At 34.3% G+C, this 94,167-nt stretch carries 86 protein-coding genes and 18 tRNA genes; 93 read left to right on the forward strand and 11 right to left on the reverse strand.

Annotated features, from left to right (window positions below):
* Positions 1-373: 373 nt before the first annotated feature.
* The gene (locus OEW74_RS12365) at positions 374-4,201 is read right to left on the reverse strand and encodes a T9SS type B sorting domain-containing protein (RefSeq protein WP_265428785.1); all 3,828 of its coding nucleotides are present in this window, start codon (positions 4,199-4,201) and stop codon (positions 374-376) included.
* A 370-nt stretch (positions 4,202-4,571) separates the two neighbouring features.
* Here OEW74_RS12365 and rpsU point away from each other — a divergent pair, with 370 nt between their 5' ends.
* The 47 genes from rpsU to OEW74_RS12600 all read left to right on the forward strand — a co-directional run bounded on the left by rpsU (position 4,572) and on the right by OEW74_RS12600 (position 40,749).
* Entirely contained in the window at positions 4,572-4,769 is a 198-nt protein-coding gene (gene rpsU, locus OEW74_RS12370; RefSeq protein WP_034679125.1) for a 30S ribosomal protein S21, read from the forward strand.
* An 80-nt stretch (positions 4,770-4,849) separates the two neighbouring features.
* Positions 4,850-5,737 (forward strand): tyrosine-type recombinase/integrase, encoded by an 888-nt coding sequence (locus OEW74_RS12375; protein WP_265428786.1) that lies wholly within the window; start codon positions 4,850-4,852, stop codon positions 5,735-5,737.
* Positions 5,734-6,024 carry an HPF/RaiA family ribosome-associated protein gene (locus tag OEW74_RS12380; protein ID WP_265428787.1) on the forward strand — a complete coding sequence of 97 codons (291 nt, stop codon included), beginning with the start codon at positions 5,734-5,736 and terminating at the stop codon, positions 6,022-6,024. Before OEW74_RS12375 ends, OEW74_RS12380 begins: the two co-directional genes overlap by 4 nt.
* 107 nt (positions 6,025-6,131) lie before the next feature.
* Positions 6,132-6,205, forward strand: a tRNA-Thr gene (locus tag OEW74_RS12385).
* Between the two features lie 20 nt (positions 6,206-6,225).
* Positions 6,226-6,306: transfer RNA gene (locus tag OEW74_RS12390), tRNA-Tyr, on the forward strand.
* A 98-nt stretch (positions 6,307-6,404) separates the two neighbouring features.
* Positions 6,405-6,477 (forward strand) — tRNA-Gly (locus OEW74_RS12395).
* A gap of 91 nt (positions 6,478-6,568) precedes the next feature.
* Positions 6,569-6,642 (forward strand) — tRNA-Thr (locus OEW74_RS12400).
* Positions 6,643-6,662: 20 nt separating this feature from the next.
* Positions 6,663-6,743, forward strand: a tRNA-Tyr gene (locus OEW74_RS12405).
* Positions 6,744-6,841: 98 nt separating this feature from the next.
* Positions 6,842-6,914, forward strand: a tRNA-Gly gene (locus OEW74_RS12410).
* Between the two features lie 91 nt (positions 6,915-7,005).
* Positions 7,006-7,079, forward strand: a tRNA-Thr gene (locus OEW74_RS12415).
* Positions 7,080-7,099: 20 nt separating this feature from the next.
* Positions 7,100-7,180, forward strand: a tRNA-Tyr gene (locus tag OEW74_RS12420).
* 86 nt (positions 7,181-7,266) lie between these two features.
* Positions 7,267-7,339 (forward strand) — tRNA-Gly (locus OEW74_RS12425).
* Between the two features lie 91 nt (positions 7,340-7,430).
* A tRNA-Thr gene (locus tag OEW74_RS12430) sits at positions 7,431-7,504 on the forward strand.
* 20 nt (positions 7,505-7,524) lie between these two features.
* Positions 7,525-7,605, forward strand: a tRNA-Tyr gene (locus OEW74_RS12435).
* An 86-nt stretch (positions 7,606-7,691) separates the two neighbouring features.
* A tRNA-Gly gene (locus OEW74_RS12440) sits at positions 7,692-7,764 on the forward strand.
* Positions 7,765-7,855: 91 nt separating this feature from the next.
* A tRNA-Thr gene (locus OEW74_RS12445) sits at positions 7,856-7,929 on the forward strand.
* A 20-nt stretch (positions 7,930-7,949) separates the two neighbouring features.
* Positions 7,950-8,030 (forward strand) — tRNA-Tyr (locus OEW74_RS12450).
* Positions 8,031-8,116: 86 nt separating this feature from the next.
* Positions 8,117-8,189 (forward strand) — tRNA-Gly (locus OEW74_RS12455).
* A 41-nt stretch (positions 8,190-8,230) separates the two neighbouring features.
* Positions 8,231-8,302 (forward strand) — tRNA-Thr (locus OEW74_RS12460).
* A gap of 266 nt (positions 8,303-8,568) precedes the next feature.
* Positions 8,569-9,249 (forward strand): response regulator transcription factor, encoded by a 681-nt coding sequence (locus tag OEW74_RS12465; protein WP_074232007.1) that lies wholly within the window; start codon positions 8,569-8,571, stop codon positions 9,247-9,249.
* Positions 9,250-9,308: 59 nt separating this feature from the next.
* A complete protein-coding gene (locus OEW74_RS12470; RefSeq protein WP_265428788.1) occupies positions 9,309-10,673 on the forward strand; it encodes an ATP-binding protein in 1,365 nt (454 codons plus the stop codon).
* A 390-nt stretch (positions 10,674-11,063) separates the two neighbouring features.
* Complete coding sequence (locus OEW74_RS12475) at positions 11,064-12,305, forward strand: TolC family protein (protein WP_265428789.1); 1,242 nt, start codon at positions 11,064-11,066, stop codon at positions 12,303-12,305.
* A gap of 108 nt (positions 12,306-12,413) precedes the next feature.
* Positions 12,414-13,496, forward strand: a complete 1,083-nt coding sequence (locus OEW74_RS12480) for an efflux RND transporter periplasmic adaptor subunit (RefSeq protein WP_265428790.1) — start codon at positions 12,414-12,416, stop codon at positions 13,494-13,496.
* A gap of 199 nt (positions 13,497-13,695) precedes the next feature.
* Positions 13,696-16,797, forward strand: coding sequence for an efflux RND transporter permease subunit (locus OEW74_RS12485; protein ID WP_265428791.1), 3,102 nt, complete (start codon positions 13,696-13,698; stop codon positions 16,795-16,797).
* A 402-nt stretch (positions 16,798-17,199) separates the two neighbouring features.
* Positions 17,200-18,411, forward strand: a complete 1,212-nt coding sequence (tuf, locus tag OEW74_RS12490) for an elongation factor Tu (RefSeq protein ID WP_102980872.1) — start codon at positions 17,200-17,202, stop codon at positions 18,409-18,411.
* Between the two features lie 56 nt (positions 18,412-18,467).
* Positions 18,468-18,538: transfer RNA gene (locus OEW74_RS12495), tRNA-Trp, on the forward strand.
* A 12-nt stretch (positions 18,539-18,550) separates the two neighbouring features.
* Complete coding sequence (secE, locus tag OEW74_RS12500; protein ID WP_066678600.1) at positions 18,551-18,757, forward strand: preprotein translocase subunit SecE; 207 nt, start codon at positions 18,551-18,553, stop codon at positions 18,755-18,757.
* Positions 18,758-18,777: 20 nt separating this feature from the next.
* Positions 18,778-19,320, forward strand: coding sequence for a transcription termination/antitermination protein NusG (nusG, locus tag OEW74_RS12505; protein ID WP_074232001.1), 543 nt, complete (start codon positions 18,778-18,780; stop codon positions 19,318-19,320).
* A gap of 160 nt (positions 19,321-19,480) precedes the next feature.
* Positions 19,481-20,353: a hypothetical protein gene (locus tag OEW74_RS12510; protein ID WP_265428792.1), complete on the forward strand. Its 873-nt coding sequence runs from the start codon at positions 19,481-19,483 to the stop codon at positions 20,351-20,353.
* A gap of 244 nt (positions 20,354-20,597) precedes the next feature.
* The gene (gene rplK, locus OEW74_RS12515) at positions 20,598-21,044 is read left to right on the forward strand and encodes a 50S ribosomal protein L11 (RefSeq protein ID WP_265428793.1); all 447 of its coding nucleotides are present in this window, start codon (positions 20,598-20,600) and stop codon (positions 21,042-21,044) included.
* Between the two features lie 11 nt (positions 21,045-21,055).
* Positions 21,056-21,748, forward strand: coding sequence for a 50S ribosomal protein L1 (rplA, locus tag OEW74_RS12520; RefSeq protein ID WP_265428794.1), 693 nt, complete (start codon positions 21,056-21,058; stop codon positions 21,746-21,748).
* A gap of 17 nt (positions 21,749-21,765) precedes the next feature.
* Positions 21,766-22,353 (forward strand): 50S ribosomal protein L10, encoded by a 588-nt coding sequence (gene rplJ / locus OEW74_RS12525; RefSeq protein ID WP_265428795.1) that lies wholly within the window; start codon positions 21,766-21,768, stop codon positions 22,351-22,353.
* Positions 22,354-22,401: 48 nt separating this feature from the next.
* A complete protein-coding gene (gene rplL, locus OEW74_RS12530) occupies positions 22,402-22,767 on the forward strand; it encodes a 50S ribosomal protein L7/L12 (protein ID WP_074231997.1) in 366 nt (121 codons plus the stop codon).
* Positions 22,768-23,063: 296 nt separating this feature from the next.
* Positions 23,064-23,759, forward strand: coding sequence for a hypothetical protein (locus OEW74_RS12535; protein ID WP_265428796.1), 696 nt, complete (start codon positions 23,064-23,066; stop codon positions 23,757-23,759).
* Between the two features lie 73 nt (positions 23,760-23,832).
* A complete protein-coding gene (locus OEW74_RS12540; RefSeq protein WP_265428797.1) occupies positions 23,833-24,702 on the forward strand; it encodes a hypothetical protein in 870 nt (289 codons plus the stop codon).
* Positions 24,703-24,711: 9 nt separating this feature from the next.
* Positions 24,712-25,557, forward strand: a complete 846-nt coding sequence (locus OEW74_RS12545) for a hypothetical protein (protein ID WP_265428798.1) — start codon at positions 24,712-24,714, stop codon at positions 25,555-25,557.
* A gap of 14 nt (positions 25,558-25,571) precedes the next feature.
* Entirely contained in the window at positions 25,572-26,342 is a 771-nt protein-coding gene (locus OEW74_RS12550) for a hypothetical protein (protein WP_265428799.1), read from the forward strand.
* 412 nt (positions 26,343-26,754) lie between these two features.
* Positions 26,755-30,576 (forward strand): DNA-directed RNA polymerase subunit beta, encoded by a 3,822-nt coding sequence (gene rpoB / locus OEW74_RS12555; RefSeq protein WP_265428800.1) that lies wholly within the window; start codon positions 26,755-26,757, stop codon positions 30,574-30,576.
* 84 nt (positions 30,577-30,660) lie between these two features.
* The gene (gene rpoC / locus OEW74_RS12560; RefSeq protein ID WP_265428801.1) at positions 30,661-34,926 is read left to right on the forward strand and encodes a DNA-directed RNA polymerase subunit beta'; all 4,266 of its coding nucleotides are present in this window, start codon (positions 30,661-30,663) and stop codon (positions 34,924-34,926) included.
* A 140-nt stretch (positions 34,927-35,066) separates the two neighbouring features.
* The gene (locus OEW74_RS12565; RefSeq protein ID WP_066676059.1) at positions 35,067-35,375 is read left to right on the forward strand and encodes a DUF3467 domain-containing protein; all 309 of its coding nucleotides are present in this window, start codon (positions 35,067-35,069) and stop codon (positions 35,373-35,375) included.
* Between the two features lie 142 nt (positions 35,376-35,517).
* Positions 35,518-36,168 (forward strand): Crp/Fnr family transcriptional regulator, encoded by a 651-nt coding sequence (locus tag OEW74_RS12570; RefSeq protein ID WP_265428802.1) that lies wholly within the window; start codon positions 35,518-35,520, stop codon positions 36,166-36,168.
* A 124-nt stretch (positions 36,169-36,292) separates the two neighbouring features.
* On the forward strand, positions 36,293-37,138 hold the full coding sequence (locus OEW74_RS12575) for a DUF5777 family beta-barrel protein (RefSeq protein WP_265428803.1): 846 nt from the start codon (positions 36,293-36,295) through the stop codon (positions 37,136-37,138).
* Positions 37,139-37,149: 11 nt separating this feature from the next.
* Complete coding sequence (locus tag OEW74_RS12580; protein ID WP_265428804.1) at positions 37,150-37,491, forward strand: hypothetical protein; 342 nt, start codon at positions 37,150-37,152, stop codon at positions 37,489-37,491.
* A gap of 10 nt (positions 37,492-37,501) precedes the next feature.
* A complete protein-coding gene (locus OEW74_RS12585) occupies positions 37,502-38,047 on the forward strand; it encodes a YceI family protein (RefSeq protein WP_265428805.1) in 546 nt (181 codons plus the stop codon).
* On the forward strand, positions 38,044-38,571 hold the full coding sequence (locus tag OEW74_RS12590) for an ankyrin repeat domain-containing protein (protein WP_265428806.1): 528 nt from the start codon (positions 38,044-38,046) through the stop codon (positions 38,569-38,571). The genes OEW74_RS12585 and OEW74_RS12590 overlap by 4 nt, the downstream gene beginning before the upstream one ends.
* Before the next feature lies 1 nt (position 38,572).
* Positions 38,573-39,346: a T9SS type A sorting domain-containing protein gene (locus tag OEW74_RS12595; RefSeq protein ID WP_265428807.1), complete on the forward strand. Its 774-nt coding sequence runs from the start codon at positions 38,573-38,575 to the stop codon at positions 39,344-39,346.
* A 125-nt stretch (positions 39,347-39,471) separates the two neighbouring features.
* On the forward strand, positions 39,472-40,749 hold the full coding sequence (locus tag OEW74_RS12600; protein ID WP_265428808.1) for an ectonucleotide pyrophosphatase/phosphodiesterase: 1,278 nt from the start codon (positions 39,472-39,474) through the stop codon (positions 40,747-40,749).
* A gap of 129 nt (positions 40,750-40,878) precedes the next feature.
* On the opposite strand, the gene OEW74_RS12605 is transcribed toward OEW74_RS12600, so the two are convergent.
* A complete protein-coding gene (locus OEW74_RS12605) occupies positions 40,879-41,934 on the reverse strand; it encodes an NAD(P)-dependent alcohol dehydrogenase (RefSeq protein WP_265428809.1) in 1,056 nt (351 codons plus the stop codon).
* Positions 41,935-42,189: 255 nt separating this feature from the next.
* Here OEW74_RS12605 and OEW74_RS12610 point away from each other — a divergent pair, with 255 nt between their 5' ends.
* From OEW74_RS12610 to OEW74_RS12720, 23 genes are all read left to right on the forward strand, one after another.
* On the forward strand, positions 42,190-43,092 hold the full coding sequence (locus OEW74_RS12610) for a helix-turn-helix domain-containing protein (protein ID WP_265428810.1): 903 nt from the start codon (positions 42,190-42,192) through the stop codon (positions 43,090-43,092).
* A gap of 412 nt (positions 43,093-43,504) precedes the next feature.
* Positions 43,505-44,839, forward strand: a complete 1,335-nt coding sequence (locus OEW74_RS12615; protein WP_265428811.1) for a carboxylesterase family protein — start codon at positions 43,505-43,507, stop codon at positions 44,837-44,839.
* A 426-nt stretch (positions 44,840-45,265) separates the two neighbouring features.
* On the forward strand, positions 45,266-46,585 hold the full coding sequence (locus OEW74_RS12620) for a phenylacetate--CoA ligase family protein (RefSeq protein ID WP_265428857.1): 1,320 nt from the start codon (positions 45,266-45,268) through the stop codon (positions 46,583-46,585).
* Positions 46,582-47,667, forward strand: a complete 1,086-nt coding sequence (locus tag OEW74_RS12625) for a 2Fe-2S iron-sulfur cluster-binding protein (protein ID WP_265428812.1) — start codon at positions 46,582-46,584, stop codon at positions 47,665-47,667. The genes OEW74_RS12620 and OEW74_RS12625 overlap by 4 nt, the downstream gene beginning before the upstream one ends.
* 113 nt (positions 47,668-47,780) lie before the next feature.
* Positions 47,781-48,719 (forward strand): 1,2-phenylacetyl-CoA epoxidase subunit PaaA, encoded by a 939-nt coding sequence (gene paaA, locus OEW74_RS12630; protein ID WP_225686880.1) that lies wholly within the window; start codon positions 47,781-47,783, stop codon positions 48,717-48,719.
* A gap of 112 nt (positions 48,720-48,831) precedes the next feature.
* Positions 48,832-49,113, forward strand: a complete 282-nt coding sequence (gene paaB, locus OEW74_RS12635) for a 1,2-phenylacetyl-CoA epoxidase subunit PaaB (RefSeq protein WP_039364405.1) — start codon at positions 48,832-48,834, stop codon at positions 49,111-49,113.
* A gap of 97 nt (positions 49,114-49,210) precedes the next feature.
* A complete protein-coding gene (gene paaC / locus OEW74_RS12640; protein ID WP_265428813.1) occupies positions 49,211-49,960 on the forward strand; it encodes a 1,2-phenylacetyl-CoA epoxidase subunit PaaC in 750 nt (249 codons plus the stop codon).
* 96 nt (positions 49,961-50,056) lie between these two features.
* Complete coding sequence (gene paaD / locus OEW74_RS12645; protein WP_265428814.1) at positions 50,057-50,521, forward strand: 1,2-phenylacetyl-CoA epoxidase subunit PaaD; 465 nt, start codon at positions 50,057-50,059, stop codon at positions 50,519-50,521.
* A gap of 101 nt (positions 50,522-50,622) precedes the next feature.
* On the forward strand, positions 50,623-51,423 hold the full coding sequence (locus OEW74_RS12650) for an enoyl-CoA hydratase/isomerase family protein (RefSeq protein WP_265428815.1): 801 nt from the start codon (positions 50,623-50,625) through the stop codon (positions 51,421-51,423).
* A 35-nt stretch (positions 51,424-51,458) separates the two neighbouring features.
* Positions 51,459-51,812 (forward strand): four helix bundle protein, encoded by a 354-nt coding sequence (locus OEW74_RS12655; protein WP_265428816.1) that lies wholly within the window; start codon positions 51,459-51,461, stop codon positions 51,810-51,812.
* A gap of 40 nt (positions 51,813-51,852) precedes the next feature.
* Entirely contained in the window at positions 51,853-52,986 is a 1,134-nt protein-coding gene (locus OEW74_RS12660) for a 3-hydroxyacyl-CoA dehydrogenase NAD-binding domain-containing protein (protein ID WP_265428817.1), read from the forward strand.
* An 89-nt stretch (positions 52,987-53,075) separates the two neighbouring features.
* A complete protein-coding gene (locus OEW74_RS12665; RefSeq protein WP_265428818.1) occupies positions 53,076-53,390 on the forward strand; it encodes a hypothetical protein in 315 nt (104 codons plus the stop codon).
* A gap of 2 nt (positions 53,391-53,392) precedes the next feature.
* The gene (gene paaI, locus OEW74_RS12670) at positions 53,393-53,806 is read left to right on the forward strand and encodes a hydroxyphenylacetyl-CoA thioesterase PaaI (protein ID WP_265428819.1); all 414 of its coding nucleotides are present in this window, start codon (positions 53,393-53,395) and stop codon (positions 53,804-53,806) included.
* Positions 53,807-53,903: 97 nt separating this feature from the next.
* A complete protein-coding gene (pcaF, locus tag OEW74_RS12675; RefSeq protein ID WP_265428820.1) occupies positions 53,904-55,112 on the forward strand; it encodes a 3-oxoadipyl-CoA thiolase in 1,209 nt (402 codons plus the stop codon).
* Between the two features lie 230 nt (positions 55,113-55,342).
* Positions 55,343-55,936, forward strand: a complete 594-nt coding sequence (locus OEW74_RS12680; protein ID WP_074231966.1) for a transferase hexapeptide repeat family protein — start codon at positions 55,343-55,345, stop codon at positions 55,934-55,936.
* An 82-nt stretch (positions 55,937-56,018) separates the two neighbouring features.
* Positions 56,019-56,369 (forward strand): transposase, encoded by a 351-nt coding sequence (locus OEW74_RS12685; protein ID WP_265428821.1) that lies wholly within the window; start codon positions 56,019-56,021, stop codon positions 56,367-56,369.
* Positions 56,370-56,671: 302 nt separating this feature from the next.
* Positions 56,672-57,499 carry an alpha/beta hydrolase gene (locus OEW74_RS12690; protein ID WP_265428822.1) on the forward strand — a complete coding sequence of 276 codons (828 nt, stop codon included), beginning with the start codon at positions 56,672-56,674 and terminating at the stop codon, positions 57,497-57,499.
* 121 nt (positions 57,500-57,620) lie between these two features.
* Positions 57,621-60,110 (forward strand): phenylacetic acid degradation bifunctional protein PaaZ, encoded by a 2,490-nt coding sequence (paaZ, locus tag OEW74_RS12695; RefSeq protein ID WP_265428823.1) that lies wholly within the window; start codon positions 57,621-57,623, stop codon positions 60,108-60,110.
* Between the two features lie 153 nt (positions 60,111-60,263).
* The gene (locus OEW74_RS12700) at positions 60,264-61,028 is read left to right on the forward strand and encodes a DUF4241 domain-containing protein (protein ID WP_265428824.1); all 765 of its coding nucleotides are present in this window, start codon (positions 60,264-60,266) and stop codon (positions 61,026-61,028) included.
* Positions 61,028-61,717, forward strand: coding sequence for an SMUG2 DNA glycosylase family protein (locus OEW74_RS12705; protein ID WP_265428825.1), 690 nt, complete (start codon positions 61,028-61,030; stop codon positions 61,715-61,717). Before OEW74_RS12700 ends, OEW74_RS12705 begins: the two co-directional genes overlap by 1 nt.
* Before the next feature lie 159 nt (positions 61,718-61,876).
* The gene (tnpA, locus tag OEW74_RS12710; protein ID WP_265428826.1) at positions 61,877-62,341 is read left to right on the forward strand and encodes an IS200/IS605 family transposase; all 465 of its coding nucleotides are present in this window, start codon (positions 61,877-61,879) and stop codon (positions 62,339-62,341) included.
* Positions 62,342-62,449: 108 nt separating this feature from the next.
* On the forward strand, positions 62,450-63,214 hold the full coding sequence (locus OEW74_RS12715; protein ID WP_265428827.1) for a methyltransferase domain-containing protein: 765 nt from the start codon (positions 62,450-62,452) through the stop codon (positions 63,212-63,214).
* 307 nt (positions 63,215-63,521) lie between these two features.
* Positions 63,522-64,286, forward strand: a complete 765-nt coding sequence (locus OEW74_RS12720) for an enoyl-CoA hydratase/isomerase family protein (RefSeq protein ID WP_265428828.1) — start codon at positions 63,522-63,524, stop codon at positions 64,284-64,286.
* A 28-nt stretch (positions 64,287-64,314) separates the two neighbouring features.
* On the opposite strand, the gene OEW74_RS12725 is transcribed toward OEW74_RS12720, so the two are convergent.
* Together OEW74_RS12725 and OEW74_RS12730 are read right to left on the reverse strand one after the other, a co-directional pair.
* Positions 64,315-64,854 (reverse strand): GNAT family N-acetyltransferase, encoded by a 540-nt coding sequence (locus tag OEW74_RS12725; RefSeq protein WP_265428829.1) that lies wholly within the window; start codon positions 64,852-64,854, stop codon positions 64,315-64,317.
* 307 nt (positions 64,855-65,161) lie between these two features.
* The gene (locus OEW74_RS12730; protein ID WP_265428830.1) at positions 65,162-66,763 is read right to left on the reverse strand and encodes a class I SAM-dependent methyltransferase; all 1,602 of its coding nucleotides are present in this window, start codon (positions 66,761-66,763) and stop codon (positions 65,162-65,164) included.
* A 101-nt stretch (positions 66,764-66,864) separates the two neighbouring features.
* On the opposite strand from OEW74_RS12730, the gene OEW74_RS12735 reads away from it, so the two are divergent.
* From OEW74_RS12735 to OEW74_RS12785, 11 genes are all read left to right on the forward strand, one after another.
* Positions 66,865-67,482, forward strand: a complete 618-nt coding sequence (locus OEW74_RS12735) for a hypothetical protein (RefSeq protein WP_219242077.1) — start codon at positions 66,865-66,867, stop codon at positions 67,480-67,482.
* Between the two features lie 158 nt (positions 67,483-67,640).
* Positions 67,641-68,018: a four helix bundle protein gene (locus OEW74_RS12740; protein WP_265428831.1), complete on the forward strand. Its 378-nt coding sequence runs from the start codon at positions 67,641-67,643 to the stop codon at positions 68,016-68,018.
* Positions 68,019-68,078: 60 nt separating this feature from the next.
* A complete protein-coding gene (locus OEW74_RS12745; RefSeq protein ID WP_066675991.1) occupies positions 68,079-68,369 on the forward strand; it encodes a winged helix-turn-helix domain-containing protein in 291 nt (96 codons plus the stop codon).
* 71 nt (positions 68,370-68,440) lie between these two features.
* The gene (locus OEW74_RS12750) at positions 68,441-68,728 is read left to right on the forward strand and encodes a hypothetical protein (protein WP_265428832.1); all 288 of its coding nucleotides are present in this window, start codon (positions 68,441-68,443) and stop codon (positions 68,726-68,728) included.
* Positions 68,729-68,745: 17 nt separating this feature from the next.
* Complete coding sequence (locus OEW74_RS12755) at positions 68,746-69,594, forward strand: metallophosphoesterase (RefSeq protein WP_265428833.1); 849 nt, start codon at positions 68,746-68,748, stop codon at positions 69,592-69,594.
* Between the two features lie 276 nt (positions 69,595-69,870).
* The gene (locus OEW74_RS12760) at positions 69,871-70,170 is read left to right on the forward strand and encodes a hypothetical protein (protein ID WP_265428834.1); all 300 of its coding nucleotides are present in this window, start codon (positions 69,871-69,873) and stop codon (positions 70,168-70,170) included.
* Positions 70,171-70,188: 18 nt separating this feature from the next.
* The gene (locus tag OEW74_RS12765; protein WP_265428835.1) at positions 70,189-70,572 is read left to right on the forward strand and encodes a hypothetical protein; all 384 of its coding nucleotides are present in this window, start codon (positions 70,189-70,191) and stop codon (positions 70,570-70,572) included.
* Between the two features lie 14 nt (positions 70,573-70,586).
* Positions 70,587-71,072 (forward strand): Coq4 family protein, encoded by a 486-nt coding sequence (locus OEW74_RS12770; RefSeq protein ID WP_265428836.1) that lies wholly within the window; start codon positions 70,587-70,589, stop codon positions 71,070-71,072.
* 40 nt (positions 71,073-71,112) lie between these two features.
* Positions 71,113-72,486 (forward strand): DUF4153 domain-containing protein, encoded by a 1,374-nt coding sequence (locus tag OEW74_RS12775; protein WP_265428837.1) that lies wholly within the window; start codon positions 71,113-71,115, stop codon positions 72,484-72,486.
* Positions 72,487-72,492: 6 nt separating this feature from the next.
* A complete protein-coding gene (locus OEW74_RS12780; RefSeq protein ID WP_265428838.1) occupies positions 72,493-73,017 on the forward strand; it encodes a hypothetical protein in 525 nt (174 codons plus the stop codon).
* A 45-nt stretch (positions 73,018-73,062) separates the two neighbouring features.
* Positions 73,063-73,578 (forward strand): hypothetical protein, encoded by a 516-nt coding sequence (locus OEW74_RS12785; protein ID WP_265428839.1) that lies wholly within the window; start codon positions 73,063-73,065, stop codon positions 73,576-73,578.
* Between the two features lie 70 nt (positions 73,579-73,648).
* Here the strand turns inward: OEW74_RS12785 and OEW74_RS12790 are convergent, their stop codons facing one another.
* From OEW74_RS12790 to OEW74_RS12800, 3 genes are all read right to left on the reverse strand, one after another.
* Positions 73,649-74,545 carry a hypothetical protein gene (locus OEW74_RS12790; protein WP_265428840.1) on the reverse strand — a complete coding sequence of 299 codons (897 nt, stop codon included), beginning with the start codon at positions 74,543-74,545 and terminating at the stop codon, positions 73,649-73,651.
* A 211-nt stretch (positions 74,546-74,756) separates the two neighbouring features.
* Positions 74,757-75,206 carry a D-aminoacyl-tRNA deacylase gene (gene dtd, locus OEW74_RS12795; RefSeq protein WP_265428841.1) on the reverse strand — a complete coding sequence of 150 codons (450 nt, stop codon included), beginning with the start codon at positions 75,204-75,206 and terminating at the stop codon, positions 74,757-74,759.
* Positions 75,206-75,664, reverse strand: a complete 459-nt coding sequence (locus OEW74_RS12800) for a hypothetical protein (protein ID WP_265428842.1) — start codon at positions 75,662-75,664, stop codon at positions 75,206-75,208. Before OEW74_RS12800 ends, dtd begins: the two co-directional genes overlap by 1 nt.
* A gap of 109 nt (positions 75,665-75,773) precedes the next feature.
* On the opposite strand from OEW74_RS12800, the gene greA reads away from it, so the two are divergent.
* The 9 genes from greA (at position 75,774) to OEW74_RS12845 (ending at position 85,301) form a co-directional block, all read left to right on the forward strand.
* On the forward strand, positions 75,774-76,244 hold the full coding sequence (gene greA / locus OEW74_RS12805; protein WP_265428843.1) for a transcription elongation factor GreA: 471 nt from the start codon (positions 75,774-75,776) through the stop codon (positions 76,242-76,244).
* Between the two features lie 20 nt (positions 76,245-76,264).
* The gene (locus tag OEW74_RS12810) at positions 76,265-76,654 is read left to right on the forward strand and encodes an HIT family protein (RefSeq protein WP_139422210.1); all 390 of its coding nucleotides are present in this window, start codon (positions 76,265-76,267) and stop codon (positions 76,652-76,654) included.
* Between the two features lie 65 nt (positions 76,655-76,719).
* Positions 76,720-77,907 (forward strand): ATP-dependent Clp protease ATP-binding subunit ClpX, encoded by a 1,188-nt coding sequence (gene clpX, locus OEW74_RS12815; RefSeq protein WP_265428844.1) that lies wholly within the window; start codon positions 76,720-76,722, stop codon positions 77,905-77,907.
* A 77-nt stretch (positions 77,908-77,984) separates the two neighbouring features.
* Positions 77,985-79,976: a T9SS type A sorting domain-containing protein gene (locus OEW74_RS12820; protein ID WP_265428845.1), complete on the forward strand. Its 1,992-nt coding sequence runs from the start codon at positions 77,985-77,987 to the stop codon at positions 79,974-79,976.
* 70 nt (positions 79,977-80,046) lie between these two features.
* Positions 80,047-80,208: a hypothetical protein gene (locus OEW74_RS12825; protein WP_265428846.1), complete on the forward strand. Its 162-nt coding sequence runs from the start codon at positions 80,047-80,049 to the stop codon at positions 80,206-80,208.
* Positions 80,209-80,269: 61 nt separating this feature from the next.
* On the forward strand, positions 80,270-81,553 hold the full coding sequence (locus OEW74_RS12830) for a TlpA family protein disulfide reductase (RefSeq protein WP_265428847.1): 1,284 nt from the start codon (positions 80,270-80,272) through the stop codon (positions 81,551-81,553).
* A 44-nt stretch (positions 81,554-81,597) separates the two neighbouring features.
* Positions 81,598-81,671: transfer RNA gene (locus OEW74_RS12835), tRNA-Met, on the forward strand.
* Between the two features lie 294 nt (positions 81,672-81,965).
* Positions 81,966-83,522, forward strand: coding sequence for a tetratricopeptide repeat protein (locus OEW74_RS12840; protein ID WP_265428848.1), 1,557 nt, complete (start codon positions 81,966-81,968; stop codon positions 83,520-83,522).
* 147 nt (positions 83,523-83,669) lie between these two features.
* Positions 83,670-85,301 (forward strand): T9SS type A sorting domain-containing protein, encoded by a 1,632-nt coding sequence (locus tag OEW74_RS12845; protein ID WP_265428849.1) that lies wholly within the window; start codon positions 83,670-83,672, stop codon positions 85,299-85,301.
* 685 nt (positions 85,302-85,986) lie between these two features.
* On the opposite strand, the gene OEW74_RS12850 is transcribed toward OEW74_RS12845, so the two are convergent.
* Genes OEW74_RS12850 through OEW74_RS12865 form a run of 4 tightly spaced genes read right to left on the reverse strand, consistent with a single transcriptional unit; the run spans position 85,987 to position 90,052 of the window.
* Positions 85,987-87,054, reverse strand: coding sequence for a DUF3810 domain-containing protein (locus tag OEW74_RS12850; RefSeq protein ID WP_265428850.1), 1,068 nt, complete (start codon positions 87,052-87,054; stop codon positions 85,987-85,989).
* Positions 87,044-88,816, reverse strand: a complete 1,773-nt coding sequence (locus tag OEW74_RS12855; RefSeq protein ID WP_265428851.1) for an MFS transporter — start codon at positions 88,814-88,816, stop codon at positions 87,044-87,046. The genes OEW74_RS12850 and OEW74_RS12855 overlap by 11 nt, the downstream gene beginning before the upstream one ends.
* Before the next feature lie 48 nt (positions 88,817-88,864).
* Positions 88,865-89,590, reverse strand: coding sequence for a lysophospholipid acyltransferase family protein (locus OEW74_RS12860; protein WP_265428852.1), 726 nt, complete (start codon positions 89,588-89,590; stop codon positions 88,865-88,867).
* A gap of 3 nt (positions 89,591-89,593) precedes the next feature.
* Positions 89,594-90,052 (reverse strand): GtrA family protein, encoded by a 459-nt coding sequence (locus tag OEW74_RS12865; RefSeq protein ID WP_265428853.1) that lies wholly within the window; start codon positions 90,050-90,052, stop codon positions 89,594-89,596.
* Positions 90,053-90,281: 229 nt separating this feature from the next.
* Here OEW74_RS12865 and OEW74_RS12870 point away from each other — a divergent pair, with 229 nt between their 5' ends.
* From OEW74_RS12870 to OEW74_RS12880, 3 genes are all read left to right on the forward strand, one after another.
* Positions 90,282-90,545 carry a hypothetical protein gene (locus OEW74_RS12870; protein ID WP_265428854.1) on the forward strand — a complete coding sequence of 88 codons (264 nt, stop codon included), beginning with the start codon at positions 90,282-90,284 and terminating at the stop codon, positions 90,543-90,545.
* A gap of 87 nt (positions 90,546-90,632) precedes the next feature.
* Positions 90,633-91,484 carry an ATPase gene (locus tag OEW74_RS12875; protein WP_265428855.1) on the forward strand — a complete coding sequence of 284 codons (852 nt, stop codon included), beginning with the start codon at positions 90,633-90,635 and terminating at the stop codon, positions 91,482-91,484.
* A gap of 167 nt (positions 91,485-91,651) precedes the next feature.
* A complete protein-coding gene (locus tag OEW74_RS12880) occupies positions 91,652-93,940 on the forward strand; it encodes an NADP-dependent malic enzyme (RefSeq protein WP_265428856.1) in 2,289 nt (762 codons plus the stop codon).
* Positions 93,941-94,167 lie beyond the last annotated feature (227 nt).

A 94,167-nucleotide genomic window follows, 5' to 3' on the forward strand; every position in this document is an offset into this window, starting at 1 on the left:
TTAACCTAAAGAATTTGCATATTAACATAGAACATCGGGGCTAGGGTGGCGGTTAGCCATTTAAAAGGTTAAAAAACACACAAAAACTGTTATAAATCATTTTATGGCTATTTTACAGAATAAATCAAAAAATCTGCGCCATCTGCAAAATCCGCGAGATATTTTAAAACGTATAATCTCCATCAACCCTTAAAAATTTATCAAAAAACTAAAGATTGGTTTCCTTAAAAATTAGTTCCGAAGAAATAACTCAACGGTGGCTTGAGTGAAATCTGATTGTATTTATTTAAAAATCTTATTCAAGAACAACAAAAAAGTGCCGAAAATAATTTCGACACTCGTATTTAAATTAAATTTCATTTTAAACCGTGCATTAATCTCTGTTTTTTAATAAAACCCAACCAGATATTTGTACTGTTTTTTTTGTGATTTTATCTTCCCAACTTAATTTATACCAATAAGTTTCTGTAGGTAAAGGTCTTCCAATGTATTTACCATCCCAAATAGGTGTTTTTGGTGAAGCTTTGAATACTGTTTTTCCATATCGGTCAAAAATACTTCCTTCAAAATTTCCGTATTTGCTGATTTCACTAAAATCGATAACATCATTTTTGCCATCGCTATTTGGTGTAATGACATTTGCCATAAAGAATGTGTAATATTCAGTTGAAGTTTCACAAGTTGCACCTTGGTATTTCACCTTTATGGAATATTGAGTGTTTTTCATTACACTGAATACATTTGAATTTTGCCACGTTACACCATTGTCTATGGAATATTCTACCGGCAGAGTTCCTGTATTTTTAATAATAATTGTTAATAGATTGTTGTTGTATGTGATTTCTTTAATTTCTGGAGTTACAATATATCCTACGGTTGCGGTGAAAGTTTTTGAACAAACTCCATTGCTGATGGTAACTGTATAGGTTCCGGCTGTTGTTGGGTTTATTGTCTGGGTGGTTGCTCCTGTGTTCCAGATATAGGTGTAGTTAGGTCTGGCTCCTGCATCTAAAACTCCTTTGTCGCCTTTGCAGATTTCAATACTCTGTAATGTTGAAGTGATTTCCGGCACTACAGTAATGGTAATTGTTGCCGGATTTGCTGCCGCGCAACCATTTGTTCCTACTCCGGTTACTGTGTAGGTTGTTGTAGTTGTTGGTGAAACAGTTTGTGTGTTTCCGTTGCCTGCTATTCCTGTCCAGGTGTAGGTATTTGCTCCAATTGCAGTAAGAGTGATTGTTTCGCCTTGGCAAATTGTTGTTTTGGTTGCCGTAATATTTATCACTGGAGGTGTGATGTTTTTAATGACATTTACGGAGCCTTGTTTTGTGCATCCATTTACAGTTGCGCTCGTAATGGTTAAAGTGTAAGTTCCTGCATTGTTTACAATAGGAGTTAGTGTATTTGCTCCTGAAACAATATTTCCGCCTCCCGTTGCTGTCCATAAAAATATAGCTCCGGGTTGAAAATTAGAAAGCGTTGCGTTTAAAGTAATTTGTGTGTTTGTGCAGTTTATTTCTCCCGGTGCATTAATGTTGACAGTAATTGCAGGATCCATAATTGTTGTTACAGATTTTGTGTATTGGCAACCATCCGGAGTTGTTACTGTTACGGTATGGATTCCCGGAGTGTTTATTGTTGCTGTTGCCGTGGTTGCTCCATTTGACCAGAGATAAGTATTTCCGGCTCCGTTTGCTGTAGCTGTTAATGTTGTTGAAGTGCCTTCGCAGAATGTTAATATTCCTGAAATTTGAACATTCGGATTTGTTCCTTGAGTAATATTTATTGAAACTGGTTCACTTGTGCACGTTCCATTATTATGAATTAAAGTGTATATTCCGGGTGTAGTAACTGTTATTGTTTGTGTTGTTGCGCCGTTTGACCAAGTATTTCCTGTTGCAAAATTTGATGTTAAGGTAACCGGATTGTTATTACAAATTATAGTAGATGAACTTGTAATTGTAGGAATTGGTTTTAAATTAACAATTAACTGTAATTCTGCAATTCTAGAACAAGAACCGGTTTTAACTAAAACATAAACGATTGTATTTCCGGAAGTGTAAGTTGCCGGAACCGGAATTGTATTCCCGTTTTCAGCTAAAGCATCGGCTTGATTCTGATAATAACTAAAAGTAATTCCTGGAGTTGTGCTGATGTTGGGTTGAGCTGAAATTAAATTAAATGTTCCTGTGTTTGAGTTGGAACATAAACTTAAAGATGTGTTTTGTACAACAGGAACTGCTCCTTGAGTAACTGTTACAGATTTTGTATACTGACAGTTGCTTGGAGTTGTTACAGTTACGGTATAGACTCCCGGGGTAGAAACTGAAATTATATTTCCTGCCGCTCCGGTTGACCACGCATAAGTATTTCCTGTTCCGTTAGAACTTGCTGTTAAATTTGATGGAGATCCACAGCTAATCAGATTTCCTGAAATTTGAAGATTTGGATCAGCTTCTGCCGTTAAAGTAACTGAAGTAGGAGCACTTGTACAAGCTCCATTCGAAACAGTTACCGAATAAGTTCCACCTGTTGTTACGGTGATAGCTTGAGTTGTGGCACCGTTTGACCAAGTGTTTCCTGTTGTTGCGCTGGATGTTAATGTAACATTTCCTCCAAAGCAGATTGTTGAGGATGAGCTTGTAATCGTTGGTGCAGAAAGCTGAGTGATATTTAATTGCAATGTAACGACTTTTGCACAGGTTGTTGATTTTACTCTTACATAAATTGTGGCATTTCCTGACGTAAAATTTGTTGGGGCAGCTATTGTGCTTGTGTTTCCTGCAATAGCATCTGCCTGATTTAAATAATAGTCAAACGTTACTCCCGGAGTTGTACTTATATTTGGTTCCGCGGTAGTTAAATTAAAAACTGCAGTTGTTGTGTTGGAGCAATTTGCTAATGTTGTGTTTTGAGCTACCGGAACAACACCTTGTATTACCGTTACAGATTTTGTGTATTGGCAATTTGCTAAAGTTTTTACAGTTACAGTGTAAGTTCCGGGAGTTGTCACGTTGATAGCAGCTGTTGTAGCTCCTGTTGACCATAAGTAAGTGTTTCCTGTTCCGGTTGAGGTGGCTGTAAGTGTAGTAGAAGTTGCTTCGCATAAAATTAAATTACCACTAATCTGCGGATTGGCATCGGTATCTTGAGTGATATTTATTGAAGCTTGTGGGCTTGTACAGATTCCATTAGTGCTTGTTAAAGTATACGTTCCCGGAGTTGTTACTGTGATAGATGGTGTAGTTTCTCCTGTTGACCATGTGTTTCCTGTAGCATTGTTGGAGGTTAGAGTGATACTTCCACCCGGGCAAAGTTTGGTGGTAGATGAAGATATTGAAGCGGTTAAACTCTTGTCTTTGAAAACAATAGCATTGGTCTGTTTGCAAGCACTGGCTGTGCTCGTTGGATTGTTTGGATCTTGATAACTAATACTATAATAATAAGTTGTCGTTGTATTTACTGTAGTTGGAGTGGTTATCGGATTTGTTCCTGTTGCCGCATTGTTTGCTGTGTCATAATAACTTACAGTAAAATTAGGATTTCCATTTATAATTCCTGCAGATAAAGTATTAAAGTTAAAAGTTGCGGTATTTCCACAAATTCCAATTTCTCTTGGTGAGTTTGCATTTGGTCCTGCAGTTCCTGGTGGAATAAACGGATTTGGCGCAGTTGTACCATTGGTAAAAGGAGATACAAATGTTGCGGTTCCTCCCCATGTTAAATTAAAAGTATATACAGTTGATGACCAGTTGTCGATGTATAAATAATAGGTTTGACCAGCTACAACATCCATGTATTTACAATAAGGATTGGTATTTCCTGCTCCTGATGAAGTGTTGGTATTGGTCATGTTCATCCCTGTATTGGTGAAATTTCCCGAAGCGTTACATCTGATTGGTGTGCCTCTGTTTGAGCAGGTTACATTAGGACCGTAAATTGCCCAATCGTAATCGACAGGTCCGGTTGGTACAAGATCAAAAGTTAAAGTCCCGCTGGTTGCAATCGTAAATTTGTACCACACAGAATGATTTTCAAAAGAAAGGCATCCGCCAAGTGTTTCATTGGTATTTCCTATTCCTGAAGGAGTGTAATTGATGTTTGAGTTTCCGCACACTGTAATTGCAGAGATACAATCTTCCTGAGCAAAAGCTGAAATATGAAAGATGAATAATAAAGAAAAGAATAATTTTTTTATCATATCTGAAAATTTAGAGTGTTTTTTTGTAATAAGCCATCAATAACTCCATATAGTTAAATAAAGAGTTTTTTATGTGATTTTAGTGTGGATTTTTAGTCGTCCTAAAAGATGACGGGATAGAATAAGTAGTTTTTTATCATTGTGTTTTATTTAGATTAAAGACAAATTTATATAAATAATGTTAATTAACGGCTTTTTTTTAATGAAATTGCATTTTTTTATTAATTATTAAGATTGATAAGTGTCTAAAATACCTTATTTATTGAATAAAATAAATGGTATTCAATAGTTGTTTGCATTTTTTTAGCCATCAAGTTTGTGTATTAAATAAAAAAACTTTAGTTTTGCAATCCAAAATGAGATGTAATATATGTTAATAATTCCAGTAAAAGACGGAGAGTCTATCGACAGAGCGTTAAAAAAATATAAAAGAAAATTTGATAAAACGGGTACAGTTCGTCAATTAAGAGCTAGACAACAATTTATCAAGCCTTCTGTAACTCTTAGACAAGCTAGATTAAAAGCGGCTTATAAGCAAAGAGGATTAAGCAAGGAAGAGCAAGCTTAAGAATTTTCTTAAACACATACTAAATCACTTCTTAAATAGTTATATTTGAGAAGTGATTTTTTGTTTTTATACTTACCAAAATGCAAGATAAATTTTTAGATTATTTACAGTTTGAAAAGAGGTATTCGCCTCATACCATTACAAGCTATCGTCGTGATCTTGACGATTTTTATTCTTTTTATCTTAAAACTGAATCTTCGGAAGATCTTCTTAAAGTAGATAAGAAAATCATCAGAAATTTTGTTGTTGAACTGAGCGAAAACGGGATTTCAAAAAGAACAATTAACCGGAAGCTTTCTACGCTTCGAAGTTTTTATCTATTTCTTCTAAAACTGGGCGAGATTAAAGTTTCTCCTGTCGAAAGTGTATCATCCTTGAAGTTTTACCCTGAAAAACAAATTCCTATCTCACAGGATGAGATGAGCGTTTTGCAAAGTGAAATATTTTCTGAAGTAGAAGACTTGCTTGTGAAATCAATTATCGAAATTTTATATCAGACGGGAATTCGGAAATCTGAACTTTGTGGCTTAATATTTGAAAGTGTAAACTTAGAAGAAAACGAACTTAAAATCTTAGGAAAAGGTAATAAAGAAAGGTATATTCCTATTTCTGAAAACTTGAGTTCTTTGCTTAAAGACTATCTTAAAACACGAAAACCGCAGGAAGAATTTAAGTCATATTTTTTTGTCAATAAAAAGGGAAAAAAACTGACTGAAAAATTTGTCTATGTAGTAGTTAATAAGTACCTTAGTCTTATAACTTCTAAGCAAAAAAGAAGTCCTCATATTTTAAGACACAGCTTCGCGACGCATGTTTTAGACAATGGGGCAGAGATATCAAAAGTAAAAAAAATATTGGGTCATTCTAGTCTTGCAAGCACACAAGTGTACACTAATGCCAATATTGAACAGTTGAAAAAAGTGTTTAATCAGTCTCATCCAAGAGCAATTAAAAAAGAAGAATTATGAAGATTTCAGTACAAGCAATCGGCTTAACTCCACACGAACCACTAGAGTCACATGTAGACAAAAAAGTAAGTAAACTAGATACGTTTTATGACAAAATTCAAGAATGTAAAGTTTTCTTGAAAGTAGAAAATAACTCAGACAAAACAAATAAAACTACCGAATTGATTTTGGTCGTTCCAGGTGATGATATTGTTGTAAAAAAGACATCTTCCAGCTTTGAAGAAAGTTTAGATCTTTGTGTTGATGCGGCTAAGAAACTGTTAATCAAGAAAAAAGAATTAGCGTAATAAAAAAAGTAAAAAAACTTTGATAAAAAGTTTGAGATTTCAAAAAATCTGTTCTATATTTGCACTCGCAAAAAGGAACATCGATCTTTTGAAATCTTTTTAATTTTGCCTCCATAGCTCAGTTGGCTAGAGCAGCTGATTTGTAATCAGCAGGTCGTGGGTTCGAGTCCCTCTGGAGGCTCAATTTAATATAAAATATCTGGGGAGATTCCAGAGTGGCTAAATGGGACTGACTGTAACTCAGTTGCTTCGGCTTCGTAGGTTCGAATCCTGCTCTCCCCACATTTTATATTAGAAAAATAATTAAAAAAAAGTCTTGCAGGTTCGAAATAAAATTTATAGATTTGCAAACCGTTACCAATGATTTTGGAAACAAAATTGCGGAAGTAGCTCAGTTGGTAGAGCGTCAGCCTTCCAAGCTGAATGTCGCGAGTTCGACCCTCGTCTTCCGCTCAATTTCACACCGCATTAGGCGTGATTTTTTTTAACTGCTGATGCAGCGCAGAGTAGAGTTTCTCTGATAGCCTTCAGTTTTTATTAAATTGCCTCCATAGCTCAGTTGGCTAGAGCAGCTGATTTGTAATCAGCAGGTCGTGGGTTCGAGTCCCTCTGGAGGCTCAATTTAATATAAAATATCTGGGGAGATTCCAGAGTGGCTAAATGGGACTGACTGTAACTCAGTTGCTTCGGCTTCGTAGGTTCGAATCCTGCTCTCCCCACATTTTATATTAGAAAAATAATTAAAAAAAAGTCTTGCAGGTTCGAAATAAAATTTATAGATTTGCAAACCGTTACCAATGATTTTGGAAACAAAATTGCGGAAGTAGCTCAGTTGGTAGAGCGTCAGCCTTCCAAGCTGAATGTCGCGAGTTCGACCCTCGTCTTCCGCTCAATTTCACACCGCATTAGGCGTGATTTTTTTTAACTGCTGATGCAGCGCAGAGTAGAGTTTCTCTGATAGCCTTCAGTTTTTATTAAATTGCCTCCATAGCTCAGTTGGCTAGAGCAGCTGATTTGTAATCAGCAGGTCGTGGGTTCGAGTCCCTCTGGAGGCTCAATTTAATATAAAATATCTGGGGAGATTCCAGAGTGGCTAAATGGGACTGACTGTAACTCAGTTGCTTCGGCTTCGTAGGTTCGAATCCTGCTCTCCCCACATTTTATATTAGAAAAAAACTTGCATGTTTAAAGGGTTTTCCTTAAGTTTGCACAGCGTTTACCAATAATTTTGGAAACAAAATTGCGGAAGTAGCTCAGTTGGTAGAGCGTCAGCCTTCCAAGCTGAATGTCGCGAGTTCGACCCTCGTCTTCCGCTCAAATTCACACCGCATTAGGCGTGATTTTTTTTAACTGCTGATGCAGCGCAGAGTAGAGTTTCTCTGATAGCCTTCAGTTTTTATTAAATTGCCTCCATAGCTCAGTTGGCTAGAGCAGCTGATTTGTAATCAGCAGGTCGTGGGTTCGAGTCCCTCTGGAGGCTCAATTTAATATAAAATATCTGGGGAGATTCCAGAGTGGCTAAATGGGACTGACTGTAACTCAGTTGCTTCGGCTTCGTAGGTTCGAATCCTGCTCTCCCCACATTTTATATTAGAAAAAAACTTGCATGTTTAAAGGGTTTTCCTTAAGTTTGCACAGCGTTTACCAATAATTTTGGAAACAAAATTGCGGAAGTAGCTCAGTTGGTAGAGCGTCAGCCTTCCAAGCTGAATGTCGCGAGTTCGACCCTCGTCTTCCGCTCAAATTCACACCGCATTAGGCGTGATTTTTTTTAACTGCTGATGCAGCGCAGAGTAGAGTTTCTCTGATAGCCTTCAGTTTTTATTAAATTGCCTCCATAGCTCAGTTGGCTAGAGCAGCTGATTTGTAATCAGCAGGTCGTGGGTTCGAGTCCCTCTGGAGGCTCAATTTAATATAAAATATCTGGGGAGATTCCAGAGTGGCTAAATGGGACTGACTGTAACTCAGTTGCTTCGGCTTCGTAGGTTCGAATCCTGCTCTCCCCACATTTTATATTACAAAAAAACTTGCATGTTTAAAGGGTTTTCCTTAAGTTTGCACAGCGTTTACCAATAATTTTGGAAACAAAATTGCGGAAGTAGCTCAGTTGGTAGAGCGTCAGCCTTCCAAGCTGAATGTCGCGAGTTCGACCCTCGTCTTCCGCTCAAAAAAAATCACTCTTTTATAGCGTGATTTTTTTGTTTAAGCCGACTTAGCTCAGCGGTAGAGTGCTTCCTTGGTAAGGAAGAGGTCACGGGTTCAAGTCCCGTAGTTGGCTCACTTTTCATCCCGATTTCTTCGGGATTTTTTTTGCCTTAAACTTTAAATATAAAAAGCATTTCAATTTCTAATATCCTTTTTAAAATAAGCAGAACTTTTTTCAAATTAAAGTTTAATATTATTTTAATCAATCATAATATAAGGTTTGAAAGACTTTAGAAAGAAGTATTTAGGAAACCTGAAAATTAAGCCTAAAAGTTTTGTCAAATTAATTCCATCAAATAATCCTGAAATTTTCATTAAATTCGTTATAAATATTTCTTGATGAACATTCTCCTATTAGAAGACGACCTTATTCTCTCTGCAGAGTTGAGTAAATTTTTAGAATCAAATCAATTTACATGTGATAAAATTTATGACGGCGAGACTTTTCTCCGCCAGATAAAGAATAATGTGTACGATTTATATCTTTTAGACATTAATGTTCCAAAGGTTAACGGATTGGATGTTTGTCAGACTATTCGCTCTTTCGATAAAAATACGCCGATCATTATTATTTCGGCTTATGGAGATATTTCCGATAAGAAAGATGCGTTTACGAGATTGGCAGATGATTATTTGGTGAAGCCTTTTCAGTTTGAAGAATTATTGCTTAGAATGAACTCACTTTTAAGAAGAAAAGTTCCTTCTGACAATATAGATTTAGATATTATAAGGATAGATGATTTAATTATTAATAAAACCGAACAAAAAGTTTTCCGTGCAGGAAATGAAATTGCTTTAACTTTAAAAGAATTCCAGCTTCTTGTTTATCTCGCGGAAGCGCAGGGAAGAACGGTTTCTAAACAACAGATCACCGAAAATGTCTGGGAACATAATTTTAATACCAATACCAATACGGTAGAAGTTTACATCAATTTTTTAAGAAAGAAGATCGACAAAGAATATAAAGTGAAGCTCATTCATACAAGATCTGGTTTTGGATATTATCTCAATCCTTTATAAATATTAACACTAAAAACCAACAACCAACAACTAACAACAAGTCACTAACAACCATTTGAATGTCTTTAAAAAGAAAGATTGCACTTACTTTAAGCGTTTCGTTCTCACTGCTTTTTGGGGTGGTTTTGATTATTATTTATATTTCGTTTAATGATTTCCGTAGAGAAGAGTTTAAAGACCGATTTGTAAGGCGATTAGGGTTTACCACCAATTTTATTTCAAAATCTAAAAATTTTGAGAACGAAGCACCTATTTTTTTTAATGAAAACTCAGATAATTTTCTTCTCAATGAAACTATTTTAATTTTTAATGCAGATAAAGAACTTATTTATAGTACAATAAAAGACCAAAAAGTAACCTGGAATAAAGAACTTCTTACCGAACTCGATAAGAAAAAAGATATTTACAACGAAGATGCCGTTCCGGAAGTGTATGCCGCTTTAAAAAACATCAACGGAGAAAACTATTATATTCTCACCAGTGCATACGACACCAACGGAAAATCGAAGTTGGAGTACTTGAAATATCTTTTAATTACAGCTTTTATTACCTGTACTTTGCTGATTGGTTTTTTTAGTTATTATTTTATGGGAAAATTTCTTCAGCCTTTGGAAGATTTGAACAAAGAAATCTCGGAGGTGACGGCTCATAAACTGACGACGCAAATTCCGGTAGAACAGTCTAATGACGAAATCAGTATTTTGGCGAAGTCTTTTAATACGATGATTTCAAGATTAAATGATGTTTTTCAGTCGCAAAAAGATTTTACAGCAAGTGCATCTCACGAAATCAGAACGCCAATCACAAGAATGGCCTTTCAGCTGGAAAATTTAATTAAATTAGAGCAACATTCTCCGGAAACTCTTTCTGCTCTGAAACAGATGCTGAAAGATGTTTATCAATTATCTGATCTTACCAATTCGCTTTTACTTCTCACAAAATTTGATAAAGAAAATATTCAGAGTATTTATGAAGAAGTAAGAATTGATGAAGTGATTTTCGAATCTTTCGATCGTGTACAAAAAAGTTATCCCAATCTTAAAATGGATTTTCTGATTTCTGAAGAAACACAGGAAAATGCTTTTCTTACAATCAATGGAGTGCAGTCACTTTTAGATATAGTCTTTATTAATTTATTGAAAAACGCTGCGGTATATTCTGATAATGCTGATGTGAAAATTCTGATCACTGAAAAGGAAACTCATCTCTCAGTAGATGTGTTTTCAGAAGGGAATACCATTTCGGAAGAAGAACAACCGAAACTTTTTGAAGCTTTCATGCGCGGAAACAATTCTCAGAATATTTCCGGCTCCGGTCTTGGGCTTCGAATTGCAAAAAGAATCTTAGAATATCATAATGCAAATATTCAATACAATTCCCCTTCTGAAAACATGAATAAGTTTAGCGTGATTTTTAATAAATAATTTTTTAAAATTTACTTTCTCGAAGTTTAAATAAATTCTGTAGATACTAATAAAAAAATCTGCTTAATTCGCTCAATCTGCGAGAGTATTTTATTATGCAATTTTAAAATAGAATCTGTGAAATCTGTGTCATCTGTGAAAAAATTATAAACCATTAAGATTTATTAAGGAGTTAAGAATATTAAGCTGAACTTTGTTTAAGACTTATCATTTTAAAATCTATTTGATTTTTCTTAATAAACCTTAACTACTTAAATTTTCTTAATGGTTCAAATTAAGAGTTCGCAAAATATTTTCATTCCCTCCCAAAACCAAATTTAATTTTTTTTTAAGCCTCCTTTAAGTTCGTTTTAATCGAGCAACCGCACTTTTGTCATTAAAATTGAGAGAATGAACAAAATTGCAGGACTGTTCGTGGTGATTTCTTCGATGATATCTGCACAGCAGCAAATGTCGCTTTTGGAGTGCGAAAATGCCTTTCAGCAAAACAATCTTCAGCTTCTTGCCGAGCAATACAGCATCAATATGGCAGATGCAGATATTTTGCAGGCGAAAATCTGGGAACTTCCTCAGATGAGTGGTTATATCAACGCTTATAATCCCCAAGACAAAAGAGTTTTGGATGCAGGAAGAGCAAAAGGTTTCGAAGTGACCCAACTGATCTATATGGGCGGAAAAAAGAAAAACGAAATCGCTTTTGCAAAATCTAATAAAGAGCTGGCTCAATTACAATTTTCACAGCTTTTGGTTGAGTTGAGAACTCAGCTTCATACCAATTACTACAATCTTTACTACGAAAAACTCAAGCTTGAAAATACCAACAAGCAATTGGGGTATATGAATGACCTTTTGAAAGCGTATAAAGTACAGTCTGCAAAAGGAAATGTTTCGTTGAAAGATGAAGTAAGACTTCAAAGTATCGTTATTCAGCTGAATAATGACAAAGTTGGCATCAATAAAAATCTTTTGGAATTTGAGCAAAATCTTAAAGTTCTTACCGGGATCACAGAAAATATAGAGCCTGAGATTTCAGATGAAGAAGCCAAACAGATTTTAACGGCACAGCCTTTCGGTGATGATGAAGAATTGAAAAGAAAAGCATTAGAAAACAACGCCGATTATTTATTTATTTTAAAACTGATAGATAATTCTAAATTATATGCACAATGGCAAAAATCATTGAATGTTCCCGATTTGAATGTCGGTGCAGAATACGATCAAGCTTCCGGAACTTTTAATAATGAAATTAATTTGAAGGTCGGAATTCCTATTCCATTATGGAAAAGCAATAAAGGGAATGTAGAAAAAGCCAATTATGCTATTAAACAGAATCAGAAAAACGCAGAATTTCAGAAACTCAATTTAGAGACGAAAGTGCAGTCTGCCTTTCAGATCTGGAAAACCCAATACGATCAGTTAGCCGAAATAAAATCTACCGACTTAAGTAATCTTGATCTTGTCTATGATGGAATGCTTAAAAATTTCAGAAACGGTAACATCAGTTTAATCGAATTTACAGATTTCATGGAAAGCTATCGTCAAACCGCGCTACAGATCTATGATATGAAAAACGATCTGATGGAATCTGCCATTAAGCTTAATCAATTAGTACAAACCAAAATCTTCTATTAAATATAAAATTTCTGCTGTCTTTGCTAAGTGAAACGCCTTTGCGAACTTAAAAACGGCATGTTATTTAAAAAAATCTTTGCGCCCTTTGCGTTTTAATAATAATCTACAATGAAAAAAATAATTATACCCTTATTTTCAGCCTTGCTTTTATGGTCATGCTCAAAGCCCGAAATTGCAAAAACTCCCGAGCCAAAAGGTTTTGAATTAAGCAATACAATGCTCGAATCAATTTCCACAGCGAAAGTTGAGAATAGAAATATAGAAGATTCATACAGTTTTTACGGTAAAATCTCTGCTGACAGAAATTCCTACATCGACGTCTTTCCGTTGGTCGGAGGAAATGTGATGAGTGTCAATGTGGAATTGGGAGATCATGTAAGAAAAGGTCAGGTTTTAGCAACGATAAGAAGTACCGAACTGGCAGAAGTACAAAAAGATGTAAGCGATGCAAGAACAGATCTGCAGGTTGCTAAAAACAATCTTCGTGTTGCCAGAGAAATGTATGAAGGAAAGCTAAATACCGAAAGAGATGTTCTCGAAGCAAAAAGCCAGCTTCAGAAAGCAGAAGACCAAATGCAGAGAGCATCTGCAGTAAGTACGGTTTACAATGTGAAAAACGGAAATATTTACAGTGTTTTAGCACCAATCAGCGGGTATATTGTTCATAAGGACATCAATAAAGATATGCAGCTGAGAAGTGACCGAAGCGAAAATATTTTTGATGTTGCCAATACCACCAATGTTTGGGCAATTATGAATGTCAATGAAGCCGATATCGATAAAATAAGTCTTGGAATGCCGGCTCAGGTTTCTACATTGTCTTATCCGGATAAAGTTTTTGACGGAAAAATTGATAAAATATTCAAAATTATCGATCCTGAAACCAATGCAATGCAGGCAAGAGTTGTTCTAGATAACGCTAATGGATTGTTGATTCCAGATAGCAAAGCAACCATAAAAGTTTCTAAATCTGAGAATAAAATGGCGCTTTCCATCCCTTCAAAAGCTGTGATATTTGATGATGACAGAAGTTATGTAGTGGTTTTTAAATCGAGAACTGATGTTAAGATCAAAGAAATTCAGGTTTTAAAACAGCTGGGTGACGTCACATACATCTCAGAAGGTCTGAAGGAAGGTGAAAATGTGATCACCAATAATCAGTTGTTGATCTATCGTTCTCTAAAAAATTAATTTGATTTAAACCATTGAGATATTTTGAAATAGTAAGCGATTATATAATTAACCTATTATTTAACCAAACTAAGGAGTCTTTTGATATGCCTTGAGACAGCTTTACCATTCATTTTCTTAATGGTTTTTAAATCATTAAGATAAAATTAAACATTTAGTTATTAGTCTAATATCTAAAGTCTAACATCTAATTTCTATCATGAATAAATTCATAAAAAATATAATATCGTTTTCACTTAAAAATAAGGCTTTTACTTTTATTTGGGTAGCGATCTTGGCGGTTGCAGGATTTATAAGTTTCAAAAACATGCCGATCGAAGCTTTTCCCGATGTTACCAATACTCAAATTGTGATCATTACGCAATGGGATGGTAGAAGTGCCGAAGAAGTCGAGCGTTTTGTCACGACGCCTATTGAACTAGCAATGAGTCCGGTTCAGAAAAAAACAAGTGTACGAAGTACCACAATGTTTGGTCTTTCTATTGTTAAGATCCTGTTTGATGATGGAGTTGATGATATGTTTGCCCGAAATATGGTAAACAATCAGCTTCGAAATGTAAGTCTTCCCGAAGGTATTGATCCCGAAGTGCAGCCTCCTTACGGACCGACCGGAGAAATTTTCAGATATACTTTAGAAAGCAAGAAAAAAGATTCCCGTGAGCTTCTTACTTTACAGAATTGGGTCATCGACAGAGCGCTTCGTGGTGTCCCAGGAGTTGCAGACATCAATGTTTTCGGAGGTCAGGATAAAGTTTTTGAGTTGAGTATCGATCCGAGAGCTTTAGATAAATATAATTTAACACCGTTGCAGGTTTATGAAGCGGTGACGAAAAGTAATTTAAATGTCGGTGGAGATGTTATCGAAAAAAACGGACAAGCCTATGTTGTACGAGGAATTGGTTTGGTACAGTCGATAGACGATATCGGCAATATTACCATTCATAATGATAGCGGAAACCCAATTTTGGTAAAATATGTTGCTGAGGTTCATGAAAGTTCGCGACCGAGGGTAGGGCAGGCTGGATTAAACAATCAGGATGATACCGTAGAAGGAATTGTCGTGATGAGAAAAGGTGAAAATCCGCGTGAAGTTTTGGTAGGCGTAAAAGCTAAAATTAAAGAGCTTAACGAAAAGATCCTTCCCAAAGATGTAAAAATGGTCACCTTCTACGACCGTGACAATCTGATGGATTTTACCACAGAAACCGTGATGCACAATTTGATGGAAGGAATCATCCTTGTTACGGTGATTGTTTTGATCTTTATGGCAGATTGGCGAACGACTTTAATTGTTTCCATTATTATTCCTCTGTCTTTGCTTTTTGCATTTTTATGTTTGAAAATGGCAGGAATGAGTGCTAATTTATTGTCATTGGGTGCGGTAGATTTCGGAATTATCATTGACGGAGCCGTCGTCATGGTCGAAGGTATTTTTGTAATGCTCGACCATAAAGCCAAAAGATACGGTCCTGAAAGATTTAATAAACTCGCAAAAGCAGGCTGGATCAAACAAACCGGAACAGGTTTAGGGAAAGCGATTTTCTTTTCAAAATTAATTATCATTACCTCATTAATTCCGATTTTCTCATTCCAGAAAGTGGAGGGTAAAATGTTTTCACCTTTAGCATTTACGCTTGGTTTTGCATTGTTGGGTGCTTTGATTTTTACCTTGACTTTGGTGCCGGTTTTAACGCATTTGCTTTTAAATAAAAATGTAAAAGAAAAAAACAATCCGTTTGTAAATTTTTGGGACAGAATTGTACTGAAAGGTTTCAAATTTACATTTAAAAATAAAAGATTAAGTCTAATTATTTCTATTTCATTTGTAGCGGTTACTTTGTTTTCAGGGAAATTTTTGGGAACGGAATTTTTACCGCAATTAAATGAAGGTTCACTTTGGATTACCGCCGAAATGCCGATGAGTTCATCTTTAAAAGAATCTTTGAAGACAGCCGATATTTTGAAGAAAGACATTATGAGCGTTCCCGAAGTGACCGATGTTTTGGCGCAAACCGGACGAAGCAACGACGGAACAGACCCGAATGGATTTGGATTTGTGCAGTTTGCGGTCAACCTTAAACCTAAAGATGAATGGAAAAGGAAGATCAGTTACGAACAGCTTACCGAAGAAATTGACAAAAAGCTGAGTAATTATCAAGGAATAACATTTAATTATTCACAACCGATTTCTGATAACGTTGCTGAAGCGGTTGCCGGTTTTAAAGCTGAAAACGGAATTAAAATTTATGGTGATAATCTTCAGACCTTAGATGAATTGGCTGATAAAGTTTTAAAATCAATAAAAGATGTAGATGGAGTACGTGATGCCGGAATTATTAAAAATATAGGTCAGCCGGAAGTGAATGTTGTTTGGGACAGAAATAAAATGGCAGCTTACGGTGTAATGCCGGAAGATGCACAAACTGTTCTGGAAATGGCTTTTGGTGGAAAAACAGCATCAGAAATGTATGATGGCGAAAGGAAATTTCCGATTCGTTTAAGATATTCTCACGAATTTAGAAAAGATGAAAATGACATCGCTTCGCTGATGATTCCTACCCAAGATGGAACAATGATTCCGCTGAAAGAAGTAGGGAATATCGTTAAAAACAACGGTGCCGCTTTTATTTATCGAGATGATATCAAACGTTATATCGGAATTAAATTCTCGATTCGTGACCGTGATCTGGGAGGAACAATTGCCGATGCGCAGAAAGAAGTAGCAAAAATTGATCTTCCTGAAGGCTATAAAGTGGGTTGGACTGGTCAGTTTGAAAATCAGCAAAGAGCAACCTCAAGACTTACAGAAGTGGTGCCGATAAGTATTTTGGGAATATTTTTCCTTTTGTTTATCCTTTTTGGAAACATGAAAGACTCTCTTTTAGTTTTGGCAAATGTACCTTTTGCTTTGATTGGAGGAATTATCGCGCTTCATTTAACCAGAATGAATTTCGGAATTTCTGCGGGAGTCGGAATGATTGCTTTATTGGGAATTTGTATTCAGAACGGGGTGATTTTGATTACGGAGTTTCATCAGAATGTAAAAGACGGATTACCGTTGGATGAAGCTGTATTTAACGGAGTGAAATCCCGAACAAGACCCGTAATTATGACTGCTTTAATGGCATCTATCGGATTATTACCTGCAGCATTATCCACCGGAATCGGTTCTGAATCTCAGAAACCTTTAGCTATTGTTATTATTGGTGGCTTGATTACAGCAACGGTTTTAACCTTACTTATTTTCCCAATTATCTTCTGGATTTTTAATAGAACGAAGAAAACTGAAGAAATTATTTAGAATTATCTTTCATTTACATTATATAGTTTGAAGCGCTGAAAAATTAATTTTTCAGCGCTTCTTTATTGCAAATTCTGCAAGATTTTAGATCTACAAATTAAAATTGCACAGTAATGATAGCAAAGAACTGATGATTATTAAGAACATTTATTTCAAAATAACTAATTTGAAATAAACTTCTGATATCATTTACCAAAGAAAATTAGCCACGGATTTTTACAAACCCTTTTTTTTATTGATTTTTTTTGCTTAAATTTGCATTCTGTTTAGAAAAAACAATCTGGTTTGTGACTTTCTGGGTTTAGTATGAAACTTTTTTTGATAAAAAGATTTTGGTATATAAAAATTCATTATATTTGCACACCGAAAATTTGAATAACAATAAAATAAATAATTTAAATCATGGCAAAGGAAACGTTTAATCGTAACAAACCACACTTGAACATTGGTACTATTGGTCACGTTGACCATGGTAAAACTACACTTACTGCAGCTATTTCTGCTGTATTAGCGAGCAAAGGTCTTGCTGAGAAAAAAGATTTCTCTGCTATTGACTCTGCTCCAGAAGAAAAAGAAAGAGGGATTACTATCAATACTGCTCACATTGAGTACGAAACTGAAAAAAGACACTATGCTCACGTTGACTGTCCAGGTCACGCGGATTACGTAAAGAACATGGTAACTGGTGCTGCTCAGATGGATGGAGCTATCGTAGTATGTGCTGCAACTGACGGACCAATGCCTCAGACTAGAGAGCACATCTTGCTTTGTCGTCAGGTAAACGTACCTAGAATTGTTGTTTTCATGAACAAAGTTGACATGGTAGACGATGCTGAATTATTAGAGCTAGTTGAAATGGAACTTAGAGACTTATTGTCTACTTACGAATTTGACGGAGATAACTCTCCAGTAATTCAAGGTTCTGCATTGGGAGCTCTTACTGCTGCTACTGCTGCTACTCCTGATACTGAAGATAAGTGGTTCAAATCAGTTGAAGAATTGATGGACGCTGTTGATACTTGGATCGAGCAACCACCAAGAGATACTGAAAAGCCATTCTTGATGCCAATCGAAGACGTATTTTCTATTACAGGTAGAGGTACTGTAGCAACTGGTAGAATCGAGGCTGGTGTTATCAACACTGGAGATCCAGTTGATATCGTAGGTATGGGTGATGAGAAATTAACTTCTACTATTACAGGAGTTGAGATGTTCAGAAAAATCCTAGACAGAGGTGAAGCTGGTGATAACGTAGGTCTATTGTTGAGAGGTATTGAAAAAACTGACATCAAGAGAGGTATGGTAATCGCTAAGAAAGATTCTGTTAAGCCACACAAAAAATTCAAAGCTTCTGTTTATATCCTTTCTAAGGAAGAAGGTGGACGTCACACTCCATTCCACAACAAGTACCGTCCTCAGTTCTACGTAAGAACTACTGACGTTACAGGTGAGATCTTCTTACCAGAAGGAGTAGAAATGGTAATGCCTGGTGATAACTTAGAGATCACTGTAGAATTGCTACAACCAATCGCTCTTAACGTAGGTCTTAGATTTGCGATCAGAGAAGGAGGTAGAACAGTAGGTTCTGGTCAGGTTACTGAAATCTTAGAATAATTATCTAAATAATACAAAAGGCTTCCGAAAGGAAACTCTCGGAAGCCTTTTTATCTACGGGCATCGTCCAATGGTAGGATACCGGTCTCCAACACCGTTGATCAGGGTTCGAATCCTTGTGCCCGTGCAAATATAAATTATGAGTTCATTTGTCGATTTTTTAAAAGGTTCTTATAACGAATTCAGACATAAAGTTGAATGGCCAAAATGGTCAGACTTACAGTCTTCTACAATCGTAGTTACTGTTGCTACTGTCATTTTAGCATTATTTACTTTCGGTGTTGATGAATTGTTTTCAAAATCAATCAGCAATATCTTAGGAATACTAATTAACAGCTTCAACTAATAAAAACTATTTTCTAAATAATGAGCGAATTAAAATGGTATGTACTGAAAGCAATTAGCGGACAGGAAAATAAAGTGAAAAACTATATTGAGACAGAAATCAAACGTTTAGGGTTTGAGCAGTATGTTACTCAAGTGGTTATTCCTATGGAAAAGGTGATTCAGCTTAGAAACGGAAAAAAAGTTCCTAAAGAAAGACCTTACTATCCAGGTTACCTAATGGTAGAAGCAGATCTGATGGGGGAAATTCCTCACGTTATCAAAAACATTCCAGGGGTAATTTCTTTCTTAAGTTTAACAAAAGGAGGAGATCCTGTACCGATGAGAAAATCTGAGGTTAACAGAATGCTTGGTAGAATGGATGAACTTTCAGAATTTGCTACTGATGCAGAAGTTCCTTTCATTGTTGGAGAGAATGTAAAAGTAATCGATGGTCCTTTCAACGGATTCAACGGTACAGTAGAAAAAATTCTTGAAGATAAGAAGAAAGTAGAAGTATCTGTTTTGATCTTCGGAAGAAAAACTCCAATGGAGTTAAGCTATATGCAAGTAGAGAAAGTATAACTCATACTTTTATAAAATATAAAAACCGTTCAAATTTTGGACGGTTTTTTTGTTTTAAATGTTTTCATTAACGCTTTCTTGAATATTGTCTTGTTTAAAATAATTTAACTGTTTTTATTTCAGCTTTATTTATTTTTGTCTAAAATTAATACCAGCGAAAATGAAAAGCCTTTATTTTCTAATTACAGTTTTCTGTGTTCAGATGTTTGCTTCACAAAAACTGATTCATCATACTACTAATTATTTTGGACCCAATGCTAATCCTGTTCCGGAATTTACAGATGCATTAATTCCACAAAGTACCACTGTTACAATCAATGGTGATTATTATTTTGGACATGGTGATCAGACTTTATCAAATAATGTGAAGGTTGAAATTCCACTTATCTCTGAGAAAATTTCAGTAAAAGTATGGAAAACTTTAATTGAACATTATTCCGTAACCGATGAAATTGTTGCACGGAGATCAATGCAGAAAAATAATGGTTTTGCAACAGGAGATTTTTATGTGCAGACAAGAATTAAGATTTTATCTGAAGGAAAGAGCAGACCAGCGATGGTTTTGAATTCAACATTAAAGACAGCATCGGGAAATGAATTTAAAAACAGACGTTTTTTTAATACTGCAGGGTATTATTTTGATGTTGAATTGGGTAAATCATTTACGCTTAACAATTCCTTTATAGATGAAGTTCGAGTTGTTTCTGATTTAGGTTTTTTTTCGTGGGATGTACAAACTCCAAACATAAATGTGCAGGATGATGCTGTAATGTACGGATTGAAACTCATTTTAAAACATAAAAATATAAGTTTCGAAAATACATTTTCCGGATATAATGGTTGGATAAAACGAGTTGAAGATTATGGTGACAGACCAATGATTTTTTCTTCCAGATTAAATGTTAACTTGAAAAAGACTTTATGGTTTGTACAGTTTCAGCATGGTATAAAGTATTTTCCTTATGAGCAAATTAGATTAGGAGTACAAATCCCATTGGATAATCTTACACCAAATTTCTTTTCAAAAAATTAATTCGACTTTGATTTTACGTATAAATGCAAGTTTTTAGACTTTTGAAGTATTTCAGTAATCAAAAAAGTATATTTTAAATTTAATTTGGTTATTTCTGAATTTTAATACGTTAAGCATTTGCTAATTCAAAAATATTTCATAATTTTGCAGTCCGAAAAGTAGGTTTACTTTATGTGAGTGCGGTAACCTGCTGAATAATAAATGCTTCCAAACTCATTAATTATTCAAATTTAAAAAACAAAAAATGGCTAAAAAAGTCTTTAAAATGGTAAAACTTCAGGTGAAAGGTGGCGCTGCTAACCCTTCTCCACCAGTAGGTCCAGCTTTGGGTTCTGCAGGTGTGAACATCATGGAGTTTTGTAAGCAATTTAACGGAAGAACCCAAGATAAGCCAGGACAAGTTTTACCTGTAGTAATTACAGTGTACGAAGACAAATCTTTTGAATTCGTAATTAAAACTCCTCCTGCAGCAATCCAATTGATGGATGCGGCTAAGATCAAAGGTGGCTCTGGAGAACCAAACAGAAACAAAGTAGGTGCTGTATCTTGGGCTCAAGTTCAGAAAATCGCTGAAGACAAGATGACTGACCTTAACTGCTTTACAATCGATTCTGCAGTTTCTATGGTTGCAGGTACTGCTAGATCTATGGGATTAAGAGTAACAGGAACTAAACCAACTTTTAACGCTTAATACTTAGAGAAATGGCAAAATTGACTAAAAAGCAAAAGGAAGCTTTAAGCAAAGTAGAAAAAGGAAGAATCTATAACCTTGAAGAAGGTTCTGCTCTTGTAAAAGAGGTGAACACTGCAAAGTTTGATGCTTCTGTAGATATCGCTGTAAGATTGGGTGTAGATCCAAGAAAAGCAAACCAAATGGTAAGAGGTGTTGTATCTCTTCCTCACGGAACTGGTAAAGATGTTAAAGTTTTGGCTTTAGTAACTCCAGATAAAGAAGCTGAAGCTAAAGAAGCTGGGGCTGACTATGTAGGTCTTGACGAATATTTACAAAAAATAAAAGAAGGTTGGACTGACGTTGACGTTATCGTTACTATGCCGGCTGTTATGGGTAAATTAGGACCTTTGGGTAGAGTATTAGGACCAAGAGGTTTGATGCCTAACCCTAAATCAGGTACTGTTACTATGGAAATTGGTAAAGCAGTAACTGAAGTAAAAGCTGGTAAAATTGACTTTAAAGTAGACAAATACGGTATTATCCACGCTGGTATTGGTAAAGTATCTTTCGATGCGGCTAAAATCAAGGAAAATGCTCAGGAATTGATTCAAACTTTGATCAAAATGAAGCCAACTGCAGCTAAAGGAACTTATGTGAAGTCTATCTATTTGTCTTCTACAATGAGTCCTGGTATTGCAATCGATACTAAATCTGTTAACTAATTATAATCCTTAAGACAATGACAAAAGACCAAAAAGTTGTAGCGATACAAGAGATCAAAGATTTGCTTCAGGATGCTAAAGTAGTTTATGTAGCAGATCTAGACGGTTTGAATGCTGCTAAATCTTCTGATTTCAGAAGACAGGCTTTCAAGCAAAACATCAAAGTAAAAGTTGTGAAAAATACACTTTTACAAAAAGCAATGGAACAAATTGACGGAGTAGATTTCTCTGAAATGTTCCAAACTTTCAAAGGTAACTCTGCATTAATGATTGCTGAAACTGCTAACGCTCCAGCAAAATTAATCAAAGACTTTAGAAAGAAAGACGAGAAGCCAGCTTTAAAATCAGCTTTCGTTCAAGAAACTTTCTATGTTGGTGACAACAACCTTGATGCTCTAGTAAGCATTAAGTCTAGAGAAGAAATGATCGGTGAAATCATCGGATTACTTCAGTCTCCAATTCAAAGAGTTGTTTCTGCTCTTCAAAACAAATCTGAAGCTGTAGAAGCTGCAACTGAAGAAGTTGCTGCACCTGCTGCGGAAGAAACTCCAGCTACTGAAACTCCAGAAGCTGCTGCAGAAGGAGAAGCTCCAGCTGCAGAATAATTAGACTCTCAAAAAAATCAATCAATAATCAACAAAAACATTACAACAATGTCAGATTTAAAAAATTTAGCTGAAACGCTAGTAAACTTAACAGTAAAAGACGTAAATGAATTAGCTACTATCCTTAAGGATGAGTACGGAATCGAGCCAGCTGCTGCTGCTGTAGTAGTTGCTGCAGGTGGTGCTGAAGCTGCTGAAGAAAAGACTGAATTCGACGTAATTCTTAAGTCTGCAGGTGCTTCTAAATTAGCTATCGTTAAATTGGTAAAAGATTTAACTGGTGCAGGTCTTAAAGAAGCTAAAGATATCGTAGACGGAGCTCCTTCTGCTATTAAAGAAGGTATCTCTAAAGACGAAGCTGAAGCTCTTAAGAAGCAATTAGAAGAAGCTGGTGCTGAAGTAGAATTGAAGTAATCATTTACTTTCAAAATAAAAGAAGCAGTTACATATTTGTAGCTGCTTTTTTCATGCATTTTATCTTTGAAATATTAAATTTTTAAAAATTTATTTTTTCAACTGATTTTAAGATAAATGACTTTGGATATAATGTTTATTTAGAATACAGTGATTAACTTACACTTAATTGTAATGTTTTGTTGATTTTTTCCTTTAGATGTAATTTGATATAGGTATTAAATCTATTAATTAACAATTAAATAATATTCTCAAATTGAATTTATTGCTTAATTTTGCAGCATAAAAAACTATAGTTGCGTAAAAGCTTACACAATATCAATATCCATGTAAAAAAATTAGACTCAAGATTGGGTTTGAATAGTTTTTGTATTTATATAACATTCATATTTTCTTTTTTCTTTGGTTTTGCATCTGCGCAAGAAGGGATTGGTACCGAAGCTCCCCAAGCGACAATTGTACTTAAACAAGGTGCTACTATTTTTTCTAATGATGACAGTTTTAATAAACAAATTAATTCAGAAAAGATTACCGTAAAAAATGCTATAGTTTCTACAGCTGGAATATTAGAAGGCGGGAAAATTCTAACAGCAAAGCCAAGCAAAACTCAGAAAGTTCAAACTCCTAAAAAAGATTTTAAAAGTGAACTTAAAAAAGCTGAAGAAAATAAAAAGGAAGAAGCTTTAAAGAAAATAAAAAAGGAAATTGCTAATCATAATGATGAAGCAAAGGAGAATTCTTTTAACACCAAAAGATTACTTTTTCCTACATCTGAAGAATTTATTACTTCTACTCATGTGAATAGAGATTATGTAGCACCCAACTATCATAATCATGATTTTTCAAAAATACTTGTTTCGCTTAGTCAATATGTGGTAAAATCTTCGTTAGATTTTTTACATCAAAAAAAATATACATATTATAACAACAGATCTCTAAATTTTTGTTTCTCAGCGGTCTTTTCTACAAGACCTCCACCTTCATTTATTTAATTTCAAACTTAAAAGCTGTTTTTTATATAAATTAAAATAGCTCTTTCTTCTTTTAATTAAATAAACTTTTAAAATGCATACTAAATATAAATCGTTATTTTTTTTTCTACTCTTTGTGACTTTCAATGCACAGGTAGGTATTAATACCACCTCACCAAATTCTACTCTAGACGTTAATGGCACAATTACTTTGAGAAATGAACTCAGAGTTGGAGGTACTAAAACTACTACAGGTAATCCCGGTACTGCGAATCAGATCTTAGTTTCACAAGGTGATAATGTGGCACCGGTTTGGAAAACTTCTAAGCTGGGGTTTTATGAAGTAGATGAGTATAGAATTACTCAGTCTGATGCTAAAATCAATGAAACTGGGATCAACTTTTCAAATACGGTAGTAAGCCCTGTTTATCAAACGAGTGATATTAATGATCCTTTTGCTGGAGCTTCTGGTGCAACACCTAAACCAGCATGGTCTGAGCTTCCTATGAAAGCAAATAGTGCAGCTTCTGCAACAGCTACAACATTTAAAATTGATAATCCGGTAAATAAAGTTGATTTTGTTTTCCAGACTGCAGTTGAAATGTCAAATACCGGTGCAGCTACAGATCAGTTTGTAAGATACGCATGCGGAATATTTATCGACAATCAGCTAAAAGCTGTAAGAGCAGACCAAATAAATGGTGTTGTAGGAAAAGGGCAAAAGAACCAGGCAATTTTTACGCTGAAGTACGTTGTTGAAAATCTACCTGTTAAACCTCTTGTGAATGGTGTTAGACCAACGTATGATGTAAAAGTAGGATGTAGGAGAATTACTTCTAGTAATACTGGATACTTTTTTGCGGTTGGTGCACCTACAACAGATGGAACACAAGTCGTTAATAATTTCATGATGAAATCAATTTTGAAATACGACGTAACTGAGCAGGTTAAAATAATTTACTAAAAAAATCAAATGAATAAATTTAAATTTATATATCTATTTGTGATGTTCGCATTTGTTTCAATGGTGCATTCACAATCTATGGGAATCGATACTGATACCCCCCGCGCAACTCTTGATGTACAAGGAAATTTAAGCGTAAGAAATTTAATACGTGTTACTACGCCAAATGCTGCTCTTTCCACAGATGGGGCTGTTGGAAATTCGGGAACCGTATTAGTTTCAAGAGGACCTAATAATCCTCCTGAATGGAAATTGATTAGAAGACCAAACTTTAACCCATTCTATTATACAATCTTTAATAATGAAGGTGCCGAAACACAAGCTGGTGTAGATTTACCAGGAAGTGGAACTCTTAGTGGAAATGAGATTCATGCCGAAAATCAAACTCTAGCATCTTACACACAGAGTGGTTCAAATACAGTAGGATATGAAATTACGGCTTTGGCTAAGACGTTTCAGATAGATGTTGCGACTAATAATATTGTAGTTCTGTCATTAGAAACTATTGCTCAATCGGGATCTTCTACTGTGAATAACGCTGTAGATTTTTCGTGTGGAATTTTTGTTGATGACCAATTGAAGGGAATACGAGTATATACACTAAGCCAAACAGGGGGTGGATCACCTTTCTATACCTATAATCTTATAGCTACAGCGACGGGATTATCTGCTGGTAATCACACCGCAAAAGTTGCATGTAAAAGAAGAGCAAATATTAATTATACGGGAAGTTTTAGTGTTGGGAAAGCTGTTCCAGGTGCTACCAACCTTAATGATTTTATGGCAAAATCTTCTTTGACGATACAGACTTATGAGAAACCGCCAGCAACAAACTCAATTCCTGTTTATAATTAGAAATACTACAATACATGAAAACAAATATTTTTTTAATAATCTTCGGATTAATATCTTTCCAGTTTTTTGGGCAGACAGGTAATGTGGGTGTTTCTACAACCACACCAAGAAGTACTTTGGATGTTAACGGTTCTATAAATATCAATAATGAAATTAATTTGGGTGGCAGTGATGCTGCTGTAGGAAATTCTGGTACTGTTGGTGACCTATTGGCGGCAAGAGCTGATACTGTTGCCGTTTGGAAAAAATTTGATTTGCCTGCAGGATATCTGGACGGTGTTATCTTAACAGCAAATTACACAAAATCTACAACCGCTGGAGTTATTTTTACGGCGGCAGGTGCTGTTGATCCTTATAATGAAAATATGAGTATAACCGGATGGTCTGTAATTTCAGGGGTTGAAGTACCGGCAGTTAAAGTAACTAAGGCATCTAATATTGTTAATATTTCTGTTCAAACAGTTGCTCAGATTACGGGTAATTCAGGAGTTGGATCTTTTGGATGTGGAATCTTCGTTAATAATCAATTAAAATTGGTGCGAACAAATAACGTAGCGGGAACATCCGGATCTTACAGGATTTTGAATTTTAATGCTTCGTTACGTAATCTAGCATTGACAAACAATCAGCCAACAACATATAATGTGAAATTTGCTTGTATTTCGCGTAATCTTCCAAATGGTAATACACTTCATATAGGTATTAATCAAGCTTCATCTCCCACTTTAAATGCTCAAATGGCGGGAACTTCGCTTTCGGTTCAGGTGCTTGAGCCTATTCAATAAAGTTTTTTCAAATAAATGATATAACCACTTCATTATGAAGTGGTTTTTTGTTGCGTAAGAAAATTAAATTTTGTAAATTTGCAGTCTCTTTTGGCGCTAAAAATTAAACATAACACGGTAAAATATTGAAAACCAGCTCTTTCATTAATTTGAAAGGGTCTTCTGTGTTTTTACTGTGATTGCGGTTTTTCGTCGTTAGATAAAAATAAAAATATTTTGCATTACACTGTGAAAAGATATACCAGTGTTGCAGTTAGAAATTAGATTTTAGAAACTAGATTTTAGAAAGAAGACTCATTCTGATAGCGCCAAACATCAAATGTCTTTTTTCTTAAGCTCTTTTATCTACCAGTCTTTTTCTGATATTTTTGAATAAAAACAAAATATTTTTTAACCCTTTCTTAAAAGTTTTATGAGTAAAACAACATCAACAACTAGGGGAGTTGAGAGAATTAATTTCTCTTCGGCTAAAGGAAAAATCATTACTCCGGATTTCTTAGATATCCAGTTAGAGTCATTTAAAGATTTTTTCCAGCTAGACACACTTCCTGAGGACAGAAAGAAAGAAGGTTTGCACAAAACCTTCCAAGAAAACTTTCCAATTACCGATTCTAGAAACCAATTTGTATTGGAATTCTTAGATTATTTGGTAGATTCTCCACGTTATTCAATCAATGAATGTGTGGAAAGAGGTTTAACGTATTCAGTTCCTCTAAAAGCGAGACTTAAATTGTATTGTACAGACCCTGAACATGAAGATTTTCAGACCGTTGTACAAGATGTATATTTAGGTCCGGTTCCTTACATGACAGACAGTGGTTCTTTCATTATCAACGGAGCAGAGCGTGTTATTGTAACTCAGCTACACAGATCTCCGGGTGTGTTCTTCGGACAGACTTACCACGCAAACGGAACAAAATTGTATTATTCAAGAATTATCCCTTTCAAAGGATCTTGGATGGAATTTACTACCGATATCAACAGTGTAATGTACGCGTATATCGACCGTAAGAAAAAATTACCTTTAACAACATTATTAAGAGCGATCGGTTTTGAATCTGATAAAGATATTCTTCAGATTTTCGACCTTGCTGAAGAAGTGAAAGTTTCTAAAGCTGCCCTTAAAAAAGTAGAAGGAAGAACATTGGCTGCGAGAGTATTGAACACTTGGTTTGAAGATTTCGTAGACGAAGATACTGGTGAGGTTGTTTCTATAGAAAGAAACGAAATCATCTTAGATAGAGAAACTATTCTTGAAAAAGAACATTTAGATCTTATTTTGGATGCTGGTGTGAAATCTATCTTGATTCACAAAGAAAATTCAAACGAATTCTCTATCATCCAGAATACTTTACAAAAAGACCCTACCAACTCTGAAAAAGAAGCGGTAGAATATATTTACCGTCAGTTAAGAAATGCAGATCCACCAGATGAGGAAACTGCAAGAGGAATTATCGAAAAATTATTCTTCTCTGAGCAAAGATATTCATTAGGTGAAGTAGGACGTTACAGACTAAACAAAAAGTTAGGTCTTAATATCCCGACTACAACTGAGGTTCTTACAAAAGAAGATATCATTGCGATTGTAAGACACTTGATCGAATTGGTAAACTCTAAAGCTGAGGTTGATGATATCGACCACTTATCAAACAGAAGGATTAAAACTGTTGGTGAGCAATTAGCAGGACAGTTCGGTGTAGGTCTTTCTAGAATTGCAAGAACTATTAAGGAGAGAATGAACGTTAGAGATAACGAAATCTTTACTCCTCTTGACCTTGTTAATGCTAAAACTTTAACATCAGTTATTAACTCATTCTTTGGTACCAACCAGCTTTCTCAGTTTATGGACCAAACCAACCCATTGTCAGAAATCACGCACAAGCGTAGACTTTCTGCACTAGGACCTGGTGGTTTATCAAGAGAAAGAGCAGGCTTCGAGGTACGTGACGTTCACCATACTCACTATGGTAGAATTTGTCCTATCGAAACTCCTGAAGGACCAAACATTGGTTTGATTTCATCTTTAGGTATTTATGCTAAAATCAATACTTTAGGTTTCATCGAAACTCCATATAGAAAAGTTAATGAAGGTACTGTAGATTTACATGCAGATCCTATTTACTTAAATGCGGAAGACGAAGAAGATAAAGTAATTGCTCAGGCAAACGTTGAGCTGAATGACAATGGTACATTTATCACAGACAGAATTATTGCTCGTCTAGATGGTGATTACCCTGTAGTAGAGCCTTCTGAAGTTAATTTGATCGACGTTGCACCAAACCAGATTTCTGGTATTTCAGCTTCATTAATTCCATTCTTGGAGCATGATGATGCGAACCGTGCATTGATGGGATCAAACATGATGCGTCAGGCAGTTCCTTTGTTGAAGCCACAAGCTCCAATCGTAGGTACAGGTCTGGAACAACAAGTTGCAAAAGATTCTAGAATCTTGATTAATGCTGAAGGTAACGGTACTGTAGAGTACGTTGATGCTGATAAGATCACTATTAAATATGAAAGAAGCGAAGACGAAGATTTAGTGTCATTCGAATCTGCTACTAAAACATATAACCTTACGAAGTTTAGAAAAACTAACCAGAGTACAACAATTACCCTAAGACCAAACGTAAGAGTAGGTGAAACAGTGGTAAAAGGACAAGTACTTTGCGACGGTTATGCTACTGAAAAAGGAGAATTGGCTCTTGGTAGAAACTTAGTAGTTGCGTTCATGCCTTGGAAGGGTTATAACTTTGAGGATGCGATCGTAATTAACGAAAAAGTTGTACGTGAAGACTGGTTTACTTCAATCCACGTAGATGAGTATTCTCTTGAAGTTCGTGATACCAAATTAGGTATGGAAGAATTGACAGCAGATATTCCTAACGTTTCTGAAGAAGCTACTAAAGATCTTGATGAGAACGGTATGATCAGAATCGGTGCTGAAGTGAAGCCTGGTGATATCATGATCGGTAAGATTACTCCAAAAGGTGAATCTGACCCTACTCCTGAAGAAAAACTTCTTAGAGCAATCTTTGGTGACAAAGCTGGTGATGTAAAAGATGCTTCATTAAAAGCAGATTCTTCATTAAGAGGTGTTGTTATCAACAAGAAATTGTTCTCTAGAAATATTAAAGATAAAAAGAAAAGAACTGAAGAAAAGCTTAAACTTGAAGAGATTGAAAACACTTACAAGGCTAAGTTTGACGAGTTAAGAAATAGTTTAATTGAAAAATTAAATACTCTTGTTAGCGGTAAAACTTCTCAGGGAGTTACCAACGACTTAGATGAAGAAATCATCGGTAAGGGTATGAAATTTACTCATAAATTATTAACATCAGTTGAAGATTACGTTAACGTAAGCGGTGCAGATTGGACTGTTGACAACGATAAGAATGAATTGATCAAACAATTAATTCACAACTATAAAATCAAATTCAACGATATTCAAGGGGTTAAAAACCGTGAGAAATTCGCAATTTCTATCGGAGATGAGCTTCCAGCAGGTATCATGAAGTTGGCTAAAGTTTATATCGCTAAAAAACGTAAACTAAACGTTGGAGATAAAATGGCAGGTCGTCACGGTAACAAAGGTATCGTTTCGAGAATCGTTCGTGAAGAAGATATGCCATTCCTGGAAGACGGAACACCAGTAGATATCGTATTGAATCCACTTGGGGTACCTTCTCGTATGAACATCGGTCAGATCTACGAAACCGTTCTTGGATGGGCAGGTAGAAAATTAGGATTGAAGTTCGCTACGCCAATCTTTGACGGAGCAAGTCTTGATCAGATTACTGAGTACACAGAGAAAGCAGGAGTTCCTAAGTTCGGTCACACTCACCTTTATGATGGAGGTACCGGAGAAAGATTTACTCAGGCTGCAACTGTTGGTATCATCTATATGTTGAAACTTGGACACATGGTAGATGACAAAATGCACGCACGTTCTATCGGGCCTTACTCATTGATTACTCAGCAACCATTAGGAGGTAAAGCTCAGTTTGGTGGACAGAGATTCGGAGAGATGGAGGTTTGGGCTCTTGAAGCATTTGGAGCATCAAATATCTTGAGAGAGATCCTTACTGTGAAGTCAGATGACGTGATTGGTAGAGCAAAAACTTATGAAGCGATTGCAAAAGGTGAAGCAATGCCTGAACCAGGTATTCCTGAATCTTTCAACGTATTACTTCACGAGTTACAAGGTCTTGGATTAGACGTAAGACTAGAGGAATAATTTTAAATTTTAAATTATAAATGTTGAATGGCAACATTCAAAAATTAATCTAAAATCTAAAATCTAAAATTTAAAATCTAACAAATGTCAAATAAAAATAAATCAAGTAGATTTAATAAAATAACCATCGGTTTAGCTTCTCCGGAGTCTATTTTACAGGACTCAAGAGGGGAGGTTCTTAAGCCGGAAACTATTAACTACAGAACGCACAAACCTGAAAGAGACGGTTTGTTCTGTGAAAAGATCTTCGGTCCTATCAAGGATTACGAATGTGCTTGTGGTAAATACAAGAGAATTCGTTACAAGGGGATCGTTTGTGACCGTTGTGGTGTAGAGGTTACGGAGAAAAAAGTACGTAGAGAGAGAATCGGGCATATCAATTTGGTAGTTCCTATTGCTCACATCTGGTATTTCCGTTCTTTACCAAACAAAATCGGTTACCTTTTGGGTATTCCTTCCAAGAAATTGGATATGATTATCTATTACGAAAGATATGTGGTAATTCAACAAGGTATTGCTAAGAAATTAGACGGTGCCGATTTTGATCACATGGAATTCCTTACAGAAGAAGAATACCTTGATATCATGGAAACTCTTCCTGTAGAAAACCAGTATCTTGATGATTCAGATCCAAACAAATTCATCGCTAAAATGGGTGCTGAAGCTGTTGAGGAACTATTAAAAAGAATCGATCTTGATGCATTGTCTTTCGACTTAAGACACAAAGCTCACAACGAAGGTTCTAAGCAAAGAAGAACTGAAGCTCTAAAAAGATTGAACGTTGTAGAAGCATTGAGAGGTGCTAATACAAGAATGATCAACAGACCAGAGTGGATGATTATGCGTGTGCTTCCTGTAATTCCACCAGAACTAAGACCATTAGTTCCATTGGATGGAGGACGTTTCGCTACTTCCGATTTGAATGACCTTTACAGAAGAGTTATTATCAGAAACAACCGTTTGAAGAGATTATTGGAGATCAAAGCTCCTGAAGTAATCTTGAGAAACGAGAAGCGTATGCTTCAGGAATCTGTAGATTCATTATTCGATAATACAAGAAAATCTTCTGCAGTAAAATCTGAATCAAACAGACCATTGAAATCACTTTCAGATTCATTGAAAGGTAAGCAAGGTCGTTTCCGTCAGAACTTACTAGGGAAAAGGGTAGATTACTCTGCACGTTCGGTAATTGTTGTAGGTCCAAACTTACAGCTTCACGAATGTGGTATTCCTAAAGATATGGCTGCGGAACTTTACAAACCATTTATCATTAGAAAACTAATTGAAAGAGGGATTGTAAAAACAGTAAAATCTGCAAAGAGAATTATTGATAGAAAAGAACCTGTAGTTTATGATATCCTAGAAAACGTGATGAAAGGTCACCCTGTTTTATTAAACAGAGCACCTACCCTTCACAGACTGGGTATTCAGGCTTTCCAACCTAAGATGATCGAAGGTAAAGCAATTCAGCTACACCCATTAGTAACAACAGCATTCAACGCCGATTTCGATGGTGACCAGATGGCGGTACACTTACCGTTAGGACCAGAAGCGATCCTTGAAGCTCAGTTATTGATGTTAGGTTCTCAAAACATCTTGAACCCAGCAAACGGTTCTCCAATTACAGTACCTTCTCAGGACATGGTTCTTGGCCTATATTTCATGACCAAAGAATTAAGCTCTACTGAGACAATGAAAGTAAAAGGTGAAGGTCTTGCATTCTATTCTCCTGAAGAAGCTGAAATTGCTTATGCAGAAGGCAGAGTTTCTTTAAATGCTAAAGTAAAATGCAGATTACCAATAAAGCAAGACGGAGAAATCGTTACAAAGTTGATCGAAACGTCTGTTGGTAGAATTTTATTCAACCAAATTGTTCCAAAACAGGTAGGATATATTAATGAACTTTTAACGAAGAAATCATTAAGAAACGTTATCGGTAAAATTCTTGCTGATACAGATTTCCCTACAACTGTGAAGTTCTTGGATGCAATGAAAGACTTAGGTTACTCAAATGCATTCAAAGGAGGTCTTTCTTTCTCATTAGGTGACATCGTAGTTCCTGTTGAGAAAAAACAGATGATTGCTACTTCTATTGAAACGGTAGACGAAATTAGAGCTAACTATAACATGGGTCTAATTACCGATACAGAACGTTATAACCAGGTAATCGACGTTTGGACAAACACAAACGCTGGATTAACTGAAATGATCATGAGCAGAATGAAAACTGACCAAGGTGGTTTCAACTCTGTATACATGATGCTTGATTCTGGAGCGAGGGGTTCTAAAGAACAGATCCGTCAGTTATCTGGGATGAGAGGTTTGATGGCAAAACCGCAAAAAGCTGGTTCTACCGGTGCGGAAATTATCGAAAACCCGATCCTTGCCAACTTTAAAGAAGGTCTTTCGATTCTAGAATACTTTATCTCAACCCACGGTGCTCGTAAAGGTCTTGCGGATACCGCTCTTAAGACTGCCGATGCAGGTTACTTAACGAGAAGATTGGTAGACGTTGCACAAGACGTTATCGTTACAGAAGACGACTGTGGAACTTTAAGAGGTACAGAAGTTACTGCACTTAAGAAAAATGACGAGATCGTTGAAAAGATTTCAGAAAGAATCTTAGGTAGAGTTTCTTTACATAATATTTACGACCCTGAAACAGATGAGTTAATCGCTCAGGCAGATCAGATCATTAATGAATCTTTAGCTAAAAAAATCGAGGAACTTGGTATTGAAGCTGTTGAGGTTCGTTCACCACTGACTTGTGAAACTAAAAAAGGTATCTGTGCTAAATGTTACGGTAGAAACTTGGCAACAGGTAAGATGATTCACATGGGTGAAGCTGTAGGTGTTATTGCTGCACAATCAATTGGGGAACCGGGAACTCAGCTTACGTTGAGAACTTTCCACCAAGGGGGTGTATCTACAAATGTATCAGAAAACCCTTCAATCGTTGCAAGAAGAGACGGTATCGTAGAATTGGATGAGGTAAGAACAATTACTTCAGAAGACGAAAACGGTAATACTGCAGAAGTAGTAGTGTCTCGTACAACAGAATTTAGATTGGTTGCTGATAACGAATCTAGAACTCCATTAATGGTAGCAAACGTACCTTACGGTGCTATATTATCTGTAAAACCAGGTGATAAAGTAAGCAAAGGAGATTTGATCTGTAAATGGGATGCGTACAACGCAGTAATCATTGCAGAAACTGCTGGTAAAGTAGAATATGAAGATATTATCCAAGGTATTTCATTCCAGTTGGAAATTGACGAAGCTACAGGATTTGAAGAAAAAGTAATCTCTGAATCTAGAAATAAGAAAGCAGTACCTACATTAAAAGTAGTAGATTCTAAAGGTGTTGAACAAAAAGGTTACAACTTACCGGTAGGAGCCCACTTAATGGTAAACGATGGTGAAAAAATTAAGGCTGGTAAAATCTTAATTAAGATCCCAAGAAAAGCTGCTAAGACAGGAGATATCACCGGAGGTCTTCCGAGAGTTACCGAATTATTCGAAGCAAGAAACCCTTCAAACCCAGCGGTTGTTACAGAAATCGACGGGGTAGTTTCTTACGGAAAAATCAAGAGAGGTAACCGAGAATTGATCGTTGAAGCTAAAACTGGGGAAAGAAAAATTTATTTAGTTAAATTATCAAACCAGATTCTGGTACAGGAGAATGACTTCGTGAGAGCTGGTTCGCCACTTTCTGACGGTTCAGTTACTCCAGACGATATCTTGAAGATCAAAGGACCAACTGCGGTTCAGGAATATTTAGTAAATGAAATTCAGGAAGTTTACCGTCTACAAGGGGTGAAAATCGACGACAAGCACTTTGAAATTATCGTAAGACAGATGATGACAAAAGTATCTATCGTTGATGGAGGTGATACTCAGTTCCTTGAAGCTGCTTTAGAGCATAAATTTGATTTCTTAGAAGAAAACAACAGAGTATTCGGTCTTAAAGTAGTTACTGAAGCCGGAGATTCTAAAGTATTCAGACCAGGACAAATGATTACTGCAAGAGAACTAAGAGACGAAAACTCTAAGTTGAAGCGTGAAGATCAGGCTTTAGTTGAAGTAAGAGAAGCTTTACCTGCTACTGCAACGCCAGTATTGCAAGGTATTACAAGAGCCGCTCTACAAACTAAGTCGTTCATGTCTGCAGCATCATTCCAGGAAACAACTAAAGTTCTAAACGAAGCAGCAGTTGCTGGTAAAGTAGACAGCTTGAATGGTCTTAAAGAAAATGTAATTGTAGGACACAGAATCCCTGCAGGTACAGGTCTTAAAGAGTATCAAAATGTAATTGTTGGTTCTAAGAAAGAGTTCGAAGACTTAAACTAAATACGAGTTTCGTGTTTCGGGGTACAGATTTAGTATCCCGAATCACGCATCTCGATGTAAAATAAATAAAAAATAATGTTCAGGCTTCAAAGTTTTTTTTATTTTTGAAACTTGAACTTTTAAAAAAATTAAACAAAAAAATGGACAATCAAAATCAAAACAACGATCCAAACAACATCAACATCCAACTTAACGAGATGGTAGCTTCAGGAGTTTACTGTAACCTTGCTTTAGTAAACCACTCTCCATCTGAGTTTGTAGTAGATTTCATCCAACTTATGCCGGGTGTACAACAAGCTAACGTGAGATCAAGAGTAATCTTGGCTCCACTTCACGCTAAGAGAGTTTTAGCTGCACTTCAGCAAAACATCACAAACTACGAGCAACAATTCGGAGAAATCAAAGAAGTTGAGCCTTTCGTATTAGGAGGAAACAACGTTAACGCTTAAGATTTATCTTAAATATATAAGAATGCTTCAACGAAAGTTGGAGCATTTTTTATTTTTACAATACATTATTCAATAAACTAAATAAATTAATGTATAATTCTTAATGATTTTAAATTATATTTGTTAGGCAAAGTTGAAAAATATGAACGTTGAACAGTTTACCTTAGAAAAATTCGGGTTTTTAGGAAAAGATTTTTTAGAAGAAATTCAAAAGCATGCTTCTCTGGTTAATATAAAAAGCAAAACCGAGATTCTTGCAGAAGGAAATAAAATAAAAAATATTCCTTTCGTAATAAACGGAAGTTTAAAGGTATATGCTTTAAATGACGGAAGAGAACTCATTTATAACTATATAAGATCTGGGGAAACTTGCTTAATGAGTTTTTCTACAATTTTTAATGACTTTGTAAGCAGAGTGTATGTTGTTTCGGAAGAAGATACAGAAGCACTCATAATACCGGCGAATGTTTTACTCGACTGGCTGATTAAATATCCCCAAATTAATAAGCTTTTTTACTACGAATTTGATCTTCGTTTTACAGATATTATGAATATGGTAAACGATGCCGTTTTTCATAAACTAGATAAAAGGGTTCTAAATTATATCAGACAACAGATTGCTATTACCAGACACAATCCTATTAAGCTTACTCATAAAGAAATTGCCAATAATTTAGGAACTTCAAGAGAGGTAATTAGCAGAGTTTTAAAAAAAGTGGAAAACGAAGGCGAAATTATTCAAACTAAAGAAGGGATAAAAATACCTGTAAATGAAAATGTTAGACTAATCTAATGAATTATATTTAATATTTTTAACTTCTCCGATTGATAAAAACAATTCACTCGGTGACTTTTATCACCTGTTTTTAGAATTATAAGTGTATAAGTTTGTCATACAATAATAAACAATTATGCGTATGACAAAAACTCTCCTTTTTTTGTCAATATTTGCTTCAGGTTTTGCTTTTGCTCAGGAAGACCTTTTGAAAGATATTGACACCATTCAAACAAAAAACACAGAAAATTCTCCACCAGCTTTCAAAGCACTTCAAATTGTTACAGGTCAGTCTACAAAACTTTCCGCAAAAAACGAATGGTATATTGTAGTTGCACATCGTTTTGGAGATGTAAGCAAAGGATTCAAAGATTTCTTCGGATTAGATGATGCCTCTACAAAATTGGGTGTTATTTATGGCGTTACAGATGGTCTTTCATTAAGTCTTTCGCGAGAAACTAATCTTAAAACTTTTGAAGGCGCTGCGAAATATAAATTAATTAAGCAAAGTGAAAATTTTCCGGTTGATATTGTTGGCTACAATGTATTGGCGGTAAATACTGATCTTAGCAAAGACAATTACCCGCATCTGAAGTTCGGAGACAGACTTTCTTATCTCACTCAGGCATTAATATCGAGAAGGTTTAATGAAAATTTTTCTTTACAGTTAACACCTTCTTATGTTCACAAAAACCTTTATGAACCGATGATTGAAGACAAAAATCAGTTCTTGACAGGTTTAGGCGGTCGTTATAAAGTTTCGAAAAGAATATCGATCAACGCCGAGTATTTTGTGAATTTTGATAATCACAGTTTTTATAAAAACCCACTCTCTTTGGGGATGGATATAGAAACTGGGGGACATGTGTTCCAGCTTTTATTTACCAATTCCCAGCTGAATTCCGATATCGGTTACCTTACTAATGCGTCGGGAAAATGGGAGAAAGGGCAGATTTTCTTTGGATTTAATCTTTATAGAGTTTTTTAGGTATGAAAAAAATGATGTGTATTATCTCACTGGCATTGGTATCTATTGCCTGTGAAAGCAGAACCTACGAAGAGATTTCAGACAAAACTCAGGTTGTAGAGTTAGTAACCTACAACAAAGATGTAAAACCGATTATTGATGCCAATTGTATCGTTTGTCATTCACCCGGAAATCCGGCTGCATTTCAACCTTGGACAAGCTACAATCAGGTGAAAAATAATATTGACAAAATTATCGACAGAATTAACAGACCAATCGGAGATCCTCAAAAAATGCCTCAAGGCGGTAGTTTATCACCATCACAAATCTCTATCATCACCAAATGGAAAACCGATGGATTGATTGAAAACTAAAAAAAATAATATGAAAAATTTAATACTAATAATTGTCACGTTAAGCTTTGCAAATCTTATTTCGGCTCAGAAATATTCAACTAAAACAGGGAAAGTAACATTCGAAGCATCAGTACCTTTATTTGAAGACGTTTTTGCACAGGATGATAACAATATTGCTGTTATTAATGCAGACAATGGAGACTTTGCGTCTGTTTCATCAGTAAAGAATTTCCATTTTAAAGTGAAATTGATGGAAGAGCATTTTAATGAAAGCTATGCTGAATCTGCAAAATATCCGAAGACAACTTTTAAGGGCAAGATTGTCAATTTTGATAAAACAAAATTAACGACATCACCACAGAAATATACCATTCAAGGCACATTGAATTTCCATGGTGTGGATAGACCGGTAACTTCTAGTGCTGCAATTTATTCTAAAGATGGTAATATTTATATACAGGGAACCTTTGTTGCGAAATCTGCCGATTTTAAGGTAACTATTCCAAAGATGGTTACAAAAAAAGTTGCTGAAAATGTAAATGTTGAGTATAACTATGTAATGCTGAAACAATGAAAAAAATATTTTTTATCCTAAGTTTCATTCTGAGTTTTACTCTGATATCTGCTCAGGAAAAAGCAAAATCTATTTTTGATATTGCCAGAACCGGAACTGTAGATGAAGTAAAAGAACTGATGAAACAGAATCCCGATATAATCAATCAAACCAACGAAAATGGTTTTTCACCATTGATTTTGGCTTGCTACAGAGGGAATGTAGAAGTGGCAAATTTTCTGATTGACAATGTGAAAGATGTTAATTATAAAAGCCAGGAAGGAACTGCTCTTGCAGGGCTTTCGGTGAAATACAACAAAGATTTGGTAGAACATTTATTAAAGAAAAATGCCAACCCGAATATTGCAGATTCTTCAGGATCTACACCTTTATTTTGGGCGGTAAAATTCGGTAATAAAGAATTGGTAGAATTGCTGCTGAAGCACAAAGCCGATAAATCATTAAAAGATTCTCAGGGAATGACTCCTTTTGAATATGCTTTACAGACAAACAACAACGAACTCATTAACTTATTAAAAAACTAAAATGAAAAAAATTTTACTAACATTTAGCATTGCGCTTGCCAATTTAGCTTGGGCACAGTTTACGACAGGTACGGTTACTCTTTCCACAGGAATGACTGTAAAATTAGATACATCTCCCACTTTAGCAACTTTAACACTTACAGGTCCCGATACTTCTTTTCTGGGAATCGGATTTGGAGGTACCGGAACAAGTGGCGGAATGGTAAATGGAGTAGACGGATTTATCTATAATGTAGATTCAACAACAAATACAAATTTAGATTATACTTTTGCAGGATTAGGAAATACACCAAATCCGGATGCAGTACAAGATTGGGCAATAACTTCCAATACTGTTGCTTCAGGAACCAGAACAATTGTGGCAACACGTTCTCTTTCCGGCGGAACAGGAGATACAGCCTTTACCAACGCTGCAGGAAATATGAATATCTTTTTTGCGAAAGGTCCTTCTACAACTCTGGCTTATCACGGTTCAGGAACGGCAAACAGAGGTTATGCAATATTAACAAAAACAGGAACTTTAGGAGTTACCGATACTTTGGCTGAAAATAAAAAAGTTCGTCTCTATCCTAATCCTGCGAATGAAACTGTATCTTTCAAAAACGCTGATAAAATACAATCGGTTGATATCTATGAATCTACTGGCAGAAAAGTAAAAACAGTAAAATTAGATGGAGAAAACATTAGTATTTCTGATTTAAAATCGGGTAATTATTATCTTGAAATAAGTTTAAAAGATGGTTCTATATCTTATCAAAAGCTAATTAAAGAATAAATTGAGGCCACCGAAAGGTGGCTTTGTTATTTGTAAAAGTTCCAAAATATCCATTTAATATTTTTTTAACTTCCGAAACTTTTTTGTGAAATCTACTGAGGTTACCTTTGCAAAAAAATAATAGAATGAAGAAGGTATTGGCATTTTTAATGCTTGCTTTATCACTGTCAGGATTTGCTCAGACAGGAGCTGTAGATACTGCTCAAATTGTGATTCCTAATCGTTTTAACAGTGCGGAAGCTATGCAGAAGCCCTACGTTATTATGATTTCTACAGATGGTTTCAGGTATGATTATGCTAAAAAATACAATGCTCAAAATCTTTTAAAATATTCAAATGAAGGGATTCAGGCAAAAGCAATGACTCCAAGTTATCCAAGCATTACTTTCCCGAATCACTGGACATTAATTACGGGGTTATATCCTTCTCATCATGGGCTTATTGATAATTATTTTTACGATTACAAAAGAAAGCAAGCTTACGCAATGAGCAACCGCCAAAATGCTGAAGACGGAAGTTGGTACGGTGGAATTCCACTTTGGAGTTTGGCAGAAAAACAAGGGACGATCAGTGCTTCTTTACAATGGGTAGGTTCTGCAAGTGATGCAGGTGGAATGAGGCCAACGTATTATTATCCGTATCATGAAAAATTTACGCCTTCAGAAAAAGTTGATAAAGTAATCAATTGGTTAAAGCTTCCTGAAGACAAAAGACCACACTTTATTTCATTATACTTTCCTGAAGTTGACGGAGCCGGACATCATTTTGGCCCTGAAGCTAAAGAAACAGAAACAGCAGTGCATTTAATTGATGACGCGATAGGAAATTTGGTTCAGAAAGTAAATCAATTAGGTTTAAAAAATGTAAATTTTATCTTTGTTTCTGATCACGGAATGATAAAAGTTGATGGTGGAAATCCTCTCGAAATTCCTCAAATGCTTTTTGATAAAACCAGATTCGATTATTATAATTCTCAGACTTTATTAAGGGTTTATGTGAAAAATCCTGATGAGGTTAAGAAAGTTTATAAAGAATTAAAGGCTAATAAAACCGATGATTATGAAGTTTATCTGGATAAAAAATTACCAAAATATCTTCACTTCGCTACAAAAGACGATCGATACAATAGAATAGGACAGATTTTATTAATCCCCAAAGCCCCAAAAATATTTTTAGAAAGAGATAAAAAAACTTCTGTAGGAAAACACGGTTACAATCCGAGAATTGTCCCTGAAATGAAAGCTACATTCTTTGCTTGGGGTTCCGATTTTAAAAATAATTTGGTAATCGATGAGTTTGAAAATGTAAATGTTTATCCTTTAGTCGCTGAAATTTTAGGTTTAAAAATAACCCAACCTATCGATGGAAAATTGAAGGTTCTACAAGAAATAGTAAAGAAATAATTCAAGAGTCCCAAAGGGACGATTTACTAAAGGATAGGATAAAATCCTATCAATAAAATATATTCAACAAACAATTTCGGCGAGCCAAAGGCTCGCCGAAAATTTTTATAAGAATGAAAATCAATAATTTTAGCTCAAAGATTTCATATCAATCACAAAACGGTATCTCACATCGCTTTTCAGCATTCTTTCATACGCTTCGTTGATGTCCTGCATTTTGATGATTTCAATTTCAGAAACAATGTTATGTTCGCCACAGAAATCAAGCATTTCCTGAGTTTCGGCAATACCTCCGATCACAGAACCGGCAACCGATTTTCTTCCCATAATCATTGGTGGAGTAAACAGAGAATCTTCCATTTTACCGATAAAACCTACCAAAACATGAGTTCCGTTAATCGTTAAAGTGGTGATATAAGGATTTACATCATGATCATAAGGAACCGTGTCGATAATTAAATCAAACTTTCCTTTTACAGAATTCATTTGCTCTTCATCAGTCGAAATAATAACGTGATCTGCACCCAATTTTTTCGCATCTTCAGTTTTTCCCGGAGTTCTTGAGAATAAAGTAACTTCAGCTCCTAAACCTTTTGCAAGTTTAATGGCCATATGTCCCAATCCGCCAAGACCAACAACGGCAACTTTAGAATCAGCGCCAACATTCCAATGTCTTAATGGTGACCAAGTTGTAATTCCTGCACAAAGAAGTGGTGCAACTGCAGCCAAATCTAGATTTGCCGGAATTTTTAAAACATGGCCTGCATCTACCACTACTTTCTGAGAATATCCTCCAAAAGTATGACCTCCCAAATGTTTGTCATTTCCATTGTAAGTTCCTGTAAATCCGTTTTCACAATATTGTTCTAAATCATGTTTACAGCTGTTACAATGTCCGCAAGAATCTACGATACAGCCAACTCCTGCAAGATCGCCAACTTTGAATTTAGAAACTTCGCTTCCTACTTTTGTAATTTTTCCGATAATTTCATGTCCGGGAACAGAAGGGTATTTCGATCCTCCCCAATCGTTTCTTGCGGTATGAAGATCAGAGTGGCAAACTCCGCAATACAGAATTTCAATTTCTATATCATTTGCGGTTACTTCTCTTCTCTCAATATTCATTTCTGCCAAATCAGCAGTTTTAGATTCTGCTCCAAAAGCTTTTACGGTAAATGTGTCCATATTTTTTAATTTAGTTTGATTATACTATTTCTATTTTTTCTCTTCAATCAGTCATAATTTGAAATGTTCATGCTCTTTGCGTTAAAATCAAATATTATAATTTAAAGAACATATCTTCAATTTTCTGATACAAAAGTCGATACTTTAAATGTAAAAATACTTATATAAATTACAGAATCATTTACCAATTTTACTTACACCCAAAATAGTAGGTCGGAAATTGGTAATTTTGAATTAAAATTAAAAATTTACTTCATGGAAAATCAGGAAGTTGAAATATACAACAGTGTTTCAGAATACAATAAAATGGTGAATCACGAGACGCTACATCCTTTGGTAAGTGTGGTAGATTTTTCTAAATCTGATCCTATTTGTCAGTTTAAAAGAACCTTTGGTTTTTATACTGTTTTTCTCAAAGATGTAATGTGTGGCGATATGCAGTACGGAAAACACAGCTATGATTATCAGGAAGGAACTCTGGTTTTCATCGCTCCGGGACAGACTTATGGAATTTATAATGCAGGAACTTATATTCAGCCTGCAGGTTTTGCCTTAATTTTTCACCCCGATTTATTGAAAGGAACCAACTTGGGGAAAAATATCAGAGATTACAATTTCTTTTCTTACGATGTTCATGAAGCGTTGCACCTTTCAGAAAAAGAAAGGGAAATTATTCTGGAATGTTTTAAAAATATAAAATTAGAACTCGAACAGGCGATTGATAAACATAGCAAATCACTAATTGTTAATAATATTGAATTATTTCTGAATTATTGCATGCGTTTTTACGACCGTCAGTTTATCACACGAGATCACGTTAATCAAAATTTTATAGGAAAGTTTGAAAAATCTTTGGATGATTATTTGAAATCTGATAAACCTAAAAATCTGGGCTTTCCGATGGTTAATTATTTTGCCGAACAGCTTAATCTTTCAGCGAACTATTTTGGCGATTTAATTAAAAAAGAACTCGGGATTTCTGCACAGGAATTTATTCATAATAAACTGATCGATGTGGCGAAAGACCAGATTTTTGATGCGTCAAAATCCATCAGTCAGATTTCTTACGATCTGGGATTTAAATATCCACAGCATTTTACAAGATTATTCAAAAGTAAAGTAGGCGTTTCTCCAAGCGAATTTAAATCTCTGAATTAAATTTGTGACTAGTTTTTTAATCCAGTATCCGTATTGTGTAAATGTTTGAAAATTACGACAAACTTTTGCTGAGTGAAATCGAAGATTCGACGAAGTCAAACGACTTTGCGAAAGAAAAATATTTTCAAACATTTAAAAAAATCTTTGCGCATTTAGCGGTCAAAAAAAATTGTTGCTAAAAACATAAAAATATTTTTTTATGATTGTCAGCTTTTTGTCTTATTAAAAAAATCTTTGTATGCTTATCTAAGTGAAACGCCTTTGAGAGCTTAAAAACAGAGAATTGTTTAAAGAAATCTTTGCGCTCATTGCGTTAAAATTTTTACCATGATGGAAAACGGATATGCATATTTTTTTAAAACAAAATTTGTAAATTGTAATTATAAATAAGTTTAAATTCTATTGCGAAACCATGACCGCAAATCAAAATAATTCTAATACTTATACTTTTCAGACGCCTTTCGGAAGAATTTTAGCTTTCAGAGAAAACGGAATTTTAAAAGCTAAAAACATTCGGTATGCTTATTCTGAAAGGTTCAAAAAACCGATTGCTGTTGAACCTTCCGTTTCAGAAATTATTTTTCCTGAAAAAACTCCGGTTTGTCCGCAAAATATCAGCCCGCTTCTTGAAAAAATGATTGGCAAAACCAATTTAGATGATTTTGAGGTAGATGAATCTCCACAATATATTTCAGTTTTCAAACCTGAAAATTTTAAGGAAAACGAAAAACTTTCTGTTATTGTTTGGATTCATGGTGGTTCGTATGAGATTGGTTGCGGTGATATTCTTACGGCAGATCCTACAGATTGGGTAAAAGAGCAAAACATTATTATTGTTACAGTCTCTTACCGTTTAGGAATTTTTGGTTTTTTAGGCGGAAACGAAGATAAACCTGCCAATTTAGGTCTGTTTGATTTGATTGAAGCTTTAAAATGGATTAAAAATAATATTGCTTTTTTCGGTGGAGATGCAGAAAATATTACCCTTTTTGGGCAGTCTTCAGGCGGAGACGCAATTGCTCATTTAATGATTTCGGAAGGAACTGAAAATTTGTTTAAAAGAGTAATTATTCACAGCGCTCCTTTGGGTTTAAGGAAAAACCGACAAAAAATGTCAGCAGAATTTCTAGAAAATACCCAAATGTTTAACGATAAATCGGATGTTTTAGAAATTATTGAAAACTATAAAAATCACGTTCCTTCTTTTTTAAAATATGGTTTAAAAGCAGCAATGCCTTTCGGAACTCAATATGGTTTTCCGCCATTGTGCAATGAATGGGAAGCCGAAAAAAAATGGAAACAAAAAGCGAAAGAAATTGATGTTTTAATTGGTTTGAATGATGAAGAAACAGCTTTCTATCTGAGAGCTTCCGATACGATCAATAAATATTTTCCTGCAAAAATTATCAATAAAGCAATTCGAGCGACGACAGAAATTATTTATGGAAAACCGGCAACAGATTTTGCGGAAAATTATGCAGAAGCCGGAGGAAATGTGTACCTCTTCAGAATTCATCCTCGTTTGAAAACCGCAAATCATTTCTTAGGAGCTCATGCAATTGATTTACCTTTTATATTTGGTAACGAATCTGCCTGGAAAAATGCCGGCATTTTGAAAAATATTCCATGGAAATACATGGATGAAAACGGGAAAAAATTAAGAAAACTCTGGACTGAATTTGCCAAAAGCGGAAAAATTTCAGATGATTCAGAAAGACCGGAAATTCTTGAAGTTTCCAAAGTCTAATTTTCTATGAAGCAAATAAAAGAAATCTGTTCAATCTCCTAAATCTGCGAGAGAATAATTATTCAAATTTTTTTTCGGAAGTTTTTCTAAATATTGTCATTCCACAGTAATCTCTACACTAATTTACAAATGTGCTTAGATTCCACGCTCCACTTCGTTACGCTCTGAATGACAAACTTTGTAGATATTTTTATATAGCATTTTTGTCATTCTGACGAAGGAAGAATCTCAACTTTATCATTAGAGATTCTTCAATCCGTTGTGCTTTCAGAATGCAAAATCAGCATAGAATCAGTCTTAAACTCAACCTCAATCTTAGCCTCAACTATTTAGAATCATTCAAAATATGATAAAAGTCATAAAAATTTTGTCACGTTCTAAATTCTTTTTAAATTTACACCTAACAAATGTTAGTTAGTTATGAGTGTGGATTTTTCAGTTGAGTACTTAAAACTCGACCAGCTAAGACAGCTCCAATCGGAAAGGTTGGCGAGTTTGGTGGGTTATCTTGTAGAGAAGTCAGATTTTTATAAAGGAAAATTTGATGAATTAGGAATATCACCGCAAGAAATAAGGACAATTGAAGATATTTCAAAACTACCGATTACTTACAAACAAGATTTAAGAGACAATTATCCGTTCGGATTATTTACGGTTCCAAAGGAGGAATTACAAAGAATTCATTGTTCAAGCGGAACAACAGGAAAACCAACGGTTGTAGGATATACAAAAGAAGATGTTGATTTATTCAGCGAAGTTGTGGCAAGATCTTTAAATGCAGCGGGAGCAAAACCGGGAATGCAGTTACATAATGCTTATGGATACGGAATTTTCACTGGCGGACTTGGGTTACATTACGGAGCTGAAAAATTAGGAATGAGTGTTCTTCCAATTTCTGGAGGAATGACAGCAAGACAGGTAGATTTAATTATGGATTTTAAGCCTGAAGTAATCTGTTGTTCACCTTCTTATGCTTTAACAATCGCTGATGAATTTGCTAAAAGAGGAATCTCGGCAAATGAAATCAGTTTAAAATATGCCGTTTTAGGTTCAGAGCCATGGACGGAATTGATAAGACATCACATTGAAGAAAGATTAGGCGTTCATGCAACCAATATTTATGGGTTAAGTGAAATTATCGGTCCTGGAGTTTCGATGGAAGACTTTGAGGAAAAAGGAGGCTCTTACATTTGGGAAGATCATTTTTATCCTGAAATTTTAGATCCGATTACAAAAGAACCTGTTCCGTTTGGTGAAGAAGGTGTTTTGGTAGTCACAACTTTAACTAAAAAAGCAATGCCGCTTTTACGTTATTGGACGAATGATATTACAAGTCTTTATTATGAAGAAAACTCAAAAAGGACAATGGTGAAAATGAGACCTATTCTTGGAAGAGCCGATGATATGCTGATTGTAAGAGGTGTCAATGTATATCCAAGTCAGATTGAAGAAGTGTTTTCTCATGTGGAAGGAGTGGTTCCGAATTATTATTTAACACCGATTGAGAAAGAACAAATGTGTGTGGCATTAGATATTGATGTTGAAATTGATGATGAATTAATAGCTTCGAAAAATTTGAATCAAAATACCGATGATTATGCTATTTTTGTCGGAAACTTTGGAAAAAGTATAGAAAACGAAATAAAAAAACGAGTAGGAATTACCACAAAAGTGAAAATTCATGCTCAGGACAGTTTGCCTAAGTGTGAAGGTGGAAAAATTAATAGAATACTTAAAACAAAATGAATTCATTTTATAAATTAAAAACTGTAAGAGTTCAGAAAGATACCAACGATGCAGTGAATGTAGCCGTTGAAATTCCTGAAGAACTGAAAGATAAATTCAGATTCAAGCAGGGGCAGTATCTTAACTTCCGAATGATGATCGACGGAAACGAAGAGAGACGTTCTTATTCTATCTGCAATGCTCCAAGTGAAAAAAGCAACACGCTGGAAGTATTGGTGAAATTATTGGAAAACGGAAAAGTTTCCGGTTATTTCAACGAACATCTTCACATGGATGAAATCCTTGAAGTGATGCCTCCAATGGGCGGTTTCAATACATCTTATCATCCGACAAACGTGAAAACTTACGTTGGTTTGGCTGCAGGAAGCGGAATTTCTCCAGTCTTATCAAATATTAAAGAAAGTCTTTATCAGGAGCCTAATTCAAATGCTTATCTGTTCTATAGCAACAGAAGCATGAATCATGTGATGAAAAAGGCTGAGATTGATAAATTGGTCGAAACTTTTAACGGAAGATTGAAGGTTGTTTATTTAGTAAGCCGTGAAAAACATGAAGATCCTATTTTTGAAGGAAGAATTTCTCCTGAAAAATTAGATCATTTGTTTGAAAGATATGCCGACATTGACGTAAAAGAATCGACTTTCTTTATTTGCGGACCTTCAGAGATGATTAAAGGGATTGCAGATTATTTAAAGAAAGATAAAAAAGTACCGGCAATTCAGGTTTTATTTGAATATTTCACCGCTCCTGACGAAGAGAATACAGAGGAAATGAGCGATGAATTCAAAGCGATTGCCAACATCGAAAGTATGGTAACGGTGATCATCGATGATGATGAATATTCGTTCCACCTTAATTCTAAAAAAGAGAGTATCTTAGATAAAGCATTGAAAGACAATCTTCCTGTACCTTTTGCTTGCAAAGGAGGAGTTTGTTGTACGTGTAAAGCCGAGGTTTTGGAAGGTGAAGTCTTCATGGAAAAAAACTACGCGCTTACCGAAGAAGAAGTAGCCAGAGGCTTCGTTCTTACCTGTCAATGTCACCCAACAACGAATGTGGTGATGCTTAATTATGATGTTTAAATCAATTTGAAAATGAGTCAATGTGCTAATTTGAAAATGCCATGATTGTGTTTTAATTTTCAAATTGCCTAATTCTCAAATTTTCAAATTAATTAATTTTCAAATTAAAAGAAATGGATTTAGAAAAATTTGTACAATACGTACACGACGAAAATAAAGTAGAACCAAAAGATGTAATGCCCGATGATTACAGAAAATTATTGGTTCGTCAGATTTCACAACACGCACATTCTGAGATTGTGGGAATGTTGCCTGAAGCCAACTGGATTTCCAGAGCACCTTCATTAAGAAGAAAAATGGCTCTTTTGGCTAAAGTTCAGGATGAGGCAGGTCATGGTTTATACTTGTATTCTGCAACTGAAACGTTAGGAAACGGAACAATCAGAGCAGACAGAGATGCTACTTACGACGATATGTTGGAAGGGAAAGCAAAATATTCAAGTATTTTCAACTATCCGACTCTAAGTTGGGCAGATATCGGTGCAATCGGTTGGTTGGTTGATGGTGCTGCAATTATGAATCAGGTAATGTTGATGGGAAATTCTTATGGTCCTTATTCAAGAGCGATGGTGAAAATCTGTAAAGAAGAATCTTTCCACCAAAGACAGGGCTACGAGATTTTAATGGCGCTTTGTAGAGGTACAAAACAGCAGAAAGAAATGGCTCAAGCTTCGTTAAACCGTTTCTGGTGGCCGGCTTTGATGATGTTTGGTCCAAATGACGACAGTTCACCAAACTCTAAAATCTCTATGAATTACAGAGTGAAAAGAGAAAGTAACGACAGTCTTCGTCAGAGATTTATTGATGTTACGGTTTCTCAGGCTGAATTCTTAGGATTAACTGTCCCAGATAAAGATTTGAAATGGAATGAGGAAAGACAGCATTACGATTTCGGAGAACTTCCTTGGGATGAATTCATGGAAATCTTAAAGGGAAACGGGCCTGCTAATAAAAAGCGTATCGAAACCAAGAGAAAAGCGCAAAGAGAGAATTCTTGGGTAAAAGAAGCGGCTGTTGCTTTCGCAGAAAAACAACAAAAAGAAGTTATATAAAATAATGAGTTAATTTGAAAATGTGCTAATTTGAAAATGCCATCACTGTATGTTTTAATTTTCAAGTTACTTAATTCTCAAATTTTCAAATTACCTAATTTTCAAATTAATTATGGCAAATTTAGATATGTGGGAAGTGTTTATTCAGACTAAACCGGGATTATCTCACAAACACGTTGGAATTGTACAGGCGCCAACAGCAGAAATGGCTTTGCAAAACGCAAGAGACGTTTATACAAGAAGAAAAGAGGGAACCTCTGTTTGGGTAGTTCCAAGTAAATATATTGTGACTTCGGAAGGGGTAGATAAAGAAGCTTTCTTCGATCCCGCTGATGACAAATTGTACCGTCATCCGACGTTCTACGATATTCCAAACGATGTAAAAAATATGTAAACTAATTAATAAATTTGAAAATGTGCTAATTTGAAAATGCCATGACTGTGTATTAATTTTCAAATTGCCTAATTTTCAAATTTTCAAATTACAACAAATGAACCCATTATATAATTATTTATTAAAACTAGCAGACGACAGTTTCATTATGGGACAGCGTTTGTCTGCGTGGTGCGGTGAAGGTCCTTATTTAGAGGAAGATATTGCATTAACGAACATCGCATTGGATGAACTTGGGCAAGCGAATAACTTTTACGTTTACGCTTCAAGATTGATCGATAACGGAAAAAGTGAAGATGATTTGGCTTTTTTAAGATACGAACACGAATATGTAAACGCGCACTGGACAGAACTTCCCAACGAAGATTATGCTCAGACGATTTTAAAAGTTTATGTTTTTTCGGTGTATCAGAAATTGATGTACGAAGCGTTATCAAACTCTGCGAATGAAGAATTGTCTGCCATTGCTCAGAAGTCTTTGAAAGAAGTAAGATATCATTACACTCACGCTGCATCTTGGATGAAAATTTTCGCTCAGGGAACTGAAGAAAGTAAGTCTCGTTTAGAAAAAGCGATCGAAAATATTTGGGAATATACGAAAGGTTTATTCGCAAAAACAGAAGGAGAAGATGATTTAGTAGCTCTAAATATTGCTCCGAATTCAGACGCTCTTTACGAAGAATTTGTTGCCATTACAAAGAAAGATTTTGAAGGTTTTCAATTAGAATATCCTACAAATCCTTTCATGCAGCCAAAATCAAGAACAGGTTATCACACCGAATATTTCGGATTTATGCTTTGTGAATTGCAGTATATGCAGAGAGCATATCCGGGTTGTACGTGGTAAAAATCAATGAGTTAATTTGAAAATGTGCTAATTTGAAAATTTCGGACTGTTCTAAATTTTCAAATTACCCAAATTTTCAAATTTTCAAATTAATAAATGAAAAATCCTTTAGAAATATTAGAACTCATTCCCGATCCTGAAATTCCGGTAATCAATATCGTGGAGTTGGGCATTGTAAGAGAAGCGAAAATTACGAGCGAGAATTCTTGTGAAGTAACCATTACGCCGACTTATTCTGCCTGTCCCGCTATGTTTACCATTGAGGAAGACATCATGAAAATCATGAAAGAAAACGGTTGGGAAGCGAAAGTAGTGACCAAAATGTTTCCGATTTGGACAACAGATTGGTTGACGGATGAAGCGAGAGAAAAACTCCGTGTGTACGGAATTACACCGCCGGAAAAAGGAGCCGACGAACATCATATCGGGAAACCGAAAAAATGTCCACGTTGTGGTTCTATGAATTCAAAACAGATCAGCAGATTCGGGTCTACTTTATGTAAGGCTTCGTATCAATGTTTAGACTGTTTAGAGCCATTTGACTATTTTAAATGTCATTAAATAATTTGAAAATGTGTAAATTTGAGAATGAGCTAATTAATAATAATTACTTTAAAAACATTTTCAAATTCTCTAATTTTCAAATTAAAAAATTATAACCTATGTACACACAACTTGATATTGAATCGCATTTTGACGGAAAGCTTAAAATTGCTTACCTCAATCAGCCTGAAACTATGAATGCGCTTACAAAGCCATCTTTGGGAGATTTAAAAGATTTTATTAAAGAATGTAGCGATGATCCTACGGTAAGATGTGTGGCGATTTCAGGACGAGGAAGAGCCTTTTGTTCTGGTCAGAACTTAGATGATGCATTTGTTCAGGGGAGCGAGCATCATGATAACGACATCATCAGAAGAATTGTAACAGATTATTATAATCCTTTGGTGCTTGAGATTACACGTTGTAAAAAACCTGTAGTTGCATTAGTAAATGGTCCGGCTGTAGGAGCAGGAGCAATGTTAGCCTTAATTTGTGACTTCGTTTTAGCGAGTAATAAAGCGTATTTCTCTCAGGCATTTTCAAATATTGGATTAATTCCTGATACGGGTGGAACTTATTTCTTACCTAAATTACTGGGAAGACAATTGGCCAATTATTTAGCATTTACAGGAAAAAAATTATCTGCTGAAGAATCAAAAGCTTATGGTTTGGTAGCTGAGGTTTTCACTGAAGAAGAATTCAATTCAAAATCAATGGAAATTTTAGAAAAAGTATCCAATATGCCGACTGTTGGTTTAAAATTAACAAAAAAAGCATTTGCCAACTCGTACGATAATACATTAAAAGAACAATTGGAACTGGAAGGCGATCTACAACAGGAAGCAGCAGAAACAGAAGACTTCAAAGAAGGAGTACAAGCATTTTTAGAAAAAAGAAAACCTAATTATAAAGGAAGATAATCAATTTGAAAATGAATTAATTTGAGAATTTGAAAATGAGAAATGACAAAGAAAATATTATTGTAAATAAGACTTTCGACTTTGCATTGAACATTATTGAATTTTCGGAAGATTTATATGAGGCTAAAAGATTTCCTTTAGCAAATCAGATTTTTAAATCAGGAACTTCGATTGGGGCAAATGTAAGAGAAGCTCAAAATGCAGAAAGTAAGGCAGATTTTATTCATAAATTAAAAATCGCTGCGAAAGAAGCTGATGAAACGGAATATTGGCTTTTACTGTGTTTAAAATCTCCACATCTCAAATCTCCAAACGAAAAATTAATTTCCGATTTAAAAGAGATATTATTAATTCTGTCTAAAATTATTTCAAGTTCCAAGTTTAAATAATTTTCAAATTAGCTCATTTTCAAATTTTCAAATTTAATATATGAACGTAGGAATTATCGGTGCCGGAACAATGGGAATCGGCATTGCACAAGTAGCCGCGACGAACGGATGCAAAGTTTGGGTCTACGACGCCAACGCAAAACAAGTAGAAACGGCAACCGTAGGTTTGGAAAAAACATTGACCAAATTGGTTGATAAACAAAAAATTTCAGCAGAAAAAATGACTGAAATTTTATCTAACATTTCCATTGCTACAGAACTGAAGGACTTCAAAGATTGCGAATTGGTAATTGAAGCCATCATCGAAAACAAAGAAATTAAAACCAAAGTTTTCACAGAATTAGAGAAACACGTTTCAGAAAGCTGTGTAATTGGTTCAAACACATCATCTATTTCTATCACCTCTTTGGGTGCGGAATTACAAAAACCGGAGCGTTTCATCGGGATTCACTTTTTCAATCCAGCTCCTTTGATGCCTTTAGTTGAGGTTATTCCATCTTTATTAACAGAAAAATCTTTGGCGGAAAAAATCTACAATCTCATGAAAGATTGGGGTAAAACTCCGGTTATTGCTAAAGATATTCCAGGATTTATTGTTAACAGAATTGCTCGTCCTTACTATGGGGAAGGTTTGAGGATTGTTGAAGAAAATATCGCAACGATAGAACAAGTTGATGATGCCATGAAAACAATCGGAAACTTCAAAATGGGTCCCTTTGAGTTAATGGATTTAATTGGAGTTGATGTGAATTTCTCGGTAACAAAAACGGTTTACAACGAATATTTCTACGACCCAAAATACAAACCGTCACTTCTTCAGCAAAGAATGTCTGAAGCAAAACTTCACGGCAGGAAAACAGGAAAAGGCTTCTATGATTATAGTGAAGATGCTGTAAAACCTGTTGCTCAAAAAGATGAAGCTCTTTATCAACAAATATTTTTAAGAATTATTTCAATGCTGATTAATGAAGCGGTTGAAGCAAAAAGATTAGGTGTTGCAAATGATGAAGATCTAGAATTGGCAATGCAAAAAGGAGTTAATTATCCAAAAGGATTATTAGCTTGGGGAAAAGAGATCGGATATGCAAAGATTTCCGAAACCCTGCAAAGTCTTTACGAAGAATATCAGGAAGAAAGATACAGACAAAGCCCGTTACTACGCAAATTGAATTAGACAATTTGAAAATGTGCTAATTTGAAAATTGATTAACACAGGTTTCCATTTTCAAATTCTCAAATTTATTTCATTTTCAAATTAATATTATGGATATAGATGGATTTCGCGCCGAGTTAGAAACAAGGCTTCTCATTGAAAAAGAATATTTAATTCAGGAACTTTCTTCAATAGATGATGAAAAAGAAAAACTTGATTTGTTAGGAAGATTTAATGAAAAATATAAAGAGCTGATTAAAAGAATTGCCAATGAAGACGGTATAGATTTAAGTGCTCCTTATCCAGCTGAAGATCCATCAAATTCAGAAAATCTTTCATATGGACAGATCATTCTTGGCAAAACTATGAGTGTTTACGACAAATTGGCTGATGAATTATATGAAAAATTAACAAGTAAAAATTAAAAATGAATCCAAGACAGGTTGTAGATTATATGATGGAGAAGGATTATTTCTCCCAATTTTTAGGAATTAAAATCATTGATATTAAAGAAAATTATTCTTTGATTGAAATGCAAATTACAAAACAAATGCTTAATGGATTAGGTACTGTTCATGGTGGAGTAACCTTTGCTTTTGCAGATTCAGCATTTGCTTTTTCCTCAAATAATGACGGAAATGCAGCAGTGGCTTTAAGTGTAACCATCAATTTTACCAAAGCGGGAAGAGAAGGTGATCTATTCAGAGCCGAAAGTGTTTTGGTAAATAACACCAGAAAAACGGCAATCTACGATATTAACATCACCAATCAGAACAAAGAATTGGTTGCGAAATTTGTGGGGACAGTCTATAAAATCGGAAAAAAAGTAACAGAATTATAAATTTGAAAATTTGGAAATGAGGCAATTTGAAAATTATTTTTTAATGCTTTATTTCATTTTCAAATTCTCAAATTAACACATTTTCAAATTAAATAAAATGAACAACGTATACATCATAGATTACATCAGAACTCCTGTTTCAAAATTAAGCGGAGGTCTTTCAGAAGTTAGAGCAGATGATTTGGCAGCAATTGTTTTAAAAGAAATTGTTGCAAGAAATCCTGAAGTTCCTGTTGAGGAAATTGAGGACGTTATTTTCGGGTGTGCAAACCAAGCCGGTGAAGATAACAGAAATGTAGCAAGAATGGGACTTTTATTGGCTGGTCTTCCTTATAAGATCGGAGGTGAAACGGTAAACAGATTGTGCGCTTCAGGAATGTCTGCAGTGGCAAATGCTTTCCGTTCGATTGCTGCAGGAGAAGGTGAAATTTACATCGCAGGTGGAGTTGAGCATATGACCCGTTCTCCTTATGTGATGTCAAAACCTAGTACTGCTTTTGGTAGAGATAGTCAGATGTTTGATACTACTTTCGGATGGAGATTTGTCAACCCGAAAATGAAAGAAATGTATGGTGTTGATGCAATGGGCAACACTGCTGAAAATTTAGCAGAAATGCACAACATCAGCCGTGAAGACCAGGACAAATTTGCCCTTTGGTCTCAACAAAAAGCGACTAAAGCTCAGGAAAGCGGAAGATTGGCGGAAGAAATTGTGAAAGTTGAAATTCTACAAAAAAAAGGCGAAACGAAAATTTTTGATAAAGACGAATTCATCAAGCCAACTTCTTCAATGGAAGGATTAGGAAAACTTCGTCCAGCTTTCAGAAAAGAAGGCGGAACTGTAACAGCAGGAAACGCTTCAGGGATGAACGACGGAGCTGCAGCTTTAATTCTCGCAAGTGAAGAAGCGGTAAAAAAATATGGTTTAAAACCAAAAGCTAAAATATTAGGCTCTGCTGTTGCCGGTGTTGAACCAAGAATCATGGGAATCGGTCCTGTTGAAGCGACTCAGAAATTATTAAAAAGACTGAATCTTTCATTAGACGATATGGATATCATTGAGTTGAACGAAGCGTTTGCAGCTCAGGCTTTAGCGGTAACGAGAACTTTAGGCTTGCAAGATGACGATTCAAGAATCAATCCGAATGGAGGAGCGATTGCAATCGGTCATCCACTTGGAGTTTCTGGAGCAAGAATCGTCGGTTCTGCAGCAATTGAACTTCAAAAACAAAATAAAAAATATGCATTATGTACGCTTTGTATTGGTGTCGGACAAGGTTATGCAATGGTAATAGAAAGAGTTTAATTTGAAAATGAGTTAATTTGAGAATTTGAAAATGTTTAAGGATGTCATCAATTTTCAAATTAGTTCATTAAATTAACGTTTAGCCTTGGCTGAGTGAAATCGAAGATTCGACGAAGTCAAACGCCTTTGCGAACGAAAAATATGCATGAAAATTTTCAAAAAAGCTTTGCAGACTTTGCGTTAAAAATAATTTTTAAATTAACTCATTCTCAAATTCTCAAATTAAAATTATGAATATTTACTCATATCACGGCATTCGCCCCATCATCAAACCTTCTGCTTATATTCATCCACAAGCGGTAATTATTGGAAATGTAGAGATTGGTGAAGAAGTTTATATCGGTCCCAATGCGGTAATTCGTGGCGATTGGGGTAAAATTATCATTAAAGACGGTGCAAATGTTCAGGAAAACTGTACGCTTCATGTTTTTCCGGGTATTGAAACGATTTTGGAAGAATCTGCACACATCGGTCACGGTGCGATTATTCATTCCGGACATATCGGAAGAAACTGTTTGGTTGGAATGAATGCTGTTGTAATGGATAAAGCAGTTATCGGTGATGAATGTATTATCGGAGCATTGGCTTTTGTTCCTGCGAATTTCAAATGTGATGCACGAAAATTAATCGTTGGAAGTCCTGCGAAAATTATCCGTGATGTTTCTGATGAAATGATTAAATGGAAAACGGAAGGAACAAAATTGTATCAGGAATTGGCAAGAGAAGGAAAAGACGCTATTCTTCCTTGTGAACCGTTTACAGAATATGTTCAGCAGATTCCTACAAAAGTTGTTGATTACAGCATTTGGGATGATGTGAAATAGTTTAAAATATATCCAAACCTAACGGGTTTCTAAAACCCGTTAGGTTTTAAAAAAAGTCTAGTTTTAAGATATATAACATAAAATGATTAACACAGAAAATTTTGAATTTGATTCTGTTTATCACATTTTTTCTCATGTAAATGGGAAAGAATTAATTTTCCGTGAAGAAACAAACTATCAATTTTTTCTAAAGCAGTTAGATAAATATATTATTCCAATTGCAGATATTTATGCCTATTATTTGCTACCGAATCATTTTCATTTGTTATTAAGATTTAAAAATATTGAGGATATAAATGTTGAAGACGAGCATCGGTCTTTAATGAAAAACTTTGGTAATTTTCTTAATTCATATGCTAAAGCATTTAATAAAAAGTATAGCCGCAAAGGCGCACTTTTCCTTAATGCGGTAAAACGAAAGAATAATAGATGAGAAATATTTACTGAAAGTTTTGCATTATATCCATAATAATCCTGTCAATCATGGATTTGTAAATGAAATTGATCAATGGAAGCATTCTTCATATAATTCATATCTGAATCTTGAAAAAGATAGTAAATTGAATAGAACAGAGATTATGCAATATTTTGATTCATTAGAGATATTTAGAAATTTTCATCAATCCAATATTGAATATGATTTCTTAGATTTTGAATAATTGTTAGTAAATTAAATCAAACCTAACGGGTTTTTAAAACCCGTTAGGTTTCAATAAGAAATAATTAAAATAAAAAATGACCAAAAAACTTCTCATTTTCTGCAGTATTCTACTTGCATTTCAATCTCTGACCTTCGCTCAGACTAAAAATGTAAAACCATTGACTATTGGAGAAATTAGAACCATAAAGTCTAAAATTTTAAATGAAGACAGAACCTTAAACATCTATCTTCCTCAAAAATTTGACAAAACAAAACCTTATCCGATCATTTATTTGTTGGATGGAAGTATGAACGAAGATTTTATCCACGTTACAGGATTGATTCAATTCTTTAATCAAATGTATTCAATGCCGGAAACTATCGTGGTGGGAATTGCGAATATTGACCGAAAGAAAGATTTTACTTTTCACACCGATTTAAAAGATTTACAGAAAGATTATCCTACAACAGGACATTCCGATAAATTCATTAGTTTTCTTGAAAAAGAATTAAAACCTTATATCGAAAGTCAGTTTAAAACCACTGATAAATATTTATTCGGACAATCGCTGGGCGGACTTTTAGCAACAGAAATTTTATTGAAAAAGCCAGAAATGTTCAATAATTATTTTATCATCAGCCCAAGTTTGTGGTGGGATGACCAAAGTCTTTTAAAACAGGCTCCTCAATTATTAGATAAAATTCCAGACACAAAGAAATTCATTTATGTTTCTGTCGGAAAAGGAGAACATCCTGTAATGATAAAAGATGCTGAAACTTTCTACGATGTTCTGAAAAAATCAAACAAGAAAAACTGGACAATAGAATATAAAATGATGGAAACAGATAATCACGCAACTATTCTTCACAGAAGTTTGTATGAAGGTTTGGTGAAATTGTTTCCGTATCAAGAACCAAAATAAATGTAACAATATACCAATGTAAAAATCTAACAATTACATAATGTCATACTGAGATTTTCGAATCATCTGATTGGTAAACTGCTAGATTGATACATCGTTAAATTAAAATATAAAATATTTTATGGAAAAGTTAAAAAACTATATCTACGGCGAATGGGTCGAAGGAAATGGAAACGGAATTCCTTTGTACAACGCTGTGACAGGTGAGCAGGTTGCTGTCTCGGATACTGAAGGTCTGAATTTTGAACAGGCTTTAGACTACGGAAGAACAGTAGGTTACAAAAATCTTTCATCTATGACGTTCTACGATCGTGGAGAAATGTTGAAAAAAGTGGCACTTTACCTTTTAGAAAGAAAGAAAAAATATTACGAATTATCATATAAAACAGGTGCAACACACGCAGATTCTTGGGTAGATATTGAAGGAGGTTTTGGTACTTTCTTCACGTACTCAGGGTTGGCAAAGAGAATGCTTCCGAACACTCCGTTTTGGGTAGATGGGGAAACTCAGAAAATTTCGGCAAATGGAACTTTCCTGGGAACTCACATTTTAACGCCGAGTGAAGGGGTTTCTGTACAAATTAATGCTTATAACTTTCCGGTTTGGGGAATGTTAGAAAAGTTATCCACATCTTTATTGGCGGGTGTTCCGTCAATTGTGAAGCCTTCGCCGTTTGGTTCTTATTTGACGAATGCGGTTTTTCAGGATATGATCGAAAGTGGCGTTCTTCCTGAAGGGGCACTTCAATTGGTTTGTGGTGAACCGGGAAATATTTTAGACTATGTTCAGGATGGAGATTCTGTATTATTTACAGGTTCTGCGAATACAGGTAGAAAATTAAGATCTTTACCTTCTGTAGCTGGAAATGCAGTTCGTTTCAATATGGAGGCTGATTCTTTGAACTGCTCAATTCTTGGATTAGATGCAAAACCGGGAACTCCTGAATTTGATTTGTTCATCAAAGAAGTTCGTACAGAAATGACCACGAAAGCTGGACAAAAATGTACAGCGATCAGAAGAATTATCGTTCCTGAAAACTTAATTGGTGACGTCCAAAATGCTTTATCTAAAGCTTTAGACCAGACAAAAATCGGAAATCCATTAAGCAGAGAAACAAGAATGGGTTCTTTAGTTGGAAAACAGCAGTATGATGAGGTTTTAAGAAAAGTTGATATTCTAAAAACGGAAAACGAACTTGTCTATGACGGAAAACACGAATTAGTAGATGCAAACTACGAAAATGGTGCATTTATGAGCCCGAAATTGTTCTTAAATGATTCTCCTTTCACGAAAAATATCTCTCACGATGTTGAAGCTTTCGGTCCGGTTTCTACGTTGATGCCTTACAAAGATGCGGAAGAAGCTGCTGCGCTGGCAAAAAGAGGAAAAGGAAGTTTGGTAGGTTCTATCATTTCTCATGATGAAAAATTTGTGGCTGAAACTTCGTGGAAAATGGCTTCTCAGCACGGAAGAATTTTTGTTTTAAACAGAGACAATGCGAAAGAAAGTACAGGTCACGGTTCTCCGCTTCCTACTTTAATGCATGGAGGTCCTGGAAGAGCAGGTGGTGGTGAAGAAATGGGTGGACTAAACGGTCTTCATTTCTTCCTTCAAAAAACAGCCATTCAAGGTTCTCCCGATATTTTGACTGCAATCACAAAGGTTTATCAGCAAGGCGCTGAGAAAAAATATTCAGACAAACATCCTTTCCAGAAATATTTTGAAGAAGTTGAGGTTGGAGATTCTCTAGAAACCGCAGGAAGAACAGTTACTGATGCAGATATTGTTAATTTCTCTAATGTTTCTTGGGATCATTTCTACGCACACACCGATGCTACAAGTTTATCGGGAACTATTTTTGATAAAACCGTTGCTCACGGATACTTCATTCTTTCTGCGGCGGCTGGATTATTTGTTTCAGGGAAAAAAGGACCGGTTATCGCGAATTACGGATTGGAAAACTGTTCGTTCTTCAAACCTGTTTATGCTGGAGATACCATTACGGTTTATTTGACAGCGAAAGAAAAAATCAATCGTGGAGTAAAGGGAAGAAACATTCCTTCAGGTGTTGTAAAATGGTTGGTGGAAGTGGTGAACCAAAGAGAAGAGGTAGTTTGCGTAGCAACAATTTTAACTTTGGTGGCTAAACATTCTCCTTTTATCAACCTTAAAAATGTTCAGAAAATTGTAAACGGATTATCTGAAAATACTCAACCAGCTTGGGGGAAAATGTCTCCTCAGCAAATGATCGAGCATTTGGAACATGGTGTTTTGGTAAGTTTAGGTGAACCGGAAGCGGACAAATGTTTCACTCCTGAAGAACAATTGGAAAAATGGCAAGATTCTCTGTATAATCACAGAAAAATGCCAAAAGATTTCCCTGCACCTTTCTTGGCTGAAGATGGAACTTTATTAGAATTAAAACATAAAAATTTGGATGCTGCAAAACAGTCTTTCTTAGATAATTTAAAGAGATTCTCTATTTACTACAAAGAAAATCCACAAGCAGAGCATATGAATTTTGTGTTTGGAAAATTAAACAAAGAAATGTGGGAATTGATGCATAAGAAGCATTTTACCCATCATTTTGAACAGTTTGGATTGATTTAATATTTTAAATTTAACAATAAAACAATTTAACAGTGTAGCAATTTTTGTCACACTGTTTTTTTATAATCTTTTGTTAAAACACATTCCAGATTTCATGCCTTAATTTTTATTCATTATTTTCAAACTTAAAATCAATTCAAAAAAATATTTATCATGAAAGACAACTGGATGCAGAAATATGCAGAAGTAAAACATATTCTTACTTGCCCTACAGATTTAGAATCTTACTTCAATTCAGAAGAAATTGCAGGCGAAAAAATGGAAGTTATGGAAATCGGAGATGTTTCTTTGCCTTCAGGAAAAGTTGTAGTGAGAGATCCTTTGGTTTTTCTGAATTCAAAACAAAAACCGTATTTTATTGAAACTCCAAAAGGAAATTTTCCGGTAACGATTGCTGTTGTAAAATCTGAAGATTGGGGTGATAGATACGCTGCAGTAAAGGTGAAATTTACTAATGAAAAACCAATCCTTTATCAGGAAGCTTTAATTGGAAATGAAAATTTGGATGGAGTAAAAGAAGATGATTTTTTCGGTTTTCATGTTGATGCCGGATTAGGTTGCATTGCAGATGCAGAAGCGCTTCCTGAGTTTGATAAATTTATTGCTGATTTGAACGTAGATAATATTTATGACGATTATTTTGCAGAATTGTTTGCTCAGAGCTATAAAGAAAACCCAAACAACCAAAGAGATGTAGGAGATTGGATTAACTGGACAATTCCAAATACGGCATTTCAAATTCCCATGTTTGCAAGTGGTTTTGGTGACGGATCTTATCCTGTGTATTTTGCTTACGATGCAAATGGAGAGATTTGTGGCTTGTACATTCAGTTTATTGATATTGAATTGGCTTTAAGTGATGATGACGACGAGGAAGGCGAAGATGATCAGCCACAAAATTTTGTTTTTCTGAACTAATGAATGCAACTTTTGCTGATAAAATCATAGAATTTAACCGTAATTTACAGTATTCTGGAAAGTTACCGAAAGATTTTCATGTTCTGAATCCGTATTTAGATAATTCTGAAACAATGGTTGTCATGGAAAAGTTTTATCATAAATATTATAATGATTCAAACCAAAGAAAATTTTTGATTGGAATTAATCCGAGTCGTCATGGAGCAGGAGTTACCGGAGTTCCGTTCACTGATACAAAACGCTTGGAAAGTGTCTGCGGAATTAAAATGGAATCTGCTTATACGCATGAAATTTCTTCGGTTTTTATTTATGATATGATTGCAGCTTATGGAGGAACGGATGAATTTTACAGAGGTATTTATATCAACTCTCCGTTTCCGTTGGCGATTGTAAGGAAATCAAAAGGAAACTGGATCAACGCAAATTATTACGACGATAAAGAACTTTTTAACGATGTAAAAGATTTTATGATTGATTCTTTGAGAAAACACATCAGTTTAAATCTTGATATTTCGGAAGTCTTTATTTTAGGAAAAAAGAATGCCGATTTTATTTCAAAACTAAATCAAGAAGCTCATTTGTTTGAAAAAATGACCGTTTTGGAACATCCGAGATATATTCAGCAGTACAAATCCAAAGAAAAAGATTTGTATATTGATAAGTATATTTTAGCTTTAAAAAACAAGTAAAGCATTGGTTTAAAAATTCTGAATTTTTTTATGCAGTGAACTCTGTTCTTTAGAATATTTATCGCAGAATGCCGCATTCCGTAGGAATGCAATCTGTGTAGAAAACAAAGTGGTTAGCAATTCGGTGTTCCGTAGGAACGCTATCTAAAAAAGTGAAAAATGCCAAACACATACACACAAATTTATATTCAACTTGTCTTTGCCACAAAAGGTAGAGACAATAAAATTATAAATTCTGTTCGTGATGAAATTGAAAAATATATTTGTGGTATTTTCAATAATAAAGGGCAAAAAGTTTTGGCTATTTATGCGAATCCGGATCATGTTCACATCTTTTTTAGTTATAAAAATTTACAAATTACCATTTCAGATTTGGTGAAAACTGTCAAAACTGAATCGACAAATTTTATCAATGAAAAAAAGTTATGTTTAAATCATTTTGCTTGGCAACAAGGCTATGGTGCATTTTCTTACGCAAAAAGTCAGAAAGAACAAGTTGTAAATTATATTTTAAACCAAGAATTACATCTTAAAAATAAAACTTTTAAAGAAGAATATATAGAATTTTTAAATGCTTTTGAAATTGAATTTCAGGAACAGTATTTGTTTGAATTTTACGATTAGAAATTAGAAATAGCGTTCCTACGGAACGCGCCATCATCACACCATCCATTTCTACACAGATAGGATTCCTACGGAATCCGCCCTTACAACCAAATAAAAATAAAAAATATGCCTTGGAACCCTGAAGTTTACAATCAATTTAAAAATATCCGCTATCAGCCTTTTTTCGATTTGATGAATTTAATTTCGTCTGATAATCTCAAAAAAGCAATCGACATTGGTTGCGGAACGGGCGAACAGACTCATATACTTTCAGAAAAATTTGAAAATGCAGAATTTTTAGGAATCGATTCTTCTGCGGAAATGCTTCAGAAATCTTTAGAATTTAAAAATAAAAATTTAAGTTTTAAGCAAAAAAGGGTTGAGGAATTATATGATTCAGAAGAAAGATGGGATTTGATTTTTAGCAATGCAGCTTTACAATGGTCGGATGATCATAAGAAATTATTTACCAAACTGCTTTCTTTATTAAGTGAGAACGGACAGTTTGCTGTTCAAATGCCGATTCAATCAGAAAATATACTCAATCAAATTTTGTTTCAGCTTGCTTCGGAAGAACCTTACAATACGCAACTTCAAAATTGGAATAGGGTTTCCCCGGTTTTAAGTTTGGATGAATATGCTAAAATGATGTTTGATGCCGGGTTGAAAGATTTAAATATCTCTATAAAAGTCTATCCGATTATTGCTGATGATGCAGAACAACTATTTCAGTTTATTTCGGGTTCGGCATTGATTCCGTATGTGGAAAGATTGGATGAGGAAAATAAAGAAAAATTCATCATTGAGTATAAAAAGCGTATTGCTGAAAAATTTGAAACATTTCCTGCGATTTATGCATTTAAAAGAATGCTGCTTTACGGAAAAAAATAGATGAAGTATTTTCTTATAAAAATTAATTCCCCGAATAACGGGGAATTTCATTTATGCCTAGAATCGTTTACTGAAAGCTTATAGCATAATAAAAGCTTTCATGGGAATTAGTTTGATAACTTTTTTATCTGTCACAAAATAACGGATTTCGGTTACGACAGAATAGAGTACAAATACGGTATTTGAAAATCAGTATTTTTACTGATAGAATTTTAATTTATCTGTTTTTAGAACTAAAAATTAGGGTATTAGTTTTCTCAAAAGTCCTTTATTTAGTACTTTTGTATAAATCGAATATAGACTAAAAATGAGTGATTTTGTAACATCAGAAATTAAAAATAATATTGCCGAAATTACTTTCGGAACGGCAAAAAGTAACGCTCTTCCAGGAGCAATTCTTGAAAAATTAGCGGAAACAATTTTAGAAGAAGGAGCCAAAAAAGAAGTAAAAGCGATTCTTGTAAAAAGTGAGGGTGAAAAAGCATTCTGTGCAGGAGCAAGTTTTGATGAGCTTTTGGCTATTGAAGAACTGGAAGCTTCTACCAAATTCTTTGGCGGTTTTGCTAAAGTTTTGAATGCAATGAGAAATTGCGGGAAAATTGTTGTAGTAAGAGTTCAGGGAAAAACTACCGGTGGTGGAGTAGGATTGGCTTGTGGTGCAGATTACTGTTTTGCAACCAAAGATTCTGCTTTAGCCTTAACTGAAATCAATTTAGGAATCGGACCTTTCGTTATCGGACCTTATGTAGAAAGAAAAATCGGAAAATCTCAGTTTTCGGCAATGGCGATTGATGCTGATTTCAGATCGGCAGATTGGGCAGAGCAACACAATATTTATCACTCAGTTTCAGAAAACATTGCTGAGATGGATTCTAAACTGGAAAAACTCTTAAACACGCTGTCTACAAGAAGCGAAGATGCTTTAGCTTTAATTAAAAAAGTTTCTTGGGAAGGAACAGAGCATTTTAATGAATTAATGCCTGCAAGAATTCACATGAGTGCAAGTTTAATTCTCGAAGATTCTGCGAAGAAAAATATTGAGGCAATTAAAGAAAGATTAAGAGCAAAATAAAAAAATAAGCGTTGAGATTTTCAACGCTTTATTTTTTGTATTCAGATTGCAGTAAAGAATATAATACTGAATCTTCAAAAATTCCATCCACCAAATAGTGCCCACGAAGATTTCCTTCTCGGGTAAAGCCAAAATGCTCTAAAATTTTTTTTGAAGGGGTATTATTTTCATCGATTAAAGCTTCAATTCTGTTGAGTTCCATTTCTTCAAAGCCAAACTCAAGTATTTTTTCAACAGCTTCTTTCATATAACCTTTGTTTTTAAATTCATCAGCATTCAAAGCGTAGCCAATTTCGGCGCGATGATGTTGAGGATTCCAGGTATGAAAACCGCAGTTTCCGATAATTACAGAGCTTTGTTTTTCTACAATTTGAAAATTCAACATTTTCCGATTGTAAGATTCATAGCCTTGTTGATGAATTTTTTTCTGTCGATCAAAATCTTCGTCAGTAAGACCTAATATTTTCCTGATTTCTTCATCATTATTTAATTCAAAAATTTGTTTCATTGTTTCTGAATCCAGTTTTTGAATTAGGAGACGTTCTGTTTCTATCGTTTCAAATGTCATTTTTTTCCGTTTAATTTTATCAATTTAAATTATTGATATTGATTTATATGTATATCCGTTTTCGACCATAATAAAAATTTTAACGCAAAGAGCGCAAAGATTTCTTTAAACAATTCACCGTTTTTAAGCTCGCAAAGACGTTTCACTTAACTAAGCATACAAAGATTTTTCTAATATGACAAAAAGCGGAAAATTATATTGATTTATATGATTTTTTAATTCTCGCTGATTAAACAGATTTAGCAGATAAAAAATTTTATGACATAAATCTGCTAAATCAAAATAATCTGCGTGATATTTTAAACTTTTAGTTCTTCAGTAAATTAATCGAAACCGTTGCCAATTCAGAATTAGGAAATTTTTTGAATAATTCTTTATCAATCTGCAGTCCTGTTTCTAAGCAAATCTTTTTAAAAACATCAACTTCCAAAATATATTGGTCAGAAAACCCATGTGTTGCTTCATACGCTGTAGCCGGAGTTTTTCCTACGTTTTCGCTCGTCAGTTTAGAATCTAAAGCATGAAGTTCTATAATTAAAAGCCCGTTTTTTCTGATGTAAGGAAGCCAAAGTTCTAAATGTTCTTTCAGGCTTTCTTCCACCAAATTATTCGGAAGTCTTTTTCCTCGGTAAGCAAATGCTCCGGTTGAAGTACTGATTCTTGTAGGATGACTGTTTTCAGGAACCTTCCAAACTCTGTTGTGATCTAAAAATGTTCTGATATTTAGTAGATCTGAAAGATCAATTTCATAACTTTCTTTTAAATCATCGGCTAATTGTTTCGGATTTCCAATGTCGCCCCAAATTACTTTTGCCCAAATATCGTTGTTGATGAGATTGGCTCTGGTCACTTTCAAAGCAGCTTGATTGTAATCTGCACCTACCAAAAACAAAGGATGTTCTTCGAGCATTTTTCCTCGAATGGTATATCTTTCTATGGTTTCGAATATATGTTGAATGAAAGCGCCATTTCCGCAACCCATATCTAAAACACCTTTCGGCTGAAGATGGATAGGCTGATTGAAGATTTGAATAATAAAATCATTGGCGACTTTAAAATAATTGGAATGCGAACCACCACTTCCCCAAACATTCATTGCACGGTCAACATGAATTTCGTCTTCACCATCTGCAATTTCTCTTATTTTTGAAGCATCACCAAATAAAAGATCATCCATTTTATTGAGCAACGGAAGATAAGAAACAGTAACTCCGTAAGATGGCGCTCTTTTGGCAAAATAAATTCCGGTTTCTGTAAATTTATAATTGTCGCCGGTCTTTTTAAACCAGCCCAAATAAGCCAAGAAGTCTAGAATCACTTCAAAATTCTCTGAATTTTTATGAAACTCGGCCGCCTGAAATGAAGTCTCCATAAAATATTTATGAAACATTCCTGTCATTCCGAGATAGACGATCACAGGACCGATGATGCAGCCTTCAATATGTTTTAAGATCTGTTTCTGAATTTCTTTTTCCTCGTTATCATCAGAAAGCTGAATTCCAAAATGATCTTTCACAGAATCGCTCAATCTGGTGAATTCTTCTATAAATGAATTTTCGTTGATCTGATCTTTAATATCAGTAGAATGTTTTAAAAAAGAGATAACTTTAAGGTAAAGCAAACTGTATTTTTGAAGAAATTTTGTTTTTCCATTTGCTGAAAATGAAATACAATCTGTTTCGTTGTCGACCACATAATCTATAAAACCTTGCGATGCCAAAGCCCGAATTGCGACATTCAGATAACCTTCATTAGCTTTAAACTCTTCAGAAAGTTCACTCAAAGACATTTTTTGTCGCTCGATAATGAAAGCAATGATCTCTTTTTTCATCAACGAAGCAACGATGGGGGCTGTAACGACGCCATCCAAATGTCTGAATATTTCTGAGCGCAAAGTTTCTTTGTCCATACAATACGTTTTTTTAAAGTTAAGAATTTGAACAAAATATTTCAATAAAAGTTTTGTAATTTGAAAATTAAATATAACTTTGTAATTCAAAGTTCTTTTATATGGAGTCAAAAAACTATCACGAAGACTTATCGCACATTCGTTCTATGATGGAACGATCTTCAAGATTTATCTCATTAAGCGGATTATCCGGAGTAGTTGCAGGTTTAGCGGCAATATTCGGTGCTGGATATGTCTGTTTCGTTTTTGAAAGAGAGGGGCTTAATTATTTTGATGGTGACAGGATCACTTTCAGTAAAAGTATGGTCAATGAATTGGTTATTACAGGAACTGTGATTTTAATTGTTGCTGTTCTTAGTGGATATTTTTTTACAGCCAATAAAAGTAAAAAGAAAGGTTTGAAGATTTGGGATGCCACAACCAAAAGACTTTTGTTTACCTTTGCAATCCCTTTAGTGACGGGTGGATTTGTATGTTTGGGTTTATTGTACCATCACCTTTTCTCATTGGTTGCTCCCGCTACTTTGATTTTTTACGGATTGGCGTTGGTCAATGCAGAGCGATATACTTTAACGGATGTGAAATATTTAGGATTTTGCCAAATCGGTTTAGGACTTATTTCTTTGTTTTTTTTAGGATGGGGATTGATAGCCTGGACTTTCGGGTTCGGAGTTTTGCATATTGTGTATGGCTTGATCATGCATAAAAAGTATAAATAGTTAGTTAGTTAGTTAGTTAGTTAGTTAGTTAGTTAGTTAGTTAGTGAGTTAGTTAGTTAGTTAGTTAGTTAGTTAGTGAGTTAGTTAGTTAGTTAGTTAGTTAGTTAGTGAGTTAGTTAGTTAGTTAGTTAGTTAGTTAGTTAGTTAGTTAGTAGATTATGGGAATTATTATTTCGTTTAAGGATTTGATTGTTTGGCAAAAGTCACATGCATTTGTTCTGGAGATTTATAGAATAAGTTCAGCATTTCCAAAAGAGGAAACTTATGCCTTGACAAGCCAGTTAAGACGAGCTGCTGTTTCAATTCCGGCTAATATTGCAGAAGGATTTACTAAGAAAACCTTACCAAATAAACTAAATTATATTTCTCATTCTGAAGGCTCATTACAAGAGGTAATATATTATTTAATTTTAGCAAAAGATCTTAATTACATAAATAATATAATCTTTGAAAGTACTCTTAATTCGTGCGAGGAAATTGGAAAATTATTGAATGGATACAACAAAACGATAAAAAATTATCATCAAAATAAGTAAAACTAAAAAACTAAAAAACTAAAAAACTAAAAAACTTTTTTAACTAAGATACTGTAAGCAATGATCAACATCAGTCAACTCAACAAAGAATTCGAAAGCCGTGTAAGATTGGGCATTATGTCCGTTCTTATGGTGAACGATTGGGTTGATTTTTCTGAAATGAAAAACCTTCTTGAAATTACAGACGGAAATATGGCGAGTCACAGCAACGCTTTAGAAAAAGCCAATTATATCGAAGTGAAAAAAGAATTTGTTGGTAAAAAACCTAAAACTTCATACCGTGTAACGCAATCGGGAAGAATCGCATTTACCGAACATCTTGATGCGTTAGAAAAATTAATAGGCAGATAAAGTCTATATTTTTTTGAAAATCAACTTTGAAATACAAAGTACTTTAAATAAATAAAATTAAAAATGTTATGATGACACAAAAACAAAAAACAGCAATGATCTATTCTGTACCTGCTCTAATATTGGGTGTTGCGGTACTTGTAAATCTATTTTCTAAAGAATTCAACTGGTCTTCCTCCGATTTTCTTATTGCAGGAATACTTTTATTCGGTACTGCTCTTATCATCGATTTGATTCGTAGAATTATTAAAAACAGAACCTACAAAATACTCCTATGTATTGTGGTTTTGTTTGTACTGATTCTTACTTGGGTAGAGCTTGCAGTAGGGCTTTTCGGGACACCTTTTGCCGGAAGTTAATTTGATTTTTTAAAATAATGACTAGGAAAAAATTTCTAAAAAGACTTTTGCAACTTTCAGCAGTTGGAGCTTTACCTTTTCTTTATTCTTGGCAGATTGAACCGTTTTGGGTAGAATTTGTAGAACGGAAACTTCCCATTAAAAATTTACCTGAAGAATTAGAAGGAAAAATTTTGATGCAAATTTCAGATTTACACGTCGGAAATAGATTCGATTGGAATTTTTTGATTGAATCTTTCCAGAAAGCACAAGATTTCAATCCTGATTTTGTGGTGTACACGGGAGATTATGTAAATCATGGAACGCCGGAAGATCATAAAAACTTGAAAAAGGTCATGGAAAAAGCGGTTTATGGAAAACTGGGAACTTTTGGAATTCTTGGAAATCACGATTATGGAAAAAACTGGAAAGATTTGGGTTCTTCAGAAGAGATTTATCGCATTCTTCAAAACAATGGCGTTACCATGCTTAAAAATGAGCAAACAGAATCTCATGGTTTAAATATTATTGGTTTAGATGATTTGTGGTCGCCCAATTTTGATCCGATGAAAGTGATGAAAGATTATAATCCTGAAAAAGCAAATCTTGTACTTTGTCATAATCCTGATGTCTGCGACAAAGATGTCTGGAACGGTTATCAAGGCTGGATTTTAAGCGGACATACTCACGGTGGACAATGCAGAATTCCGGGGATCATTACGCCAATTCTTCCGGTAGAAAACAGAAAGTATGTTTCCGGAGAAATTGATTTAAAAGACGGAAGAATGTTGTACATCAACCGCGCTTTAGGACATTCTTATCAGGTACGGTTTATGGTGCGACCGGAAATAACGGTTTTTAAGCTTGAACGTGATGGAAAAGTATAAAATCAACAACGTCGCATTAATTTATTTCTGTATCAGTTGGCTGATTGGAATTATAATTATTTTATTGATGATTCTCGAAACACAGGGCGAACTTTTATATGGTTTATTGTTTTTGTCAGCATTCAATTTAATTATCAATCTCTTTTCAATACTGCTTCTCTTCGTTTTGTATTATGTATTTCCAGAGAATAAAACTGAATTTAAAAACTCAGCGTTTATGCTGTTTTTCAATTTCCCGATGCTGATTCTGCTTTATATACTTTTAATATATAACCTATGAAAGATTCAACGATTATTAATATAGGAAAATATACTTTTTTATTTTTCTTAATTCTTGGAAACATCTGTCTTTTTGGATATATGATTTCTAAAAATGATGAATTTGCAGCAGGGGGGTATTTCCTTATAATTTTTGGAATAATCATTAATTTATTGATGATATTAGGCTTGATTACTTATGGTTTGATTAACAAAACTCAACTTAAAATTTGTATGAAAGCATCATTAATCATTTGCATCAATATTCCCATTGCAATTCTTTATTTCTATTTAGGAGTTTATTTAATGGGATTTTAATTGCTTAATAATTACAATATGAGTTCATCAAATCTTACAAAATCCCAAATCAAAGAATGGTGGAGTGATAAAAGATATCTTTATAATCTGGGATTGATTTTATCTGGAATTATCGCATTTATTCTTTATGTCATTGTTGGAGTAAATTTTATAATGCCTTACGATGAAGAGTTTGAAATTACATTATTTACTATTGCTTTTCAAGGAATAGGATATTTAATAATGATTGTTTTTGCCAATTTATTTTATTCTTTAGGTGTTACTGAAGATCTTAATCACAACAAAGAAAATACCGATGACTTTCGAAAAAATCTATTCAATCTTGGCTTCTGGTTTTCCGTTTCATTACCATTTTTAGCTCCACTCTGGCTTCTCATCTCCTACTTTTTAAACTTTCATTAAATACGAAATAAGCTATGAAAAAAATACGTGTCAAATTCCTCCTTTTCGTTTACGACAAAACACAAAAACTGTACAGGAAATATTTCAAAAAGAAAAAAAGACAATGGCAGTTTAATGAAAAGCAATTGCTTGAATTTCACAAAGATTCTTTAGGCAGAAAACTCGGCGAATTTTATAAAAAGCACGGTTTTACGATGATTCCGAAAATGGAAAACCACGATGTGCATCATTTATTAACAGGTTGCGGAACCCAATTCGAAGACGAAATCGCCATGCAATTTTTGCTTCTTGGAAACGGAAAACTCAATGCCCATCTTTTGGCAGCGATTGTTTTAGGAAGCATTATCCTTCCGGAATATTATAAAATGTATCGTAATGCTTATGAAAAAGGAAGAAATATGAGAGCATTTCACCACATCGATTTTGAATCTTTATTGTGGCAGAATTTCGAAAACATCCAGGATTTTTTCAAGCAAAAAGAAACACCTGTTCTCTATTAACCTTAGTCTCAACCTCAACCTCAACCTTAAACTCAACCTCATGAAAACACATCACTATATATTTCTTAGCACCATCGCATTTATCGTTTTGTTTTATAACGAAGATGTAGGCTTAAATCTTGGTATTTTAGGCGTTTTATACTCAGTTTTAACGCTTATTAAAACCCCGGAAAGAAACCGCAGCAGAGTATTTTTCCTGCTTTTTGCAACAAGTATTCTGTCAAGCTTTGCTTTTGCATGGTTTGGCGATATAAGCTCGTTTCTGGCATTGGTAGTTTCACTTTTGCTGCTTTCTTTCCGGTCAAAAAACAGAAGAATGAAAAGCCTTTTTCTTGTTCCGGTTTTTGTGATCAATTTTTTTACATTTATTTGCAGGGTTTTTAGTTTTGGCGAATGGATGCCTAAAAAAAATATTCCGAATCTGTTTCAGAAAATATTTGCTTTCGTTATTGTTCCTCTTGTTTTTGTGTTGATATTTTTCGGGATTTATGCCGGAGTGAGCGACCATTTTGCAGGGATTTTTAATGAATATGAGTTCGATTTTGACTTTTGGCAGATTGTTCGCCTAAGTATTTTTGGATTTTTCATTGCTTTTAATTTTTGGAATTTTGTAGTTGAAAAGTTTCTTTATAAACAGCATCATTTTCTGGATAACAATTTTCAGGAAAGTGAACAAACTCCGAAATCAACTTTTTCTTTTCTTGATCTCGATATAGAAAGAATGAGCGGGGTGATCTCTTTGATATTACTAAATATTCTGCTTGTTTTCTTTATTGTAGCTTACAATTACGAACAGTTTTATGAAGTGACAAAAACTCCGAATCAACTCTCTGAAGAAACGCACGAAAGAGTAAATTCAATCATACTTTCTATTATTCTAGTCATTTTGGTGATGATGTTTTTCTTTAAATCGGCCTTTAATTTTGATTCTAAAGCTGGTTTATTAAGATTGCTTGCCAAAGTTTGGTTATTCTTAAATGCCGTTTTAATTTTTTCTGCGATGGTGACCAATACAGAATATATTACAAGCTACGGTTTTACCTACAAAAGACTCGGTGTTTATGCTTTTCTTCTTTTATCGTTAATAGGCTTGATTCTTACCTTTTACAAAATTCAGTTTAGAAAGAAAAATGCATTTCTTTTCAACTCGATGAGCTGGTGTTTTTATGGAATGGTTTTAGTATGCAGTTTTATTAATTGGGGCGGCATCATAACTTCTCAAAATATGAAACGTCCCGATTTTGTGGTCGATTATCATATCAACTCAATCAATTTTAATGAAAAATATCTTTTAAAATATGCTGAGGAGAAAAAAGATATTGACCTTAAAAAAAGGGTTTTAGAAAAAGCTAAGCTAGGAATTTCGCCCACGTTTTTATCTAAAATTTTTTATTATGAAACTATTCAAAAATAAATTGTTATGAAAAATTCAGTTTTATTACTAAGTTTTTTGCTGATTGTCTCCTGCAAAAAATCGGTTCCTTCAGAAGAAAAGAAGACAGATTCTGTTATCGTTTCTGAGCAATCTGAAAATACTTTGCCATTAGATTCTGCTAACTCGAAAATAAATAAAGACACTTTACAATCTTTGAGGGTAAAATCAGATGATCATTTAAATGAAAAAACTGGAGAAATTACCAAATTAATCGATGGCGAAAAACTTCCAAGTACATTAGAATGTGAGTTTACAGATAAGATTCAGAAAGTGGTTGTGAGAATAACAAATTATAAGAAAGACCAACTGAAAGCCGACATTATTCCAGAAAACAATAATATGAACATTCGTTTTAACCAAATTAAAACACCAGACGGAAAGTACGACGGACCTTTTGGAAGAGAAATTTCTTATAAAATTTCAGGAAAGGGCGAAGTTTGGCTTATCATCGGTAAAAATCTAATGGCAGAAGGCGATAATGTAGGTCGTTTTTCTGTAAGAATAGAGTAGATTTGGTACAATTTATGCAAATGTTATTTTCAAATTTTTAATATTATGAAAAAGATATTTTCATTAGCAATAGTATCATCCATCGCTTTGGCGAGCTGTGGTGCGGTACAGTCGATTGTACAAAATACGTTTCCGTATACAACCAATGTTTTGGTATCTACGGGAGTACCTGCAGATAAAGAAGTTTCTTCTACTGCAACGGCATCAAACGTGCAGACTTGGGTAGGCGGAAACAACAACGCGCAAATTAAAGATGTAAGAATTTCTGATGCTAAAATTTCTGTAGCTTCACCAAGTGGCGGTAATTTAAGCGCTTTAAAATCTGTGAAAATCTATATTTCTTCAAACGGAACCGGAGAAAAATTAGTAGCTTCCCGATCTGCTATTGATACCAATTCTTCAAGTTTAAATTTAGATTTAAATAATGATACAGGTTTTCTGGATTCTGTAGTGAAAAGTTCTGGTTTAACGGTAAGAACGGTTTACGAACTTAAAAACCAGACAAGCTCTGATATGAACCTAAAAGTTGCGCTAAACTTCAGCAGTGTTCCGGTAAGATAAAAGTTTTTAACATAAACACCAAAAGCTTTCTTAGATTATAAGAAAGCTTTTGTCATATAAAGAATTTGTGTTACCTGATTTTGTAAATAGAGAGTTCTGCTGACTTATCTGTAATAGCTCCCAAATTAAGCCCACCTTGTACCAAACCAAATCGCAGCCTATCTCCTGCATTAAGTTTGTAGATGTGGCTTATTTGTCCTTGGGTAAGAGTTATATTAATTACAACAAGGTTAAGTAGGGCAACTGCAGATAAATCTAATAAATTAACACCTCCAAACCCTCTGTAATCTAAAAGTGTATTTACTGCTGTACCTCCTGTTCCTACAGATTTTACAATAGCAATTCCTGGAGGATTGTTGGCCAAAAGCTGTGCTGAAATTCCCTGCCCGGTTCTAAAGCTGTAATCAATATGATAAAGACCGGTAGAAGGTACCACGTATTCATTGTTTATAATTTGAGAAGATGCAATTTCTGTGGTTACTGTGCCTCCTACAGTGCTTAAAGGAAGGTAATTAAAAGTACTGGTAAACAAACCAAGACTGATATTGACAAGAGAAAGATTGCCTGCAAATTTTGCTGCATAAGCACTTTTAGACATTCCTAAATCATTTGTTAGAATTTTATTCCAGATTCCCTGAGTACTGTTGGGATGAGTGTAGTATGCATCATATATAAAGAATCCTGTACTGCCTACATCCTGAGTTTTTGGGTCGGTAGTTGCGTTAGGGCTGTTTACAGGGCTTGTTACATAAACAATGGCTCCGTTTTGAGCTTGTGTGTAAGCTGCTTCTTTTAATCTAAGGGAATCTCCGGAAATTCTTGGAGGAATTATACCGTCTGCAAAAGTAAGCTCGGCTCTCTTTTGAACATGCAATGTCGATTTGGGATTATTGGTATTAATACCCACTTGCGCGTTTACATTGTAGCTCAATATAAACAGCACCACTATAATGTAGCAGTTTTTCATAGTTATTTAGTTTTGGTTACCTTAAAGGTAAATAAAAAAAATACTACAAATTCAAAAAAAACAACTTTTAATGTTAATTTTTAAACATATCCGTATTTTTACGGTGTTTAATTAGGTTTAATTACGGTTTTTATTGTTGATTTTATATATTTGTTCTATTGAGCGGTAGTAATTCGTTAGAAATCAACAATTATTATAGGTTGTTAAATTGCTATTGTTTTGTAAGACTGTCCATTACAATCGTTACAGGTCCGTCATTTATTAACGAAACTTTCATGTCGGCACCGAAAATACCGCTTTCAATTCTTAAATCCGATTTTGAAAGTTCTTCCTTGAAATATTCAAAAAGATGAATTGCTTTGTCTGGTTTTGCTGCTTTTATAAATGATGGACGATTACCTTTTTTGTAGTCTGCAATTAAAGTAAATTGGCTGATGCACAAAATCTCTCCATTGATATCTTTAATAGATAAATTAAGTTTGTCGTTTTCATCACCAAAAATTCTTAGGTTTAAAATTTTCTGTACAAGCCAGTCTGCATCTGCTTTTTCATCGTTTTCGTCAATCCCGATCAGAAGCATAAAACCGGTGTTTATTTCTCCAACAATATTTCCGTCTACTTTTACAGAGGCTTCAGAGACTCTTTGTATAACTGCTTTCATTAATTATATAAACTTAAATTTTTTGTTGCAGCGTCATAGTTCCAAAAATAAGTTTTGGGAGGAAGATTGGCTACAGCAGTTGGTTGTCCGGTTATTAAAATCCATGTTGCGTTATCTTTTGGGCAAAAAATACTTGTACCGTTTTTTATCTCCAAAGTGGTGTTGGTATCTGGACAAAGATGAGGTGCATTTCTATCATAAACTTTGAACGTAGCCGGGTTGTCAACGGTTCTCACAACGATTAATCCTCTTGTTCCGGATTGCTGTTCGTCGATGTAAATTGGCTGCCCCACAAAGTTGAGGTTGTTGTAAGCTGCAAGGTTCAGGTTTAAATTTACATTGATTGTAGAATTAGGAAAACAACTTACAGTATCTTCACGACTGCTGCAAGAATTTATATTTAAAAAACTGAATATCAGAAAGGTGAGAATTGCGGCAATTGAAAAAGTTTTTTTCATTTGAATATAAATTTTTATATATTTGTAAAACAATAACGATTAATAAACAAAAACATTGTCCGGCAAATGTCGGATAATTTTTTTTATACTAAAACTAAAATAAAATATTATGGCAAGCTATGTAACCAAGGAAGGTTTAGATAAAATGAAAGCCGAGCTTGAACAATTGGAAAAAATAGAGAGACCAAAAATCACTCAACAGATAGCAGAAGCAAGAGATAAAGGTGACTTGTCTGAAAACGCAGAATATGATGCAGCCAAAGAAGCACAAGGAATGTTGGAAATGAGAATTTCTAAACTAAAAGACGTTGTGACTACTTCTAAAATAATTGATGAAACACAATTGGATACTTCTAAAGTTTCAATTCTTACAACCGTAAAACTTTTAAATAACGATACGAAAAAAGAGCAGGTTTTCACTTTGGTTCCGGATAATGAAAGTGATTTGAAGACAGGTAAAATTTCGGTAAACACACCTATTGCAAAAGGTTTATTGGGTAAGGTAGTTGGCGAAACTGCAGAGATTGTTCTTCCAAACGGAAATAAATTATCTTTTCAGGTTTTAGATATAACTTTGTAAACTGAATTTAAATTTTAAATATGAGTTCAATTTTCACAAAAATCATCAACGGAGAAATTCCTGCTTACAAAATTGCAGAAGATGAAAACTTTGTAGCATTTCTGGATGCAATGCCCTTGGTAAAAGGTCACACTTTGGTTATTCCTAAAAAAGAAGTAGATCTTATTTTTGACATGGAAAGCGAAGAGTACAAAAATCTTTGGGCTTTTGCGCAAACAGTTGCCAAAAAAGTGAAAAATGCAATCCCATGTATAAGAGTAGGGGTTGCGGTTGTAGGATTAGAAGTTCCTCATGCTCATATTCATTTGATTCCATTAAATAAAATGGAGGATATGAATTTCAGAAACGAAAGACTGAAACTTTCTGCGGAAGAATATTCCGAAATTCAAAATTCAATAATTAATTCTTAACAATATAGAAGGTCGTAAAAAAGAAATTTTTTACGATTTTCTTTAATAATATACTTTATATAGAGATGAATTCAAACCAATGTTCTTTCTGTGGTAAGAAAAGAAATGAAGTACAAATGCTGATTTCTGGGCAGAATGGTTTTATTTGTGAAAACTGCATTGAGCAGGCGCATTCAATTGTGAAAGATACGGTTTCGCCAGCGGGATTTTCACCAGCTGAGTCTATTGATGAGCTTAAAAAGCCAAAAGAAATAAAAGAATTTCTAAATCAGTATGTAATCGGGCAGGATCAGGCAAAAAAGCAGCTTTCAATTGCAGTATATAATCATTATAAAAGATTGCTGCATGCAAAAGATGAAAACAGAGAAGTAGAGCTTGAAAAATCAAACATCATCATGATCGGCGAAACTGGAACGGGAAAAACACTTTTGGCTAAAACCATTGCTAAAGAGCTTAATGTTCCTTTCTGTATTGTAGATGCAACGATTTTAACAGAAGCAGGATATGTGGGGGAAGATGTTGAAAGTATTCTTTCGAGACTTTTAATGGTTGCAGACTACGATGTAGAAAAAGCAGAAAAAGGAATTGTTTTTATTGATGAGATTGATAAAATTGCCAGAAAATCTGATAATCCGAGTATTACTAGAGATGTTTCGGGTGAAGGTGTTCAGCAGGGTTTATTGAAACTTTTGGAAGGAAGTATTGTGAATGTTCCGCCACAAGGTGGAAGAAAACATCCTGATCAAAAATATATTCAGGTAAATACTCAAAATATATTATTTATTGCAGGTGGTGCTTTTGACGGAATTAAAGAAATCATCGAGAGAAGAATGAATAAGCAGGCGATTGGTTTCAGTGCTGAAAAAATTAATAAAGTAGAAGAAGACGAGTATATATTAACAAATATTAATGCTATTGATCTTCGTTCATTCGGATTAATTCCCGAACTTTTAGGAAGATTTCCAATTATCACTTATCTCGAAAAGCTAACTAAAGAGACGATGATAAGAATCATGAAAGAGCCTAAAAATTCTATTATCAATCAATTTGTAGAGCTTTTTAAAATGGACGGAACGAAATTGGTGTTCACAGATGAGGCTATAGAAATGATTGTTGACGAAACTATGGAGAAAGGTTTGGGCGCTAGAGGCTTACGTGGAACTACAGAAAAAGTGCTAGAAGACTACATGTTTACGGTGGGAGAGCATGATGAAATTGTACTAACAAAAGATAATATTTTGATTATTAAGTGATTTTGTTCTTTTTTTGAAAAAAAGTCTTATCTTTACAGCGAATATTTTTTTTGACACAAAAAAAACAGTATACGACAATGAAAAAAAATTTATTAACTATCGGTGTTTTAGCGATCGGTTTATCTGTTCAGGCGCAGGTACTACTTCACGTAGACGATACAGCTAAAATGTATGTGAGTAACGGAACTCTCGTTTATAACGGTGGAGGTCTGCAAACAAGAGGAACCGGCAATGTTGATTTGCACGGTAATATGATGGTTGTAGGCAGTGGTTCTGATGTGGTGAAAACCATTAACACGGATGCATCCAATAAAGCGGATGGATCTAATATTATTGTAAGAATTAACGATACTGCCAATCCGGTTAGCTCTTCCTACGGTCAATTATATATTAAAGGTATTGCACAAGGTAATATTACTGGTGTAGTTGATAAGGAATATGCTTGTACAAAGCATGGTGCTTATCAGCAGATAGGTATTCCTTTTATGGGGAAAACATTCTCTAGTCTTAGTACTGATCTGGCTGGGAATTTTAATAATTCCAGATGGCAGGGGAGAGAAATTCTTAAATGGAGTAATGCCGATCGAAGATTTGACGGTTCTATAATTCCATCTGCACCAATTACAAGTGCTTCTACAGCAGGTATTACAATAGATGTTAATTCTGCTGTTACTACTGTAAGCGACAGAACAGCTTATTACACATTGGGTACAGCAACTATGAATCCGGCTACTTTACATACGATAAAAGGAACTCCTTATGCGGACGGAATAAGCGGTGGTAATACGATGTCTTTATCTCCTTCTTCAGTTCCTGCAACATTTGGAGCAGGTGGTAACAACAGGAATATTTATCAAGAAAAGTATAATACATATATTTATGATCCTTTTGATAATGCCATTCCTTGGAATACTACAACAACTACTTTTGGTCGGTTTTTTTATCAGTTTTCTAATCCTTATTTAACCAATATTGATTTGTCTATGATTGGGATTACTGAGGCGGGAGCTGTTAATGATAATAATGCGTTTGCTAATATATGGGGGGTTGCGATTGATCCGCAAAATGTAACCTATAATACGACAACAGGGGGGACGTCTTCTTATGCTGGTTCTCAGATGGTAACCTTTGATTCTAACCAGAGACCAACGGGGAATATTACTGCTTTAATTGTAAAACCTTTAGGGACATTCAAAATTAAATTAAGAAATTCTACTCCTCAGCAAATGGATTTTGATAATCTTAGAAGATTTAGTTCTATTCCAAGAGCAGAGGGAACTTCTTATAGTGTTACTGCGGCAAAAAACATTACTACAGGGTCCATTAAACAATTAGGGGTTTTAGCATTGGATGCTAATGGTAATCAGATAGGCGAAACATACTATGTTGTTGCACCACAATTTACTACAGGTAATCTTCCTGATGCTAGCATATCTTCCGTACAGGCAATGACGAATACTTCTGCAATTATTCAGACATTTGAAGAAACGGCTAATGGTGATATTGATCAGAATTATTCTTCTACCTATAGGTTATATATTAATGAAGCGAATGAAGTTGATTATCTAGGTAAAAAAATTAATCTTAGTATTTTTGGGCAAAATATAAGTTCTTTGAAATTTGAAATCAGAGACAATGTAGATTTAGTTCCAAATGGGACGCATGTTTTGTCCGGAGGTACAGGTTTCTATTATACGGTTGCAAATGGGCAAGCTGTACAGATTAAACAAGGTGACATTATTCCGGTAACAAATTCTAGCTATGGTCTTTATTATGGGGCTCCTCAGGTTAATGGAACATTAAATACCAATGATGTTAAACCTCTATCTAGAACATTAGTTGTTTACAATCCAAGTATTGATGATTATATCGTTAGATTTGATCCGTCTTGGAAATCAGCTTCTATTGAAGTTTTTGATGCAAGTGGAAAGCTTGTTATTTCAGAAAAATCTGTGAAAGCAGATGCTGATTATGTAATTAAATTAGATTCTGCAATAAAAGCAGCTTATGTTGTAAAGGTTGTAGGCAATGATGGAAGTACAGTAAACACCAAAATATTAATTAAATAATACCAAGAATATGTTAAGATTTTTTAATAAAAAAATATTTTTAGTACTATTTATATTGGGTGTTAATATTATGAAGGCACAAGATACACCTGGTGCTCCATGTGGTATTCCTGGTTTTCCCCCTTGTGAAAGACCAACTTCCCCAATCGACATGTATGTTTATGTATTAACTATTGCTGCAATTATTGGGATTGTTTATTTTGCAAAAAAATACAAGACTCAAAAAATATAAAAATTATATTAAAATATTTCAAACTCTCTGATTACTCGGAGAGTTTTTTTATTTTTACACTATGAAAAAGATACTTGTATTATCAGGAATGCTGTTAGCATTTTCTATTAAGGCGCAGTTTTCTGTAAATATTCAGTCGCAACCAGATTTTAATGAGCAAGAGGCTGTTTTGTATACATTAAATGGGTCTAAAGATATTATTGTTACCAAAGAAAAAAGTAAAGGAAATGTATGGACTTTCAAATATCCCAAAAATTATTCTGGAATGATGAAAGTGTATTTTCCTAACACCAATAATTCTGTAACTTTTATTTCTGAAAACAAGAATATCAATATTCAACTCGAAACAAAAGCTAATAAAATACAGAATATTATTTATCAGGATGAATCGAATGAGTTGATGAATGCTATTCAGGAATCGTCTCAGAAAAAAGAAATCATTCTTCCTGCGTTAGTTCAGATTAAAGAATATTATAAAGACAATACTGACTTTGGAAAAGCCCTAATTAATGAAATGGGCAAACTTTCTGGTACAAGTAGTGTTGATCAGACGAAGCATCCGTTTGTCTACTATTACAATACCAATTATAATAAATTCCTTTCCAATAATCCTGCTAAAAAAGTTACTCAGGAGGATATTGTTAATTTTATCGACAAATCAAATGATATGTTAGAGAGTTCGTCTCTTTTGCGTCCGATTTTGGTGTCTTATCTTAATGTAGGTGGTAATACGAATGTCAATACTTCTGTTGATACTTTGATCAATAAATTAAATGTTGAAACACCAAGAGGTCAAACTGTACTTTCTGAGCTGATTGATATCTTTGACGTATACGATATGAATGATTTTAAAACAAAATATCTTGCGTTGGCAAAAGGCTTAAAATGTACAATTAATGATCGTTTGGCTTCTACGTTGAAGTCTAATGCTGCAACAGATATAGGGGCTGTTTTTCCGGCATATAAATTCCATTCTGCAGTAAATACCAATGCTAAGTCGATTGCCGATGTAAAGGCTGATAAAAAAGTGATTGTATTTTGGTCTTCAACATGCTCACATTGCGAAAATGAATTACCACAGCTTTTAACCAAATACAAAGATTTACAAGCAAAAGATGTTCAGATAATCGGTCTGTCTCTTGATGTTGATAAAAATGCTTATACAACTAAAATTGCTGCATTTCCTTGGATCAATGATTCAGAATTGAGAGGTTGGAACAGTTCTTTTGCTGAAATTTATAATATTCATGCAACACCAACGTATTTTATTTTAGATGCTAACAATAAGATTATCAGCAAGCCCAATCATGTTGGTGATGTTTTAGAATATTTTAAGTTAAAATAATTTTGGAGGTTAGTAAATATTTTCTATATTTGCACCACCAAAACGGCGAGGTAGCTCAGTTGGTTAGAGCGCAGGATTCATAACCCTGAGGTCACGGGTTCAATTCCCGTCTTCGCTACAATTTTAAACCGCAATCAATGATTGCGGTTTTTTTGTGATTTTTTTGTAAAATTAAAAAGATATAAAACAGAATGGATGGTTCATAATATTATACTCTATAATGAACTAAACTTTTTCTATTGCAAAATGACTCAAGGTCACAAGGAGAAAAAAATCTGTACATGGATTTTAGTAAAAATATTCTTAATCGGTTTTAACCACAATTTTATACTTCCGATTAAAAAATATTTTATAAATTTAGATAAGAATTAGGATCATTAGTTCCAATTGGGGATATTTTTTATATTAAATGATGAAAAGAAAGTTATTTTTTGTTTTTTTATTTTCTAATCTTGTGATTTTATGCGGTGCGCAAGAAGTAAAGTCTTATGCGGTTTTCTTAGATTCTGCGAATAGCATCAAGTATAAAAATGCAGAAAAAGCAACACAGTACATTTTAAAAGCTAAAAAAATCGTTTCTGATGAAAGTCTGGGAGATTTTTATCTTAAGACTATTCAATTTTATATCGATATCAATCATTTTGATGAAGCATTAGAATATTGTACCCAAGCCCATGATATATTTACCGAAAAAAAAGATTTTGAAAAACTAGCAAAAGTGAATAGCTTTTTTGCATTTATTTATGCTCAGCTCAATGATCCTCAAAGAGCGATAAAGTATTATAAAATATCCTTAGGCTTTTACGAAAAGAAAAATGATAAAGCCGGAATGATTAAAGGTTTAAATAACTTAGGCAATGCTTATTTTGCATTAGCTAAATACGATTCATCTCAGTATTACTTCCAGAAAAGTCAGGCTATTTTTAAAAATTATGAAGCGCCAACTTTAAAAGCTTTTGTAATGTCGAATCTTGGTAAGCTTTTCTATAATAAAAAAGAATATTCTCAGGCAGAAAATTATTTACTGGAGGCAAAGAATATTTTAGAGCAAAATAAGATAAGCGATCCTGAAGCAAATTACAATGCCAATTATAATCTTGCGAGTTTTTATATTAAACAAAATAATCCTTCGAAAGCATTATCGTATGCAATAAAGACAGGTGATTTTATTCAAAAAAGTTCTGTAGACTTTAGTAATATAAGATATTTAGATAATTTGTATAATGCCTATCTTCTAAATAATGATTATAAAAATGCAGCAAATACTTTTAAAAAGTATGACTCTATAAGAGATATGATGAATATTGAAGAGAAAGCTGTAAATGTAGAGCGCATAAAAGCCCAGCATGAATATGAATTGAAACAAAAGCTTAATAGTCTTAAGCAAGAGAAAAGAAATTTAGTATATATTATTATATTGGTAGCTTTTCTACTGATTGTTGTTATCTGCATTTTGTATACAATAAACTACAGGAATAAAACTGAAGCACTGAATCTTGAGAAAAAGCTGATTGAAGCCAGAGAAAAAGAGCTGCAGTTTGATAACCATATGAAAGAAAAGCTCTTGGTGTATCAGTCGATGGAACAGCAAAAAGTAGATTCTATTTTTAAATCTATTCTGGAAAAAGTAAATGCATTGAAAACAAAATATCAGCATGCAGAAGAAATTTCAGAGATTATTAATGAAATTAAAATAAGTGTAAAGCCAAATACTTGGGAAGATTTTGAATATCACTTCTTACAAATTCATGAATCTTTTTATAAAAATTTAGAACTAAAACATCCAAGTCTTACCAATTATGATAAAAGATTGGCGGCGATGCTAAAGCTTCGATTATCAACTAAAGAAATTTCAAATTTGTTGAATGTAACTCCTAAGACTATAGAAAATTCGCGTACAAGACTTCGCAAGAAATTGGAATTAACCAACACAAAAGAAGACTTGTCTAAGTATCTTGATGATTTTTAAAATATTGTTATTCAGTTATTTATTTTTAAGTGTGTGGTCTGTGTGTGTGAAATTTTATAGCTATAGGTGGTAACTATGTAACATTTTTTTATTGTACTCTCAAAATACTTTATTCCTTTGTTCAATACAAGAAAATAATAGAGAGATATGAAAAAATTAATTACATTATTATTTACGGGGTTCATGATTTCTGCAACATCTGCACAATGGAATCCTAATACAGATCAAAATTTATCTGTTGTTAATTATGAAAATGCATCTTCATTTGCGTCTACTACTAATGATGGGAAAACTTATATTGCTTTTTGGAAAAAAGTTGCCGCTCCTACAAATTTTGAATTATGGCTACAGATATTAGATCAGAATGGCGATAAACTATTGGGAACTGATGGTATAATGCTTAGCAACCAGATCCCGATGGGAACTTACACAGTAGTAGAAAACACAGCAGTTGATTCCTCTAATAACCTTTATATTGGAGTAACAGGTACAGGGACAGGAACTCCTTTGAGAATTTTTAAAATAAGCCCACAAGGTACATCATTATGGCCTAACGGAATTAATGCAGGTGAAGGATACTCTCCAGAAATTCTTCCTTTATCAAATGGTGATATTGTCGTAGGAAACCTGGCAACAACGCAAGTGCAAATGAGAGTACAGAGATATAACGGATCTGGACAGCCAGTATGGGCAAATCCTATCAGTATTGCATCTGATGATCCAACAAAGACAACTGCACCTGCAGATTTTTTTGAATTACCAAATAATGAGATAGCTCTTTTGTTTCATAAAAAAGTATCATCAGGAACAACAAGTTACCTGTTTGCCCAAAAAATAGATTTTAACGGGAATATTTTATGGTCTGATGGTCCAATACAAGTAAGTACAAAATCACTAGGATACAATGTTAAATATTCAGGAGTTGTAGATGGGGATGTAGTATATTTTGGATATAGCACCGGACAGAATAACAGATTTGACTCTTATTTGCAAAGAATCAATTTTGCAGATGGTAATAAGCCTTGGGGTGTTGATGGGGTAGATTTTGATATCAACCAAACCAATTTTGAAAAGAACATGAGAATAGCTTTTTCATCTGGTTCTCCTTATATTTGGGCTGTATGTAACTATACAACGACTTCACAAGGAATGGGCGGTGAATATGTTCAAAAATTTGATAAGAACACAGGGAGCAGACTTTTTACAGATAATGCTAAACAGGTTTTCCCTATCACAGCTGAATTCATGACGCACAGTGGTGACTTACATTTATCAGATGGGAAACCTTATTTTGTAGTTGAAAAAAGAATTAATACTGCATTATTACCCACTTCTTTAAATGCTGTTTTACTTACTGATAGCGGAGATTTTGCATGGACTCAGCAGTATATTCCTATGGCGACTTTCAATGCAAGTAAATCTTTTCTTACTGTTTTAAAACCGATTAATAATCAAGCAGTAATTGTATTTAATGAGAAAAAAACGGCTGATGCAGTTCCTGCTGTTTATGCACAAAACTTAGTTCTTCCTGCAGCATCATTGGGTACGAGAGATATTGTAAAATCACAATCAATAAAATTATATCCAAATCCTGCTACAGATGTTATCCATTTAGATGGTGCAGATAATTCTAATTTTGTTATTTACAATGCTGTAGGACAATTGGTGAAATCTGGAGAAATTAAAAAAGGAGAAATTGCAGTACAAGAGCTTGTAAAAGGACAATATATATTGAAATTAAAAGGCGAGGATAAAGCAATAAAATTCATCAAGAAATAATTGAAATTAGATAATATTGGTAACTGTATAATTATTAATAATTTACATGTTTAATAACAGGATGATTTCAATCTGTTATTGAAAATTAAAATTTACGATACCATATTCCATTAGACCTAAAGAAATTTAGGTCTTTTTTATGTGAATTTCTTTGCTTTTTATAACTTAAAAAAAAGATCTTTATTCTAATTAGTTTTTTCTAAATTCTTTATTTAAAAATTATACTTTTTCTGCTATTTACACTCTCAAATTCAGTTTTAATTGTTAATGATGCTTCTTTTTGAAGCGTACTCTCTGTAAAATAGAATTTTAGAATGTGTTTTTTTAAAAGAGATCAGTATTTTCATGAAAAGATTTGTGAAAAATAGTTAAAATTTAAAACTTAATATTATTTGCTTGTTTTTTAATTATTTTTTATTTTTCTCAAGTCTTTTTCTTGAAAATACTTTTGTAATCGATTGTTCACGGTATATTTGAAAATCATAATTATGAGAGAAATAAGGATTTAAAAAGTTTCAAATCATAAAATTTTCATAAAAGTTACAGAAAATTAGGGGTTATATTTTGAATTTTAAAAAAAAATCGTAATTTTACAGTGCCTTGAATGAGGGAACAAGTCAAGGTAATAAATTTTTTTTCATCATTTGTGTTTTTAGAATCGTATCGCCTGATACGATTCTTTTTTTTATGTAGTAAACATACTTTTGTAACGTACCAAAAGATCGATGAAATAAGAATAAGTAATAGCACCTTCTTGCTGATTGCTTTTAAGAAAAAGATTATTGGTAAACCCAAAAAATACATTCAGATATCCTTGATGTTCTGCTATAAATTTCTTTTCGTTCAACCGGTCTCGCTTCATTCCTTCAGAATAATTTTCTAAAGCGGTTTTTACAAACTCTTCATCTTCATCCACAATAGAATTCAATAAACTTTTTAAAGTAAAATACTCTGTACTGTATCTAAGTTCAGGATTTTTTGAATGTACACCAATCAGATAACCTATAAAATTTGCTTCCTGTTCTCTTGCAAATCCTAATTGATGAGAACTTTCATGAGAAAGTGTAAATGGGAGGTAAGAAGAGGGTAATTCAGCGTTAAATTGAGCTTCTGCAGTGAAAGGATTGTAATATCCTAAAATCCCTGTAAAACTCATTGTTTTTCCAAACAAACTGGATTTAAATGAATGGGTTGTAGTGCTTTCTTTTTGATTGATAAAACTTGGAAGGTTTTTTTGTTGATTTAAAATTTCCTGCTGAATTGCACTTAAATCTTTAATAACAAAAACTCCGTTGTTATCTTCTTTAACGAGCTTTCTGGTTGCTTTCGATTTTTCAAGATATTCTAAAGCTAATGCTTTTCTTACGTCCAGTGTAACGTCAGTTTTTGGAAGTTTTGTGATAATCGGGATCTGAAAATACAGCATTCCCCAAAATATCTGATAAGTGAAATAAGCGATATTTAAAACAATTAATATTCTAAATAAGGCATTACTTCTAGTTTTCTTTTTAAAGAGTTTGATGATTAAATAAATCAATAAAATTCCCAATAAGATATACAGTAAATCCCCAAATGAAAAAGGGATCCATGCGAATAACAATTGATGGATATTTTTCTGAAATTCAAATAACTTTTCAAAAAATAAAACGGCAAATTTTAGTTTTGAAAAAGTATAGAACAAAAGAAATTGGGCAAGTAAAATACCCGCCCAAAATCTCTTTTTTTTATATGTTTTTGTAGTATTAATGCGCACCTTCAGATTCTAAAACGTCAACATCAATTCCTTGTTTGCTTAAGGTCTTCTTTGCAAGATAAGCAAATAGGGTAATATAAGCAAAGCAAAGTACCGGGATAATATACGAGCTGTGAATTCCGATAATATCAGAAAGTTTTCCTTGTAACGGAGGGATAATTCCACCTCCCAAAATCATCATTACCAAGAATGCAGATCCTTGAGCGGTATATTTTCCTAATCCTGTAATCGCTAAAGTAAAAATTGATGGCCACATAATGCTACATGCAAGACCTCCAGATAAGAAAGCGTAAATAGCAAAATTTCCGGTGGTCATTAAACCTACAATCATTGCAATAACTCCAAAAAGTCCGAAAATAATAAGTGTTAAAGCGGGTTTGTTTTTACTCACTAAGAATAAAATCACCTGAATAACGATACAGATTGCGTAATAATATAAATGTGACATATCTTTTTGCGCAATTATATTAATTCCTATAATGACAAAAAATGCGACAAACGGAACAACAATTGTTGCAATCATCTGTTGCTGTTTATTCAAATTGAAAACACTGATGGCACCTGTCCATCTTCCAATCATTAAACTTCCCCAATACATCGAAATATAAGGCGCTAAATCTGAAGACTGATGTCCTCCGAATTCCGGTAAGCTTAAAAGTTCACCCAAATTACTTCCAATAGCAACTTCTACTCCTACATAAGCAAGAATAGCAAGCATCCCCAAAACAAGCTGTGGATATTTCATCGCTCCCCATCCTTCAGGATTTTTCTTAGAGCTTGTATTTGCATAAACAAGACAAAGAACTACCGCTAACAAAGCACCGCCTAAATAGTACATTCTTGTTTTTTCCAGAGGATGTTTTACTTCCAGTAATTCTGCTTTTTTAGTGTCAATATTTTGTTGGATGTTTTCTATCGTAGCAGCATTGGTTTCAGATTTTTTGCTGTCTTGTAAAACGGTAATTTCTTTATTTAAGTCCTCAATTTTTATAGCTGCATCAGAATTATAACTAGCAAATACAGGAATGAAACAAAGGATAACCAAAACGGTCATTGCAATCAGATTTTTTCTTGCTTTTCCTGCTTTTTCCATAGGTTCTGTAGAAATTCCGGCAGGTAATTTTTTAGAAAAATGGAAAATTCCGGCAGCAATTAAAAATAATGCTCCAACAGCAGTATATAATAAAATTACTTTGTCTAAAGCCAAATGTTTGATCTGATCATCATCTACAGTTGCAGTAGTTCCGAAAAGAGCTAAACCAACGATGATTGGACCAATTGATGTACCAAAAGAGTTGACTCCACCTGCAAGATTCTGTCGGCTTGTTCCTGTTTTAGGATCTCCTAGCAAAACAGCGAAAGGATTGGCTGCAGTTTGCTGGATAGAAAAACCAAGCGCTACAACGAATAATCCAATTAGCATTCCGTAGTAAACATTTGCTTTCACTGCAAGTATCATAATGGCTGCTCCAATTGCGGAAAGGAGAAGACCGTAAACAATACTTTTTTTGTAGCCCCATTTTCCAATAATGTCTATACCTTTGATTGTACTAAAGATGAAAAGCAATAATGCTCCCAAAAAGTATGCTGTATAGAATGCAAAGTCGATAAGCTGCGACTGGAACTGATCGAGTGAAAAATAATTTTTACAGAAAGGAATAAAAATGCTGTTTCCTGCTGCAATAAAACCCCAAAAGAAAAACACTAAAATCAGTGTATAAAGTGCGGGGTAATTAGTAGGTTGAGTAGTTGTTTTTGACATATTTGTTAAAAATAGATTCTTAATAACAAATATATATTTTTTATGTGATTAACTGTGTTCTGTTAAAGTTTTTTTTATTGTCTCAAAAGCAGACAGCTTTAAATCTTTTGGAGAATTGGTTGGCTCCAGAATATCGTTGAAAAATACTTTTACTTTTCCGGGATATCCTTTAGAATTGTCAAATGGAAACATTTCCTTCAAACCTATAAAAGTAAAAACAGCAATAGGAGAGTGGTGTTTTGATGAAAGTGTAAAAGCTCCATCTTTAAATTCATCTAAAACAATTGAGGTATCATCTGGAACACCGCCTTCAGGAAAAATAACAATGCTGTTGCCTTCTTCCATTTTTTCGGCACATCTTCTGTAAACATCGGCGCGACTTCTGGCGCTGCTTCGGTCAACCATTACGCAGATTCTTTTATAAATAGTTCCAAAAATCGGAATTTTTTCCAATTCTTTTTTTCCAACATAACAAAGCTGATGATTGGGGAACAAAATGCAGGGAAGCATAATATCCATAATCGAAGTATGGTTTGAAATGATAACGTATTGTGTGTTTTTATCAATTTTTTTATCGGTAAGATTGATGAGTTCGTATCTTAAACCCATTCCGAAAAACATTCCGTAGCACCAAATTCTTATTAAAACATGGGCATATTTGAATGTGCTTTTCTTTAAAGACAGAATGTATACCGGTAATCCCAGAATAATAGTCAGAACAAATGCTAATATAATCAGCCAGAATCTCCAGAGGTAATTTAAAATTGTAGTCACAAATCAACCGTTAAATATTACTTTTTTCTTCACAGAATAATTAAGAATAGAAACCAATAAAATAGCGGCAATCTTACTAATCATTTCCGGACTCAAGGTATAAAAAATTAAATCAATATTATCTTTAAATATAAAACTATAAAAGATTTGGAAGAAACTTAAACTTAAAATGGTTGAAATAAAAGAAACTACCATAAAGTAGGCAAATTCTTTTCGTTTAGAATGTTTTCCTCGTTCAAAAACAAACCAGATGCTCAGGAAATAATTAAAAAGAATTCCGCAGCTTGTTGATAAAATATTACTTAACGGATAATGAATTCCGTGAAAATTTTGCTCCTGAGAAATAATTTGTGGAAGATAGGTACTGAAGACTTTGAAACTGCCGATCTCCACAATCGCACTGAGTCCGCCTGCAATGATAAATAATAATACTTGTTTGTGGCGTAGTAGTAATGCTCTCATCTATTTTAATAATACGCAAATTTATAACTATATGTTAAACAGTGAAAAAAGTTGTTAATTTTTTTTTTCGTGTTAAAATAATTTCTAAATTTAATTTTCAGAACGAAAGAAACTGTACCTGATAAAAAATTCATTTTCAACTTTTTCTGTTGATGGTCTTTCTATCTTGTAATGCACGATGAGAAGTATCTGCACAAGTTTTACAAACCACATTAACCTAAATATTTGTATGAAATCTCAAAACAAATACAGAAAATTTCAGCTTCAGCAAAAAAATATTGAAGTTTTGGAAAAAGAAAATACCCGTTTCAAAAGGGTGTACTCAGAGTACGAAAATATGTCAAACGACCTTTGGAATCTTGAAAATTCTAATGGTGATCCTGTACCCGACGATTTTATCAACGCGATGGTAATGCAAGCAACCTATCTTGAAGAAGAGATAGAAGACTGGCTAATACAGTATAACCAAAATAAAAGCGAAATTAAAAACTGAACTTAATCATAAATGAGAGTATCTTGTGTCTGTTTTTGAGGTCTAATTGAAGATAAATTCATAATTTAGCCCCTTAAAATTAGAAATATGGTTGCTATTGTTGATAGTGGTTCTACTAAATCTGACTGGGTAATCTTGGATGACTTCAAAAATGTTTTCTTAAAGACCGAAACTATTGGTTTCAACCCCAATTTTATCAGCAAAGAGCTTATTGTACCGGAAATTGAAAAAAATAACAGTTTATTATCTGTAAAAAATTCAATTACCAAAATCTTTTTCTACGGTTCTGGTTGTGGCGTTAGAAAAAATTGCGAAACAATAGAAGAAGAAGTAGGAAAGGTTTTTACCAATGCAGAGATTATTGTAAAAGAAGATTTGTATGCAGCAGCTTATGCAGCGTATAACGGAAAACCAACAATTGTCTGTATTTTGGGAACGGGTTCAAACTCATGTTATTTTGACGGAGAAAATTTAAAGATAAAACTTCCTTCATTAGGTTATCTTATGGGTGACGAAGGAAGCGGAAGCGCCATCGGAAAACAGTTGGTGCGCAGATTCTTTATGCAGAAGCTTCCTCAGGATTTACATCTTGAGTTCAAAGAAATGTATGGATTAACGATTGATGAAGCATTGAAAAACATGTATCATACAACCAGACCCAATGCATACTTAGCCAATTTCAATAAATTTGTGGTCGAAAGAAAAGATCATCCTTACTTTAAGGAAATGGTTTTGGAAGAGATGAAAAACTTTTTCGATTATCAGGTTCTTCCGTATGAAGAATCTCAGGATGCCGAGATCAATTTTATCGGCTCTATTGCTTATTATTACGAAAATATTTTACGTTCTGCAGCGTCAGAACTCAATTTGAATGTGGGACACATTGTACAGAAGCCAATCGAAAGCTTGGTTGATTACCACATTAAATATATTTTATAGTAGATAATAAGTTTAATAAAAAAAATAATATATAAATAAATGTCAAATTAAGTAATAAAATTTTAGCGGAGAAATCCAGTCTTGAATTTTTGGTTCTTTTGTTTTAAGACAAAAGAACATTTATAACTTCTAATTTGATACACATTAAATAAAAAACCGAAAATTATATGTCAAGTAAAACTCACCGCGACGAAAAAAACTTTAGTCAGGCAGCGTTAGATTATCATAAAGCAGAACCCAAAGGAAAGATTGAGGTAATTCCTTCAAAGCCACACTCATCGCAGAGAGATTTGTCTTTGGCATATTCTCCGGGAGTGGCTATTCCTTGTCTGGAAATTGAAAAAAATCCTGAAACGGTTTATGATTATACAGGAAAAGGAAATTTGGTGGCGGTTATTTCAAACGGAACAGCAGTTCTTGGTTTGGGAGACATCGGAGCTGAAGCTTCAAAACCGGTAATGGAAGGGAAAGGTCTTTTGTTTAAGATTTTTGCAGACATCAACGTTTTTGATATTGAAATTGACGAAAAAGATCCCGATAAATTTATCCAGATCGTAAAAGGGATTGCTCCAACTTTTGGAGGGATCAACCTTGAAGATATCAAAGCTCCGGAAGCTTTTTATATTGAGCAAAAATTAAAAGAAGAATTAGATATTCCGTTGATGCACGATGATCAGCATGGAACGGCTATTATTTCTGCAGCAGCATTGATCAACTCTCTTCAGATTGCCAATAAGAATATCGAAGAAGTGAAAATGGTGGTAAACGGAGCAGGAGCTGCGGCAATTGCTTGTACCAATCTTTATATTTCTCTTGGTTTAAAAAGAGAAAATGTATTGATGTGCGACAGTAAAGGTGTTATCAACCATAAAAGAGAAAATCTTACTCCTGAAAAATTAGATTTCATCGCTCAAACGGATATTGAAACTTTAGAAGATGCTGTAAAAGGATCAGATGTTTTCATTGGTTTATCTAAAGGAAACGTGATGAGCCCTGAAATGCTTTTAAGTATGAACGAAAATCCAATCGTTTTTGCTTTGGCAAATCCGGATCCTGAAATTGCTTATGATCTTGCGGTAGAAACCAGAAAAGATGTCATCATGGCGACGGGAAGAAGTGATTATCCTAATCAGGTAAACAATGTTCTTGGTTTTCCATATATTTTCCGTGGCGCATTAGATGTTCAGGCAAAAGGAATTAATGAAGAAATGAAATTGGCAGCAGTTCATGCAATTGCTGATTTGGCCAAAGAACCGGTTCCTGAAGCGGTAATTTTAGCTTATAACGTTAAGAATTTACAGTTTGGTAGAGAATATTTTATTCCGAAACCATTTGACAACAGATTAATTACCAAAGTATCAAGTGCAGTTGCAAAAGCGGCTATTGATAGTGGTATTGCAAGAAAAACAATAGCAGATTTCGACGAATACGAAACTCAGCTTCTCGACAGAATGGGAAGAGATGAGAAGTTGGTAAGAATGATGCAAAACCGTGCAAAAGCTAATCCGAAAAGAATCACTTTAGGAAATGCTGAAGAATATAATGTTCTGAAAGCTGCACAGATTTTATATGAAGAAGGAATTGCTCATCCTATTCTTTTAGGAGACAAAAAGTATGTGAAAGAGCAAATGGAGCGTTTCGGAATCAACATTGATGTTCCGATTATCGATCCTAGTGATGACGATCAAAAAGAAAACAGAAAAAAATACAGAGAAACCCTTTGGAAACTTCGTCAGAGAAAAGGGATGAACGAGTACAAGGCAAAAAGATACGTTCGACAGAGAGACTATTTTGGTCCTTTGATGTTAAAACATGGTGATACAGACGGATTGATTATTGGTTTTTCTAAAAACTATGTTTCTACTTTAAGACCTGTTTTAGAAGTAATCGAAAAAGATAAAGGGGTTGATAAAGTCGCGGCAATGATGATGATTTTATCTGAAAAGAAACCTATTTTCTTTGCAGATACTTCGATTAACCAAAATCCTACCGCTGAAGATTTAGTGAATATTGCTAAAATGGCAGAACACACCGTGAAGTCATTCGCTATCGAGCCGAGAATTGCCATGTTAGGTTTCGAAAACTTTTCTGCCATTTCTGATACTTCCAAAAAAGTGGCGAAAGCAGTAAATATTCTTCATGAGAAATTCCCGAAAATGATTGTGGATGGAGAAATTCAGCCTGATTTTGCAATGAACTCTGATCATTTAAGTGATTATCCGTTCTCAAAATTAGGAACAACTCCGGCAAACACATTCATCTTCCCGAATCTAGAATCTGCAAACTTATCTTACAAAATCATCAGAGGAATGAAAGTTGCTCAGGTAATCGGACCAATCTTGATGGGATTGAAACAGCCGGTTCACGTTTTACAAATGCGTTCAAGTGTAGATGAAATTGTAAACTTAGCAACAGTTGCAGTTTTGGATGCACAGAGAAGAGAGGTTAAAAAATAATTTTTGATTGAAGTCCCGAAGGGACGACTTAATAAAGGATAGGATAAAATCCTATCCATCAAAAATATAAATCAAAAAAGTCGGGCAGAATTCGTAGAATTCTGCCCGACTTTTGTTTTTACGTAAGCTGTATCTTCGATTTAGCAATACCTTTCCTTAATATAATAAACGTGGTCACTCCCACAATTACTTCTATCAAAGCGCTTCCCCAATAAATACTTTTCACT

Source organism: Chryseobacterium sp. YIM B08800 (assembly GCF_026163565.1).
In the GTDB taxonomy this organism is placed as follows: Bacteria; Bacteroidota; Bacteroidia; order Flavobacteriales; family Weeksellaceae; genus Chryseobacterium.

Excerpts from the sequence above, each read along its gene's own strand:
- OEW74_RS12705 (WP_265428825.1), top strand. The coding sequence starts at position 61,028 with ATGAATGCAACTTTTGCTGATAAAATCATAGAATTTAACCGTAATTTA.
- OEW74_RS12715 (WP_265428827.1), top strand. The coding sequence starts at position 62,450 with ATGCCTTGGAACCCTGAAGTTTACAATCAATTTAAAAATATCCGCTAT.
- OEW74_RS12655 (WP_265428816.1), top strand. The coding sequence starts at position 51,459 with ATGAGAAATGACAAAGAAAATATTATTGTAAATAAGACTTTCGACTTT.
- OEW74_RS12765 (WP_265428835.1), top strand. The coding sequence starts at position 70,189 with ATGAGTTCATCAAATCTTACAAAATCCCAAATCAAAGAATGGTGGAGT.
- OEW74_RS12855 (WP_265428851.1), bottom strand. The coding sequence starts at position 88,816 with ATGTCAAAAACAACTACTCAACCTACTAATTACCCCGCACTTTATACA.
- OEW74_RS12875 (WP_265428855.1), top strand. The coding sequence starts at position 90,633 with ATGGTTGCTATTGTTGATAGTGGTTCTACTAAATCTGACTGGGTAATC.
- paaI (WP_265428819.1), top strand. The coding sequence starts at position 53,393 with ATGAATCCAAGACAGGTTGTAGATTATATGATGGAGAAGGATTATTTC.
- OEW74_RS12580 (WP_265428804.1), top strand. The coding sequence starts at position 37,150 with ATGATGTGTATTATCTCACTGGCATTGGTATCTATTGCCTGTGAAAGC.
- OEW74_RS12585 (WP_265428805.1), top strand. The coding sequence starts at position 37,502 with ATGAAAAATTTAATACTAATAATTGTCACGTTAAGCTTTGCAAATCTT.
- OEW74_RS12590 (WP_265428806.1), top strand. The coding sequence starts at position 38,044 with ATGAAAAAAATATTTTTTATCCTAAGTTTCATTCTGAGTTTTACTCTG.
- OEW74_RS12870 (WP_265428854.1), top strand. The coding sequence starts at position 90,282 with ATGAAATCTCAAAACAAATACAGAAAATTTCAGCTTCAGCAAAAAAAT.
- OEW74_RS12680 (WP_074231966.1), top strand. The coding sequence starts at position 55,343 with ATGAATATTTACTCATATCACGGCATTCGCCCCATCATCAAACCTTCT.
- OEW74_RS12625 (WP_265428812.1), top strand. The coding sequence starts at position 46,582 with ATGAATTCATTTTATAAATTAAAAACTGTAAGAGTTCAGAAAGATACC.
- rpsU (WP_034679125.1), top strand. The coding sequence starts at position 4,572 with ATGTTAATAATTCCAGTAAAAGACGGAGAGTCTATCGACAGAGCGTTA.
- OEW74_RS12720 (WP_265428828.1), top strand. The coding sequence starts at position 63,522 with ATGAGTGATTTTGTAACATCAGAAATTAAAAATAATATTGCCGAAATT.
- OEW74_RS12380 (WP_265428787.1), top strand. The coding sequence starts at position 5,734 with ATGAAGATTTCAGTACAAGCAATCGGCTTAACTCCACACGAACCACTA.
- OEW74_RS12375 (WP_265428786.1), top strand. The coding sequence starts at position 4,850 with ATGCAAGATAAATTTTTAGATTATTTACAGTTTGAAAAGAGGTATTCG.
- OEW74_RS12470 (WP_265428788.1), top strand. The coding sequence starts at position 9,309 with ATGTCTTTAAAAAGAAAGATTGCACTTACTTTAAGCGTTTCGTTCTCA.
- rplJ (WP_265428795.1), top strand. The coding sequence starts at position 21,766 with ATGACAAAAGACCAAAAAGTTGTAGCGATACAAGAGATCAAAGATTTG.
- OEW74_RS12790 (WP_265428840.1), bottom strand. The coding sequence starts at position 74,545 with ATGAAAAACTGCTACATTATAGTGGTGCTGTTTATATTGAGCTACAAT.
- OEW74_RS12665 (WP_265428818.1), top strand. The coding sequence starts at position 53,076 with ATGGATATAGATGGATTTCGCGCCGAGTTAGAAACAAGGCTTCTCATT.
- OEW74_RS12570 (WP_265428802.1), top strand. The coding sequence starts at position 35,518 with ATGAACGTTGAACAGTTTACCTTAGAAAAATTCGGGTTTTTAGGAAAA.
- OEW74_RS12475 (WP_265428789.1), top strand. The coding sequence starts at position 11,064 with ATGAACAAAATTGCAGGACTGTTCGTGGTGATTTCTTCGATGATATCT.
- OEW74_RS12575 (WP_265428803.1), top strand. The coding sequence starts at position 36,293 with ATGACAAAAACTCTCCTTTTTTTGTCAATATTTGCTTCAGGTTTTGCT.
- OEW74_RS12465 (WP_074232007.1), top strand. The coding sequence starts at position 8,569 with ATGAACATTCTCCTATTAGAAGACGACCTTATTCTCTCTGCAGAGTTG.
- OEW74_RS12780 (WP_265428838.1), top strand. The coding sequence starts at position 72,493 with ATGAAAAATTCAGTTTTATTACTAAGTTTTTTGCTGATTGTCTCCTGC.
- OEW74_RS12880 (WP_265428856.1), top strand. The coding sequence starts at position 91,652 with ATGTCAAGTAAAACTCACCGCGACGAAAAAAACTTTAGTCAGGCAGCG.
- OEW74_RS12800 (WP_265428842.1), bottom strand. The coding sequence starts at position 75,664 with ATGAAAAAAACTTTTTCAATTGCCGCAATTCTCACCTTTCTGATATTC.
- OEW74_RS12735 (WP_219242077.1), top strand. The coding sequence starts at position 66,865 with ATGGAGTCAAAAAACTATCACGAAGACTTATCGCACATTCGTTCTATG.
- OEW74_RS12365 (WP_265428785.1), bottom strand. The coding sequence starts at position 4,201 with ATGATAAAAAAATTATTCTTTTCTTTATTATTCATCTTTCATATTTCA.
- dtd (WP_265428841.1), bottom strand. The coding sequence starts at position 75,206 with ATGAAAGCAGTTATACAAAGAGTCTCTGAAGCCTCTGTAAAAGTAGAC.
- OEW74_RS12565 (WP_066676059.1), top strand. The coding sequence starts at position 35,067 with ATGGACAATCAAAATCAAAACAACGATCCAAACAACATCAACATCCAA.
- OEW74_RS12550 (WP_265428799.1), top strand. The coding sequence starts at position 25,572 with ATGAAAACAAATATTTTTTTAATAATCTTCGGATTAATATCTTTCCAG.
- tnpA (WP_265428826.1), top strand. The coding sequence starts at position 61,877 with ATGCCAAACACATACACACAAATTTATATTCAACTTGTCTTTGCCACA.
- OEW74_RS12660 (WP_265428817.1), top strand. The coding sequence starts at position 51,853 with ATGAACGTAGGAATTATCGGTGCCGGAACAATGGGAATCGGCATTGCA.
- OEW74_RS12650 (WP_265428815.1), top strand. The coding sequence starts at position 50,623 with ATGTACACACAACTTGATATTGAATCGCATTTTGACGGAAAGCTTAAA.
- OEW74_RS12845 (WP_265428849.1), top strand. The coding sequence starts at position 83,670 with ATGAAAAAATTAATTACATTATTATTTACGGGGTTCATGATTTCTGCA.
- pcaF (WP_265428820.1), top strand. The coding sequence starts at position 53,904 with ATGAACAACGTATACATCATAGATTACATCAGAACTCCTGTTTCAAAA.
- nusG (WP_074232001.1), top strand. The coding sequence starts at position 18,778 with ATGAGCGAATTAAAATGGTATGTACTGAAAGCAATTAGCGGACAGGAA.
- rplL (WP_074231997.1), top strand. The coding sequence starts at position 22,402 with ATGTCAGATTTAAAAAATTTAGCTGAAACGCTAGTAAACTTAACAGTA.
- OEW74_RS12610 (WP_265428810.1), top strand. The coding sequence starts at position 42,190 with ATGGAAAATCAGGAAGTTGAAATATACAACAGTGTTTCAGAATACAAT.
- OEW74_RS12600 (WP_265428808.1), top strand. The coding sequence starts at position 39,472 with ATGAAGAAGGTATTGGCATTTTTAATGCTTGCTTTATCACTGTCAGGA.
- paaZ (WP_265428823.1), top strand. The coding sequence starts at position 57,621 with ATGGAAAAGTTAAAAAACTATATCTACGGCGAATGGGTCGAAGGAAAT.
- rpoB (WP_265428800.1), top strand. The coding sequence starts at position 26,755 with ATGAGTAAAACAACATCAACAACTAGGGGAGTTGAGAGAATTAATTTC.
- greA (WP_265428843.1), top strand. The coding sequence starts at position 75,774 with ATGGCAAGCTATGTAACCAAGGAAGGTTTAGATAAAATGAAAGCCGAG.
- OEW74_RS12750 (WP_265428832.1), top strand. The coding sequence starts at position 68,441 with ATGACACAAAAACAAAAAACAGCAATGATCTATTCTGTACCTGCTCTA.
- OEW74_RS12740 (WP_265428831.1), top strand. The coding sequence starts at position 67,641 with ATGGGAATTATTATTTCGTTTAAGGATTTGATTGTTTGGCAAAAGTCA.
- OEW74_RS12760 (WP_265428834.1), top strand. The coding sequence starts at position 69,871 with ATGAAAGATTCAACGATTATTAATATAGGAAAATATACTTTTTTATTT.
- OEW74_RS12755 (WP_265428833.1), top strand. The coding sequence starts at position 68,746 with ATGACTAGGAAAAAATTTCTAAAAAGACTTTTGCAACTTTCAGCAGTT.
- OEW74_RS12685 (WP_265428821.1), top strand. The coding sequence starts at position 56,019 with ATGATTAACACAGAAAATTTTGAATTTGATTCTGTTTATCACATTTTT.
- OEW74_RS12825 (WP_265428846.1), top strand. The coding sequence starts at position 80,047 with ATGAAGGCACAAGATACACCTGGTGCTCCATGTGGTATTCCTGGTTTT.
- OEW74_RS12745 (WP_066675991.1), top strand. The coding sequence starts at position 68,079 with ATGATCAACATCAGTCAACTCAACAAAGAATTCGAAAGCCGTGTAAGA.
- secE (WP_066678600.1), top strand. The coding sequence starts at position 18,551 with ATGAGTTCATTTGTCGATTTTTTAAAAGGTTCTTATAACGAATTCAGA.
- rplA (WP_265428794.1), top strand. The coding sequence starts at position 21,056 with ATGGCAAAATTGACTAAAAAGCAAAAGGAAGCTTTAAGCAAAGTAGAA.
- OEW74_RS12510 (WP_265428792.1), top strand. The coding sequence starts at position 19,481 with ATGAAAAGCCTTTATTTTCTAATTACAGTTTTCTGTGTTCAGATGTTT.
- OEW74_RS12485 (WP_265428791.1), top strand. The coding sequence starts at position 13,696 with ATGAATAAATTCATAAAAAATATAATATCGTTTTCACTTAAAAATAAG.
- paaC (WP_265428813.1), top strand. The coding sequence starts at position 49,211 with ATGAACCCATTATATAATTATTTATTAAAACTAGCAGACGACAGTTTC.
- OEW74_RS12615 (WP_265428811.1), top strand. The coding sequence starts at position 43,505 with ATGACCGCAAATCAAAATAATTCTAATACTTATACTTTTCAGACGCCT.
- OEW74_RS12785 (WP_265428839.1), top strand. The coding sequence starts at position 73,063 with ATGAAAAAGATATTTTCATTAGCAATAGTATCATCCATCGCTTTGGCG.
- OEW74_RS12830 (WP_265428847.1), top strand. The coding sequence starts at position 80,270 with ATGAAAAAGATACTTGTATTATCAGGAATGCTGTTAGCATTTTCTATT.
- OEW74_RS12605 (WP_265428809.1), bottom strand. The coding sequence starts at position 41,934 with ATGGACACATTTACCGTAAAAGCTTTTGGAGCAGAATCTAAAACTGCT.
- OEW74_RS12480 (WP_265428790.1), top strand. The coding sequence starts at position 12,414 with ATGAAAAAAATAATTATACCCTTATTTTCAGCCTTGCTTTTATGGTCA.
- OEW74_RS12770 (WP_265428836.1), top strand. The coding sequence starts at position 70,587 with ATGAAAAAAATACGTGTCAAATTCCTCCTTTTCGTTTACGACAAAACA.
- OEW74_RS12810 (WP_139422210.1), top strand. The coding sequence starts at position 76,265 with ATGAGTTCAATTTTCACAAAAATCATCAACGGAGAAATTCCTGCTTAC.
- rpoC (WP_265428801.1), top strand. The coding sequence starts at position 30,661 with ATGTCAAATAAAAATAAATCAAGTAGATTTAATAAAATAACCATCGGT.
- OEW74_RS12540 (WP_265428797.1), top strand. The coding sequence starts at position 23,833 with ATGCATACTAAATATAAATCGTTATTTTTTTTTCTACTCTTTGTGACT.
- OEW74_RS12865 (WP_265428853.1), bottom strand. The coding sequence starts at position 90,052 with ATGAGAGCATTACTACTACGCCACAAACAAGTATTATTATTTATCATT.
- OEW74_RS12690 (WP_265428822.1), top strand. The coding sequence starts at position 56,672 with ATGACCAAAAAACTTCTCATTTTCTGCAGTATTCTACTTGCATTTCAA.
- paaD (WP_265428814.1), top strand. The coding sequence starts at position 50,057 with ATGAAAAATCCTTTAGAAATATTAGAACTCATTCCCGATCCTGAAATT.
- OEW74_RS12725 (WP_265428829.1), bottom strand. The coding sequence starts at position 64,854 with ATGACATTTGAAACGATAGAAACAGAACGTCTCCTAATTCAAAAACTG.
- OEW74_RS12595 (WP_265428807.1), top strand. The coding sequence starts at position 38,573 with ATGAAAAAAATTTTACTAACATTTAGCATTGCGCTTGCCAATTTAGCT.
- rplK (WP_265428793.1), top strand. The coding sequence starts at position 20,598 with ATGGCTAAAAAAGTCTTTAAAATGGTAAAACTTCAGGTGAAAGGTGGC.
- clpX (WP_265428844.1), top strand. The coding sequence starts at position 76,720 with ATGAATTCAAACCAATGTTCTTTCTGTGGTAAGAAAAGAAATGAAGTA.
- OEW74_RS12820 (WP_265428845.1), top strand. The coding sequence starts at position 77,985 with ATGAAAAAAAATTTATTAACTATCGGTGTTTTAGCGATCGGTTTATCT.
- OEW74_RS12700 (WP_265428824.1), top strand. The coding sequence starts at position 60,264 with ATGAAAGACAACTGGATGCAGAAATATGCAGAAGTAAAACATATTCTT.
- OEW74_RS12840 (WP_265428848.1), top strand. The coding sequence starts at position 81,966 with ATGAAAAGAAAGTTATTTTTTGTTTTTTTATTTTCTAATCTTGTGATT.
- OEW74_RS12730 (WP_265428830.1), bottom strand. The coding sequence starts at position 66,763 with ATGGACAAAGAAACTTTGCGCTCAGAAATATTCAGACATTTGGATGGC.
- paaB (WP_039364405.1), top strand. The coding sequence starts at position 48,832 with ATGGCAAATTTAGATATGTGGGAAGTGTTTATTCAGACTAAACCGGGA.
- tuf (WP_102980872.1), top strand. The coding sequence starts at position 17,200 with ATGGCAAAGGAAACGTTTAATCGTAACAAACCACACTTGAACATTGGT.
- OEW74_RS12545 (WP_265428798.1), top strand. The coding sequence starts at position 24,712 with ATGAATAAATTTAAATTTATATATCTATTTGTGATGTTCGCATTTGTT.
- OEW74_RS12775 (WP_265428837.1), top strand. The coding sequence starts at position 71,113 with ATGAAAACACATCACTATATATTTCTTAGCACCATCGCATTTATCGTT.
- paaA (WP_225686880.1), top strand. The coding sequence starts at position 47,781 with ATGGATTTAGAAAAATTTGTACAATACGTACACGACGAAAATAAAGTA.